The sequence below is a fragment of the Acinetobacter sp. C13 genome (assembly GCF_016809775.1).
GTDB lineage: Bacteria > Pseudomonadota > Gammaproteobacteria > Pseudomonadales > Moraxellaceae > Acinetobacter > Acinetobacter pittii.
Genome location: NZ_JAFBJL010000004.1, coordinates 288,358 through 372,239, shown reverse-complemented (window position 1 = coordinate 372,239; position 83,882 = coordinate 288,358). Strand labels below are relative to the sequence as shown.

Sequence of the window (83,882 nt, the reverse complement as noted above, 5' to 3'; positions counted from 1 at the left end):
TTTTAAAACTTATCTCTCAAACCAACTTATCATCAAATTCATCACTTAAAGCAATCAACCTAATCACAAGTAACTGTTTTTCAACAAGTTTCTATCTGCATCACCGCCGATGGATGTGCATTATAGACCATCTCATCCCCTTTGCAACCCTTTTTTTAAATCAATATCATCAACTGGATACTTTTTAAGCTTTTTAGCATTTTATCTATATTATTTGATCAATTTTACATTGATAATAGGTTATCAATTTTGTATTAAAACATATCTCCACCCAACTGCACATTTAAGTATTAGCCTGGCTGGCGGTTAAGGAATTATATGAATTATTCTAATTTAATTTTACTAAGCGTATTATCTGTAGGTGTTTGTACCTCTCTATATGCTCAAGAAAATACGATAAGTGAATCTTCTGATGCTAGCTCATTAGAAGAAACAGCACCGACTCATACGCGCTCACAAATTATTAAAGATTTAAAAAATATTAAAGTTAAAGATTTAAAAATTAATGCGAATGCAGCACAACCAGATCCTGTAAAAGACCCATTACAATCATTAAATCGTCCAATTTACTCATTTAACGACATGTTGGATCGAAATTTTTTACGCCCAGTTGCTGTGCAATATAGAGAAAAGACTCCAGAAGATGTCCGTGGTTCTTATCGTCAGTTCCGTAAAAATCTTGGAGAACCTTGGAATGCTGTTAACCAGCTTATTCAAGGTCGCCCTGGTCGTGCGGCAAAAACCCTAGGTCGCTTTACAATTAATACATTAACGACTCTTGGTTTAGCTGACCCTGCCAGCCGTTTAGGTTTACCGACGGAAGAAGAGAATTTTGGTGTAACTCTCGGTTACTATGGTGTTCCTTCTGGCCCATTCCTGATGTTGCCTTTTTTCGGTCCAAGTACCTTACGTGATGGTTTTGGTTTAGCAGTAGATGCCCAAGCACGTCCACAGAAATATGTTATGGATGATCAAGATGGTCTTTATTGGTCAAGTAATATGTTACAAGCGGTTGATACGCGCGCTCAATATCTGGATCTAGATCAGACCTTACAAGGTGATCAATACGCCATGATTCGAGACTTATATCTCCAACGTAAAGCATTCCAAATTGCAGAGAAAAAGGGCGACTCAGCTGATGTATCTTTCATTGATGATGATTCAGAAGACACGCCAGATGACAATCAAAACCCTTAAAAGATGAAATCAAGGTATTGCTTGGATTAAGAGTTCGGCAATACCTTGATTTTGATCATACATACTCTATGATGAATAAAGTGATCATATAAAAGGACTACCATCTCTTCTATGTATTTTATTAAACCGACACGCTCTATCCCTTATTTAGAGCAAGCTTTGGATAAACTGCCAGGCTTACAAGTCATTAACATAGATGATTTAGATTTATATGATCCAACCATCATTGCAATAGCAGATGTACAAGATTTCCTTACATATAAATGGAATTTACCAACGATTGTCATTGCTTTTGAACATGAAGGTAGCGCTTTAGCTCAAGCTTGGGAAGCGGGTGCTCTTGCAGGTTGGGTATGGAATCAACTACCTAATGATTTAAATAAAGCATTATCAAGAATCGATGCTCAATATAAACGCAACCAAGATAGTCGTGATTTACCTTCAGCTGCTGAACTACAAAAAAGACTATTGCCTAATCCAATTGATTTATTAAATTATGAAGTTGAAACTTTCTTTCAGCCTTCAGCTTATCTTTCTGGTGATTGGTATGACTACTGGAAATTAAATGATAAGGAAGTTTTATTCTATCTTGCCGATGTTTCAGGACATGGTGTAACTAGCAGCTTATTAACATCTTGGATGGCAGCTTTCCATGGTCGCTCTAAAACACCAAGACAATTAATAAAAAAATTAAATGGAATGTTGGTTCAAGAAAATATTGAAAAACACATTACAATTGTAGTTGGTATTTTAAACCTTGAAACACATACGCTTCGCTGGTCAAGTGCCGGACACTACCCTCCTCCTATCATTTTTGAACCTAATCAAGCTCCCAAAATTCTAACAACAAGTAGCTTCCCATTAGGCTTGACTGATGAACTCGAAGTTGAAGAGCATGTTTGTACATTAAACCACCAAGCACGCTTCATTGTTTGCTCAGATGGGGCCCTTGAACCTTTTGATGGCGGCTTAAATGATCAGTTCCAACAATTGGTTCATCATTTGCAAAATCAATCATTCCAAGCACCCGATCATGTGGCTGATGACATTGCCATCTTCAGTCTTTGTCGAATGAATTAATTTACGAATCAATTAATTACATAATATACGACTTAAGGACTCTTGAGTCTGCGATGGCACTATGTGATAATTTTTCTATCCTTCTCTGAAAATGGCATTTATATGTCAACAGGTCATGTTGAATATGCAAGTTTAAATGGAACGCATATTTTCAAACTTATTGGTGAAGTGCGAGCCCATTCTTGTATAAGTCTAGACAAACTTTTAAACAGAATTGAACAGCAAGAGAATGTTGTTGGTGCAATCGTTGATTTAACCCAAACAACATTTATTGATAGTACGGTGTTAGGCATCCTGGCTAAGCTAGGTTTAAAGCTTAAACAAACTCATCATATTCAAGCTGTGATGCTATCTACCAATCCAGATATCACAACCTTAGCCAACAGTATGGGGCTAGGGCAGGTTTTTGTCATTTTGAATTACTGTGGCGATCCTAACGTTTGCACATTAACGTTAACTGATGAACAGATCACTCATAATGCAATGCTAAGAACAGTTCTGGATGCACATAAGACATTGATGAAACTCAATGCAAACAATCAGAACATGTTTGAGCCACTTGTGAAGCAGTTACAGAAAGAACAAGATACGCTTGAACAGGTATCAGATAAGCAAAATGCCTGACTTTAATCATTAAGCCGGATTATTAGAATATGACCCTTATTTCTGTTGCTCAAATGAACTCTCAAGATGATATTGAAAATAATTTTCAAGTCATAGAGTCGTTGATTCAACAAAGTAAGGCGCAAAATGCTAGCCTGATTGTTTTCCCTGAAAACTTTGTATGTTTTGCTGCTGGAAAACAACGCGAAACAGCTGAGCAATTTGAGTCTATTCAACAACGGCTTGAGAAACTAGCACATCAATATCAAATCTGGATTGTGGCCGGTACCTTACCATGTCCATTTCGTCCAGATGGATCTACCATTCAAGATGGTCGAGTCAGGACGGTTAGTCTTTGTATTAGCCCTGAGCGTACAGAAGCACGTTATGACAAGATCCATTTATTTGATGTACAAGTGGGTGATGCTGTCGGTGGTTATCAAGAGTCTCGTTTCTTTGAACCTGGAACAGACGTAGTAGTCACATCTACCCCTTTTGGCAATATTGGCTTAATGGTATGTTATGACTTACGTTTTCCAGAGCTTGCTCTAACTCTGAGACAACAAGGCGCTCATATTCTTACTGCTCCTGCTGCGTTTACCTATACAACTGGACAAATGCACTGGCAGCTTTTGCTACAGGCTCGGGCAATGGATAGCCAATGTTATGTTTTAGGCGCAGCACAACAGGGCTGGCATGGTGAAAAACGACAAACCTGGGGACACTCTGGGGCAACAGATAGTCGTGGCCAAATTTTAAGTATGATTGGATATGAAGGGAGTGGTTTAATCACTGTACCCTTTGATTTAACAGCACAAGAACTCGTCCGCTCTTCAATGCCTCTGATGACTCACCGTAAATTGATTCATTATTAAAAGTTTAATTATTCATGTGGAAATACTTATTTAGCATTTTTTGCTTGGGGACAAATATTCATTGTTATGCTGAGTTTGGGACAACGAATTATTTCGTTTCACCAACGGCACAGCTCAAATCAGATATTCTTCCCTCCACTCCTAAAGATATTCCTTTGCCTGCATTTGGCCAGAGAATCATTGGATGGGGAACGGGTGCAGAAGGCGCAAGACAACGTTTAGAAAATATTCAGCCAGCAGATGTTTCTATGATTAAAAAACAAGGAACAACGCTTGAAATGATTACCGCATGGCAAGATTTTTATGAACAAGAGCAACAACGCAATGCAAATAATCCTACCGCCAAATATCGTGCGCGTTTAATGAAAAAAATTGCAGATCTGTGGTAGATAATTTTATCTAAAATATTTTTATCTTATGGAATAATTGGATTAATTATTCCATTTTTTATGTCTCTTAATTTACTTTATTCATAACCTATTCTTATGAACATTTAAGAAACTGAATAGAACGCGATATACTACAAAAGCAATATGAGTTTCTTTGAGGAATATATGGACCAAGACTGTCAAAACTTAAAGCTTGAGAATCAATTATGTTTCCTCATTTATTCAACAAATTTAGCGCTTAATCAACTCTACAGAAAACTTCTCGCGCCTTTGGGGCTTACCTATCCCCAATATTTAGTGATGTTAGTCTTGTGGGAACAGGATGAAGTGACTGTTTCAGAAATTGGCAACAAACTTTTTTTAGAATCATCCACTCTCACTCCTATCTTGAAAAAGTTAGAAGCCCTGCATTTGCTTCATCGTACCCGCTCAACTCAAGACGAGAGACAAGTGATTATTACACTTAGCGATGAAGGAAAAAAATTAAAAGATCAAGCATTGGATATTCCCGCAGGCGTACTAGAAGCAAGTTCATGTAACATGACAACACTATTAGGCTTGAAAGATCAACTTACCAAACTCCGTACAAACCTAGTTAAATAAACAGCAATTTTTTCAAAAAATATACTTGTCAAAATAATTAAGTCGTGTACGATATATTTGTATTCAATTTATTTTAGGAATAAAAACGATGTCATTAGAAAAAGTTGTTTATCGTGCAAAAGCTAAAGCAACCGGTGGTCGTGATGGCCGCGCAACTTCATCTGACGGTGTATTAGATGTACAACTTGGCGTACCTAAAGAAATGGGTGGCGCTGGTGGTGCCGTAACAAATCCTGAGCAATTATTTGCAGCTGGCTATTCAGCATGCTTTTTAGGCGCTTTAAAATTTGTTGCAAACCGCGATAAATTTAATATTAGTAAAGATGCTTACGTAGAAGGTGAAGTAGGTATTGGTCCAATTCCTACAGGTTTTAGCATCGAAGTAACTTTAAATGTTTACTTAGTGGGTATGGACCGTGAAGAAGCTGAAAAATTAGTTGCAGCAGCTCATATTGTTTGCCCATATTCAAATGCAACTCGCGGCAATATTGATGTGACTTTTAATATTGTGACTGAATAAGTTTTATTATTAAAAATGCCCGAATCATATCGGGCATTTTTAATTGTATGCTACAAATTATACTTCGCTTGCTTCATTGGTTACTCGAAGTACTTCCTCAAGTGTCGTTTTACCTGCGAGTACTTTACGCAGACCATCATCACGAATAGAACCTGAATACTCACGAGCATGATTTTCTAATTCATATTCAGCCGCATTACCATGAATGAGACGGCGCATCGGTTCATCAACTGGTACAATTTCATAAATGGCTGTACGTCCATTAAAGCCTAAATGAGAGCAATGATCGCAGCCTTTGGCTTCAGGTAACTGCAACAATGGTTCATTATGAATATGTTGAAAAACCTGTTTCTCAAAAGTATCGGCTTCACGCCATGTCATACAATGTGGACATAAAGTACGAACCAAACGTTGAGCAATCACCCCAATTAAAGAGCTTGATAATAAGAAGGGTTCAATCCCCATATCTTTAAGTCGAGTAACCGCACCAATAGCAGTATTGGTATGTAGTGTCGATAAAACCAAATGTCCAGTTAACGATGCTTGTACTGCAATTTCAGCCGTTTCCAAATCACGAATCTCACCTACCATCACCACATCTGGATCTTGACGTAACATTGCCTTTAAAGCACGAGCAAACGTCATATCCACTTTGGTATTCACTTGTGTTTGACCAATGCCTTCAAGTTGATATTCAATCGGATCTTCGGCAGTTAAGATGTTCCGCGTATTATCATTTAGATCAGATAGAGCTGCATATAAAGTCGTTGTTTTCCCCGAACCTGTAGGCCCTGTGACCAAAATAATACCATGAGGACGATGTACTAACTGAGTTAAACGTTCATAGTCATTTGCCATTAATCCCAAATGAATCATATTAAGTCGACCAGCTTGCTTATCGAGCAAACGCATTACAACCCTTTCACCATGTGAAGATGGTAAAGTGGAAACACGCACATCTACTTCTCGGCCAGCAAGGCGTAAAGAAATACGTCCATCTTGTGGCACTCGCTTTTCTGCAATATCGAGTTTTGCCATAACTTTAATACGCGAAACCAGTAACGGTGCCAACTCACGGCGCGGCTGTACAACTTCACGTAATTGGCCATCTACACGTAATCGTACAGATAATTTCTTTTCGAAAGCTTCAATGTGAATATCAGAAGCCCCTACTCGAATTGCCTCTGAAAGTAGTGCATTAATCAGACGAACAATTGGAGCATCATCTTCCTGATCCATCAAATCTTCTGTTTCGGGAACCTGGTCGGCCAAACTCAATAAATCCGGATGGTCTTCTAAACCAGCTGCAACTTGTTGTGATTCCCCTGTATCACCTGCATAACTCGTACTTAAGAGTGTATTAAATTCTTGTTCAGTACATAATTGATAATGAGCTGGCTTACCCAAGATACGTCTTGCTTCCTGCAATGCAATTTTTTCAGTGTTTTGACGTCTAATAATAAATACCTGATCACCGTCATAACGAAATAAAACACCATGACGCTTGGCAAAACTATATGGAACTTGTATTTGTTTCAATATTTGCATCACAATTTATAATGATGAGTAAGATGATTTTGAGTGTACTCTAAGCAGATTACAGCGTGAAGTCTGTTTAACAACTCGGTAGAGGAATTTTGCGTCTTGTTTGAAAATAATGAATATCAGCCTCGCCCCCAGAATTCTTTAAAATGGTGGGGTGAACAGCACTTTGAAATTAACCAGTCCAAAGCATGGCAATTCGGTTCAATGCTCTTCCGTTTAACACGTGGCATAAAAGAATGGCGCATCGAATATTATCGTCCGTCTCTCCAAGACGATAATGAACAAGATTGGCACCCAATTGCCGATCCACATTTTGCCTTTCCGCATACGGTTCAAGTAGAACGATACATGTTTCGAAAGACCAACCCAGAATTTTTACTGATGCCACGTCTGGCAGATCGTTCTGTGGTTATTAAACCTGTCGATCCTATTTATATTCCAGCAGGTCAACGTGGGACTCTATATATCAGCACACCATTATGGATTGCAGGCTTAGTTGAAAGTCAGCATGAACCTTTGTTTGAGATTCCCGTGATTCAGCCTAAAGATACGTGGTTTGGTCCTAATGCACAGCAAGGTGAAATCTGTTATGCCACTTCCGTGGATGGCCGTACTGATTTGAATCTATTAACACCACGCGCTTTCCGTGCTGTTACTCCAATTGACTTTCACAACACCAGTAATCATCAATTACGCTTTGATCGTATGAATGTGCCAGTTACCGCCCTTCCTCTTTTTTATAGTGAAAGTACTGGTCGTTTATGGACTTCTCAAATTAAAGTTTATTATGAGGGTTCTGATCGTCCGGCACGTATTCGTATTGAAAATCGTACGCCACCTCTTGCTGGTGAAGTGACCTATGTTCACCCACCACGTTCACCTGGTGGAGCATTATTCAATATGTTTGATTCATTCTTTTAAGAGGTTTATATGGCCGATTCAAATATTCCAAAAGATATCGCTGATAGCCTCAAAAGCATATTTACCAATATCAATACCGAACGTATTAGTGAAATTTTAGTCGCTGTTGTACTGTGTTTCATTGGCTTTGTTCTTGCTCGTATTATTTCGAATACGTTTATTAGAACCATTGGCTCACGTTTTAATGCTCACCAACGCCTTGTATGGCGCCGTGGTATTTTTTATTTTATTTTTTTACTCTTCATCATGACGAGTTTGAAAGAAGCTGGGTTCAAACTTAGTGTATTCCTCGGTGCAGCAGGGATTTTAACTGTAGCACTCGGTTTTGCATCGCAAACATCTGCCAGTAACTTGATTAGTGGTTTATTTTTGATTGGTGAAGGTTCATTTGAAGTCGGTGATACGATCCAAATTACTCTCATTCGTGGTAATACAATTGAAGGCGAAGTCATCTCAATTGATTTACTTTCGGTAAAATTACTTACACTCGACAATGTCTATATTCGTTTACCGAACGAACAACTCATTCGTGCGCCTGTACACAACTTGTCTAAATATCCGATACGACGTATCCCAATTACGCTCGCAATCAACTTTCACGAAGATATTATTAAAGTACGTGAGGTTTTACTGAATGTAGCAGCCCATTATCCACTTGTACTGGATGATCCCAAACCTGCAGTTACGGTTACCGCATTCAGGGAATCATCAATTGAGCTTTTATTCACAATGTGGTGTAGACAAGAGAACTCTTTAAAAGTTCGAGATGAAATGCAAGAACGAATCCGAAATGGATTCTTAGATAACCGAATTGAAATTCCTGTTCCTAAAATGGGCTTGATTGATCGGCCGTCTACCGGTTTTGCTGAAGACGATATCGATCAATATAGCAATCAAAAAGAATTAAAACGAGAGCCTAAAGCTTAGGCTCTTGATTCTTCTGCGCGGTAGACGACGGGGGTAATGGCGCAAGATAAGCAATAATTAACATTACTCCACCTGCTCCAATAAACGAAATGACTCGGGTTAATGTCGCACTTTGTGATAGATCAAGCAAAATCAACTTTAATACCACAATACCTAAAAGTGCAGCACCTACAAACCAGAGTTGACGAATCATTTTACGGCTTGAGAATGTAGTTAATACAAATGCCAAAATGACCCAAAGCAATGTCAGACTTAACTGCACTTCACCATTCGTCCAAATTGCTAAGCTCCATAGTGGTGTCCCCCAGTAATGATGTATGCCCCTAACGACCACACTACTGAATACCAATAACCCAGCTAAAATTGTTGTAATTTTAAAAGTCCACTCTAGTGATTTATCTTGATCAAAAGCATGTTGATAAATAATAAAGAGCAGACCTGCAAATACTACAATAGAAAGAAAATCAGTTAAGTTAAATAAAGGAACAAAATAAAGGTACTCAGCAGAGTGGCGATCAATGCTCACAACTAGCAACCAAATTAAGCTTAAACACCAAACCGGAATTTGATGCAACAATGTAGTTTTATGAGCCTTATACGTCCAAAGCGAATAAACCACAGGGATAAAAGCCAGAGCAACAACTGGCATTTTTGGAAAGATCGCCAAACCAACTACTGCTAACGCCAACCAGCTTAAACCAGCCCAGACATTTAAGTACCCAGACTCATCCGACTGCGGTTGAGCCATAAGAAATAAGGCACTTAGAATAATGGTAGCGACTAGGAAAGTAGCTTGTTGTAATGAGTCTACCCATTTAAACAACGTAAACACTTGACTCGCAAAGGCTTCGCCCAAAATTAACAACAGTAACAGGCTAATTAAAATTAACTGCAAACTTTGCCATTGCACACGAAGTTTATAGTGAACGACTGCGCTAAATATTGCGATTAGAACTACGGCGAACATCAAATATGGACTCAAAGCATGATGACATGCCATTATTTCTACACCAGATACAGCACCCGCATACATCCCTAAACACAAGAAAATGCCACTAAACATACTTGCGCTAAAATAGCGTTGCTCTTTACTGTTGTATTGCAATAAATAAAAGGCAGAAATAAATTGAGCAATTGCATAGATGCTTGTGCTTAGCGTTGGGAACTCTTCATTTGCCCACACTTGATAAAACAGTGCAATAGAGCTAAGTAAAACTAAAACTACACCAATATATCGGCTTAAACGGTAGCGCTCAGTTACTCCCCACACAATTAAAGCCGTACCTTGAGCAACCCAACCAATTGCTGTCCAATGTGCACCTTTTGCAAGCGGGAAAATTAAGGCAAAAAATGCAACCGCGAGAATGAAAAAGCTTTTTGCAAGGACCGAAAGCTGAGGATGAGTTTTTTTAATCCAGAAAGTTAATACTGCATAGGTACCCGCCAAGACGGCTGCACCAATCGTCAATGCTTGTGTAGACTCATGTACTAAGTAGGCATGAAGGGTAAAGCCCAGTACTGGCACACTAAAAATAAGACCAACATCTAAGAGCGGAGGTAAACGAATGCCTTCTTGTTTTTCACTTACTGACGTCCGAGATATATTTTGGCTATAACGGACACTAAGCCAAATAAACAGCGCTATATGGCACCACAAAATCCAGTCTAATGTATTAAATTTTGCGGGTTCTGCATAAAATGCGATTGCACTACCACCAATAAACATTGTGGCAAAGAAAGCAATTTGATTTAAGATTTTCCAAGGCTGAATAAAATTAACCGCAGCAACTGCTAAGTTAATTACTAAATAGTAGCTAAATAGGAAGGTTACATCAGGGCGATATTGCGGAATAACTAAAGGAGCCGCATAAGCCATACCAAGTGCTAATATTGCCAAATAAATAGCTTGTTGTTTTAAGCTCAGGAATACCGTAATAGCTAATAAAATCGTAAACAGAATACTCGCTGTAGTTAGGTTGGCAATTACACCAAAATGATGTGAGAACACAAGTGTCAGGAATACAACAGCCAGCCCGACACCTTGCAATGCCACAGCAAACAGCTGATTTTTCTTTTGCAATGTATACCCAAATGCCGTTAACACACCTCCAGCAATCGCAATAAATCCAAGCTTCACACCTAAACTAAGTTGCCAATGCTCGCTTGCAAAACGTAATAGCAACACCACCCCAACCATAAGCACAGCAACAGCAACTCTTAAGATTGGATTGCCATGAATCATCCAATCCACGGCTGGTTGCCACCATGCGGTTTGTAGATGAGCTGGTTGTTCTGTTTGATTTAAAGGTGCCGTTTCCGTTGGGACTAGCGTGTCTGTATTATTGGAACTAACTTGTTCTATTACAGGATTTATAACTTCTGTTTGTATGGTCTCATTTACATGAACAGTTTGTTTTGCAGACTCGAGGTATAATAGTCGAGTATGAAATGCACTGATGGTTTGAATCAAACATAGCAATAAAACTAGTAAAGCCCCGCCAGCAATCCACATCCAATGATTGATATAAGCAACTAATGCAACCAAGGCGGCTGCATAAATCACTGTTCTTTGCATGTGAATAGAATAAAGTGGCGTTTTCTGCTGAGAAAACTGCTGTTCTAAATGAGTTAAACGCTCATGTAGATTTGACAGTAATTGAACTAGAATGACAGTAAGTGCAATAGATAAAGCAACAACGGCACTCTGAAATTTAAAACCAATTGAAATGGCTAAAAACAAAGTCAAAGCGATCAAAACAATGATCATTCCCTGTTTGTCTTTTTTATACATGGGCTTAGCAATATGACACCTTCATTACAGGTCATCTTACTTCAAGCCAATACAAGCGTATATTTATACATACAAAATACTGCAAAAATCATAAACCTGCATTCATAGCCGTTTTCACGTAAAATACCCGTAATTCAAATTAAGGAATTGTTCAATGCCACCATTTGTCTTGGTTGATGGGTCCTATTTTTTATTTCGTGCATATCATGCATTACCACCATTGACGACCTCTACAGGGTTACATACCAATGCAATACGTGGGGCAATTTCTGCCATTCAAAAATTAATGCGCCGTATGCAACCAACACATATGGCCGTCATTTTTGATACGCCTGAGCCAACTTTTCGTCACAAGCTTTCACCTATTTATAAAGGTGATCGCCCAACCATGCCGGAAGAGTTATCTCAACAGATTCCATATTTGCATGCATTGATTAAAGCTCAGGGAATTCCTTTATACAGTCTTCCTGGCGCTGAGGCAGATGACATTATCGGTACACTCGCTAAACGTGCCGTACTCGAAGGCCATCATGTACTTATCTCAACTGGAGATAAAGACATGGCTCAGCTCGTCAATGATCATGTAAAACTTGAAGATAGCTTTAAAGATCGTGTCATGGATACCGACGGGGTATTTGAAAAATTTGGTGTTTGGCCAAATCAAATTATCGATTACTTAACCCTTATGGGCGATGCGTCTGATGGTATCATGGGTGTACCTGGCGTAGGTGCAAAAACAGCAGCTAAGTTACTAACTGAATATGGCACTTTAGACAATATTATTGCCAATGCAGACCAACTTAAAGGCAAACTTAGCCAAAATATTAAAGATAACTTAGACAATATTAAGCTTGACCACCAGTTAGCTAGCATTGTTTGTGATCTTCCTTTAGAACTCGACTGGCATGAGTTAAAGCTTACTGATCCAAACGTAGAAGCTCTACGTAATTTGTATACTGAGCTTGAATTTAGAAATCAGTTACAGTCACTTGATCATCCAAACAATCCAAATAGCTCAAGCTATAAACAACAAGCTTCACAGACTATTGTGCAAAATGAAGTTAAACCTGCTGAATCTATAGAAACCGAAGATCAAGCAAGCTTAACTAGTCAAGATGACCAGCTTGGAACTGCAAATTATCATACTGTTTTAACCCAAGAAGCATGGGATCAGCTCTGGCAACGCATGCAAAATGCCGATCATTTTGCTATTGATACAGAAACTACAAGCCTTGATTACCGTATTGCAGAGATGGTTGGTTTTTCAATTGCATTTGATGCGAAAGATGCCTACTATGTTCCATTAGCGCATAATTATGAAAATGCGCCGCAGCAACTGGATCGTGATCAAATTCTGGTTCAAATTAAGCCTGTGCTAGAAAATGAAGCAGTTAAAAAAATTGGGCATCACCTTAAATATGATGCCCATATCTTTGCCAATCATGGCATAGAACTTAAAGGCTGGTATTTCGATAGCATGCTTGCATCTTATGTATTGAATGCAGCAGCCACTCGTCACGGCATGGATGACGTAGCTCGTGTCTACTTAAGCCACTTAACCACCACTTTTGAACAAATTGCTGGTAAGGGTGCTAAACAAAAAACGTTTAATCAAATTGAGATTGAAGTTGCTGCTCACTATGCTGCAGAAGATGCTCATGTGACTTATCGTTTGTATGAAGTGCTTTCAAACAAACTTAAGCCATTTCCTGAGCTAGAAAATATTTTATATAACATCGAAATGCCAGTTGCCCGTATTTTATCGGGTATGGAAGAAGATGGTATTCGTCTAGATCATGCCTTCTTAGATAAATTAAGCGTTGAATTTGCAAAAACGATGGAAGGGCTTGAAAACCAGGCGATGGAAATTGCAGATGAAACTTTTAATATTGCATCTCCTAAACAAGTAGGCGAAATACTATTTGATAAATTAGGAATCAAAGGCGGTAAAAAAACTGCAACTGGACAATACAGCACCAGTGAAAGTGTTTTAGAAAAAATTGAACATCCTTTAGCGGAAATTATTCTAGAGCATCGCGGTTTAGCAAAGCTGAAAAGTACCTATACTGATCGACTAGTTGAGCAATCTCATAACGACACGCATCGTGTACATACGAGTTATCACCAAGCGCTCACAGCAACAGGTCGCCTCTCCTCTTCAGATCCTAACTTACAAAATATTCCAATTCGTAGACAAATTGGGCGTCAAATTCGTAAAGCATTCATTGCGCCAGAAGGCCGAGTACTATTGGCTGCCGATTACTCGCAAATTGAATTACGTTTAATGGCTCATTTTTCTCAAGATGAAGCATTAGTACACGCATTCCAGCATGGACAAGACGTTCACCGTCGTACTGCTGCCGAAGTATTGGGCATTGATATCGAAGATGTGACCAATGATCAACGTCGTCAAGCGAAAGCAGTTAACTTTGGTCTACTGTATGGTATGTCTGAGTTTGGTTTAATTCGTCAATTAGGCTTTACACGTCAAGAATCGCAAAACTATATTAAGCAATATTTCCAACGCTATCCTGGCATCTATGAATATATGCAACGCACACGTCAAGTTGCATCAGAGCAAGGTTTTGTTGAAACTATTTTAGGTCGTCGTCTTTATACACCAGATATTGATGCACGAAATGTAATGGTACGTAAGGCTGCCGAACGTGCTGCAATTAATGCACCGTTACAAGGTAGTGCCGCTGATATCATTAAACTTGCAATGATTGAAGTCGATAAAATCTTGCCAAAAGATCAAGCCAAGTTACTTCTTCAAGTACACGATGAATTAGTGTTTGAAGCAGATCAAAACATTGCCGAGGAGCTCTCTAAGCAAATCGCGACTGTCATGGAATCTGTAGTAAAAATTTCTGTGCCTTTAGTTGTTGAAGTTGGGCAAGGGCAAAACTGGGATGATGCCCATTAATTAGTAGAAATAAAAAAGGGCTGTATTAACAGCCCTTTTTTTGCGTTAACTTAAAGTCCCGTTAAAAGAACTTTTGCAACTTCATTCATTAAGATCTCGGCAATATAAAGCGCTAAAAACGCCAAAATTGGAGATAAGTCAATCATTCCCATATTAGGCAACAAACGACGGAATGGCGCGAGTAATGGTTCAGCTAAATCTTGAATCACTTCAATATAAGGTGAACGCGATTGAGTGAACATAACCACCCAACTCAAAATAATTGTCGCGAAAATTAAATAACGGCAGAAACGGATCAGGTCCTGAATCATCGTCACAAATGTCAGAATCACTAAATGAACCGGACTATTTGGCATAGAACCAGAAAGATACATCACGCCAAAAATTTTCAGCAAATATAAAATAATTAAAAGAACCAACGCAGCCAAATTAAATCGGCCTTTTGCGACCGTCGGAAAAATTCGGCCAAAAATATCAACAATTTTAGTCGCCTTTACGGTCGATAAAACCACAGGATTATAAGGACTTACTGCCGCCAATTGCATTAAAAAACGGAAAAAGACCAATAAAATCGCGACATTAATTAAAATTCCAAAAATTAGCGCAGAATTTGCACCCATAGTTGTCTTATCCTATTTAAGCTATTTCGCACTGTCACTCAATTCTTGAGCCAATTCTTGACTACGCTTCTGTGCAGCAGCCAATGCAGATTGAATATTTTGGGAGATTTGTGCACGGTCAAAAACTTCAAGTGCAGCTTGAGTTGTGCCATTTGGCGATGTCACATTCTTACGAAGTTCAGAAGGAGTATTTGAACTCGTAATTGCCATTTGAGCTGCACCTAATGCCGTTTGAAGAGTCAACGCAGTTGCAACTTTTTCATCAAGTCCTAAATTTTTACCCGCACGGATCATACTTTCCATGAGATAGAAGAAATATGCAGGACCTGAGCCAGAAACCGCTGTTACCGCATCAATTTGAGCTTCGGAGTTTACCCAAATTGTTAAGCCTGTGGCTGCTAAAATCTGACTTGTTAATTCACGATCCGAAGTACCTACTACATCATTTGCATAGATACCATGTGCACCCGTCTGAACTAGAGCTGGCGTATTTGGCATAACTCGAACAATTCGATTGCTATCAATTAAGTTTGATATCGTTTGGATTTCAGCACCAGCAATAATTGAAATAACCAATTTATCTGATAACAGTCCTTTTAGAGGACGTAAAACAGTCGCCAAAACTTGTGGTTTTACTGCCAGTACAACGACATCAGCATTTTTAATTGCAGCTACATTATCTTGTGTCACATGGACTTCTTTTTCTTGCAATAATTGACGTATTTGCTCAACAGGATCTGAAACGGTAATACGTGTTGGCGGTAAACCTCTTGAAATGAGCCCACCAATCAAAGCTTGGGCCATATTACCACCACCAATAAAACAGATATTACTATTTACTGCACTTGTCATAACCATCTTCGCCATTTACCAGATTACAAGAATAAGAAATTAAATCTGGTTGCCATCCTCCTTGCTCACAATACGGAGACTGAGCCAACCAAAATCCTTTCGGTGTAAAAACCCCAAGCATAACATTATCTATGACTAATATTTGAATTGTATGACGAAGCCAAGGCAAAATATGTGCTTCTTGAATTGCTTTTTTTAGTGGCCATTGCCCAACACGACCATATAAATGGACCTTTTCACCACCTTGGCGTCGAATAATTTTTAATTTTTTATTTAATAAAGATGCAGACAAACCCATATTTTTTTGAGTAATTTGAAAATATCCTGAAGCGCATTCCACTATTTCCCCTAGTTGAAAATAATGCTCCATCTCGGTTTCAACTGGGTTTAATTTTTCAGCAAGAAAAACTTGTCGACTCAACCTATAAAGATGATATTGATAACGGACATAGTAAAACTGGTTCCAGTGTAAGGCCGCTTGCGCATCAGATTTTGAATCAATTACTTCATTTTTTAAACGCTCAACCATTTCAAATGCAGGTCGATATTGCCCATCACCTTTCATCCAAACCGAAAGCAATTGACGCTGACGGGCAGAAGATAGTTTTAATAGCTGATTTAAGTCCAAACATTCGTCCGTACCACAATTTTGCAAATCAACTTTTAAAACTTCTTCTAAAATTTCAGAAGCATCTTGCATCAAATAGCTAGTACGACTAAGAGCTTGCTGCATTTTTGGAAATCGGTTTTGTAAGAAGGGCCAAAGTTCTTCACGCGACCATGCCCGGTCATAATGGATATCGTAATTTGTAGGATCATCTACATACTCAATCTCAAGTTGAGTAGTCCACTCGGCAATCTGCTCACGGGTTAAATCCAAAAAAGGGCGCCAAATTGTCATATCAACACGATGATCAATAGACTGCATAGCAGCAAGCCCATCAACACCTGCACCCGACAATAAACGCAATATTACCGTTTCAGCCTGATCTTGCTGATGATGAGCGAGCACTAAAATTTCATTGGCTTGCAAATGTTGTAGATAAGCGTGATAACGCGCCTGACGTGCTTGAGCTTCCAAATTACCGTCAGTAACTTGAACTTTTTGAATGGTATAAGGAATATTTAAATGAGTCGCTTGTTTAGCAACGAGTTCGCCCCACTCTGCGCTTTTTGATTGCAGTTGATGATCTATGTAAATTATTCGGATCTTATGAGGGAAAATTTGAGACATCAAATGTAGTAGCAGCATTGAATCCATGCCGCCACTACATCCAATAAGAAAAGTACTATTTTCTGAAAACTTTTGAGCCTGTTTTAAGACGCAATGCCTAAATTTTCGCTGCCAAACTTCATTAAACGTTGATAACGTGCTTCGCATCGTTCATTTGCATCCATTGGTAGCAACTCATCCAAAGCTTGCTTCAAAACTACTTTTAGGTTTTGCATGACTTGCTCAGGGTCTAAATGAGCCCCCTCGCCTTCATCTACTACATATTCAACAATACCTAGAGATTGTAATTTATCTGCAGTCAAACCTAAAGCTTCACTTGCTTGAGCCGCTTTTTCAGCAGTTTTCCACAAAATAGATGCACAGCCCTCTGGTGAAATCACAGAATAAATACTATGCGACAACATGATTACTCGGTCAGCAACACCAATACCTAGAGCACCACCAGAACCGCCCTCACCGAGTACTGTTGCAACAACAGGAACTTTCAAACTTGAAAGTTGAGCAAGGCTAGTTGCAATTGCTTCAGCTTGTCCACGCTCTTCAGCACCAACACCTGGATAAGCACCCATAGTATCAATAAATGTGAAGACCGGAAGGTTAAAGCGCTCTGCCATATCTAATAGGCGTTGAGATTTACGGTAACCTTCTGGGTTAGCCATACCGAAGTTGTGCTTTAATTTTTCACGGGTACTACGACCACGGTGTTGGCCAATAACCATCACAGGTTGACCATCAAAACGAGCAAGACCACCTACCATCGCACCATCGTCACCAAACAAACGATCACCATGCAAGGCATCAAACTCTGTAAAGATTTCACCGACATAATCTAGAAACTGCGGACGATCAGGATGACGTGCAATTTGAACCGTTGTCCACGCTTTGGACTGAGTAGCTTTTTTCATAGGTCGAATATTATCCCTTTAATCGATAAATTTTTCCGACTGAATATTCAATTCAATGTCCCAATGCTTAAACTGCTCTTGCTCATCATGCAAGTCGGCAACTAACAATGGCCATTGTTTGGCATCACCAGAAACACTAAGTTGCCATTGTTGATCATTTATGATGGTCAGTTCAATGGCAGGAAGCATCTGATCACTTCGACTATGGTTGAGTAAAACTGCTAGGCGAAGTAATAAACATAGATAAAGTAATTTATGACCACCAGCCTTCAAAATTTCATTTTTTACATCATTTCGCAATTTACGACGGTGGTGAGCGACCAAATGTGAAAGGTGATTTTGATCAATTTGTGAGAAGCCCGGAATATCGGAATGCTGCAATAAATAAGCACCATGACGGTGATACCCACCATGACTAATCGCCAAACCAATTTCGTGCAAATAGGCAGCTCGACGCAGTAAGTCACTGTCTTCACTGGTTAAATTAAGAGATTCCGCAACACCATCAAATAATTGCTGTGCTGTATTTACAACCCGTTCTGCTTGTTTTGGATCTGCGTTATAACGCCCCATCAAAGCCTGTACACTACGATCACGGATATCTTCATGTTTAAAACGACCTAATAGGTCATACATGACTCCTTCACGTAATGCCCCATCAGAATATGCCAAACGATCAATTTCTAAAACTTCGAAAACTGCGTACAAAATTGCCAATCCGGCTGGCAAAACTGCTCGTCGGTCTTCTCTTAACCCTTCAAAATCAATTTCAGAAATATTTTTAAACTTAAGTAATTTATCTTTGAGTTTATATAAGCCTTCTCGAGTGACGTTTTCTTGTTCATCACTCAAGCCCATATTTACCATAATTTGGCGGCAAGCTTTAATCGTTCCACTAGAACCAACGACAGTATCCCAACCTTCCATTTTATACGTTGTTGCAATAGCTGAAAGTTCTTTACGGGCAGCAACTACTGCTTTATCAAAGGCTTTTTGTGTGATTTCGCCATCGGCAAAGTAAGCTTTTGTATAAGCCACGCATCCCATTTGCAATGACTCAGTGTAAATAGGTTCAAACTCTTCACCAATAATGAACTCAGTAGAACCACCACCAATATCTACAACTAAACGTCGACCACCATTTGCCATGGTATGCGATACGCCAAGATAAATCAGACGTGCTTCTTCTCGCCCAGCAATAATTTCAATAGGTTTAGGCAAAATTTCTGCTGCTTTTTGAATAAATTCATGGCCATTTTTTGCCTGACGCAAAGCATTGGTCGCCACAATTCGTAAGCGATTTGGTTGAACAGAACTTAATCTCCCTACAAAACGAGCCAAGCAGGCTAAGCCTCGTTGCTGAGCGGCTTCTGTTAGGTTTTTATTCTCATCTAAACCAGCTGCGAGCTGTACTTTTTCTGACATCGAAGCAACTTTTTTAACTTCGCCATGATCTACCCGTGCAATTGCAAGGTGAAAACTGTTCGACCCCATATCTATGGCGGCAAGTAATTCTTCATCAATCAGAAAATCAGACATTATTGAACTAAACCCATAACAATTCACGCCTAGAGTAATTCACAAGAATGCAATTGAAAAGCCATTTTCATCAACAATTAGCTGTGATTTAAATTTTTCTATTTATTAGTTGATTGTACAAGTCGATGATGAATATCGTGAGCATCCATTAGACAAATTTAGTTAAGCCTTGAATAATAGCATCAAACCCTTACATTGAACTAAGTAGCTATGTAATACTGATAGAGATAATTTCTCCTGTAATAGCACTTTTTTCTAAAAATTGGAGCCGTACCATGTCTGCGACTATTGTAAATACAACTGATGATAACTTCCAAGCAGATGTTTTAGATGCTGAAACCCCTGTACTTGTTGACTTTTGGGCAGGATGGTGTGCACCTTGTAAAGCGATCGCACCTGTTCTTGAAGACCTATCAAGTGAATATGCTGGTAAAGTAAAAATTGTTAAAGTTGATGTGACTTCTTGCGAAGATACAGCAGTGAAATACAACATCCGTAACATTCCTGCTTTACTACTTTTCAAAAATGGTGAAGTTGTAGCTCAACAAATTGGTGCTGTACCTCGCTCTAAACTTGTTAGCTTTATTGATGAAAACGTTTAAGTCAAAATGCTAAAAAAGAAAATACGCTATACTTTTTTATAGCGTATTTTTTTCGCCTATAAATTGACAAATTTGCTAGGCTGGCTTATATTGCATGCTCAAGAGGCACTGAAGGGAATCATCTTCGTCCGGCTTCTTACAAGACACAAACATAAAGATCGCCACTCGGCAACAGAAATTGTTTTTTCACATTTCTCTTCGAAACAATTAATCAGACTTCTGAATTGTTATTGTGTAAATACAATTGCGATAATCTTTTTTGTATGCGAGCGATTTTTCTCCTTTTTAAACCACACTCTACTCTTTCCTAATTCTGACCCTTATGAATTTAACTGAACTCAAGAAAAAACCAATCGGCGAACTAATTAAAATTGCTGAATTTATGGGCCTGGAAGGTATGGCTCGTAACAGAAAGCAAGATATTATTTTTGCCATTTTGAAACGCCATGCAATGAATGGCGAAGAAATTTTTGGTGACGGCGTTCTCGAAATTCTCTCTGATGGTTTTGGTTTTTTGCGTTCTGCCGCAGGTTCGTATTTAGCAGGTCCGGATGATATTTATGTGAGTCCTTCACAGATCCGACGCTTTAACTTGCGTACAGGTGATACCATCACAGGTACTATTCGCCCTCCAAAAGAAGGTGAGCGTTATTTTGCGTTGCTCAAAGTTAACCAGATTAACTATGACACGCCAGAAAATTCTCGAAATAAAATTTTATTTGAAAACTTAACTCCCCTTTTCCCGACCGAACAATTGGTTATGGAATTAGGTAATGGTACGACAGAAGACTTAACTGCTCGTGTCGTTGATTTAGTTGCTCCAATTGGTAAAGGCCAACGCTCTATTATTGTTGCACCGCCGAAAGCGGGTAAAACAATGTTACTTCAAAATATTGCTCAATCGATTGTTAGAAACAATCCAGAAGTATTCTTGATTGTTCTATTAATTGACGAACGTCCAGAAGAAGTAACCGAAATGGAGCGGACTGTTCGCGGTGAAGTTATTGCCTCAACATTTGATGAAGCACCGGCTCGCCATGTACAAGTTGCAGAAATGGTAATTGAAAAAGCTAAACGTCTTGTTGAACATAAAAAAGATGTTGTGATTCTTCTTGACTCTATTACCCGCCTTGCACGTGCTTACAACACTGTTATTCCGTCATCAGGCAAAGTGTTAACTGGTGGTGTAGACGCTCATGCATTAGAGCGTCCTAAACGTTTCTTCGGTGCTGCACGTAATATCGAAGAAGGTGGTTCACTTACAATCATTTCGACTGCTTTGATTGAAACAGGCAGTAAAATGGATGATGTAATTTATGAAGAATTCAAAGGTACAGGTAACCAAGAAATTACTCTTGATCGCCGTATTGCTGAAAAACGTGTCTTCCCTGCTATGAATATCAAAAAATCTGGCACACGTCGTGAAGAGCGTTTAATGGATGAAGATAAATTACGCAAAGTATGGATCCTCCGTAAGCTACTTCACCCTATGGATGAATTGGCAGCAATGGAATTCTTACTTGACCGCATGAAAGAAACCAAAACAAATGATGATTTCTTTGATCAAATGAAACGTAAAGCTTCAACTTAAGTAATTAAGCCTTCAAAAAAGCCACTCCTTTGAGTGGTTTTTTATTTGGTTGACAAGCTTTACACAAAAATACATTTTGCTGATTTTTATGTAAAATTATTTATAAGCTTTTGATAATAAATATTTTTGCATAAAAAAGCTTAGTTTTTTTAGTAGCTTACCTCTACCTTTTCCAATATATACGAGCTGATTAATTGTTTTTTTCTGTTAAAAAACAGTCTGTTTTTCTCTTTTTCATACGTTTTTTTGATAGACGACAGTAGTATTTCAGCATTTGCAGTGATAGCATAGCGGCAGACCAGTTAGACTGCTCCATGCGTTGTTACCTAGCTACGTTTTAGGAATAATAAAAGCAAAACAGTCCAACTTAGGTTTTTTTAATCTCAAATCTTTTTTGTGAGAGTGATGCCATGTTATTCAAAAAATTTGCTGTTGCCGCTGCCGTTGCTGCTACTTTAGCTTTCGTTGGTTGTTCTAAGAAAGAAGAAGCTCCTGCTGCTGCTGCTTCTGAAGCTACTGCTGCTGCTTCTACTGCCGCTACTGCTGCTTCTGAAGCTGCTACTGCTGCTTCTCAAGCTGTTGATGCTGCCGCTGCTGCTTCTGCACCTGCTGCTTCTGCACCTGCTGCTTCTGAAGCTGCTGCTTCTGCACCTGCTTCTGCTGCACACTAATCTATATTTTAGATTAGATAAAAAAGAGGACATTTTGTCCTCTTTTTTTATGTGTAAATTTTGAGTTCTCAATATTAATTTCTTTTATTTATCAACATTGCCACCAATTAAAACTATATAAAGCTATTTAAAATATAAAAAAAAGCAGATCAATCGATCTGCTCATTTCCAACGCGTTGTCTAAACTTCTGACCCGCTCTAAAGGTCACTACCCTACGTGCTGAAATTGGAATTTCTTCACCTGTCTTAGGGTTACGTCCTGGACGTTCGCGTTTATCTCTTAATTCGAAATTACCAAAACCAGAAAGCTTAACCTGCTCCCCTGCAATAAGCGCTTGGCTAATCTCGTCGAAGAACAACTCGACCATTTGTTTTGCTTCACGGCGATTTAAGCTGGTTAACTCACTTAAATGATCAGCCATGTCTGCTTTAGTTAATGCTGTCATGAGGCCCTCAATGTCGCTTGATAAGTGTTTTCCAACACTTGGATTATATTGTCCATACCAGATTTAATTTCAGCATCTTCAAGCGTACGTGAAGGATGTTGCCATAACAATGCAAACGCCAATGAGCGCTTACCTTCTTCGACACCCTGCCCCGTATACACATCGAATAACCATGTAGAGTCTAAAAGCTCTCCACCAGTTTTTTCGATTAACTGCTGAATATCTCTAACATTTATATTATCAGAGATTAAAAGCGCAATATCACGTCTAATCGAAGGAAAACGTGATAATTCTGTAAAATTAGATACATAAGATTGCAAAACGGCTGTTTGATTAAGTTCAGCAACCCAAGTTGTGCTTAAATCTAGCTCATTTTCTAAAGATGGATGCAGACGGCCTAAGTAACCAATTGATTGCCCATCAACTAAAATTTCAGCAGACTGCCCTGGATGCAACCATGCACGCTCTGAACGTACATATTCAACTTTGACACGACCAGCAGCTAAAATCTCTTCAATTTCTCCTTTGAAGTCGAAGAAATCCATTGGCTGAGGCTTAACATGCCAAGATTCAGGTTGTTGTGAACCTACTGCAACCAAAGCTAAAGTTGGAATCTGTTTTAGATCTTCAATACTTTTAGCATTTTGATAATCAAAACGAAGTCCTAATTCAAAGAAACGAACACGACTTTGTTGACGGTTGAGATTATATTGTACGCAAGGGATTAAACTTGAAAGCAAAGTACTACGCATCGCAGCCAAATCACTTGAAATTGGATTTGCTAGCATTAACGGGTTTACTTGCGGGTTCAATTGCTTTTCAAGTTTTGCATCAGCAAAGCTAAAACTAATTGCTTCTTGATAACCTAAAGTGACGATAGTTTGGCGTAACTCTGCAATTTCAAATCGGTCTTGATATTTAGCTAATTGAACATCCATGCTTGGTAAGCTAATTTGGATATTATCATAACCATCAATACGTGCCACTTCTTCAATTAAGTCTTGATAAATAGCCATGTCATAGCGATGTGATGGAGGTACTACATTCCACTCACCTTCAGCTTTAACAGTTACTTCACACCCTAGTCGAGTTAAAGCATCTGCAATGAAATCAGCCGTCAATTGATATCCCAACAATTGGTCTACCTGAGCTTGTTTCAGTTCAATTGCTTCACGCTTTGGTAAAATTTCAGTTTTTTCAGCCACAGTAATTGGACCAAATTCACCACCTGCCAACTCTTGAATAAGCTGCGAAGCACGGTTCATGGCAATTAACGGCAACTCAAAATCTACACCACGTTCATAACGTTGCGAAGAATCGGTATGCAAGCCAAAACGGCGAGCACGTCCAGCAATAGCAAGTGGCGCGAAGAATGCACTTTCTAGGAAAATGTCAGTTGTGTCATCAGTTACGCTTGATGCTAAACCACCCATAATTCCGGCAATTGCCAAAGCTTTCTGGTCATCAGCAATCACCATTATATCTTCTTGCAACTCAACTTCTTGATCATTAAGAAGTTGTAGTTTTTCTTGTGGCTGAGCTTGACGCACATGTACAGTTCCTTCGATTTTAGCTAAATCGAAAGCATGCATTGGCTGACCCAGTTCCATAAGGACATAGTTCGTCACATCAACCAAAATACTGTGCGTGCGAATTCCTGAACGAGCTAAAGCCTGTTCCATCCACTCAGGTGTAGCAGCTTTTACATTAACGTTTTTAATTACACGTCCTAAGTAGCGTGGAGCACCTTCAGTGCTGATCACTACTTTCTTCTCATCAGCAATTGTCGCATCAACTGATTTAATATCAAGTTCATTCATTTGCAGTTGGTTAATTACTGCAATCTCACGAGCGATACCACGGATACTGAAACAGTCACCACGGTTTGGTGTAATACTGATATCGATGACATTATCATCGAGTTTTAAGTATTCACGGATGTTTACCCCTACTGGAGCATCGGTAGGTAACTCAAGCAAACCATCGATTTTATCTTCAAGATCAATTTCAGAAGCACCACAAAGCATGCCTTGTGACTCAACTCCACGAAGTTTACCTTTTTTGATTTTGAAATCACCCGGTAATACAGCACCAATCGTCGCAACTGGAGCTTTCATGCCAGCACGAACATTCGGTGCCCCACAAACAATTTGTAAAGGCTCGCCCGAACCAATATTAACTGTCGTTACACGCAAACGATCTGCATCTGGATGCTGCTCAACTGTTAAAACTTCGCCGACCACGACGCCAGTAAATGGCTTAGCAACAGGTGCAAGTTCATCAACTTCAAGACCAAGCATAGTTAACTGATCAGACAATGTCTCACTATCAATTGCCGGGTTAACCCATGTGCGTAACCAATTTTCACTAATCTTCATCTTTATAAACCTTTTTTAATCCTGAAAAACTGTTAGGCAAATTGGCGTAAGAAACGCACATCATTTTGATAGAACATACGCAAATCATTAATGCCATAACGCAACATTGCAAAACGCTCTACCCCTAAACCAAAAGCAAAGCCTTTGTATTTATCAGGATCAATACCCGCAGCACGCAATACATTTGGATGTACCATGCCACAGCCTAATACTTCTAACCAACGTCCACGCTCATCCATGATATCTACTTCTGCACTAGGCTCTGTAAATGGGAAATATGATGGGCGGAAACGTACTTTTAAATCTTTCTCAAAAAATTCATTCAGTAGGTTAATCAATAAACCTTTTAATTCAGCAAAGCTGGTGTTCTCAGCAACATATAAGCCTTCGATCTGATGGAACATTGGCGAATGCGTTTGATCCGAATCACAACGGTAAACACGGCCAGGACATACGATACGAATTGGCGGCTCACTCGTCTCCATTGTACGAATCTGTACCCCAGAGGTATGCGTACGTAGTAGGTGAGTAGCATCAAAGTAGAAAGTATCGTGCATAGCACGTGCTGGATGGTGACCAGGAATATTTAATGCTTCGAAATTGTGATAGTCATCTTCAACTTCTGGACCGGTTGCAACTGTAAAACCAGCTTTAGTGAAGAACTGACAAATTCGCTCTTGTACTTGAGTAACAGGATGAACTGTACCAATACGTTGACCACGGCCCGGCAGTGTAATATCAATCGTTTCACTTGCTAGCTTTTGCGCAAGTGCTGCCTGTTGTAGTGCCGTTTGACGCTCTGTTAATGCAGTATTAATTGTTTCTCGAACAGCATGAATCGCAGCACCTTGTACTTTACGTTCTTCAGGGTCCATTTTCCCTAATGCTTTCGATTGTTCTGCAAGCTGGCTTTTTTTCCCTGTAAATTGCACACGCACCTGATCAAGTGCAACAAGGTCTTGAGCTGCTGCAATGGCAGCAAGCGCTTCTGTGGTCAGGGCTTCCAGTGACATATTAACTCTCAAAGCAACAAATTTAAAAAATATAATAAAACACTGCATTCTAACAGTTTTTCATCGAATTGATGAAGTTTATCCATCATGAAAAATGTATTAGGCAACAAAAAGATAAAACGTATAAGATAGTAGCATCGTCAATGAGATCAACTATTATGGCGCTTAATCAGATTTGGAAACAACAACTTACGCTTGTGACATATGGTAATGAATACCTCCGTCAGAATTTAAGCTTTAACCAATGGCGACAACATCATATTTTCGACCATCATAGTTTTCAGTTTCGTGACTTAACTTCTCAACATTTGTTGGCCCAACACTTCCAAGTTTGGCTAGAAGCATTAAAAAAACAAGGTACCTCAAAGCTCAGCTTACATTTATCAAGCCTTCTCAATGAAGAACAAAATCCAAATAGCAATGTCGAGCTCTTACCTTATACTCATTTTATTGTGAGTCATCAAAATGATAAGAAATTTGCTTGGATTTTTGGCCATGAGCTTGCCGAATGGTATAACAATGATAATGAGTTTGAAGCCCCTGCCTCACAAACCTGTGAGCTTCGTTTAGAAACTTTCTGGCGTTTTGAATTAAATGAAAAATTATCAAAAAAAATTGAAGCTGATTTAAAAAATCCGCCATGGCAAGAAATAGCTGACTTTATGGATAGTGAATTATTCCGTAGCAAGTATGCGACAGGCTTTGAGGAGCCAGAACTTCAAAATGCTCTTTTTGATGGTACAAATATTAAAAGCTTAGAGCCAAAACTTGCATTAATTCCAGAGAATTATCCCGCAGATTACGCTCATCAACTTTTATCTCGTACACAAGCATTAGCCAATTATTTAGAACAAAAGAAACGCCTTGCAAATGATCCTTTAGGAGAAGAACTAGACCAAGAGCAACTCATTAATTTAAGAAACTTTACACAAAAAACTGATGATTTGTTTGCCAAGCTTATTGTGAAAGTTGCCAACCATTATCAGACAGCTCAGATGGTACCTGTAGTTAAAGCCTCGCCATTCGAGCAATCAAATGAAAATCCTCAACATTTGAAATCTCAACATCATAAAGGCACTGGTTCAGGCGTTATTAAGCTGATTATTCTAACCATTATTATTTGTGCTCTGGCTTATTATTTTGGCCTTTAGATAAATAATAAAAAAGACCGCTAAAAAGCGGTCTTTCTTTGAATCTCTAAGCTTATGCAGCTAATGCGCCTTTAGCTTTTTCAGCTAAAGCAGCAAATGCTACTGCATCATGCATAGCGATGTCAGCTAATACGCGACGGTCGATGATCACTTGAGCTTTTTTCAAGCCATCGATCATACGGCTGTAAGACAAACCGTTTTGACGAGCACCAGCATTGATACGCGCAATCCATAGAGCACGGAATTGACGTTTCTTTTGACGGCGGTCACGGTAAGCGTATTGACCAGCTTTGATTACCGCTTGGAACGCTACGCGGTAAACGCGTGAACGAGCACCGTAGTAACCTTTAGCGCGAGCAAGAATTTTTTTGTGACGACGATGAGCCACTACACCACGTTTTACACGAGCCATTTATAATCTCCTTAGATGTATGGGCACATACGACGAACTGAATTCATGTCAGAAACATGAACCATTACACAGCCGCGTAATTGACGGATACGTTTAGCAGATTTTTTGGTCAAGATGTGGCGCTTGAACGCTTGTTTACGCTTAAAACCGTTTGCAGTCGCTTTGAAGCGTTTAGCTGCACCACGGCGAGTTTTTAACTTAGCCATAGTAACCTCTTTTAGGCACCTGTTCGGCGCGATTGCACCATTGCAAAATCGACCTGCAGGTAAGGAAGCGCGTATTTTATAGCAACCTGAGCAAAATTAAAACTATTAGTTACTGTTTTTATGAGTGCAAAGAAAGACTTTTTCACCTTTCACAGTGTCAGCAATATCAACAATAAATAAAGCACCTGTGCTTTTTTCCATTTATAATACGATCAAATTATCAACATACGATATTCCTAATGCAGAAACATGATGCATTTGCTGCCTTACGCTACAGAGATTTCTCAATTGTTACGATTAATCAATTTTGCTTAACTTTAGCGATTCTGATTCAAGAAATTATTGTTGCCTACTCACTCTATCAAATCACCAAAGACCCTCTGACTCTAGGTTTAATTGGACTCGCAGAAGCCATCCCTTTTATTGCTCTTTCTCTTTGGGGTGGCTATTTTGCAGATAGATTTAATAAACAGATTATTATGAAGATCTGTTTATTTTTCTCGGTTCCTCTTCCTTTAGTGCTGTGGTCACTGTTCCATCTGCATGGTTTAGGTCATATCAGCGTAAATTTCCTTTCATGGGGTATTTATGCTGTTATTTTTGGCTTAGGTACAATTCGTGGTTTTTACAATCCCTCTGCAACGTCTTTAAAACCATTTTTGATTCCTCGCGAACTGTATGCAAATGGTGCAACATGGACGACAATCGGTTGGCAAAGTGGTGTAATTATCGGGCCAATGCTTGGTGGTTTCATGCTTGCCTATTTAGGCCGAGAAGCAAGTCTCTTTAGTGTTGCGGTTTTACTTGGTATTTGTTTCATCTTAATTAACCTATTGCATAAGCGTACTTTTCCTAAAATTGAAACTGCTAATGTTTTAGAAAGTTTAGGAGATGGTTTCCGTTTTATCTGGAAAACTAAAATTGTTCTTTGGGCAATTTCTCTTGATTTAGCTTCTGTTTTATTTGGTGGAGTCATCGCATTATTACCAATTTTTGCAGAAGATATCTTAAAAGTCGGTCCAGAAGGACTGGGATATTTGCGTGCGGCGCCATCTATTGGAGCACTCGTCACTATGATTGCTTTGACTCGCTTTCCAACAACTCAGCATGCATGGCGTAACATGCTACTTGCTGTTGCAGGATTTGGTGTTTTCACAATTCTTTTCGCTTTCTCAAATAACATGTGGTTATCACTATTTGCGCTGGCTATGACGGGCGCTTGTGACAGTATTTCAGTTGTGGTTAGACAAACCATTTTGCAAATTTTTCCGCCAGAAAATATGCGTGGTCGTGTTGCTGCCGTAAATGGCATGTTCGTTTCATCAAGTAATGAGCTTGGTGCATTTGAGTCAGGTTTAGCAGCCAAATATTTAGGAACGATTGCAGCGACTATTTTTGGTGGTTGTATGACACTTGCAGTGGTCACCTTTTGTTGGCTAAAAACCAATGACCTATTTAAAGTCGATATTACAAAAAGCTCAGAAGACTAATTAAACCATTTTAATAAAAGCATCTTCGGATGCTTTTATTTTAAATAAAATCTGTAATCACCCAATAAATAAAAATATAGCGTCCTGCTTTAGCAATCAAAACTACAATTAAAAAGCGCCAAAAATTTTCTTTGAATAAACCTGCAACTAAAGTAATTGGGTCACCAATCACAGGGGTCCAACTTAGAAGCAGCGAATAAAACCCATATTTATGATAAAAACGCTGAGCTTGTTCTAAACGTTTTTCAGAAACTGGGAACCACTTTTTGTGTTTAAACTGCTCTATTTTTAAACCAAGCCACCAATTCACACACGAGCCCAGTACATTTCCAAAAGTGGCGATAGAAATTAGAAGGAAAGCAGAATATTCTTTTTTTAATAATAAGGTGGCGAGTACAGCTTCTGATTGTAACGGTAATAATGTAGCAGCCCCAAACGCGCTCAAAAAAAGTAAAAAGTAACTTAGCATATTAAATTAGACCAAATCACCTTTCACTTTATTCATTACGCTACCAATAAAAGTTAGATGACTTTAATTGATAGTGCTTTTTGTACCGCAGGACGTGCCGTCAAGCGAACAATATATTCTTGTACATAAGGATAATCCTCTAACTGAATACCTTGCCATTCATAGCGCAAAATCCAAGGTAAAATTGCCATATCAGCAATCGAGTATTCACCTGCAACAAACTTCTGGCCAATGAGCTGCTTATTCAGCACACCATATAAGCGCTTAGTCTCATTTACATAGCGGTCTATAGCGTATGGAATTTTTTCTGGTGCAAAACGGTTAAAATGATGGTTCTGCCCTAGCATAGGCCCTAGCCCACCCATTTGCCACATGAGCCATTGTTCAACTTCAACTCGCTCTTGCTCATCAGTTGGATAAAATAATCCAGTTTTACGCCCTAAATATTGCAAAATAGCGCCTGATTCAAATATTGAAATTGGCTCACCACGAGGTCCATCTTGGTCAACAATCGCCGGAATTTTATTATTTGGAGAAATTCTCAGAAAGTCTGGTTGAAATTGATCATTTTCTAAAATATTGATTGGGTAAAGAGTGTAGTCCAGTCCCATTTCTTCTAAGGCAATTGTGATTTTATGTCCATTGGGAGTTCCCCAATAATATAGATCAATCATTCTATTTTCCTATTCATCGTTATCATGACTGCGTCTTGCGTTATAGCATGTTTTAAGAGGGACGATGAGATTTCCAACACTAAAAAATACATAAAATTCAAGAATTGAATTTCTTTTAAAAGATATAGCAATTGTCTTAAATAAAACTGAACAGAGAAAATTAAATCATCTTTTTTTATTATGATAAGGATATAAAAAAGCACTGCTTTTGCAGTGCTTTTTTTGAGTATTACTTTTTCTTTTTAGGTCCAAGTAACATACCCATTTGACGGCCTTCCATTTTAGGTGCTTGTTCCACAACCCCAAACTCAGCAACATCAGCTTCAATCTTTTGTAATTGAGCTAAGCCAAGTTGTTGGTGAGCCATTTCACGACCACGGAAACGTAAAGTGATTTTCACTTTGTTTCCTTCTTCAAGGAATTTCAAAATAGCACGAAGCTTAACTTGATAATCACCAACGTCAGTTGCAGGGCGCAGTTTGATTTCCTTCACTTGCACTTGATGCTGTTTTTTCTTCGCATCTTTTTGCTTCTGCTTAAGGTCAAACAAGTGCTTGTTGTAATCCATAATTTTACAAACAGGCGGCTCGGCGTTTGCAACGATCTCAACTAGGTCAAGATCTGCCTCTTCAGCAGCGCGCAGTGCTTCATTTAATGAAACAATTCCTTTTTGCTCACCGTCAGCACCAACGAGGCGTACTTCTTTTGCACGGATCTCGTCGTTAATTGCTGGACGGTTGCTTTTTGCACCTTGTTGTTGGTTACGGTCAGGCTGTTTAATCTTTCTTACTCCACAATATACCGGCCACGTTCGGCGACGGCAGACTTCACTAAGTCAATGAATGCATCTACTGACATAGTACCTAAATTTTTTCCTGAGCGGGTACGCACATTCACTGTACCTTCTTCAACTTCTCGATCACCAAGAACTAATAGGTAAGGAATACGCTCTAGAGTACGCTCACGAATCTTAAATCCGATTTTTTCATTTCTCAAGTCAGAAATAGCACGAAGGCCATTTTCTTTGAGTTTTGCTACGACTTTCTCACAAGCTTCAGCTTGAGAGTCCGTAATATTCATGACACATGCTTGTAACGGCGACAACCAAGGTGGCATGAAACCTGCGTAGTGTTCAATTAGTATACCAATAAAACGCTCAAAACTGCCAAGAATTGCACGATGCAACATCACAGGCTGATCACGATCATTGTCTTCAGTTACGTAAGACGCATCTAAACGTTCTGGTAAGTTGAAGTCACACTGAATAGTACCACACTGCCATACACGTCCGAGACAGTCTTTCAATGAGAATTCAATTTTCGGACCGTAGAACGCGCCTTCACCAGGTTGTAACTCCCATTCGAGACCCGCTGCATCTAAAGCATCTGCTAAAGATTTTTCAGCCATATCCCAAAGTGCATCATCACCTACACGTTTTTCTGGACGTGTAGAAAGTTTCATTTGCACTTCTTCAAAGCCAAAATCTTTATAAACTTCTAAAGTCAGCTTAATAAAGTCAGCAACTTCTTGACCGATCTGTTCTTTAGTACAGAAGATGTGTGCGTCATCTTGTGTAAAGCCACGTACACGCATAATGCCGTGTAAAGAACCTGATGGTTCGTTACGATGACAAGAACCAAACTCTGCTAAACGAATCGGTAGATCACGGTAAGACTTCAAACCTTGGTTGAAAACTTGCACGTGACATGGGCAGTTCATTGGCTTAACGGCATAATTACGATTTTCAGAATGAGTCGTAAACATGTTGTCAGCATAGTTCGCCGCATGACCTGATTTTTCCCACAGTGTAAAGTCTACAATTTGTGGTGTTTTAATCTCAAGGTAACCATTGTCTTGCTGAACTTTACGCATGTATTGTTCAAGAACTTGGTAAATCGTCCAACCGTTTGGATGCCAGAACACCATACCCGGTGCTTCTTCTTGCATATGGAACAAGTCTAAGGCTTTACCAATTTTACGGTGGTCGCGCTTTTCAGCTTCTTCAATACGCTTAATGTACGCAGCAAGCTGTTTCTTATCAGCCCATGCTGTACCATAAATACGTTGAAGCTGCTCATTTTTTGCATCACCACGCCAGTATGCACCAGAGATTTTAGTGAGCTTAAATGATTTTAAGAATTTGGTATTCGGTACGTGTGGACCACGACACATATCCAAATAATCTTGATGGTAGTACAAGCCCATTTGTGTTTCTTCAGGCATGTCTGCAATCAAGCGTAATTTATATTCTTCACCACGCGCAGTAAATTCAGCAATAACTTCATCACGCGGTGTCATTTTTTTAACGACATCGTAATCTTGATCGATGAGCTTTTTCATACGCTCTTCGATAGCTGCCATATCATCCAAGGTAAAAGGACGTGGCATCCAGATGTCGTAGTAAAAACCTTCTTCAATGACTGGACCAATCACCATCTTGGCTTCTGGGAAAAGCTGTTTAACAGCATGCCCTACAAGGTGTGCACAAGAATGGCGAATAATTTCAAGACCTTCTTCATCTTTTGGAGTGATAATTTGTAAGGTCGAATCTTCGGTAATTAAGTCACATGCATCAACTAAGCGATCATTTACACGGCCAGCAACAGTATTTTTTGCTAGACCAGGCCCAATACTTTGGGCAACTTCCATAACAGATACAGCGTGATCAAAACTCTTTTGATCGCCATTTGGCAATGTGATAATTGGCATAAAAAAATCCTTAAGGAGTGATGCCCTATACGAAGGAGCATTTCACCGCGAGATTATGATCGAGGCGAACCTCAAAATATAAAAACGGTGTAAATCAAAGTTAAAAAACCTGAAAGATTTTACACTTGTTCAAGCAATGTGAAAACCTTTGAGTCCATAAAATCATAAATACATTTTGCTTATCACGTAAACAGCAATAAATGACTTAAAAAATATATTGAGATGATTTTTAAACATGTTTAACACAAGTGGTTTAAGATGAAGAAAATAGCATTTCTGCTCATTTTTTGACTGGAGGGTATCGTTCTTTAAGACTAAAGCATAGATGCTTTGATTAATATTAAATCATATGTTCAAAGAATGAATTAAAAATAGAACACGGAGTTGTTTCACATGGTTAGTGCTTATGATGAGTTACCACGCACACCCGCAAACTTTGTTGCGTTATCACCTCTACGCTACCTAGAACGTGCGGCTTATATTTACCCAGATCAAGCTTCGATTATTCATGGTAAGCGTCAAATTTCATGGAAAGAAACTTATCAGCGCTGCTGTCAATTTGCATCTCAGCTCAAGCAACTGGGAATTGAGAAAAATGATACGGTATCCGTTTTATTGCCAAATATTCCAGCCATGATTGAAGCGCATTTTGCAGTTCCTATGGCGGGTGCGGTACTTAATACCCTCAATACACGTTTAGATGCAAAAACAATCGCTTTCATGCTGGAACATGCTGAAAGTAAAGTACTGTTGGTTGACCCTGAATTTGTGAATTTGGCAAGAGAGGCTCTCTCACTTATTCCGAATCAACACATTATTGTAATTGATGTAGCCGATACGGAATACGAAGGTGAAAATCAGTTTTTAGGTTCCTTTGAATATGAAGAATGGATCGCTCAAGGCGACATTAACTTCTCTTGGCATTTACCAGAAGATGAGTGGGATGCCATTAGCCTGAATTACACATCTGGAACTACAGGTAATCCTAAAGGTGTGGTCTATCATCATCGCGGGGCTTATCTTAATGCTGCAAGCAATATCTTGGCTTGTGGAATGAAACCACGTGCTGTGTATTTATGGACACTACCCCTCTTTCATTGTAATGGCTGGTGTTTTGCGTGGAGCATAGCAGCAAGTGGTGGAACCAATATTTGTTTACGCAAAGTCGATCCAGAATTAGTCATGCAATTGATTGCAGCACATCAAGTTGATTATTTCTGTGGTGCGCCTATTGTTCTTTCAATGATTCTTAACTTACCTAAAGAAAAACAAACCAGCTTTGATCACCATGTTGAAGTCATGGTTGCTGGGGCAGCTCCCCCTGTTGCCATTATTGAAGGGATGCGAAACATGGGGATTAACGTAAACCATGTATATGGCTTAACAGAAACTTATGGGCCTTCTGCCCTATGTGCTTCTCAATCTGGATGGAATGAGCTATCAATTGCTGAACAAGCCCAACTTCATTCCCGTCAAGGTGTACCCTACCCGTTGCAAGACAGCATGCGTGTGTTAGATCCCGAGACTATGGAACCTGTGCCTAATGATGGTCAAACCATGGGAGAAATCATGTTCCGTGGCAATATTGTCATGAAAGGCTATTTAAAGAACCCTAAAGCAACTCAAGAAGCCTTTGCTGGCGGATGGTTTCACACAGGTGACCTAGCCGTTTGCCACCCAGATGGTTATGCAAAAATTACTGATCGTTCGAAAGACATCATTATTTCAGGTGGAGAAAACATTTCATCTTTAGAAGTAGAAGATGTGTTGTATAAACACCCTGCTGTATTAACCGCTGCGGTAGTCGCTAAACCCGATGCACGTTGGCAAGAAGTACCATGCGCGTTTATTGAATTAAAGATGGGTACTACAGCAACACCTGAAGAAATTATTGCACACTGCCAAAAAGAATTAGCACGCTTTAAAGTACCTAAAGATGTAGTTATTACAGAAATTCCGAAAACCTCGACAGGCAAATTACAGAAATTTATCTTGCGTGAATGGGCAAAAGAACGGGCTGAAAATGTATAAATAAAAAAGCGACGCCTTGAGCGTCGCTTTTTATGGAAGAGTATTTAGCCTTGATCAGACAATAAAGCAATTTGCTGTACATAGTTTACAAATTTACCTTTTGATGTCTCAAGCTCCGCTTCACTCACTTGTTGACTCTTATCACGGTTGATTCTCAACACATGCTGACGCAAGGTGTGACGTTCCGAAGCATTATAAATTTTACTAAATTCATTAATTGCAGGGTCACCTTGTTCGATCATACGATCAACCCAACGCATCAATTGAGCCTGTTTTTTTGCGCCTTGCTGCGGAGTTAAATAAGACAAAATAACGGTCTCATCTTCATTACGCAATAATTTACCAATACGTTGAAACTGACGACGACGAGCTTCAAAAGAACTAATGTTCTGTACTTCCATTAACGCATCAATTAAACGTTCATCAACTGGGAGTTTTTGAATCTGTTTAACAGAAAGTTGTGCTAACTGCTCACCTAAAGCAGCCATACGTTGAACTGCTTTTTTCTGTTCTGTTTTACTTGCACGTCCTTCTAAAGAGCCAAAATCTTCTTCAGTATAACGTTGGGGACGACGTGCCACGATTAATCTGCCTCATAAAATTTTGCGGCGAATAACGCCTGTACTTCATTTAATGCCTGCTCTTCGTCGGTACCATCAATGACCAATCGCAAAGTGGTCCCTTTACCTGCACCTAACATCAGCAAAGACATAATATTTTTTGCATCTACTAAATGATCGCCTTTTCCAATTTGGATCGACGAACGAAATTTTGTAGTGACCTCTATCAGTTTTCCTGATGCACGAGCATGTAAACCGAGTTTATTAATTACATCAACAGTTGTGTCTATCATGACCAGTGCTTCATTTCTCTGTGTAAGACCTGAACAGACCATTCTGCCTCAAGTGCTTGTTTTAGTCTATCTACGATATAAACGGAACGATGTTGACCGCCAGTACAACCAATAGAAATCGTCATATAGTGACGATGTCCTTCAGCAAATGCTGGAAGCCATTTTTTTAAGAAGTGAAGAATATCATCAAACATTTCGTTTGCTTGCGGACTTGCTTCTAAAAATTGTCTTACTGGCTCATCCAAACCAGAAAAACGTCTCAATTCTAAATCCCAATGCGGATTTGGTAAATGCCGTACATCAAAAACATAATCAGCATCTAAAGGAATGCCATGTTTATATCCAAATGACTGCAATATCACGATAAGCTTATCCGACTGCCCCAATTTAGACAGTAAAATATGCTTTAGATCATGAACACTTTTATCTGTTGTATCAATATGAACCGTAGCGCGGAACTGAATTGGCAGCAGTAACTGCTTTTCTTCATGAATACATTGCAACAGACTTTTAAAACGATTGGCCAATGGATGCGGACGACGTGATGCACTAAAACGTGCGATCAAATCCTGATCTTGCGTAGTCAGATAAATCACATCAACTGTGCCATGTTTTTGTAGTTGCTCAAAAACATGATCGAACTCTTGCATATCTGCACGAGTGCTTCGAACATCCACACCTAATGCCAACTGCTCTAGATTATTTTCATGATCTAGCTTTGCCACAATTTCGGGCAGCAATGCCAAAGGCAAATTATCAATACAGTAATAGCCCAAATCTTCTAACACTTGGAGAGCCGAAGATTTTCCTGAACCAGACTGTCCTGTCACGATAAGTATACGCTTCATGGCATGGCTGTCCTTTGATCTGTTTATTGGGGTGTAAAGGCAACTTCTAAATTATCAATCAAACGAGTTGCACCCAATTTTGCCGCGATGAACAACACAATATCACGATCAAACTGAGTAGCAGGTAACAGATTTGACTGACGAGCTTCGACATAATCCACAACAAACCCATTATCTGTCAACTGAGTTTTGATATCTTCTAAAACTTGTTGTAGATCTTTGCCTTGATGTAACTGCTGCTCAGCTTGCTTTAAACTTTGATAAATAACCGGAGCGACCTGACGTTGCTCTGGACTTAAATAACCATTTCTTGAACTAAGAGCCAAGCCATCTGCTGCACGAACAATTGGCACACCAATTACTTCTAGCGGGATATTTAAGTCTTGTACAAACTGACGAATCACTGCTAACTGCTGGTAATCTTTTTGACCAAAGAAAGCATAGTTAGGTTGTACAATATTAAAGAGTTTAGTGACCACCAAAGCTACGCCATCAAAATGCCCAGGACGTGAACTACCACATAAAGCATCGGTAATTTGGCTGACACTTATGTTGGTTAAACGTGGCTGAGTACCGTACATTTGCTCAACTGATGGTGCAAAAATAATGTCACAACCTACATCAGCTAATAGACGACTATCTTGTTCTAAAGTACGAGGATAGCTATCAAAATCTTCACCCGGTCCAAATTGAGTTGGGTTTACGAAGATACTAACAACCACAACATCACATAACTTTTTCGCTTCACGAACAAGTGTGAGATGTCCTTCATGTAGATTTCCCATTGTTGGGACAAAACCAATAATTTTACGCGCAGCTCTAGCAGGATTTAAAGAAGCTGCAAGACCTTGTATGGTGGTTTCTGTTTTCATGAATTACAGCTCAACGTGGAAAGTATGTTCTTTGGCTGGAAATGACTGGTCCTGCACAGCAGCATGAAAAGCTTTAAAAGCGTCTAGGATTGCTGTTTCGCCAGATTGTTCTTTCATAAAGTTACGGACAAAACGCGCAACTCGACCAAAAGTTAAGCCCAACATGTCCTGTACTACAAGTACCTGACCATCAGTCGCATTACCCGCACCAATACCAATCACAGGTGTATTTGGAAATAGTTCAGCAATTTCTTGTCCCAACTGAGCAGGAACACATTCAAGCAATAGAACTGCTGCACCTGCTTCAACCACTGCCGTACAGTCAGCAATAAGTTGATCAGCTGCTTCACGTGTTTTAGCTTGTAATTTGTAACCACCAAATACGTGTACAGATTGAGGAGTTAAACCTAAATGTACGCACACAGGTACACCATTACGAGTTAACACTTGTACAGTTTCACCTAGCCAAGCGCCGCCTTCGATTTTGATCATCTGAGCACCAGCTTGCATAACTGTTCTTGCGTTTTGCAAAGCATCATTTAAAGTGGCATAACTCATAAATGGTAAGTCAGTCATAATCAAAGCATGCTGGTTACCACGACGCACCGCCGCCGTATGATAAGCCATGTCCTCAACAGTTACAGGTAAAGTTGAGTCACGACCTTGAATTGCCATTCCAAGAGAATCACCAATTAAGATTGTATCAATTTCAGCAAGTTCCATTGCTTTTGCCATACTCGCATCGTAACAAGTTAGACAAGAGAACTTACGTCCTTCGGCTTTAAATTTTCTTAAGTCACTTAGACTAATCATGATGGTATCCTCTACAGGAGTTTGCAGAACGTAATAAGTCTGGTTTTAAGCCCAAGACTCATCAGCAAGTACAGTCAGCGTGGGCTGCTGTATGAGTTCTAAATTTTTAAGTGGCTGATCGTTAATATGTAAATCAGCGTCTAAATCTAATAAAGGAATTACAACGAAATCTCGCTCTAAAATTCCAATGTGTGGCACAGTTAAGCGCTCATTTTGAATTTTTTCATCACCATATATAAGCAAATCCAGATCTAAGGTACGCTCTCCCCAACGACGAAGGCGTACACGACCAGCTTCTTGCTCAAATCGTTGTAACTGATCTAACAAATCTAAAGGAGTGAGATCGGTATTTAGCTCTGCAACTGCATTTAAATAATTTGGTTGATCTTGAGGACCCATAGGTGGACTTTGATAAAGTTTAGAAACTTTCACTCCACCTAAAGTTTTAAGCTTAGCAATGGCTTCAGATAAGATTTGGCGTGAATCACCCAAATTACTTCCTAAACCAATATAGGTCTTCGTTGTCATTGCGTTGGCCCAAAAATAACTTGGCTTAAATCGCGTTGTACACGCTTACGCTTCAAAATCGGATGGTCGCTCATCACCCCAGTTTCTGTAGCAGAGGCTTTTTCAACGAAACGACCCATCGATTGTTCTTGTCGAGCACGTTCTTTTTTCCCACGACGGCTGCGTGGTTCAGGAATATCAACCAAAGGTTCGATTTCCGTCTCAACTTTATTGTTTTCAACAGGTTCAGCAACGGCTTTACGACGGTTTCTAGCTTTCTGACGATTGTACTGGCTAATTGCAGCTTCTTTTTCGTCATTCGACATTTCTTGGTAGGCTTCCCACCAGCTTCCCATCCCCTGTGTTGTGTCATCACCTGACTTTTCACGAAGTAACAAGAAGTCAAAACCAGCACGGAAACGCGCATGTCCAGCCAATGCTTCAATTTGCTGTGGTTTCGGGTTAAGCAAACGGGTCTGCATTTCCCAAACTTCACGAATAAAAGTTTCTGCAAAACGAGGAATCACAGTGCGGGTTGCCTGACGTTTTAAGACATCTAAACCAGCTTGTGCACGCGCTTCAGCTGGTACCACACCTTTAGATAAATAAAATTCACAACGCTCTAAAAATGGTTGCCACAATAAGACTGCGTAGAAAAATGCTGGGTTAATTGTTTTACCCACTTGAATACGCTGATCTGTATTCTTTGCTGCTCTTAAAATAAATGGAGTGAGGTTAGGCTGAATATCAGCAAAGAGTTGTTTCCAAACACCAAACTCAATCAACATTGGCAAAACACGCGCCAAATGTCCCATTGTAAAGAGCTTCTGAGATTCATCATATAAACGATGCGGAGAAACATCACGCAATAGTTGCGTCATCTCTGCATCAAATATATCGAGAATATCTGAATCAATTTTAAAATTTAACTTCGCTGCAAAACGTAAAGTCCGCAGCATACGCACAGGGTCTTCTTCAAAGCGCTGTGCCGGATCGCCTAATAAACGTAGAGTTTTATTTTTTACATCGTCAATTGCTTTGCAGAAATCAAGCACAATACTCTTACGCGGTTGGTAATATAGCGTATTGATTGAAAAGTCACGGCGAGCAAAGTCTTGTTCGATGGTTCCCCAGTTATTGTCACGTAAAATCATGCCTGAAGCACTAGTGACTGCTTTTTTTGGAGGAGCACGGAAAGTTGCAACTTCAATAAGCTCACGCCCTGAATAGACATGTGCTAATTCAAATCGACGGCCAATGATTCGACAACGTCGACCAAAAACTTCTTTAATCTGGGAAGGTGTTGCATTAGTGACTGCATCGAAATCTTTAGGATTAAGCCCTAGCATTAAATCACGGACACCACCCCCAACAATATAAGCTTCATAGCCAGCTTTAGTCAGGCTATCGATCACATCTAAAATCGAAGAAGGAAGTTGGGCTGTGGACAAACCACATTTTGACGCTCGCAAGGTTTGCAAAAGACGCTGTCTCCTACGTCAGGACGTAAATAACAAGTTGTCGCTAATCATAGCTCTAACGCACACAAAGGGCAATTTGATTCTCTGTAGTTTGCGCATGAAATGATAATTGACAGACAGATGATTTATAAAGTCAAACGCGTTTTATTCTTTTCAAAAATGGCGGGACCAATGCCCTTTACGTTTTTAAATTCATCAATATTTTTAAAGCCACCATTCTTTTGACGGTATTCCACAATTGCCTGAGCCTTTTTCTCACCAATACCTTTTAGCTTTTGGAGCTCATCAATATTGGCTTGATTCAAGTGAATTTGCCCTGACGAATCAGTCATAACTGAACTTTTTGGACTGTTAGAATGAGAGGAATGCTGCATGCTCAACTTCTGATCACACCTCTGCTGTTTAGTCTTCCACTCCTTAAAATTTTGATCAAAAGATTGAGCCTGAATAAAGGTTGAAGAAATCAGGCTCCAAAATAAAACAATGAAAATATTGTGCTTATTCTTCCAAAGATTCATGCTGAGCTGCATGTGTTTTTTCCCCTAACTTTAACTGCCTCTTTGCCTGATTCCACAATTCATCCATTTCAGACAGGGTCATGTCCTCTAATGTTCTTTGCTGTTTTTGCGCTTGATCTTCAATAAAAGCAAAACGGCTTCTAAATTTATGTATTGTCGATAAAAGTGATGTTTCACTTGAAATCGCAAGTTTACGTCCAACATTGACTAATGAAAACAGGCAATCTCCAAATTCGTCTTGAATTTCATCAATATTTTGATTTTTTAGGGCCTGCTTAAACTCGTCCAACTCTTCTTCTAGTTTTTCATAAGCATCTTCTACCGTTTCGAAATCAAACCCAACCTTAGCTACATTTGCTTGAATTTCTTGTGCCTGTAACAGGGCTGGCCCATGCTTTATTTCATCTAATCTTGATTGCGGCTTGCCTTGTTTTTCTTGTTGCTTAATTTGTTTCCAAAGCTCACTTACTTGTTCTGGTGTTAAAGTATTAAATTGATCTGCCTGAAAAACGTGGGGATGACGGCGTATTAACTTTTCACTTATTGCCTCAACAACATCTTGAAAGTTAAAAGCGCCTTGCTCACTAAACATTTGTGATTGAAACACAACCTGTAATAACAAATCGCCTAGTTCATTTCTAATTTCATTAATATCACCTTGACGGATGGCCGACTCGACTTCATACGCCTCTTCAATCGCATATTTAGTCAGTGACATTGGAGTTTGCTGTTGATCCCACGGACATTTTTCACGTAACTCTTGCATGATTTTAAGCAATTTATCCATGGTAACCCTCAAGTTTAAAAAGTCGGTCAGTCAAACTAAGATTTTAATTTGTTATGATCAAAATCAAAGCGATTAAATCAGTCGCACTATTGTACTGACAAAGAGAAAAAAGATGAGATACAGTATTCTGATTAGTGGTGCCGCTCAAGGTATTGGGGCTGAAATTGCACGCGTATTCTACAAACAAGGATATAAAGTAGGCATTTATGATATTAATGAATCACTTGCCCAGGAACTAGCAAATCACTTAGGGCCAAATGCCCGTGCCGGCTATCTAGATGTAAGTGACTACAGCCAGTGGCAACACATATTAAAAGAATTTACCGAATGGGCTGGTGAACTTAATATTTTGGTAAATAATGCAGGTATTTTATATTCTGGCGCGTTTGAAACGACTGATATTAAAGCTCATCAAAGAACAATAAATATTAATGTAAACGGCGTAATCAATGGCTGTCACGCTGCTCTCCCTTACTTAAAGCAAGCGTCTTTTGCACGTGTTATCAACCTCTCTTCAGCCTCTGCAATTTATGGGCAAGCTGATTTGATTTCTTATTCTGCTAGTAAATTTGCAGTTCGTGGAATTACTGAAGGTTTAGATGTGGAATGGAAAAAATATGGTATCCGTGTTTTAGATGTGATGCCGCTATTTGTCCAAACTGCAATGGTTAACAATATGGATGCAGGCACCATTCAGAATATGGGGATAGATTTAACCCCAAATGATATTGCTCAGCAGGTGCTTACGCTTGTAGAGAAAAGGGCTCATTTCTGGACACCTACCCACACTCCAGTGGGTATAAAAACCAAACTGCTTTATCAACTCTCAACGTTGAGCCCTCAGTTTCTAAATCGACTCACCAATATTTATTTATCTAGAAAGTAATTTGCAGTAAAAAGGCTGTCATTTGACAGCTTTTTACCAAAACAATTTAATATATACTTATAATACAACAATCGAAAAACACTGTTTTTTTTAAGTTATTCTAAACTTTAAACCCCGATAAAATAAATACCATCATATATTAATTAAAAAACCTTCAAATAAAAAAGATGAATATTAAAAAAATAAACATATCAATTATTTAAATTTAAGAATCCAATTAATTATGATTAAAGCGATAAATAAAACTTAAAAGCTAAGATTAAAATTATTATAAAAACTTAATTAGATTATTTATCAAACAAACAAACACTTAAAATATAAAGCTTCAAAACCCTTTAACGCTATATTAGATAAGGCTTTGCGTTTACTCTTCAATAGAACAAATAAAACTAATAGTTAATAAAATTATTGAAATACTCACTTTACAAAATTATAGTTCGTTTATTTTTGTAAACTTGTGAGTATTTTTTGTGACAGATTTTTCAATAATTAAGCAATCACAACGACACAAAAAAACTTTTCTGGCTATTCTATTTAGCAGTGTTTTACCTACTGCTCAAGCTGGCTTTTTTGATGACTACAATCAAACCGCTCAGAGCTTCCGTGCAAACCTCACGCAACCCATTCCAGAAGAAACTCATAAATTTTTAGATAAAAAAGCTAAAGGGAGCGATGCTGCACTCTACCTACTTGAAAAAGGTCGTTTACAACAAGCTAATCATCAATATGAAGAAAGTAAGAAATCCTTTGAAGCTGCATTTGTACTATTAGAACAAAGAAATAATAAAGCAAAAATTAGTGCCTCAGAGCTCGGATTTAAAGCTCTCTCACTTGTGAGTAATGACAGTGTTATTCCTTACAAAATCCCAGAATATGAGCAAGTTTTAGCGCATGTTTATCAAGCCATAAACTTTATGGCTCTCAATAATCCAGAAAGCGCTGGTGTAGAAATGCGTATCGCCCAACGTATTCAGCGTGAAATTGAACTCGCCCACACGAAGGAAGCTGAAAAAGCTAAAGAAAAAGCTGGTTCCGATAATAATCAGAACTTTGACGAAGCTTTTGCTGGTCTAGATACAATTGCTGGGAAAGTTAAAAATACATATCAAAATGCTTATGCATTTTACATGGCAGCCACTCTTTGGGAAGCATTAGGAGAAGAAAACGATGCCCTCGTTGACTTCAAAAAAGCTTATGAATTACAGCCTAATGACTTCATTAAAAATGATGTTAAACGCTTAGACATGTCTTCAGGTAAAAAATCTCAACAATATCCAGTTGTAATTTTCTTAGAGCAAGGCCTAGTACCTCAAAAAATACCCAATACATTTGCATTGCCTACTCCAAACGGCTTAATTAATGTTTCATTTGCTAGCTACAACCCCTCTACCTATAAAAGCCCTACTAGTCTTCAGGTATTTGTAAATGGTAGACCTATGACTAACACCTCTACTTTAACTGATATAGGCGCATTAGCTGTAAAAACATTAAAAGAAAATGTAGCTGCCAATATGACATCGCAAATTGCGCGCACAACAGCAAAATATATGGTCCAAAAAGAACTTGGGAATCACCTAGGGGCTATCGGGCAAATTGCTGGAAATATTTACAACACAGCTTCTGAAAAAGCCGATGTTCGTGCGTGGAATACTCTACCAAGTAATGCTCAAGTTGCCCGTCTCACTTTGCCAACAGGCACTCATACTATCCAACTAAAAAATGGCTATATGACTCAAGAACTCAATATTGATGTGAAGCCAAATCAAACTGTGTTTATTCATGGCATAGAAGCAAATCAAGAAATTTTAACCGATAGTTTTGCTATTACTCATTAATGATTAAAGGATATTCAAAATGAAAAAGGCCGTAATTTATTTGAGTCTACTCTCAATTGCATCTGCATTTTTTACAGGTTGTACAGCTCCAAATGCTATGCAAACGAAAACAGATAGCGTAACAGGCAAAAGTACTGTTCGTACACAGACCAGCAACCCTGTTTTAGCTACCCGGATTGGTGTTAGCCGAATCAATATGACAACTTTAGGGGATATCAAACGCGCTTCACTTGCATTAAAAAATGGTTGGTTCTATGCCCAAGACTTCCAATACAAAGTTGTATGGTTTGATGCGGAAGGAACTGAAATTAATCCAGAAGGCGCAATTTGGAAACCTATTAGCTTACAAGGTCGTGAAGTTAAAACTATTCAGTCAGTTGCACCTAACCCTAGTGCAGTCGATGTATTGATTTACATGAAAAAAGATTAAGTTTTTAAACCTAAATTCACAATATTATTTAAAGATAGATACAGGACATTTTAATGAAAATTAAATCACTATTCATAATTACAGCAATGAGTAGCGCTGCACTTTTTTCTGGTTGTGCTTCACAAACCGTTAGCTATGGTGATGCGCAATCTGTTGAAACTTTAACAAAAGATTTTGGTTCTACGGACTTACAGCAAATTGCGACAAAAATGGTGGATGACATGCTTGCCTTCCCACCAATTATTGATATGACCAAAAATCGTCGTCCTGTTTTATTTGTTGACAAAATTAAAAACAAATCTCAAGAACATATCGATACAGAGTCTATTACCGATACGATTCAAAACCGTCTAATCAATTCAGGAAAATTCCGCTTTGTAGACATGACTTCTGTGGGTGCAGTAGCCGACCAGATGGCGTATCAACAACGTAGCGGAATGGTAGATAAACGTACTGCAGTAAAATCTGGTTCACAGATTGGTGCTGAGTATATGCTGAATGGTAATTTATCTAGCATCGTTAAAAACTCGGGCGGCAAGAGTGATGTTTACTATAAATTCACTTTAAAACTACTGAATTTAAAAACTGGAATCGTTGAATGGACCAGTGAAAAAGAAATTCGCAAATCTGCAAAAAAATCTACATTCGGCTTATAAGCTTTTCTAAATAATCCTTTATAGCATGGCAATTATTAATTGCTATGCTCTATGAATAAAAAGAGCCTTTATGAGAAAAATATTTTGCGCAGTACTATTAAGTCTTACTGCCACCTCAAGTTTTGCCGCGTTACAAGAAGTGATGAAAGAAGCTTCAGGTAGTGGACCAACCCAGCAACAAGCTATTGCAGAAGCTTTATTGACAGCAGCTCAATCTGTGAATGGAACAAAAGTAAGTTCACAAATGGGGATGGCTGAAGAAGTTAATATGGTTATGACAGATCACCACTGGTCATATCAAGGCAAAAGCTCACCTGTGTTCAGTGTACAAGCAGAGTCTTCAGGTGCAATTAACCGTTTTCAAGTGCTTAGTGTTTCTGGTTCAGGTAAAAATTATAAAGCCCGCGTTCGAGCTTATATTAGTAAATATCAATCAAATGTAGCTGATCAACATTTACGAAGAATAGCAGTTTTTCCTTTTCAAGTAGTTGAGTCAAAATTTAACTTAGCATCGGGTGAAGACCCATATGAGTTTGTGCAGGAAGTAGCGGATCTAATTGGTACGCAAATGGCAAATTCACGACTACTAAGTTTAGTAAGTCGAGATTATATTGAAGAGATGGCAAGCGAAAATGCATTCCTCGCTTGGGATGGTGCGCCATCCGAAATGGCAAGAATTGCCCAAAAAGTGGGTGCAGACTATATTCTTGTTGGTAGAATTAATGAAGCCCGTACGGTTCAAGGTCAATCTTTTTACGGCGCAGTTCCAGCTGAACGTGATGCGATTAAACTAAACTGGCGTGTAATTGAAGTAAATACAGGCAAAATTGCAGCAGCTGGTTCTATTAAGCAACCACCACAAGCAAATGTTGGTAATTTAGTCACACAAGATACCCCACCTTCTAGTACCGAAATTTTCGCAGATCAAGTCGTAAATGATGTATTGCGTGGTTTATCTTTGAAATCAAATCATTACTCTCAAAACGAAGATAGTTTTGATAATCAGGTAAATTCTTCACCATTATCAGATGCAGATCTTCCTTCAGGTTCTAGCGAAAAACCAATTCGCTGGTAAATAAAAAGGCTGTCATTTGACAGCCTTTTTACTTAATTTATTAAACGCCTTGAATCATGCGTCGTGCACTAATGATTCCAGGTTGCTGCTCTAGGCGAGCCAATAAACGTGAAAGCTGCGCTAAACCTTTAACCTCAATGAGCAACTTCATATTAGCAATACCATCTGCCTCAGAAATTGTATTGACCTGACGAATATTGATTTGGTCAGAGAAAATCACTTGAGTTAAGTCTTTAAGAAGACCACGACGATCATAAGCTTCCACCACAATCTGAACGCTTTGACCACGTGTTGGCTGCATTTCCCAATCAGCTTCAACAGCACGCTCTGGCTCTTGCTTAATCATACGCTGATAGTCAGAGCAAATGACTTTATGGATGCTGACACCACGGTTCAAAGTAATATATCCAGCGATTGATTCACCATGCACCGGCTGACAGCACTGAGCGATGTGCAGCTCTACATTATCCAAGCCATCAATTAAAATGCCATGTGCTGATAGCGTATGGCTGGCACGTGGATTTAATGTTGGTTTAAGTACTAGTTCAGGCTCATCCTGATCTAGATGCATTTGGCGGTTCACCTGATTAATCAGGGCATGTAAGCTAATATCGCCACTGACCAGATTCACCAAAATGTCGTCGCCAGTCTTCACATTAAAATGTGATGAATAATCGTTTAGGTCGATACTTTTTGGGTGAATCGCAAGACGAGCCAACTCTTTATTAAGCAGTTCTCGGCCTACTTCAAGATTTTTACTACGGTCTTGCTGTCTAAACCAATGACGCAACTTGTCACGTGCACGAGAGGTTTTGATATAACCCAGAGAGTTCACCAACCAGTCACGGTTTGGTTCACGATCTTTTTTAGTTAAAATTTCAACCTGTTCACCCGTTTTTAAAGTATAGGTAAGTGGCACATAACGCTGGTTGACCCGCGCTGCATAACACTTATTCCCTACTTCTGTATGCACATGATAGGCAAAATCTAAAACTGTTGAGCCACGCGGCAATTCCTTAATATCACCATCACGACTGAAAACATAAATCTTCTCAAAGCCTTCAAAGTCTTGTAACTGTTCAAAGCCTTCTGTTTCATCTTCATTTTGGTGTACCGTCGTTTCATTACGTTCTTGATAGTGTTCTAAAACAGCACGTAATGAATGCAAACGATGGTTAAAGGAATGGTCAGTATTCTTTGACCCTTCTTTATAGTTAAAGTGTGAACATACGCCTAACTCTGCTTCATCATGCATCTCATGAGTACGAATTTGCACTTCAAGAGATTTGTTTTCAGCAATTACAGCCGTATGCAAAGAACGATAACCATTGGCTTTCGGATTGGTAATATAGTCATCAAACTGATGCGGAATATGACGCCAGATTTGATGTACGATACCTAAAGAGTGGTAACACTCTGGCACACTATTGACCAACACACGCAAAGCACGAATGTCATAAAGTTGGTCGAAGCTCAGGTTTTTGCTCTTCATTTTTCGATAAATCGAATAAATGTGTTTTGCACGCCCTGTAATTTCAGCTTCAATGCCGTAAGACGCTAACTCATTTTTCAAACGATCAATGACGAACTGAATATAATGCTCACGCTCTAAACGCTTTTCATTGAGTAATGAAGCAATCTCTTTATAGCGATCTGGAGCCAAATAGCGAAACGCTAGATCTTCAAGTTCCCATTTAAGCTGAGCAATACCAAGTCGATGTGCCAACGGCGAATAAATAGTAAGAATTTCACGCGCTACACGCTCTTGGCGTTCACGAGAGGAATTTGCAAGCTCTCGCAAAGAATAAGTACGTTCAGCAAGTTTAATTAAAACAACACGAACATCTTCTGTCACCGAAATCAGCATTTTATAAATGCCGCTTAGATGTTCTCGTTGATTATTATTAAAGTGATCTTCTAACCGTTTATTTTTCTCAATAAGTTCTGAGAGTTTACCCATTGCCAAAGTACCTTTGACAAGATTGTAAACTTGCTCCCCGAATTTCTGTTTCACTTCTTCTATATCGGTAATGCCTTCACGCACACTACGATAAAGCATTGCTGCTGATAAAGTATCTTCATCTACATGGAGATGTGCCAGAATGTCGGCCATTCCAACGCCTGTAGCAAAAGTATTGGAACGATGATTAACCGTTGAATCTAACTCTTTTTGCAGGGTTAAATGAGCGACTTTTTCAAGTTGTTCAAGCTCCGCCCCATCTAATATTTCACGCACCCGATCCAACCATGAGGCTAAACCGATTTGCGTTTCGGCGGCATGCTCTACAGTCGTTTCCTCTGACAACTCGGTTAGTTGTTCAGGTAACTGTTCACGTACTGTGACCATACCATTCTCCTCAATATGTAACTCATGTTTTTAATCGTTTATCTCTTGAATTTTTTCAAATAGTGCAATGGATTCAACATGTTCGGTATGCGTAAACATGTCCATCACTGCTGCTTTTTTTAACTGGTAACCATATTGGACCAAAACACCCGCATCCCTTGCCAGTGTAGCTGGATTACATGATACATAAACGATTCTTTTTGCTCCAAAATTTGATACATACTGCATAATTTCATATGCACCAGCACGAGGAGGATCAATCAATAATGCATCAAATCCTTGATTTGCCCAAGAATGATGCGAAAAATCTTTTGTTAAATCTTGTGAAAAGAAGGTTGCTTGCACCAAACTATTGCATTTCGCATTAGCTGTTGCTCGCTGCACCATTTCTTCACTCCCTTCAACACCGACAACCTGACCACTCTTACCAACACATCGTGCTAACGGGAGTGAGAAATTGCCCAAACCGCAAAATAGATCAAGTACCTTTTCACCTGGTTGCAATTGAAGCAATTCACATGCCAATTGAACCATTTGTTCATTTACTGTGGCATTGACCTGAGTAAAATCCAATGGCGAAAAAGCAAAATTTACATTAAACCTTTCTAAGGCATAGTGTAAACGTAAAGCACCTTGTTCATCATCAATACGACGAATGCTTTCAGGACCTTTAGGTTGCAAATACAACTGCCACCCTTTGTGTAACGCAAATTGCTTTAATTGGTTGACATCAGAATTGTTTAATTTTTCTACATGACGAACCAATAAAGAAATTTGATTATCACCTTTTGCTAATTCTACATGACCAATGTGCGCTTTGCCTTTTAGACTTTGGAGTAAAGTGCGTAACTCAGGCAGACTATTTGATAAGTTTTTATCCAAAACACTACAGCTATGGACCGAAGTTAAACGATTACTATGATGTTCGCGAAAACCCATGATTAAGCGATCTGGTTTTGGCAAATAGCGCACGCCTATTCGAGCACGACGACGATAATCACTTTGTAAAGATCGAATCGGTTCTAGCCACTGTTCAGGTTGAATACCTGCAAAATGCTGTAAATGTGACTGGAGTACATTTTGTTTTAAACGGATTTGTTCATCAGGGTGAATATGCTGCATGCTACATCCCCCACAGATACCATAATGAGGACAAATTGCCTCGATCCGATTTGCTGAAGGTTCTCCTAACAACTGCAACATTTCAGCTTCTTCAAGACGCTTCGCTTGATGGGTAATCCGAGCTTTTACAGTTTCTCCTGGCAATGCATAACGAATAAAAACTTTTTTGCCATGCTTATCTGCAGGGTGCTCAGGATGAGAACCATAATGCGCAATTCCACGCCCCTCATGAGAAAGTGTTTCAACCTGAAAAATATATTCAGGTTGTTGGAGGTTGCGAGATTTGGCTTGTTGTTTCAAAGAATGAACCTAAAAATCTGAAGAATTAAAATAGTGAGAAGTAAATTCAGTATGTTTCGAAGTACGTTCCCATACTTCGAGGAAGTCGGCCTGCTGTGGCATAGTCTGTAAATATTCAATACTCGAACTGATCCAATGATTATGTTCATCTGCATTCAATTGGCCTTTTAGTACTAACCAACGCAAATAAATAAACCATGTATTGAGCACATCGCCTTCACAATAGCTCGTCAATTTTAACCACTGTTGATTACGAACATATTCAGGCACATGATAACCCGACTCACCACGCTTACCCGGCAAACCTAAAATACAGGCAATATCATCAAGCTTTTGAAAATTACGACCATTAAACATTGCCATCACGTCCATTAAATCTATATGGCGATGGTGATAACGGTTTTGGTAATTATTAAAACGCTTCTGGCTATCAATCTCGCCTTGATCAAATAGACCGGGTGCAGAGAGCCCATGATACATAGCGCGAAATAGGATAACTGGTAAATCAAATTGCGAACCATTCCAACTTACTAGAGTCGGATGGCGCTTATCAAAAATAGATAAAAATTTCTGTAAAATTTCTGCTTCAGAATATTGTTCTCGACTAAAAGAAAATAATCGAAAACCAGACTCATCGATCCATAAGCCAGAAATACAAACAATTTCATGTAAAGGCAAACGCTGAAAGTCCATACCAGATTCTTGGCGACGGATTTTCGTCAATGCTTGCTCTACATCGGCCTCAGGTAAATCAAGATGATATAAATGCGCACCCGCTTTTAAATCAGTTAAAGTTTCAATATCAAAAACTAAGGTAGGGAAACGCATTATTTCTCTCAATTATGAGTTATCGTCCTGTACTGAAAACAGACCTGTAGACAAGTAGCGATCGCCACGGTCACAGATAATGCAAACAATAACAGCATCCGGATTTTCTTCTGCAATTTTGATTGATGCCCAAACTGCACCGCCTGAAGATGTACCAGCACTAACACCTTCCATACGAGCTAATTTACGCATAGTTTTTTCAGCTTCAATTTGTGGAATATCGATAATACGATCAACACGGCTACTATCAAAAATAGTAGGCAAATATTCTTTTGGCCAACGGCGAATACCGGCAATACTTGATCCGTCTGCAGGCTGTAAACCAACAATTTGAATATCTGGGTTTTGTTCTTTTAAATATTTAGAAACACCCATAATGGTACCGGTTGTGCCCATTGAACTCACAAAATGGGTAATTTTACCGCCTGTTTGTTTCCAGATTTCAGGACCAGTCGTCAGATAATGAGCTTCAACATTATCAGGATTACCAAACTGATTTAAAACGTGACCTTTACCTTCTTTTTCCATTTGTAAGGCTAAATCACGTGCACCTTCCATTCCTTGCTGTGGTGTCACTTCAATCAGCTCTGCGCCATAAGCCAACATTGCGTCTTTACGCTCTTGGCTCATATTGTTCGGCATAATAAGTTTCATTTTATAGCCGCGCATTGCCGCAACCATAGCCAAAGCAATACCTGTATTACCGCTGGTTGCTTCAATTAATGTATCACCCGGTTTAATTTGACCACGTTTTTCTGCCTGCATAATCATGTTATATGCAGGACGGTCTTTTACAGAACCTGCCGGATTATTACCTTCCAATTTTGCTAAAACTATCGCTTGCGTATGAGAAGCTAATCGCTGCAAACGAACTAGAGGCGTCTTACCTACATAGTGATCTAACAAAAATTCGTCGGCTAAAAAATCAGGTTGTGTATTACTCATGATCAACACCTATATCGAGGTGGGCCTATTGTATGAAAAAATGCTCGGTACTGCACCCATTTCAATATGCTTTTTCATGAAAGCGATTAAAGCTCGGTCATTTATAAAATGCCGTCTGTTTTAAAATAAAGCGTGATAAGATGCCCTACAGAGAGATAAATCTGATGTAGCCATGTCTAATTTCAATAAAACCTTATCGAAACGCTTACGTCTGAATCATGCATATGGACAATTAATTGCTCTTATTTTTGTGCCCATCATGATTTTAACGTGTGTTGGTGCTTTTCTGGTTTTAACTGAAACCTCACATTCAGTAAAACAACAACAGCTACATCATGCCTCAGCAATTTTAGCTCGCTACAATCAAATCGCGATCGATTTATATAAGCTTGTTGAACTAGAGCCCGATGAATATGATCACGCCCAGCACATCATGCAAAGCATGTTTAGTGAAAAAAATCTAAAACGTGCTGCTTTAATTGATAGTAATGGCCAGACCTATTTAAGTATCGGTTATCGCGACAATCGCTACTGGCCAAACTTTACGCAAAGTAGTAATTTTTTTGGTCCAATATCTTATAACCACAACAATATTTATGGACAGCGGATTAGCGACACACCCGGAAAAGCACCTGTCTGGCTCGTCATTGAAATGGATAATCAGCCACTAGAATTGGCACGTTACCGTATTTTGATTGCCCTCGTCATTACTGGCTTAATGACCTTATTGTTACTTTTACTTTGCTTGAATTTTTATTCGCGTCGCTGGATTGCACCGATGTACGAAATTCGCATGCAGTTGCAACGTTTAAATGCAGACACGTTGGACCAGCATATGGTCATTAACAGTACAGGTGAATTACGCTTATTACAGCGAGATATTGCAAACGTTGTTAAACGATTACACTTTAGCTTTTTAGAGTTAAAAGAACACACCGAACAAACCGAAGAAGACTTACGCAGAACTTTAGATACTTTAGAAGTTCAAAACATCACTTATCGTCAAGCACGCGACCAAGCCATTTCATCGAACCAAGCAAAATCAGTTTTCCTTGCCAATATTAGTCATGAACTTCGAACACCTCTAAACAGTATTGATGGCTTTATTCATTTATTACTTCGTCAGCAAAATCTAAATAACGAACAAAACCTTTACCTGCAAACTATTCGCAAATCATCTGCCCATTTATTAGCATTAATTAATGATGTATTAGATTTCTCAAAAATTGATGCCGGTAAGTTAGAGCTTGAAACAGCACCGTTTGATTTAGAAGAAGCTGTCTTTGATGTCATGGATATGCTGTCTCCACTGGCTGCTCAAAAGCATATCGCAATGGCTTTTTATTATGCGGACAATATTCCACAACAAGTGATTGGTGATGCTTTACGCTTTAAACAAATTCTAACTAATTTGATTTCAAATGCGATTAAGTTCACTCCAGATGGCGAAATTATTGTTCGTGTTCGTATGGAACATGATGATATCGGACAATGCCTACTTCATTTTAGTGTTCAAGACAGTGGTATTGGTTTAAGCGGCACAGATCGTAAAAAATTATTTGAATCATTCTCGCAAGGTGATGCATCCGTTACACGTCAATTTGGCGGTACAGGTTTAGGTTTAGCTATTTCTAAACAGCTTGTCCATCTCATGCATGGCCAAATTGGCTTTGAGGATAACCAAGAACGCGCTCCAACAGAAAAAGGCTCGACCTTCTGGTTTACAGCACAATTTGTGGTAGATGAAGATTACGAGATTGAACACCCGCACTTTGAACATTTACAAGTGGTGTCTTATCTTGCCCACCCTGCTACAGCAAGTGTTTTACGTTATTACCTTGAGAACTATCATGTTCCTCATATCGAGACACAATCGATTCTGGACTTATTTAGTCGTTTAAAACATCTTGATCAAAAAGACAATACATGGCTCATTGTTGACCACAGCGGCGATACTGAAGCGTTATTAAAAGAAATCCGTAGTCGTTATCAAGGCAATTTGGCAGTCTATGGCTATCAAATGACACTTGAACCAAATATGCTCAATGAATATCGTGCTCGCCCTTTATATCAACCATTAAGTCGAAGCGGACTCATTCAATTATTAAATGATCAGCCTATTTTTGAAGAGGAGCAACAAGATTTTAATGGTCAAGGTTTACACATTCTGGCAGTCGATGACCACTTACCTAACTTAATTGTTTTAGAAGCCTTGCTAGGCGAGCTCAACGTTAGAACAACTAAAGCTCTCAGCGGTCAAGAAGCGCTGAACCTGATCCAAGAGCGAATTGACCAGAAGCTTAAACCATTTGATTTGGTATTTATGGATATTCAAATGCCTGTTATGTCAGGTATTGATACAACTCGCGCTATTCGTTCATTAGAGTCGACTTTAGATGGTGAAATGCAGCTTCCAATTATTGCATTAACAGCACATGCTCTTGCTGATGAAAAGCAAAAACTCCTCAAAGTAGGCATGAATGACTATGTCACCAAGCCAATTCAAATGGAACAAATTATCCAAATTTTAACGCAATGGACCAAAAACAACTTTACATCAAAAGCTCTAGATAAAGACCATCATGTCGTTGCAGAAGCATTAGACCCAGAAATTCTAAACTGGCAACAAAGTTTGCAGCTTGCAGCAAATAAAGAAGATCTTGCTCAAGATTTACTTAAAATGTTAGTTGATAGTTTCCCAACTGAGCTAGACGAAATGCAGCAGCTCATCGAGCTTGAAGACTTCCCTCAACTTGAGCATGTTTTACATCGTCTTTATGGTGCTACCCGCTATGTAGGTACTCCAAAACTGCAACAAGTGACAGGTGATTTTGAGCAATTTATTTCAACACTACGCAAAGAACGCCGTATAGCCGATGAAGGGTTTATTGAAGAAGTTATGAGACGCTTTGATGAGTTAGGACTTGTTGTTAAAGAAGTTGAAAGTGCTGCTCATCAAATCTTGGTGATTCCTGACTAGCATATCTACCAACTGGTATGACTGAGCTGTCATGTTTCCAAATTACAGCCATGTTATGCTCCGCTTATCGATAAAAAAATAAGCGGGAATTTCATGGCACTTTTACGTATTGAAAAGAATAATGGCATTGCAACAGTTTATCTAAACCGCCCTGATAAACGTAACGCCATGAGTTTTGCCCTTCTCAAAGAACTCGTTTCAACAGCAAAAGCCATTAAAAAAGATAGAGATATCCGCTGTGTGATTTTGGCAGGGGAAGCACAAGTTTTTAGTGCTGGAATTGATTTATCTGATCTGAATAATCCGAAAAACTCCGCTTTTGCCATTTGGGAGCTTGTTAAACCTGGCCAAAGCCTCTTCCAGAAAGCATTCCTGATTTGGCAAAATTTACCTGTACCTGTGATTGCAGCTCTTGAAGGATATTGTTTTGGTGCCGGAATGCAACTTGCCTTAGCAGCTGATATTCGCATTTCTCATCCAGACACTAAAATGTCGATTATGGAAAGCCGTTGGGGCTTAGTTCCAGATATGGGACTTACTCGCTCATTGAAAGGCTTAATTGGTGTTGACCTTGCAAAAGAACTCACCTTAACAGCCCGTGTTTTTGATGGGAATTATGCAAAAGAAATTGGTCTTGTGACTCATTTAAGCAACTCTCCACTAGAAAAAGCCAATGAAATAGCTGCTGAAATGTTACAACGCTCACCTGATGCCCTAACTGCAGCAAAACGTGTACTTGATGCAATGGAACACCAACCTGAAAAGTCATTACGTCTAGAAAAAATCTGGCAACTTAAATTATTACTTGGTAAAAATAGCAAACTTGCTCGTAAAAAAGACAAACATCCGGAAGTTAATTTTTTACCACGCCAATATAAATAAAGAGCTTAGATTATGAATTTTGATCGTAATACCCCTATTGCTTTTTTAGGTATAGGGCTGATGGGGAGCCGCATGGCAACCCGTCTTATTCAGGCTGGTTTTCAAGTTGCGGTTTGGAATCGAACCCCTTCTGTATGTGAAGAACTGATTGATATCGGCGCACAACCTTTAGATCTTATAAATATTGGCGAATATCCTGTTATTTTGACCTGTCTAGCAGATGACAAAGCTGTACAAACTGTATTTGAACAAATTCAGCCGAACTTAAAAGCTAAACAGGTAATTGTTGATTTCTCAAGCTTATCTGTTGCTGCAACAAAAACGCTTGCTCAAACTGCTGCCGCGCATGATATTACATGGATTGATTCACCCGTATCAGGTGGAACCGCTGGTGCAGAACAAGGCACACTTGTTATTTTTGCAGGTGGTGATGCCCAAACCATTACAGAATTAACGCCTGTTTATAATGTTTTATCTCAGCGTGTAACACGAATGGGAGATACAGGAACTGGCCAAGCCACCAAAATCTGCAATCAACTCATTGTTGCAGCCAACAGTGCTCTTATTGCAGAAGCTGTTGCGCTTGCAGATCGAGCGGGTGTAGATACGACTTTGCTCGCTCCAGCTTTAGCAGGTGGATTTGCAGATTCAAAACCTTTTCAAATTCTCACCCCACGTATGGCAACTCATACCTTTGAACCTGTTCAGTGGAAAGTTCAAACATTATCAAAGGATCTTAACAACGCAGTAACATTGGCTAACAATGTTAATTTAGCTATCCCAGTTGCACAAAAAGCTCTATTACAGCTACAAACTCACCAAAAAAATGGCTTTGCTGAGAAAGATTTAGCTACTATGATTCAATTAATAGAGCAAAAATAAACGGAGTTTGAGTATGGGTCGTCTTGCAGTCAATTTATCCATGATTTTTACCGAAGTTCCTTTAATTGAACGCTTTGCTCTGGCCCATGCTCAGGGCTTTGAATATGTCGAAATTCAATTCCCTTATGAATTGTCTATTGCAGATATTCAAACTCAACTCGAACGCTACAACCTCAGCCTTTGTTTAATTAATGTGCCTGCAGGTGATCTTATGCAAGGCGGAAACGGTTTAGCAGGCATTCCTGGCCAAGAAACAGCTTTCCATGAGGCCTTAGAATTGGCTATTAGCTATGCAACGGCTTTAAACGTTCCTCGTGTTAATATTTTGGCGGGTAAACAACCACTAGATGCCGACTTGCTTCCTTGTTTAAAAACACTAGCAGCCAATTTAAAACTTGCCTGCACCTTACTTAGTGAACATGGTATAGAGCCTGTTTTTGAAATGATTAATGGCACGGATATGCCTCGCTTTTTGGTGCAGAACATTGCGCAGGGCCAAGAAATGCTAGAAGCAGTCAATCACCCTGCCCTCAAAATGCAATATGACTGCTATCACATGGCCATGATGGGTGAAGATGTACTTGAGGGTTTACAAGAGAATATTAACTTAATTGGACATATTCAATTTGCAGACTGTCCGGGCCGCCATGAGCCTGATACAGCTCAAATTCCTTATGAACAAATTTTTTCTTGGTTAAAGCAAAGTTCATATCAGAACTATATTGCAGCGGAATATAAACCTGAAAATGGTTCAAATCAGTCGTTTACATGGAAGAAAAAATACTTTTCTGATGATGTAAATATATAAACTGTTACGACTTCTGTTTGAAATTTAGTGCGAAAACCACTATATTAGATAGTGAGTAATTGTCAGGAAAATATACCCTATATGAATTTAGAACCATCGCCCAGCGTGTCTAATTCTCACGATTTCGCAATGAACACCTCAAATAAAGACGTACAAGCTTGTCTCAAAGTCGTCCACGACGCTTTAGTTGATGTAAAAGCAAAAGATATTCTCCAGTTAGATGTTAGCTCAATTAGCAATGTCGCTGATGCTATTGTAATTGCAAGTGGTACTTCTACTCGCCATGTCAAAGCACTTGCTGACAATGTTGCAGAAGAAGCTCGAAAAGCCGGTTTCCGCCCGATTGGCGTTGAAGGTGAACGAGATGCAGAATGGATCTTGATTGATCTCGGCTTTGTTGTAGTACACGTAATGCTACCAACAGCTCGTAAATTCTATGATTTAGAAAGCTTATGGCGTACCGCTCCAGAGTCGGTTGCTTAAAATTTTGCTTTTAAAAAAAGCGGCTCTTTTGAGCCGCTTTTTTTATTTATCCACATCTATTTAATCACTTTCAAATACCATACCCTATCCCGAAAACACCAATCATCACATATATCTAAATTTGACATGACAAATTGTCAAATTTGCAGCACTATACAAATTCTTGAAGTCCCCACCAATAAATAGCATAACCGGAGTACAGAAAGTGAAGATATTAATTACAGGTGCTAATACGGGCATAGGTTTCGCCACAGCAGAACAACTCGTTAAACAAGGACAACATGTGATTTTGGCATGTCGAAATCCTCAGAAAGCGCAAGAGGCACAAAACAAACTAAGCTCACTTAACCAAGGACAAGTCGATGTCGTTTCTCTCGACTTAAATAGTCTTGAATTAACTAGAAAAGCTGCCGATGAAATTGCAGATAAATATGGCAATCTTGACGTACTCATTAATAACGCAGGTTTATTTGCCAAAACCAAACAATTGACCCATGAAGGCTTTGAACAACAATTTGGAGTTAATTATTTAGGTCATTTTTTATTAACTCAAAAATTAATTCCAGTTTTACAACAATCTCATAAAGCGCGCATTATCCATCTTGCATCTATTGCCCACTGGGTGGGCTCAATTAAACCCAACAAGTTTCGTGCAGAAGGTTTTTACAATCCCCTGTTCTATTATGGGCAATCGAAGCTTGCAAATTTATTATTTAGTAATGCATTAGCAGAACAGCTAGCTGGAGGTTCAATTACCAATAATGCATTACACCCTGGTGGGGTTGCTTCTGATATTTATCGTGAATTACCAAAACCGGTTTATGCAGCGATGAAATTGGGCTTAGTGCCAACCTCAGTTCCAGCAAAGCTCATTACAGAAATGGCAACCGGAGATGCATGGCAAAACCGCAGCGGTGAATATGTCAGTGCACATATGCCAGACTGGAAATCATCACACGCTAAAAATCAGCAACTGGCACGTGACCTGTATCAACAATCTATGGATCTTGTAGAAAAATTTCTTTAAAAAACCAGCTCAAATAAAAAACCACCCGAAGGTGGTTTTTTATTCCAAAGCAAATTAGTGGCCTGTACCGTTAATTGCTTTTGTCATATCTTCAACAACTTTCTTGGCATCACCAAAGATCATCATTGTTTTTTCATTATAGAACAAGTCGTTGTCTAGACCAGCATAACCAGTTGCCATAGAACGCTTAATCACCATGATTGTACGCGCTTTATGAGCTTCAAGAATCGGCATACCATAAATTGGTGAGCTTGGGTCATCTTTTGCAGCTGGGTTTACAACGTCGTTTGCACCAATTACAAGTACTACATCAGTTGCAGGGAAGTCTGAGTTGATCTCATCCATTTCCAAAATGTCTTCATATGCTACGTCTGCTTCAGCAAGTAGTACGTTCATATGACCAGGCATACGACCCGCAACCGGATGGATTGCAAAGCGAACGCGAACACCCTGTTCTTTCAAAAGTTCACACAACTCTTTTACCGCATTTTGAGCACGACCTTGCGCCATACCATAACCTGGTACAATCACAACGCTGTCCGCATTTGACATTAAGAAGCCAGCATCATCAGCAGAACCTGAACGGTAGTTACGTTGAACTTGTTCACCTTTATCTGCAGATGCAACTGCTGCACCACCCATTGCTCCACCGAACAATACATTGATGATCGAACGGTTCATTGCTTTACACATGATGTACGACAGAATCGCACCAGATGAACCTACAAGCGAACCTGCAACGATCAACATGTTGTTTTCAAGAGTAAAACCAATACCTGCCGCTGCCCAACCAGAGAATGAGTTAAGAAGCGATACCACTACAGGCATATCACCACCACCCACTGGTGCAATCCAAACCCAACCAAATGCAAGTGCAAGTGCTGTCATTGCCCAGAATGCAGTCATGTTGCCAGTTGTAAAGAAGTAGAAACCACAAGCCAACATCGCAACAAAGATAAGTGCTTGAACAGGTTTAACCCATGCACCAGAAATTGTTTTAGCCCATTTTTTCGCAGCCAATTTACCGTACGCAAACACAGATGCAGTAAAGGTAATCGCACCAACAAAACAACCGACAAACAATTCAAATAAATGAACCTTACTCATGTGAGCATGTTGCACACCAGCTGCGGTTAAAGCCGCTTCATTTTGAGCAAATAGTTCAGTAAGTTGGTTGTTATGTAAAATTGCAGCAATCGCAATGAGAACAGCAGCCAAACCCACTAATGAGTGCATAAGCGCAACAGTTTCCGGCATTTGCGTCATTGGCACTGTACGTGCACGCGCAATACCCACGATTGCACCTAACACCATTGCCCCAACGATCATCCAGATGACTGGGTTATTCGCAACAAAGAAGGTCGTTACAACTGCAATCGCCATCGCGATCATACCGTAACGGTTACCTTGAATTGCTGTTTTAGGGCCAGATAAGCCACGAAGCGTCAAGATAAAGAGGATTGCGCCAACAAGGTACAACCAGTTTGCATTTGCTTGAATAAATTCCATGTCAAAGCCCTCTTATTTCTTTTGCTTAGGCTTGAACATTTCCAGCATGCGTGCAGTTACTGCAAAGCCACCGAAAATATTAATGCTTGCCAAAAATACTGCAATCGCACCGAGTACGCTCACCACATTCACACTTTGAAATGCAACGTTAGCATCTACACCTAAAACTGGCAGACCTACAGTTTGCAACATCGCACCTACCACAATAATAGATGACAACGCATTAGTTACTGCCATAAGTGGTGTATGCAAAGCTGGCGTAACACCCCAAACCACGTAATAACCTACGAAGATGGCAAGGACGAAAATTGTAATAGTTTCAACCATGAGAAATCTCCTTAACCACGCTTAAGCAGTACTTGACCGCCATGAGTGACCAATAGGGCTTTTTGGATTTCGTCTTCCTGATTAATCGCAAAGTTTTTCTCTTTGTCGAATAAGGTCTCTACGAAATTAAAAACGTTACGCGCATACAATGCAGAAGCTTCTGTTGCTACAGTTGCCGGAATATTTGGAACACCCAAAATTTTCACGCCATTTTCTGTAAACACAGTCTCACCAACTTTAGAGCCTTCAACGTTACCACCAGTTTCAACAGCCATATCTAAAATGACAGAACCCGGTTTCATCTTGACAACAGTTTCAGCTTTAATTAAACGTGGTGCATCACGACCTGGTAACAATGCAGTAGTAATCACGATGTCAGCATTAGAAACAGCTTTATCTACAATCGCAGCTTGGTCTTTGATGTATTGCTCACCCGGCATCCATCCATAACCATTTTTAGCGGCATCTGCTGCACGCTGTTGCTCTTCTTCAGACATTGGGACGTCTAACCACTTACCACCTAAAGACTCAACTTGATCTTTAGCTGTAGGACGTAAGTCTGTCGCTTCAACAATTGCACCTAAACGTTTTGCAGTTGCAATCGCTTGAAGACCAGCAACCCCAACACCCATGATCACAACACGCGCAGGCTTTACAGTACCCGCAGCAGTCATAAGCATTGGGAACATGCGTTGATATTCAGCAGCAGCAAGTAAAACCGACTTATAACCAGCTAAGTTTGCTTGAGAAGACAACACATCCATGTTTTGTGCACGAGAAAGCGTACGAGGAAGCAGTTCTAAAGCAAAAGCAGACACTTGTTGATTCGCAAACTGATCTAGCTCGGTGTTACGATAAGGATCAAACATTGCTACAACAGCGGTATTTGCTGCAAGTTTCTGAATTTCCGTGCCCTGTGGTGCGCGAACTTTCAAAATAATTTGACTACCCGTATAGGCATCATCCGTAATGGTTGCACCGACCTGTTCATAAGCACTGTCAATGTACGCAGCCTTTACACCAGCACCACGTTCAATCACAACGCTATGACCAGCGCTAATCAACTTCTTTACTGTCTCTGGCGTAGCAGCTACACGATTTTCACCGACGACAGTTTCGGTTGGGATTCCGATCTGCATGAGCGTTCCTCAAGCTAATTTCTCATTGTCAAAAACATTGCAAGCTGCAATGTTTCCCCCATGTGTATTCTTTGTACAGAATTTGGATTCTAATTGAACTTTTTTAAAATACCACCCACTATTTATTTAATAAATACCCATATTTTGAACTGATGATTCACGATATTTGTTTAGGGGTGTAATATGGGAAGGTTTTTCTTTTTTTGCAGACAATAGTCTCTCTTATACAGTCCTGTATATGAAAATTTCTTTATCTTCGTTTCAAATCGGGTCTTTTTTTGCTCTTTGCTCTGCGTTTCTATTCAGTACCAAAGCAATTTTTATTAAACAGACTTATGCCCTTTCTCCATTAGTAGACGGTACGATCTTGATGGCTTTACGTATGTTAAGCGCCTTACCGTTCTTTCTATTAATTTGCTGGTTTAACAGGCATCATAATCAGGGCATAAAAAAGAAGGATTGGCTAATTTTAATTTTTGCCGGTCTATTAGGCTACTACTTTGCAAGTTGGCTCGATTTCATGGGCCTTATGTTTATTAGCGCCTCTCTAGAACGAATTATTCTATTTTTATATCCCACGCTTACTGTCATAGTCTCGAGCTTACTCTACAAACAAAAATTAGATGTAAAAAGTTTATTTGCCATTTTTCTTAGTTATGGTGGAACGGTACTGGTTATGCTTCAGGAGCATAACAACGCACCAATTCAGGGCAACTTCTGGTTAGGAACAAGTTCCGTATTTGCAAGTGCCGTGGCTTTCGCTGGCTATTTGTTGCTGACGCCACCTCTCATTAAGAAATTTGGCTCTTGGAATTTCACAGGGTTAGCCTTAACTGTGGCTTGTATCGGCACATTAACTCATTACGCATTAAGTACACCTCATCCAATTCAACTTCTATTACAACTTCCCTCTAGTGTAATTTGGTATGGCATTGGCTTAGGCTTTTTAGTTACCGTGCTACCCACCGTTATGCTCATGCAAAGCATTGAACGATTAGGCGCCTCTCAATCTGCAATGATTGCTTCAATTGGACCAGTTTTAACGATTTTGCTTGCCGTTGCTTTTTTAAATGAACATCTCAATATGTGGCAATGGGTCGGCTGCCTTCTCAATATTGTCGGTGTCATGATGATTACACTCAGAAAGAAAAGACTAAAACATTAAATTCTCTTGACCTCAACTTAAGTTGAGGTTGGATACTCATCTAAATTTTAATGAACGGTTGAGTTCCAATGAGTCAAGAAACTTTTAAAATCATAAATCCATCAACTTTATATAACCCAACTCCTAACGCTTATAGTCATGTTGCTATAGTGGAAAGCTTTAAGAATATTATTCATGTAGCAGGTCAAGGAGGCGAAAATTCCCAAGGTGAATTAAGCCCAAGTTTTGAAGAACAAGCGATCCAAGTCTTTGATAATATTCAATATGCTTTAAAAGCAGCCAATGCAGAGCTTAGCAATATTGCTGTATTGAGAGTTTTAGTTGTTGACCACTCGGTCGAAAAACATCAAATTTTGATTAAAATTATGCAAAATTTATGGAAAAATCATCCTTTTCCTGCCTGTACACTTATTCCTGTGCCGCGCCTTGCGCTAGAACACATGCTTATTGAAGTTGAAGCAACAGCATACACCCAATAAAACTGAGAGAACGTCATGTCTACCCCTGAAGATATCAGTCAAAATAAACCTTTGCTTTGGTTGATGGCAGCAGCATGCGGTTTATGTGCAGGTGTTAATTATTATTGTCAGCCGCTGATTCACTCCATTCAGCAAGAGTTTGCTGTAACTCAGGCACAAGCTGCTTTAACAGTGACATTTGCTCAAGTGTCTTATGCCCTCGGTTTACTCTTTATTGTCCCAATGGGTGACATCGTTAATAAAGCCAAAGCTATTCCGTTTTTGATGGTACTTTGCGCAGTTGGCCTATTTACATCTGCTTTTGCCGTGAACTTACCCATGTTGTGGATCGGTACAATCTTAGCGGGATTGTTTTCTGTTGCTGCGCAAGTCCTGATCCCACTTGCCACAATGACCGTAAAGCCCGAAAAAACTGGCGAGATCATTGGTTTTTTAATGAGTGGCTTATTGGTCGGGATTTTACTCTCTACTAGTCTAGCTGGATTATTTTCCAACCTTTTCCACTGGAAAATAGTGTATGTCGTAAGCGGCGTATTAATGCTTCTGTTGGCATTTACTTTAAAAAGTCGCTTGCCTTATGTCTTACGTATGAAAATGAACTATGGGCAAATCTTTGTTTCCATGGCTCAGCTTTTAAAGCAAGAAAAAAGACTCTTATTAAGAGCACTTACAGGTGCTTTTGCCTTTGCAGCAGTAAGTACCTTGTATTCAACCATCGCATTACTTCTCACCTCAGCACACCATTTACCAGATCTATTTATCGGACTGGTCCCTCTAGTCGGTATCTTTGGGGCATTATCAACACGCTATATTGGTAAATATGCCGATCAAGGCTACACAAGATTACTTACATGGATGGGCTGTGGATTGTTCTTGATAAGTTGGATTTGTTTCTACTTCGGACAAACTCTACTTTCTACTTATATTATTGGATTTGCTTTAATTCAATTAGCACTCGCACTCGTTCACACCAGCAACCAGAGCATTATTTTCCGTTTACGTCCAGATGCTAAATCACGTATTAATGCCATTTATATGACCACTTATTTTATTGGCGGCGCAGCTGGTTCAGCATTAGGAATTTTTGCTTGGAATCATGGTGGATGGACCATGACCTGCCTTGCAGGTGTTGGGCTCGTTGTATTTTGTATTTTATTTAGTGTGATTGATGCTTTCTTACAAAAAAAGCAAATGGCACACTCATAACCTAACTTGTTAAAAATCATCTTTCTATATTCCGCACAAGGGCGGTTATAAATTATGCGGTTAAATGCCACTGTCGATTCAGGGCTAAACCCCGTATAATGCTGCCCTTTCATTAATTTAGCGACTTTTGGGTCTATTGGCTATGCAATCACTTCAATCGTTACAACCTCGTATTTCTGTCGCACCTATGATGGACTGGACTACAAAGGACTACCGATTCTTTGCACGCTTATTTAACCCAAACGTTGTGCTCTATACAGAAATGGTGACTACAGGTGCGATTCTATTTGGCGATGCAAAACGTCATTTAGACTATAGTGCTCAAGAACACCCGATCGTATTGCAACTTGGCGGATCAAACCCACAAGAGCTTGCAACCTGCACAAAAATGGCCGAAGACTGGGGTTACGATGAAGTCAACCTCAACGTAGGCTGCCCAAGTGACCGCGTACAGAACAATAAAATCGGTGCATGTTTAATGGCAGAGCCAGACTTAGTGGCTGAATGCATTCACAGCATGCAAAAGGCGGTTAATATTCCTGTCACAGTAAAGCATCGTATCGGTATTGATGACATGCAGTCTTACGAAGAAATGCTACATTTCGTAGATACTGTCGCTGCAACAGGTTGTACGTATTTCGTTGTGCATGCCCGTATTGCGATATTGAAAGGCTTGTCTCCAAAAGAAAATCGAGAAGTCCCCCCTTTACGCTACGAAGATGTATACCGCTTAAAGCAAGAACGTCCACATCTGACTATTGAAATTAACGGCGGTATTAAAACGTTTGCCGAAACTCAAGCTCATTTACAGCATGTTGATGGTGTCATGATTGGCCGTGAAGCCTATCACAACCCTTACCTACTTGCTGAGCTTGGCCAACTTTGGAACTTAGAAGCACCAGACCGTTTCGATATTATGGAACAAATGCTGCCTTATATTGAGCAACGTATGGCTGAAGGTGCACCCCTTTCAATCATTACACGTCATATTTTAGGTTTATTTCAAAACTTACCAGGTGCTCGTAAATGGCGTCAGGCGCTAAGTGGCGGAAATGCAAAAACTTTAGCCGATGTTGAAACTGCAATTCAGAACATGCGAGCAGCCATGATTCGCACTGAAGAGTATGTAAAAGAGCAGCAGGTTTAAGTTGGCGACGACTTCTTAAATTGTAAGAAAATGTGGCATTTTAAATCAGAGACTTAGATTTTGAGTATATTCGCAAATGTTGGAACAAAATATTCAAATTTAAGCTCTGATTAGTTATTTATTTACAATGATATCAATAATTTAAATTTCACTATTTTTAACCACCTCTTTTGATAAGTATCTTTTCGCTCCAAGGCAGGCACCTCTGGAAAAAAGATACGTTATTACATAACATAAACAAAACTTTTAAGATACGCCTATTAGTATCTCTGAACGCCACAGGTAGGTGGTGATTTTTTTTAATATGGATATAGGTAGCACGGTAGAGATTTCACGATGATTATTTATGACGGACAAGTAGCTGATAATTACATGTATCAGGATTCAAATCAGGCAGCCATTGTTGTATCGCACAGCGCACCCAGCCTACCTTATCCTTTCACCATGAAACCCAATAATCATCAAACTCAAACTTCAACCAACCCACCGATCGATGTAGAAAAGTTTGTAGAAAAATTAGAAAGCGTTACTTCTAGACGCAGTAAAGCTAGATGCGCACGTAGTATCCGTCTTGCACTCGAATCTGCTGGTGCTAATGTTGAAAACCACCCAATCGCAGCTTCAGATTGGGGCGATACCCTCAAAAAGATTGGCTATAAACAAATTGATCCAGCCTTCGACGAACCTCAAGAAGGTGACATTTACATCATTCACAGAACCCGCAACCACGTTTATGGTCACATTGCAGGATACACTGGAAGTGAATGGGTCTCTGACTTTAAACAAAATAGCTATGACGTCTATAAAGATGACAGCGTAACTTATACCTATTATCGACTAGGGTAATCTACCTAAGAACTAGATGTTCAATTGCTTTAATTGTTTCAAACAACTGATCAAACGAGTGTTTTAAACCCAGCTTGGCTTCTTTTTTGCTTTATTTTCATATTGTAATTATCAAAAATAATGATGGAACTTTATGAAAAGAATACTGCTGAGCTTCTACTTACTGACATCGTTTAGCATGACTTATGCCGCCTCTGATACAAACATTATAGAGGTTTTTAAAAAAGTACCCGAAAAACGGATTTATCAACCTCAATATTTATTAAAACGGACGACTCCTCAAGCTCGAATCCATGTGATACGAAAACAATATTTAAATGGAATACTAGACTGTCCTTCTGTGATTTATCACGACAAGAAGAAAATTCTATCTTTGCACTCATTTGAAGAAGCAATATTTTATCTAGAGCCTGATCGTTACTATATTCGCTATGCGGTTAACAATAGTGGTTGTATCAATTTGGAATTCTACCAGCATAAACGCCCCAAAATGGACATCCTATCTCAGGAACGTCCGTTAGAAGGTGATACCGAATATACATTTACTATTAGTGAGCACACTGGGTCACAATAATTATTTCAGCAGAAGTTAAACATATTGCCTCTCAAACTTGCAGCAGATGGTAGATCTGCTCAACATAATGCTGAATCAGATCACTCTGGTTTGTTCTATAAGCCAAAACCACTTCAGATAAAAGATTCTTATTTTCTAGAGGAATCAATTTTACATTTTTGGGTAATATTTTCTCAAATTCTTGGGGAACAATGCTAATACCCAAATTTGCAGCAACTAACTGTAATTGGTTTAGCTTACGTGATTGGATCGTCGCTGCTTTAGGCCAGAAGCCAGCCCCTATACACAAGTTTGAGACTAAATAACTCAAACCTCCCCGCTTAGGATGTGGAGTCGAAACAAAATATTCATCTTTTAAATCTTTTATCTGGATACTTTGTGTTTCTTTAAATTTAGGATGATCAATATAAACAGCTGCAAATAATGGCTGTTCATATAGTTTCAAGGTCGTTATTTCTTCAAGGCTATGCAGAACTGGCGGTCTAATCAAACCAATATCAATTTCCCCATTCAGTAAAGCCAAAATCTGATGCTCAGATGACAAGGTATTTATCTCAAAATTGATTTGTTGCGTTAAGCTAATTTCTTTTAATATCTGAACCTTTTTATTATCCATAACAATACTGCTCGAGTGAGCAATTTTAATCTGGCGATTTTTTCCTTCTGCAATATTCTTAGAAACTCCAATGATCTCATTTAAATAATGCATATTATCTTTTATTTTTTTATAGAAGACTTCCCCTGCCGCCGTGAGTTTTACTTTCTTATCAGTACGATCAAATAACTGAAAATCAATTTCTTCCTCTAATAGCTTCATTTGCCGACTTAAAGCAGACTGAGCAATAAATAGTTTCTCTGAAGCCGCAGTAAAGCTCCCTTCTTCAACAATTTTTATAAAATATTGGAATTGTTTTAATGTGAGCATAACCATCTCAAAATTAGATTACTAGGTCTATTTTCTATATTAGATTAGATAGATAGCCTTCGCTAGAATTTTATCAAGACCATTCAATTGATTGAATTATTCATGAAGTATTTAAAAGGGTTTGTCATTTTCACCGTTGTTGTTCTAATTTTATGGTGCTTTAAATTTTATGATCAACAGTTACCCACACAACCCCAGCAAGACAACATAGAGCTGTATGATTAAATAGTTTCTCTCAAAAATAAAAAGGCATGCACTCACATAAGCACATGCCTTTTCAATATTTAAATTAGGCTTTCTTTAAATCAAGCTTTTTCAAAACTTCAGCCACAGCAATCATAGCAAAGCTTGAAGTCACCACTACCGCTGAACCATAGCCACCACAACGTAATCCCGCCGATGGGCAAACATCTGCACTAGAAAATGGATTATCGATTGAGTAAATACAGGTAATACCAAATTTCTCTTTTGGCTTTTTACAGATGCCGCGAGCACGAAGTTGACTACGTAGCTTCGCTAACATTGGGTCTTGTTCTGTTTTTGATAGATCGGCCACGCGGATTTTAAGTGGATCGAGCTTACCGCCTGCTCCACCCGACACAATTAAAGGAATTTTATTAAAACGACAATGAAGCATCAAAGCCAATTTTGCTTTAACGTCATCGATGCAGTCCAAAACAATATCCGGTACAGGGTTTAAAAGCTCTGTGACATTTTCAGGCGTTAAGAAGTCATCAATAATATTTACTTTAATACGTGGGTTAATTTGGCGACAACGCTCCGCCATAATCTCAACTTTTTCACAGCCCAGAGTTGAGGTCATTGCAGGTAGCTGACGGTTTACATTTGACGCTGCAACCACGTCCATATCGACTAATGTAATCTCACCAATACCTGTGCGCGCTAAAGCTTCTACCGCCCAACTGCCGACGCCACCAATACCAATCACCATCACATGACTTTTTTCATAGTGCTGGAACGATGAATCACCATAAACTTTGGCTACACCTGCAAAACGGCGGTCATATTCATCTTGTTGGAGATCGGTCATTGCTACTCTTTGGGGATATAAAACACGGAGAGTATTTTACTGCTTTTCAAAACCAAATTGCTACTTGGCACTAGTTCATTATCTGATTAGTGCCAAAGCCATTCACAGCCTGTCGAGCATCAACAAGATACTGTTTTTGCAAAACATAAAATATTAATCAGTATTGAACAGGTTCTGTGAATGGCAATGGTTTTGCCTACTTTTGCCGAAACAAAAGTAGGGTTATGAGCTACTACCATTAGAATTTTTTACCGTAAGACACCGTCGTGATTATTTTTCAAATACCAACCAATATAAATATTGATTGGTATTAATCTCAATACATTAACCAGCAATCAAATTCCGTAGTACATAATGCAAAATACCACCCGCCTTAAAGTACTCGACCTCATTTAACGTATCAATTCGACATAACACATTAAAATGGCTCGCTACTCCATTTGGTCCTTTGACATCAACTTCAAGAATTTGATGAGGCTGAACGCCATCAGACAAACCTCGAATTGATATCATCTCATGACCAGTTAAGTTGAGAGATTGTCGCGTTTGTCCATCAATAAACTGTAATGGCAACACGCCCATACCTACCAAGTTTGAACGGTGAATACGCTCAAAACTTTCAGCAATGACAGCTTTTACACCTAACAAGTTCGTTCCTTTGGCAGCCCAGTCACGTGAAGAACCAGTTCCATATTCTTTGCCAGCAATAATTACAAGTGGTGTATGTTCTTGTTGGTAACGCATTGCGGCATCATAAATAGCGAGCTTTTCACCACTTGGCACATGAATCGTATTACCACCCTCCTCACCGCCTAACATCTCGTTTTTAATACGAATGTTGGCAAAGGTACCTCGCATCATGACTTCATGATTACCGCGTCGAGAACCATAGGAGTTAAAGTCTTTTGGTTCAACACCTTGCTCTTGTAAGTATCGGCCTGCTGGGCTGTCTTTTTTGATATTACCTGCCGGTGAAATATGGTCAGTCGTTACCGAGTCACCAAGCACTGCCAAAATACGTGCCTGTTCAATATTTTTAATTGGTTTGGGCGGCTCACCAATGCCTTCAAAGAACGGCGGATGGCGGATATAAGTCGAATCATCAGCCCATTCATAAGTTTTACTTTTTGGAATCTGGATAGATTGCCAGCTTTCATCACCATCAAACACCGCAGCATATTCTTTATGGAACATCTCTGTATTTACTTTCTGTAAGACAGCATCAATCTCTGCCTGACTTGGCCAGATATCTTTTAAATAGACAGGTTGTCCATCTTTACCTTGCCCAATAGATTGCGTAGTCAAATCGGTACGAATATTACCAACTAAACCATATGCCACTACCAAAGGTGGCGAAGCAAGCCAGTTTGTTTTAACTAATGGATGTACGCGTCCTTCAAAGTTACGGTTACCAGAAAGTACTGATGCAACATTTAAATCATGGCATTGAATTGCATCTTCCACTGGCTCCGGTAGTGGACCTGAGTTACCAATACAAGTTGTACAACCATATCCCACCAAGTTATAGCCCAACTCATCTAAATATGGCGTAAGCCCAGCAGCCAGCAAATAGTCAGTCACAACTTTAGAACCTGGTGCAAGAGAACTTTTCACCCATGGTTTACGCTGCAAGCCTTTTTCAATCGCTTTTTTAGCAAGTAAACCTGCAGCCAGCATTACACTTGGGTTAGAAGTATTGGTACATGAAGTAATTGCTGAAATTACAACATCACCATGATTTAATGGATAAGTTTTTCCTTCAATCACGCAAGAAGGACTTTCATGTTGGATATTTGCTTTTTTTGCCTCGACAGCAGTACCACCACCGCCTTCATTTTCTAAACGCTCTTTAGCTTCTTTGGCTGGTTTTAAAGTTAACTCCATCAGCGCATTAAAGGTTTTCGGCACCTCTGATAAAAGCACTCGATCTTGTGGACGTTTTGGGCCAGCTAGACTTGCCTGAACTGTACTCATATCAAGACTTAAAGTATCGGTAAAAACAGGTTCATCACCCGCATTACGCCATAAACCTTGCGCTTTGCTATACGCTTCGACTAGTTCAATACGATCACTTTGACGGCCAGTTAATTTCAAATAACCCAAAGTCACTTCATCAATCGGGAAGAAACCACAAGTCGCACCATACTCTGGTGCCATGTTGGCAATGGTCGCTCGGTCAGCCAGTGGTAAATCGGCTAAACCATCTCCATAGAACTCTACAAATTTCCCCACAACTCCTTTTTGACGGAGCATTTGAGTAATGGTCAGCACTAAGTCAGTTGCAGTAATCCCTTCTGGTAGTTTTCCTGTCAATTTAAAACCAATGACTTCAGGAATGAGCATTGAGATAGGTTGGCCCAGCATAGCAGCTTCAGCCTCAATTCCCCCTACACCCCAACCCAATACACCTAAACCATTAATCATGGTGGTATGTGAGTCTGTACCCACTAAAGTATCTGGAAAAGCAAAGGTTTGTCCGTTGTCCTCGCCTAACCACACCGCTTGAGCCAAATATTCTAAATTAACCTGATGACAAATTCCCGTACCCGGTGGCACTACACTAAAGTTATTAAATGCAGACTGTCCCCAACGTAAAAATTGATATCGCTCACCATTACGTTGCATCTCGATTTGTACGTTTTCTTCGAAAGCTTGATCATCGGCAAAATAGTCGACCATGACAGAGTGATCAATGACTAAGTCTACAGGAGATAATGGATTAATTTTTTCAGGGTCACCGCCCGCTTGTGCCATCGCTGCTCGCATTGCAGCTAAATCAACAACTGCTGGTACACCCGTAAAATCTTGCATTAAAACCCGTGCAGGTCGATATTGAATTTCTTGATCTGATGTACGGATTTTTAGCCATTCTGCTAAAGCATGGATGTGTTCCGTTTTAACGCTATGCTGATCTTCAAACCGTAATAAGTTTTCCAATAATACTTTTAAAGATTTCGGCAGTTTGGCAATATCCCCTAGCGTTTTCTCTGCTTGGGCTAAGCTAAAAATCTGATAATTGCTGGAACCTACTGTTAGCGTCTGTAAAGCATTAAAACTATTGATATTGCTATACTTAGCCATTGGGTTATCCTCCCACGTCTGGCAATGTTATTTTTCACGTTTTTACATGTTGTTTTCTTACTTTAAGCTTCTTTTTTAATCGCTGTGTTTTGTTTTAGTTACTATTTCTAATCTTTGATTTTTATTACGATAATTTCAATGCAGTAAGAGAGTTTTTCCACAGCAACTCAGCCAAATCCGGCTCTGGCATATTTAAATTTTCAGCCAAACTTTGTAGAACGTAAGGCAAATTAACAGGAGTATTACGAGTCCGCTGTTCTGTTGAGGTTTGACAGCAAAGCGGTGTCATATCTGGACAATCTGTTTCAATCACCAAGTGCTCTGCACCTATAGCCTGCACAACCGTATGAAGTTTTTTCGCATTCGGGTTGGTGATCTGCCCCGTCACACCAATTTTAAAACCAAGCTTAATAAGACCCTTTGCCTCTTCTACTCCACCACTAAAGGCATGAGCAATTCCGCCAAATTTAAATTTTTGAGCTTTTAATAGAGCGAGCACATCACCGTGCGCTTTTCGAATGTGGAGTAACACTGGTTTTTGGTATTGGGTTGCCAGCTCTAACTGAGCTGCAAAATATTGTTTTTGCTTTGCATATACATCTGGCTGCTTATGTTCTTTCAAGAAAGTATCTAAGCCAATTTCACCTACAGCCACGCAGTTTTCTTGCTGCAAGATTTGTTCAAGATGAGAAAGATGCTCTGGTTGATGCTGCTCAATATAAAATGGGTGTAAGCCTGGTGCTAAATAAGAAGTAGGCACATTTTCCCAACTTTTTAACTGATGATGAGTCTGCACCAACTCATCAAAACGTGACTGTAGAAAGCCAATTAAAACCAAAGCATCTACACCCACTTTTTTAGCCTCGAGTGCTAGTTGCTGCCGATCTTCATCAAAATCGGCAACATCGAAATGGGTATGGGAATCAAACAAATGCATTAGCCAGCACTTTTTGCAACTGGTGCCGAAGCTGGTTTGGCTTTAGGCTGTGGCAAATATTCTTCTTTCAACACATCTTGTAATTGGTCATAAGGAATGACTAATCGAGGGAGTCCAACCACGTATGGGCCAATTTCATACTCACCGTACTGAAGGATTAAACCTTGCTCACCCAACAAGAAGTTATTAGATAATTTAAATGGCCATGCTTGTTCATAGTCAGCAACATTATCAGCCAATTTAGAGTCCATCACCCATGTCTTAAAGGCTTCATGGGCTAACTTCTCTAAAGCTCCTTTTTGCTGAGGACGTAATAAATCTTCAAGCTTAATTTGCTTTTGCTCTTTTAAATCAAAATTATAATAATGCTGTGCAGCAGAGCCATGAGCCCCACCTAAATAACTACTACTGTTAAGCACTACAGTTACAACTTTACCTTGAGCCTGTAAAATCTTAGGTTTAACTAAAAGATTAATCTGATGATTACTACTTAAAGCTTTTAACTCATTATCTAGATCAATAAATGAATTTGCATACCGTTGCACCTGTGCATCAAAGCTATTTTTTTGCTCTGCACCCGCTACCGCTGAAGCTTCTGACTTTTGTTCCGTTTGCGTACTCTTAGCATCAGGTTCAGCAATTTCTAAAATTTGATTTAATGTACTTAAGATTTGTTGATCTATAATTTTGTCAATAAAAGGAAAATTACTCTGTAAGCGCTCTACCGTAAATTCTGGACAAGTTTTACCATCACAATCAGGTAAAACCACCTTACTAGGAGTTGTTTCACCCTTCAAAGTCAACTCTACTGGCTTTTGTTCTTGAACAGTTGATTTCTGCTGCTCTTGAGAATCCTTAGGATCAGCTTTAGGTTGGCATGCTGCCAGAAATATAGCAGAAGCAAGCAAAGTTAATCGCAGTGAAGCTTTAGAAGATAACATCATATTTTGCCTTTTATTCTAAGGAGATTACGCTATGCCTTTCTAAGAAATTAGCGCATATAAATAGAGGTTGCAAATTCTGCTACCATCTTAAAACATTTGTTCATAAACCTCGGGTTGTAATATTTTTTTGGTCTGTTCTTTAGATAAATAAATATCAAGCTGTGGAGCTTCTTTAGTAATCTGGTTTGCCTGATAATGTAAGCCAACTCCTTCACCATCAAAGAACCAATCTGCCTGCCCCCAATATAAAGTTTTTGGTGCTTCTTTCTTTATGTCAGCACTCTGCTTTTTTAACCAGTCTTGATAGGCCACCTGCACCATTTGATGCACAGTAGTTTGTTGATCTTTTTGTAAAACATCTAACAAAGTTAAGCTCTTATGCAGTTTTCGGTCGGCCACAAAAAAGTAATAACGGTCTTTAATCGTGAGCTCTTCCTGCTTGGTATCAAGTCCTAATTGCAATAAAACATATTGGTTACGCTGCGATGCAATACGGGTATGAAGATGCAATTCATAAGCCCGATTCTTTGAATATTTATCTTGCCATTCATCAGACTTTTTAACATAAGCATTAATGGCTTGCTGCAAACTTAAGTCTTTTTTCAAATCAATTTGGTCTTGGATCACTTTAGCCTGACTTTTGGCAATCCATTCATTTAGCCATGCATCTTGAGTCTTTATCGTTTGAATATCGACATCAATACAATTTTTCTTCTCACAAAATGGCAAAGCATAATCAGCTTTTACTTGTTGTAAGTTTAGAAATGGGAGTACTTCAGCTTTCTCTATATTTTGATTTTGGGTAGAAGCCGATTTCATTTGAGAAGATGATGAAGGTTGAGAGCTTTTCCAGACAAAGAGGCAAATAGCCAAAAGTAATATGATTACCGCAACTAAAAGTGCAATAACTGTCTTTCTATTCAAATTCATTTCATCATCCTTTCTTATTTTTCAAAACAAAACAGCTTCTGTTCGAAGCTGTTTGTCACATTAAAATGATCAGTGTTCACGTGTGTTACGGAACTGAATATCAGGCCAACGCTCTTGCATAATCTGCAAATTCACTCGGCTTGGTGCAAGATAGGTTAAGTGTCCGCCACCATCGATAGAAAGCTGATCATGTGCTTTTTTCTTAAATTCATTGAGAATCTTGTCATCATCACAATGAATCCAACGAACCGTATTAACACTTACAGGCTCATACACGCAGTCAACTTTATATTCTTCTTTCAGACGGTAAGCAACCACATCAAACTGAAGCACACCAACTGCGCCCACAATCAAGTCATTGCTAATTTGTGGCATAAATACCTGAGTTGCGCCTTCTTCAGACAACTCTTTCAAACCTTTTTGCAATTGTTTTGACTTTAATGGATCTTTCAAACGCACACGACGGAACATCTCTGGTGCAAAGTGAGGAATACCTGTGAAATGTAGATTTTCACCACTTGTGAAAGTATCACCAATTTGAATTGTGCCGTGGTTATGCAAACCAATAATATCACCTGGCCACGCTTCTTCTAAGTGCTCACGCTCACCCGCAAGAAATGTCAATGCATCACTAATACGAACATCTTTACCAATACGTACATGATTCATCTTCAAACCTTTCTCGTATTTACCTGAGCAAATACGCATAAAGGCAATACGGTCACGGTGTTTCGGATCCATGTTGGCTTGAATTTTAAAGACGAAACCAGAAAAACCTTCTTCTTTCGCGTCGACAACACGCTCTTGTGTTGGATGTGCTTTAGGTTCTGGTGCCCAATTCATAAATGCGTCTAACACGTGGTCAACACCAAAGTTACCTAATGCTGTACCAAATAGAACTGGAGTTTGTTTACCTTGTAAAAATAATTCGCGGTCTAAAGGTTCGTTAGCCATTTGTACAAGCTCGAGTGACTCTTCAAAAGACGCCCAAGCCAACTCACCTACTTTTTCACGGATATCTGCATGGTCGTAGCCATCGCGTACTTCAATATCTGTAATAGTTGAGCCAAAGCCTGCTTTGTAGACATACAATTTGTTTTCAAGAATGTTGTATACACCTGCAAAATCACGTCCCATCCCTAATGGCCATGTAATTGGTACACAACGAATATTGAGGACATTCTCAATTTCATCCAGCAACTCAAGTGGTTCACGAATCTCACGGTCCATCTTGTTTACAAATGAAATGATCGGAGTGTCACGCATACGACAAACTTCCATCAATTTGATGGTACGTTCTTCGACACCTTTTGCACCATCAATCACCATTAATGCAGAGTCAACTGCAGTTAGGGTACGATAAGTATCTTCAGAGAAGTCTTCATGTCCCGGTGTATCAAGTAAGTTAATAGTGTGACCTTTATAAGGGAACTGCATAACAGAAGTGGTAATGGAAATTCCACGCTCTTTTTCCATTTCCATCCAGTCAGATGTAGCTGCGCGGTCAGATTTACGGCTTTTTACCATCCCTGCAACCTGAATTGCTTTACCCCATAACAGTAATTTCTCTGTCATGGTGGTTTTACCGGCATCGGGGTGGGAAATGATGGCAAATGTGCGGCGTTGAGCAACCTGTGCCGCTAACTCATCTTTAAAACTCATGAAATACACCTACTGCGGAGATTGCAGTGCCAAAGACCTAAAGTCGATCAAAATAAAAATTGGCGTAATTGTAGCAGATTTATAGAACTGTTTAATGATTGTTGATAAGCCATGAGTTACTCATAAGCTTTTTTGAGTATGTAGTTTAACTTCTTAGAAATTTTACAATTAAAAAAGCCCACCTTTTTATAGATGGGGCTTGATTAAGACTTAATAGAATCTTTACGCCAATTTCTTTTCTTCAATGAATTGAACATCTGCAATTTGTGCATCCCAGAACTCATTCCATAAAGCACAGTAATCAATACATAGTTTGGTTAAGCTTTCATAATCATCTTTTGTAATTGCTTGTGCTAATGCAAACCACAAGTCATCTTCATGATCGTCATCAGCAGCCTCAGATGTTTCATCCGTAGATACACCATGTACATGGTAGTAACCCCCACCTTCAACATCAATATTTACGAATTTGGTTGCTTGACGTAATGGAGGACTAAAAAGAATGACTTCTTCTTCTGCAACAGCCAATAATGCCACGACATTAATATAACTATCATAAGAAGATTCTAAAAATGATCTAACCTGATCTGAAATTTTTGATGGTTTAAAGTTACGACGATCAAGCTCTGTTAAACCATAATCATTAAGTAAATCTTCATATAATGGATAGTGAGCATATTCAGGATTCCCTAGATAATAATTATCTTTACCTAAACCAGGACGGAAACCAAACTCATCAAGTATATTTAAACTTAATAATACCCGTGGATACATCTTCGCACCAGAGTGGAGTTTAGGTTCCAATTGTTTTGTTAAAAATTGAGCCTTTAATAAAGCATCAGTAAAAATTTGTACAATCGCATGACGATATTCTAAATGAATATGAATTAAACTCGCCTTATCGAGATACCCATTATTTAATACCTCAATTGCAGGATGTTTAGAAACGGGTAATTCCGCAATTTTACTTCTTAACTGTTCGAGAAATTTTAAATTTTCTTCCCATTGTTTTGTAGGAATACTATTTCTCATCCCTTGCAATGCTTTTTCTCTTGGATTATTAAAGTCTTCAAATTTTTTTGACATAATCATTCTCAGTAAAAAGTTTGTTCTTATAGTTAAGTTATAGGCCTTATTTTTATTTAAATTTTGCATTCAATTGCTAAAATAAATTACACAAACCAAAACTTAACAATTTTATATTATGTTTGTTAACTCAACAAATCAACGAATTAATTAATAATTTTAAAAAAAAGTAAAATATTGCCAATTAGAAATATTTGTTTTTATTTTTAACTACAAATCAAGATATTGAATAAATATAATTTTTTAAATATGATTAGAGAAAATTTCTTTAAGCTTTCATACTTTACAATAGCAAAGTTAATCAAAAATATTTGTGACAGGAAAACCGATGTCAAAAAGAGAAAATATTATAACAACAGCCACCTCCCTCTTTAATCAGAAAAGCTATACCTCTATTGGAGTTGACTGTATTATTGCTGAATCAGGCGTTGCAAAAATGACTTTTTATAAGTACTTTTCTTCTAAAGAAAATTTAATTGAAGAATGTCTTCGCCAAAGAAACCTAGAAGTCCAAGCCTCTTTATTTCAAATAGTTAGCAATATTGATGATCCATTAATTAAACTTAAAAGTATTTTTAACTGGTATATTGACTGGATCAATACAGATGATTTCAATGGTTGTTTATTTAAAAAAGCAACCATTGAGGTCATGCAATTGTATCCCTCTCTTAAAGATCAAGTGAATAAATATCGAGAGTGGATTTACAAATTGGTTTTCACAATATTTCTAGAATTAGAAATCAAAGATACTCATACACTTACTAGTCTTTTTCTTAACATTATTGATGGCATTATTATTGATGGCACAATAAATAAATCACAAATTAACCCCAAAAAAACATGGTCTTATATTAAAAAGATTATTAAATTCGAAGCAATTCAAGAGTTCGAAACTGCATAACCTATAAATCAGCTAGAACTCTACATTTTAACAAAAATAAACAATATTTTAATTCGGTGGAGCATAAACCAAACTCCACCACGATTTCTACCTCTTAAAATATTTAAAAATTTAAATAACTATGTTTTATAAAAATAATAATTTATTACACAAACTTAATAAAAAATTATATTAATCAATTTTAAACATTGAAATTTATATCCCAAGCAATGAATTTATTAGTATTACTTTATACCAACAGTATACATTTATAAATTATTATTCGTAATTTTTTATACTTATGTCTAAATTTCTCATATTAATTATGAATAATAATATATATTTTTTCTGAATTAATTTTATGTTAATTAATCATTCTTTAAATAAAAAATTTAAAAAATAATCTTTAAGATCGATATAGGAAAGATTAAGCGAAGTGAGCGCCTTGAGATTCAATCAGTTGATCGACGTGAACAGGCATTCCTAATAAGTAACCCTGAAATTGCTGACAACCTAAACGGGTTAAAATCTCAACTTGCTGCTGAGTCTCTACCCCTTCCGCCGTTACGGTTAAACCTAACTTTTTGGCCAAATGAATAATACTTTCTAAAATGACTTCTTCTTTGGAACCCGGTTTTAAATCAACGATAAAACCACGATCAATTTTCAACTCATCTACAGGTAAATCTTTTAAATATAAGAAACTCGAATGCCCTGTTCCAAAATCGTCGATTGCAACACGAATACCCATATCACGTAGTCGTTCACAAGCTCGAATACTCAAATCAATATGTCGCATTGCTGTTGATTCAGTAATCTCAACAATTAAGTGATGAGGTTGAATTTGGTATTTTTTTAATAATGCTTCGAGCGTACTAAATAATTTTTTATTTTCGAACTGTAGTGCAGATAGGTTTACTGCGACTGGATAAAATGGGGTGTTACTGCGTTCCCACTCTTGAATTTGCAGGCAAGCTTGCTCAAGTGCCCAATATCCCATTGGAATGATTAAACCTGTTTTTTCTGCACCTTCTATAAACATATGCGGTGTGAGTATTCCTAAAGCTGGATGATTCCAACGGATTAATGCTTCAACGCCACAGACCTCAAGGTTCGTATTAAATTTTGGTTGGTAATATAGGATGAACTGCTTTTCTTCTACGGCCTTATAAAGATCATTGATCAGTTTTGACTGACTTCTCGTTTCTTGTTGATGGGTTGAATAACTAAAGATGGTGTAAGTATTTCGGCCTTGTTCTTTAGACATGAGCATCGCGGCATCAGCATTCATGAGCAAGTCCTGAACATTTTGTCCGTGCTCAGGAAATAGTGCCACCCCTAAACTTGCAGAGATATTAATTTCTTTACCAGAAATCTGATAACTCTCTTGAATCAGCTGTAAAACTTTCTCAGCCAAAATAACTGCTTCATCGGCATTTGTATTTTCGGCAATAAGTAAAAACTCATCACCGCCAATTCTAAGTAATTTACACTTCTCATTGAGTTGCCAATGTAAGCGGTTCGCCATCTGAATAAGTAATTGATCCCCCACATGATGCCCAAATGCATCATTCACCGATTTAAATCGGTCTAAATCAATGTATAAGAAAGCAATTTTCTGGTCTTTGTATCGATGATCTGAAAGTAAGACCTCAGCATAATCCACCAAATAAAGGCGATTTGGTAGTTTAGTTAAATTGTCTTGTATAGATAAGTTAGCTAATTCTTTATTAGCCTTGCGTAATTCTAAATTTTGTTGAGTAAGGCGTTGCTCTAACATTGCAACAATAAAACTTGCTACAAGTACCAAACAGGTGACTAGAATAATTGTAAATAATAATAAGTCATGCTCAGCCTGATATTGGCTAATAAATTTATCAGTAATATTCGTCGCAATAAGCGCTGTGTAGTGCATCCCCATAATACTTAAGGTCATCATAACCGAAAATGCGATTTTTAAAGTTAAGCGATATCGTTCAGTGTCTTTTAATTTATAGGCTAATAAAAATGCTAGCCCTGAACCACTCATTGCAATTAATACAGAAAATAAAAGTAAAAACGAAGTGTAATCTTTTTTATAAACATTAATATTCCAGCCCAACATGCTAATGTAATAAGAAGCTGAAATTCCGATTCCCATAATAATCGAGCTCAAAATGAGTCTAAATAAAGGGAGCGTAAAACGCGAAGTCAACCACATCGCAATGCAAGATAACAATGCACTAATAGCATAAGATATTGCAATTAAAGGAATATTAGAGTGAGCTGTATCAAACAGATGATAAGCCTGTATACCAACAATATGGACGATGCTAATTGCTAAGGCGAGTAGCAATCCATTAATAAATAAAATTAAGGACTCAAATTTCTTATAGACTTGCTTGAATATTAGCTGCTCCATGGAAATTACAATATAACAAATGAAGCCAGCTGCAATAAAAGAGCCGACGATCAATGTGCTATCGTAATCAACATGACCCATATTGGACTTCCATGATTATTCAATACTTTTTTTTATTTTGTTCAACTCATTGCCCAAAATACAATTAAACATGTTAAAGAAATTTTAGTAAATTTGACTTATTCAGTCAGTTATAAACAATAACATTATCTATCTTTTGGTCAAGTATTTTTTACTTTATAAATCAATAAAGTAAATGAAAATTAAGCAGCCAATTATATGAAAAATATAGAATTTATTTAATCTAGTCAAGTTGACCTAATCGCAATTTTCACATTCAAATAAAATAGTATAAATAAAGAACCCTGCTTAAAGCAGGGTTCTTTTAAAACGTTAGATAAAGAAAATTAGTTCTTTTCTTTGTCTACGATTTTGTTTGCTTGAATCCAAGGCATCATCGCACGTAACTTATTACCAGTTACTTCAATACCATGTGCAGCATTTTGACGACGACGAGCAGTCATAGATGGGTAGTTTAATGCACCCTCTTGAATGAACATCTTCGCGTATTCACCAGATTGAATACGTTTCAACGCATTACGCATTGCTTCACGAGATTGTTCGTTGATTACTTCAACACCAGTTACATATTCGCCGTACTCAGCATTGTTAGATACTGAGTAGTTCATATCAGCGATACCGCCCTCGAACATTAAATCAACGATCAATTTAAGTTCGTGTAAACATTCGAAGTAAGCCATTTCTGGTGCATAACCAGCTTCAACTAAAGTTTCGAAGCCCATTTTCACTAATTCAACCGCACCACCACAAAGAACTGCTTGCTCACCGAATAAGTCAGTTTCAGTTTCTTCACGGAATGAAGTTTCGATAATACCTGTACGGCCGCCACCTACGCCAGAAGCGTAAGAAAGAGCAACGTTACGTGCATTACCAGAAGCATCTTGGTGAATTGCGATTAGGTCAGGAACACCTGAACCACGTTGGAACTCTGAACGTACAGTGTGACCAGGTGCTTTTGGAGCAACCATGATTACGTCTAAATCTTTACGTGGAACAACTTGGTTGTAAAGAACAGAGAAGCCATGAGCAAATGCAAGAGTCGCGCCTTCTTTGATGTTTGGCTCAATCACGTCACGGTAAAGTTGTGATTGGAATTCATCTGGAGTCAAAATCATTACGAGGTCAGCTTGCTTAACAGCAGCAGGAACTTCTGCAACTTTAAGACCTGCATTTTCAGCTTTCTTCCAAGAAGCTGAATCTGCACGTAAACCTACAGTTACGTCTACGCCTGAGTCTTTAAGGTTAAGTGCATGAGCATGACCTTGAGAACCGTAACCAATAATCGCTACTTTCTTGCCTTGGATGATTGATAAGTCACAGTCTTTATCGTAAAAAATTTGCATTTGTGTTCTCCGCTAAAATACTTTTTAAAAAATTAAATGGCTAATACTTTTTCGCCACGGGCGATACCAGATACACCTGAACGAACGACTTCTAGAATAGTGTTTTCTGCAAGCGCATCGATAAAACCATCTAATTTTTCAGTTGTCCCTGCTATTTGAATGGTATAGGTAGTTGGTGTCACGTCTACAATCTGCGCACGGAAAATATCCGCTGTTCGCTTAATTTCAGCACGTGAAGCACCTAACGCTTTTACTTTAATCAGCATCAGTTCACGCTCAATGTGTGAACCTTCTGATAAATCAACTACTTTTACAACTTCAACAAGTTTATTGAGCTGCTTTGTAATCTGTTCAATCTTATGGTCATCACCATAAGTTGTTAATGTTAAGCGTGACAAAGTTGGGTCTTCGGTTGGCGCAACATTCAGTGTTTCAATGTTATATCCACGTTGGCTAAATAAACCAACAAGGCGAGAAAGCGCACCAGCTTCGTTTTCAACGAGTACAGAAATAATATGTCTCATTATGTACGCTCCCCTTTACCTAACCACATATCCTTCATAGACTGACCTGCGATCAGCATTGGATAAACATGTTCCGTGCGATCAACCATGACATTAATGAATACACATTT

Annotated in this window: 80 protein-coding genes and 1 pseudogene (1 of these 81 running past the window's edge); 35 read left to right on the top strand and 46 right to left on the bottom strand. The window is 38.9% G+C overall.

Features of this window, described 5'->3' with window-relative positions:
• The first annotated feature begins 318 nt into the window (after positions 1 to 318).
• The 7 genes from JGE69_RS13965 to JGE69_RS13935 all read left to right on the top strand — a co-directional run bounded on the left by JGE69_RS13965 (position 319) and on the right by JGE69_RS13935 (position 5,267).
• Positions 319 to 1,197 (top strand): VacJ family lipoprotein, encoded by an 879-nt coding sequence (locus tag JGE69_RS13965; protein ID WP_057069876.1) that lies wholly within the window; start codon positions 319 to 321, stop codon positions 1,195 to 1,197.
• A gap of 111 nt (positions 1,198 to 1,308) precedes the next feature.
• The gene (gene gigA, locus JGE69_RS13960) at positions 1,309 to 2,277 is read left to right on the top strand and encodes an RsbU family protein phosphatase GigA (RefSeq protein WP_199113601.1); all 969 of its coding nucleotides are present in this window, start codon (positions 1,309 to 1,311) and stop codon (positions 2,275 to 2,277) included.
• 102 nt (positions 2,278 to 2,379) lie between these two features.
• A complete protein-coding gene (gene gigB, locus JGE69_RS13955) occupies positions 2,380 to 2,901 on the top strand; it encodes an anti-anti-sigma factor GigB (protein ID WP_002117273.1) in 522 nt (173 codons plus the stop codon).
• 29 nt (positions 2,902 to 2,930) lie between these two features.
• Entirely contained in the window at positions 2,931 to 3,755 is an 825-nt protein-coding gene (locus tag JGE69_RS13950) for a carbon-nitrogen hydrolase family protein (protein ID WP_005066320.1), read from the top strand.
• Between the two features lie 14 nt (positions 3,756 to 3,769).
• On the top strand, positions 3,770 to 4,144 hold the full coding sequence (locus JGE69_RS13945) for a DUF4951 domain-containing protein (protein WP_199113603.1): 375 nt from the start codon (positions 3,770 to 3,772) through the stop codon (positions 4,142 to 4,144).
• Positions 4,145 to 4,309: 165 nt separating this feature from the next.
• The gene (locus JGE69_RS13940; protein ID WP_199113605.1) at positions 4,310 to 4,747 is read left to right on the top strand and encodes a MarR family winged helix-turn-helix transcriptional regulator; all 438 of its coding nucleotides are present in this window, start codon (positions 4,310 to 4,312) and stop codon (positions 4,745 to 4,747) included.
• Positions 4,748 to 4,835: 88 nt separating this feature from the next.
• The gene (locus JGE69_RS13935) at positions 4,836 to 5,267 is read left to right on the top strand and encodes an organic hydroperoxide resistance protein (protein WP_107880781.1); all 432 of its coding nucleotides are present in this window, start codon (positions 4,836 to 4,838) and stop codon (positions 5,265 to 5,267) included.
• Between the two features lie 57 nt (positions 5,268 to 5,324).
• Here JGE69_RS13935 and gspE read toward each other — a convergent pair whose 3' ends face one another.
• Complete coding sequence (gene gspE / locus JGE69_RS13930) at positions 5,325 to 6,815, bottom strand: type II secretion system ATPase GspE (protein WP_199113607.1); 1,491 nt, start codon at positions 6,813 to 6,815, stop codon at positions 5,325 to 5,327.
• Positions 6,816 to 6,911: 96 nt separating this feature from the next.
• On the opposite strand from gspE, the gene JGE69_RS13925 reads away from it, so the two are divergent.
• On the top strand, positions 6,912 to 7,733 hold the full coding sequence (locus JGE69_RS13925; RefSeq protein WP_002117309.1) for a hypothetical protein: 822 nt from the start codon (positions 6,912 to 6,914) through the stop codon (positions 7,731 to 7,733).
• Positions 7,734 to 7,742: 9 nt separating this feature from the next.
• Positions 7,743 to 8,660, top strand: a complete 918-nt coding sequence (locus JGE69_RS13920) for a mechanosensitive ion channel family protein (protein ID WP_005066312.1) — start codon at positions 7,743 to 7,745, stop codon at positions 8,658 to 8,660.
• Here the strand turns inward: JGE69_RS13920 and JGE69_RS13915 are convergent.
• Entirely contained in the window at positions 8,650 to 11,451 is a 2,802-nt protein-coding gene (locus tag JGE69_RS13915; RefSeq protein WP_199113608.1) for a DUF2339 domain-containing protein, read from the bottom strand. The two genes, JGE69_RS13920 and JGE69_RS13915, sit on opposite strands and share 11 nt — an antisense overlap.
• 154 nt (positions 11,452 to 11,605) lie before the next feature.
• On the opposite strand from JGE69_RS13915, the gene polA reads away from it, so the two are divergent.
• Complete coding sequence (gene polA, locus JGE69_RS13910; RefSeq protein WP_199113610.1) at positions 11,606 to 14,377, top strand: DNA polymerase I; 2,772 nt, start codon at positions 11,606 to 11,608, stop codon at positions 14,375 to 14,377.
• A 50-nt stretch (positions 14,378 to 14,427) separates the two neighbouring features.
• Here the strand turns inward: polA and JGE69_RS13905 are convergent, their stop codons facing one another.
• The 5 genes from JGE69_RS13905 to ppx are packed head-to-tail and all read right to left on the bottom strand — an operon-like array spanning position 14,428 to position 19,527.
• A complete protein-coding gene (locus tag JGE69_RS13905) occupies positions 14,428 to 14,997 on the bottom strand; it encodes a YggT family protein (RefSeq protein ID WP_000501183.1) in 570 nt (189 codons plus the stop codon).
• Positions 14,998 to 15,018: 21 nt separating this feature from the next.
• On the bottom strand, positions 15,019 to 15,855 hold the full coding sequence (gene proC / locus JGE69_RS13900) for a pyrroline-5-carboxylate reductase (RefSeq protein WP_005804294.1): 837 nt from the start codon (positions 15,853 to 15,855) through the stop codon (positions 15,019 to 15,021).
• Complete coding sequence (gene tilS / locus JGE69_RS13895; protein WP_082188438.1) at positions 15,830 to 17,230, bottom strand: tRNA lysidine(34) synthetase TilS; 1,401 nt, start codon at positions 17,228 to 17,230, stop codon at positions 15,830 to 15,832. Before tilS ends, proC begins: the two co-directional genes overlap by 26 nt.
• Positions 17,167 to 17,988, bottom strand: coding sequence for an acetyl-CoA carboxylase carboxyltransferase subunit alpha (locus JGE69_RS13890; protein ID WP_005066304.1), 822 nt, complete (start codon positions 17,986 to 17,988; stop codon positions 17,167 to 17,169). Before JGE69_RS13890 ends, tilS begins: the two co-directional genes overlap by 64 nt.
• 18 nt (positions 17,989 to 18,006) lie before the next feature.
• Positions 18,007 to 19,527: an exopolyphosphatase gene (gene ppx / locus JGE69_RS13885; RefSeq protein WP_033849270.1), complete on the bottom strand. Its 1,521-nt coding sequence runs from the start codon at positions 19,525 to 19,527 to the stop codon at positions 18,007 to 18,009.
• Positions 19,528 to 19,802: 275 nt separating this feature from the next.
• On the opposite strand from ppx, the gene trxA reads away from it, so the two are divergent.
• Both trxA and rho read left to right on the top strand, forming a co-directional pair.
• Positions 19,803 to 20,129, top strand: a complete 327-nt coding sequence (trxA, locus tag JGE69_RS13880; RefSeq protein ID WP_002054512.1) for a thioredoxin — start codon at positions 19,803 to 19,805, stop codon at positions 20,127 to 20,129.
• Positions 20,130 to 20,451: 322 nt separating this feature from the next.
• A complete protein-coding gene (rho, locus tag JGE69_RS13875) occupies positions 20,452 to 21,720 on the top strand; it encodes a transcription termination factor Rho (RefSeq protein ID WP_002117304.1) in 1,269 nt (422 codons plus the stop codon).
• Between the two features lie 190 nt (positions 21,721 to 21,910).
• Here the strand turns inward: rho and JGE69_RS13870 are convergent, their stop codons facing one another.
• Positions 21,911 to 22,036: a hypothetical protein gene (locus JGE69_RS13870; RefSeq protein ID WP_002117184.1), complete on the bottom strand. Its 126-nt coding sequence runs from the start codon at positions 22,034 to 22,036 to the stop codon at positions 21,911 to 21,913.
• Positions 22,037 to 22,130: 94 nt separating this feature from the next.
• On the opposite strand from JGE69_RS13870, the gene JGE69_RS13865 reads away from it, so the two are divergent.
• Positions 22,131 to 22,391 carry a hypothetical protein gene (locus JGE69_RS13865; RefSeq protein WP_060465335.1) on the top strand — a complete coding sequence of 87 codons (261 nt, stop codon included), beginning with the start codon at positions 22,131 to 22,133 and terminating at the stop codon, positions 22,389 to 22,391.
• Positions 22,392 to 22,540: 149 nt separating this feature from the next.
• On the opposite strand, the gene JGE69_RS13860 is transcribed toward JGE69_RS13865, so the two are convergent.
• From JGE69_RS13860 to pheS, 3 genes are read right to left on the bottom strand one after another with little or no spacing between them, the layout of a single operon-like run.
• On the bottom strand, positions 22,541 to 22,837 hold the full coding sequence (locus JGE69_RS13860) for an integration host factor subunit alpha (protein WP_000126166.1): 297 nt from the start codon (positions 22,835 to 22,837) through the stop codon (positions 22,541 to 22,543).
• Positions 22,834 to 25,215 (bottom strand): phenylalanine--tRNA ligase subunit beta, encoded by a 2,382-nt coding sequence (gene pheT / locus JGE69_RS13855; RefSeq protein WP_199113612.1) that lies wholly within the window; start codon positions 25,213 to 25,215, stop codon positions 22,834 to 22,836. The genes JGE69_RS13860 and pheT overlap by 4 nt, the downstream gene beginning before the upstream one ends.
• A 32-nt stretch (positions 25,216 to 25,247) precedes the next feature.
• Positions 25,248 to 26,228, bottom strand: coding sequence for a phenylalanine--tRNA ligase subunit alpha (gene pheS / locus JGE69_RS13850; RefSeq protein ID WP_005066295.1), 981 nt, complete (start codon positions 26,226 to 26,228; stop codon positions 25,248 to 25,250).
• A 158-nt stretch (positions 26,229 to 26,386) separates the two neighbouring features.
• Between pheS and JGE69_RS13845 the strand changes: the two genes are divergently transcribed.
• Entirely contained in the window at positions 26,387 to 27,379 is a 993-nt protein-coding gene (locus JGE69_RS13845) for a hypothetical protein (protein ID WP_199113797.1), read from the top strand.
• A gap of 52 nt (positions 27,380 to 27,431) precedes the next feature.
• On the opposite strand, the gene rplT is transcribed toward JGE69_RS13845, so the two are convergent.
• The 3 genes and pseudogenes from rplT to JGE69_RS13830 all read right to left on the bottom strand — a co-directional run bounded on the left by rplT (position 27,432) and on the right by JGE69_RS13830 (position 28,198).
• Positions 27,432 to 27,791: a 50S ribosomal protein L20 gene (rplT, locus tag JGE69_RS13840; RefSeq protein ID WP_000124858.1), complete on the bottom strand. Its 360-nt coding sequence runs from the start codon at positions 27,789 to 27,791 to the stop codon at positions 27,432 to 27,434.
• An 11-nt stretch (positions 27,792 to 27,802) separates the two neighbouring features.
• The gene (gene rpmI / locus JGE69_RS13835; RefSeq protein WP_002054552.1) at positions 27,803 to 27,997 is read right to left on the bottom strand and encodes a 50S ribosomal protein L35; all 195 of its coding nucleotides are present in this window, start codon (positions 27,995 to 27,997) and stop codon (positions 27,803 to 27,805) included.
• 11 nt (positions 27,998 to 28,008) lie between these two features.
• Positions 28,009 to 28,198 (bottom strand): annotated as a pseudogene (locus JGE69_RS13830) (hypothetical protein).
• A 38-nt stretch (positions 28,199 to 28,236) separates the two neighbouring features.
• Between JGE69_RS13830 and nreB the strand changes: the two are divergent.
• Positions 28,237 to 29,487 carry a nickel resistance MFS transporter NreB gene (nreB, locus tag JGE69_RS13825; RefSeq protein WP_078220182.1) on the top strand — a complete coding sequence of 417 codons (1,251 nt, stop codon included), beginning with the start codon at positions 28,237 to 28,239 and terminating at the stop codon, positions 29,485 to 29,487.
• Between the two features lie 40 nt (positions 29,488 to 29,527).
• Here nreB and JGE69_RS13820 read toward each other — a convergent pair whose 3' ends face one another.
• From JGE69_RS13820 to thrS, 4 genes are all read right to left on the bottom strand, one after another.
• Positions 29,528 to 29,956: a YqaA family protein gene (locus tag JGE69_RS13820; protein ID WP_199113614.1), complete on the bottom strand. Its 429-nt coding sequence runs from the start codon at positions 29,954 to 29,956 to the stop codon at positions 29,528 to 29,530.
• 53 nt (positions 29,957 to 30,009) lie between these two features.
• A complete protein-coding gene (locus tag JGE69_RS13815) occupies positions 30,010 to 30,630 on the bottom strand; it encodes a glutathione S-transferase N-terminal domain-containing protein (protein ID WP_002117212.1) in 621 nt (206 codons plus the stop codon).
• A 229-nt stretch (positions 30,631 to 30,859) separates the two neighbouring features.
• Positions 30,860 to 31,411 (bottom strand): translation initiation factor IF-3, encoded by a 552-nt coding sequence (gene infC / locus JGE69_RS13810; protein WP_075383312.1) that lies wholly within the window; start codon positions 31,409 to 31,411, stop codon positions 30,860 to 30,862.
• A gap of 5 nt (positions 31,412 to 31,416) precedes the next feature.
• The gene (gene thrS / locus JGE69_RS13805; RefSeq protein WP_002117224.1) at positions 31,417 to 33,339 is read right to left on the bottom strand and encodes a threonine--tRNA ligase; all 1,923 of its coding nucleotides are present in this window, start codon (positions 33,337 to 33,339) and stop codon (positions 31,417 to 31,419) included.
• A gap of 393 nt (positions 33,340 to 33,732) precedes the next feature.
• Here thrS and JGE69_RS13800 point away from each other — a divergent pair, with 393 nt between their 5' ends.
• Positions 33,733 to 35,370, top strand: coding sequence for an acyl-CoA synthetase (locus tag JGE69_RS13800; protein ID WP_199113616.1), 1,638 nt, complete (start codon positions 33,733 to 33,735; stop codon positions 35,368 to 35,370).
• A 44-nt stretch (positions 35,371 to 35,414) separates the two neighbouring features.
• Here the strand turns inward: JGE69_RS13800 and yjgA are convergent, their stop codons facing one another.
• From yjgA to mazG, 9 genes are all read right to left on the bottom strand, one after another.
• Positions 35,415 to 35,951 carry a ribosome biogenesis factor YjgA gene (gene yjgA / locus JGE69_RS13795; protein WP_069122300.1) on the bottom strand — a complete coding sequence of 179 codons (537 nt, stop codon included), beginning with the start codon at positions 35,949 to 35,951 and terminating at the stop codon, positions 35,415 to 35,417.
• Between the two features lie 2 nt (positions 35,952 to 35,953).
• Positions 35,954 to 36,223: an HPr family phosphocarrier protein gene (locus JGE69_RS13790; RefSeq protein ID WP_000567533.1), complete on the bottom strand. Its 270-nt coding sequence runs from the start codon at positions 36,221 to 36,223 to the stop codon at positions 35,954 to 35,956.
• On the bottom strand, positions 36,220 to 37,071 hold the full coding sequence (gene rapZ, locus JGE69_RS13785; RefSeq protein ID WP_005066272.1) for an RNase adapter RapZ: 852 nt from the start codon (positions 37,069 to 37,071) through the stop codon (positions 36,220 to 36,222). The genes JGE69_RS13790 and rapZ overlap by 4 nt, the downstream gene beginning before the upstream one ends.
• Before the next feature lie 23 nt (positions 37,072 to 37,094).
• The gene (panC, locus tag JGE69_RS13780) at positions 37,095 to 37,943 is read right to left on the bottom strand and encodes a pantoate--beta-alanine ligase (RefSeq protein WP_199113618.1); all 849 of its coding nucleotides are present in this window, start codon (positions 37,941 to 37,943) and stop codon (positions 37,095 to 37,097) included.
• A gap of 3 nt (positions 37,944 to 37,946) precedes the next feature.
• Entirely contained in the window at positions 37,947 to 38,756 is an 810-nt protein-coding gene (gene panB, locus JGE69_RS13775) for a 3-methyl-2-oxobutanoate hydroxymethyltransferase (RefSeq protein ID WP_032057515.1), read from the bottom strand.
• A 45-nt stretch (positions 38,757 to 38,801) separates the two neighbouring features.
• Complete coding sequence (folK, locus tag JGE69_RS13770) at positions 38,802 to 39,284, bottom strand: 2-amino-4-hydroxy-6-hydroxymethyldihydropteridine diphosphokinase (RefSeq protein WP_032057517.1); 483 nt, start codon at positions 39,282 to 39,284, stop codon at positions 38,802 to 38,804.
• A complete protein-coding gene (pcnB, locus tag JGE69_RS13765) occupies positions 39,281 to 40,744 on the bottom strand; it encodes a polynucleotide adenylyltransferase PcnB (protein WP_032057519.1) in 1,464 nt (487 codons plus the stop codon). Before pcnB ends, folK begins: the two co-directional genes overlap by 4 nt.
• A 125-nt stretch (positions 40,745 to 40,869) precedes the next feature.
• Positions 40,870 to 41,274: a ComEA family DNA-binding protein gene (locus JGE69_RS13760; RefSeq protein ID WP_199113621.1), complete on the bottom strand. Its 405-nt coding sequence runs from the start codon at positions 41,272 to 41,274 to the stop codon at positions 40,870 to 40,872.
• Positions 41,243 to 42,049 carry a nucleoside triphosphate pyrophosphohydrolase gene (gene mazG, locus JGE69_RS13755; protein ID WP_005066265.1) on the bottom strand — a complete coding sequence of 269 codons (807 nt, stop codon included), beginning with the start codon at positions 42,047 to 42,049 and terminating at the stop codon, positions 41,243 to 41,245. The genes JGE69_RS13760 and mazG overlap by 32 nt, the downstream gene beginning before the upstream one ends.
• Before the next feature lie 112 nt (positions 42,050 to 42,161).
• On the opposite strand from mazG, the gene JGE69_RS13750 reads away from it, so the two are divergent.
• From JGE69_RS13750 to JGE69_RS13730, 5 genes are all read left to right on the top strand, one after another.
• Complete coding sequence (locus JGE69_RS13750) at positions 42,162 to 42,935, top strand: SDR family oxidoreductase (RefSeq protein ID WP_125518932.1); 774 nt, start codon at positions 42,162 to 42,164, stop codon at positions 42,933 to 42,935.
• 521 nt (positions 42,936 to 43,456) lie between these two features.
• On the top strand, positions 43,457 to 44,770 hold the full coding sequence (locus JGE69_RS13745; protein ID WP_227602436.1) for a COG3014 family protein: 1,314 nt from the start codon (positions 43,457 to 43,459) through the stop codon (positions 44,768 to 44,770).
• A gap of 19 nt (positions 44,771 to 44,789) precedes the next feature.
• Positions 44,790 to 45,200 carry a YcfL family protein gene (locus JGE69_RS13740; RefSeq protein ID WP_199113625.1) on the top strand — a complete coding sequence of 137 codons (411 nt, stop codon included), beginning with the start codon at positions 44,790 to 44,792 and terminating at the stop codon, positions 45,198 to 45,200.
• Positions 45,201 to 45,253: 53 nt separating this feature from the next.
• Positions 45,254 to 45,856 carry a penicillin-binding protein activator LpoB gene (gene lpoB / locus JGE69_RS13735; protein ID WP_063098120.1) on the top strand — a complete coding sequence of 201 codons (603 nt, stop codon included), beginning with the start codon at positions 45,254 to 45,256 and terminating at the stop codon, positions 45,854 to 45,856.
• 70 nt (positions 45,857 to 45,926) lie between these two features.
• On the top strand, positions 45,927 to 46,931 hold the full coding sequence (locus tag JGE69_RS13730) for a CsgG/HfaB family protein (RefSeq protein ID WP_063098119.1): 1,005 nt from the start codon (positions 45,927 to 45,929) through the stop codon (positions 46,929 to 46,931).
• 40 nt (positions 46,932 to 46,971) lie between these two features.
• Here the strand turns inward: JGE69_RS13730 and JGE69_RS13725 are convergent, their stop codons facing one another.
• Genes JGE69_RS13725 through cysM form a run of 4 tightly spaced genes read right to left on the bottom strand, consistent with a single transcriptional unit; the run spans position 46,972 to position 52,473 of the window.
• Positions 46,972 to 49,278 (bottom strand): RelA/SpoT family protein, encoded by a 2,307-nt coding sequence (locus tag JGE69_RS13725; protein WP_002117181.1) that lies wholly within the window; start codon positions 49,276 to 49,278, stop codon positions 46,972 to 46,974.
• A gap of 30 nt (positions 49,279 to 49,308) precedes the next feature.
• Positions 49,309 to 50,700 carry a 23S rRNA (uracil(1939)-C(5))-methyltransferase RlmD gene (rlmD, locus tag JGE69_RS13720; RefSeq protein WP_167564106.1) on the bottom strand — a complete coding sequence of 464 codons (1,392 nt, stop codon included), beginning with the start codon at positions 50,698 to 50,700 and terminating at the stop codon, positions 49,309 to 49,311.
• A gap of 9 nt (positions 50,701 to 50,709) precedes the next feature.
• The gene (locus JGE69_RS13715) at positions 50,710 to 51,528 is read right to left on the bottom strand and encodes a 3'-5' exonuclease (protein WP_005066255.1); all 819 of its coding nucleotides are present in this window, start codon (positions 51,526 to 51,528) and stop codon (positions 50,710 to 50,712) included.
• 12 nt (positions 51,529 to 51,540) lie between these two features.
• Positions 51,541 to 52,473, bottom strand: coding sequence for a cysteine synthase CysM (gene cysM, locus JGE69_RS13710; RefSeq protein WP_002117176.1), 933 nt, complete (start codon positions 52,471 to 52,473; stop codon positions 51,541 to 51,543).
• Positions 52,474 to 52,645: 172 nt separating this feature from the next.
• On the opposite strand from cysM, the gene JGE69_RS13705 reads away from it, so the two are divergent.
• The 6 genes from JGE69_RS13705 (at position 52,646) to JGE69_RS13680 (ending at position 59,535) form a co-directional block, all read left to right on the top strand.
• Positions 52,646 to 55,453: an ATP-binding protein gene (locus JGE69_RS13705; RefSeq protein WP_086264969.1), complete on the top strand. Its 2,808-nt coding sequence runs from the start codon at positions 52,646 to 52,648 to the stop codon at positions 55,451 to 55,453.
• Positions 55,454 to 55,546: 93 nt separating this feature from the next.
• The gene (locus JGE69_RS13700; protein ID WP_199113627.1) at positions 55,547 to 56,335 is read left to right on the top strand and encodes a crotonase/enoyl-CoA hydratase family protein; all 789 of its coding nucleotides are present in this window, start codon (positions 55,547 to 55,549) and stop codon (positions 56,333 to 56,335) included.
• A gap of 12 nt (positions 56,336 to 56,347) precedes the next feature.
• Entirely contained in the window at positions 56,348 to 57,217 is an 870-nt protein-coding gene (locus tag JGE69_RS13695) for an NAD(P)-dependent oxidoreductase (RefSeq protein WP_199113629.1), read from the top strand.
• A gap of 13 nt (positions 57,218 to 57,230) precedes the next feature.
• The gene (locus tag JGE69_RS13690; RefSeq protein WP_167564110.1) at positions 57,231 to 58,025 is read left to right on the top strand and encodes a hydroxypyruvate isomerase family protein; all 795 of its coding nucleotides are present in this window, start codon (positions 57,231 to 57,233) and stop codon (positions 58,023 to 58,025) included.
• A gap of 81 nt (positions 58,026 to 58,106) precedes the next feature.
• Positions 58,107 to 58,508, top strand: a complete 402-nt coding sequence (rsfS, locus tag JGE69_RS13685) for a ribosome silencing factor (RefSeq protein WP_001047580.1) — start codon at positions 58,107 to 58,109, stop codon at positions 58,506 to 58,508.
• A 205-nt stretch (positions 58,509 to 58,713) separates the two neighbouring features.
• Entirely contained in the window at positions 58,714 to 59,535 is an 822-nt protein-coding gene (locus JGE69_RS13680; RefSeq protein WP_199113631.1) for an SDR family NAD(P)-dependent oxidoreductase, read from the top strand.
• A gap of 54 nt (positions 59,536 to 59,589) precedes the next feature.
• Here the strand turns inward: JGE69_RS13680 and JGE69_RS13675 are convergent, their stop codons facing one another.
• From JGE69_RS13675 to JGE69_RS13665, 3 genes are read right to left on the bottom strand one after another with little or no spacing between them, the layout of a single operon-like run.
• Entirely contained in the window at positions 59,590 to 61,044 is a 1,455-nt protein-coding gene (locus tag JGE69_RS13675) for an NAD(P)(+) transhydrogenase (Re/Si-specific) subunit beta (protein ID WP_017387605.1), read from the bottom strand.
• Between the two features lie 12 nt (positions 61,045 to 61,056).
• Positions 61,057 to 61,371, bottom strand: a complete 315-nt coding sequence (locus JGE69_RS13670) for a proton-translocating transhydrogenase family protein (protein ID WP_000230434.1) — start codon at positions 61,369 to 61,371, stop codon at positions 61,057 to 61,059.
• Between the two features lie 11 nt (positions 61,372 to 61,382).
• Positions 61,383 to 62,510, bottom strand: coding sequence for a Re/Si-specific NAD(P)(+) transhydrogenase subunit alpha (locus JGE69_RS13665; protein ID WP_199113633.1), 1,128 nt, complete (start codon positions 62,508 to 62,510; stop codon positions 61,383 to 61,385).
• Between the two features lie 238 nt (positions 62,511 to 62,748).
• On the opposite strand from JGE69_RS13665, the gene JGE69_RS13660 reads away from it, so the two are divergent.
• The 6 genes from JGE69_RS13660 (at position 62,749) to JGE69_RS13635 (ending at position 67,927) form a co-directional block, all read left to right on the top strand.
• On the top strand, positions 62,749 to 63,675 hold the full coding sequence (locus JGE69_RS13660) for a DMT family transporter (RefSeq protein ID WP_199113635.1): 927 nt from the start codon (positions 62,749 to 62,751) through the stop codon (positions 63,673 to 63,675).
• A gap of 68 nt (positions 63,676 to 63,743) precedes the next feature.
• Positions 63,744 to 64,154, top strand: a complete 411-nt coding sequence (locus tag JGE69_RS13655; RefSeq protein WP_199113637.1) for a RidA family protein — start codon at positions 63,744 to 63,746, stop codon at positions 64,152 to 64,154.
• A gap of 15 nt (positions 64,155 to 64,169) precedes the next feature.
• Entirely contained in the window at positions 64,170 to 65,360 is a 1,191-nt protein-coding gene (locus JGE69_RS13650; RefSeq protein ID WP_170247666.1) for an MFS transporter, read from the top strand.
• Between the two features lie 142 nt (positions 65,361 to 65,502).
• Complete coding sequence (gene dusA / locus JGE69_RS13645; RefSeq protein ID WP_199113639.1) at positions 65,503 to 66,507, top strand: tRNA dihydrouridine(20/20a) synthase DusA; 1,005 nt, start codon at positions 65,503 to 65,505, stop codon at positions 66,505 to 66,507.
• A gap of 336 nt (positions 66,508 to 66,843) precedes the next feature.
• Entirely contained in the window at positions 66,844 to 67,353 is a 510-nt protein-coding gene (locus JGE69_RS13640; RefSeq protein ID WP_014208378.1) for a hypothetical protein, read from the top strand.
• Positions 67,354 to 67,531: 178 nt separating this feature from the next.
• Positions 67,532 to 67,927: a hypothetical protein gene (locus tag JGE69_RS13635; protein WP_199113799.1), complete on the top strand. Its 396-nt coding sequence runs from the start codon at positions 67,532 to 67,534 to the stop codon at positions 67,925 to 67,927.
• A gap of 31 nt (positions 67,928 to 67,958) precedes the next feature.
• On the opposite strand, the gene JGE69_RS13630 is transcribed toward JGE69_RS13635, so the two are convergent.
• The gene (locus JGE69_RS13630; protein WP_081309752.1) at positions 67,959 to 68,858 is read right to left on the bottom strand and encodes a LysR family transcriptional regulator; all 900 of its coding nucleotides are present in this window, start codon (positions 68,856 to 68,858) and stop codon (positions 67,959 to 67,961) included.
• A gap of 96 nt (positions 68,859 to 68,954) precedes the next feature.
• On the opposite strand from JGE69_RS13630, the gene JGE69_RS13625 reads away from it, so the two are divergent.
• Complete coding sequence (locus JGE69_RS13625) at positions 68,955 to 69,077, top strand: hypothetical protein (protein ID WP_002117232.1); 123 nt, start codon at positions 68,955 to 68,957, stop codon at positions 69,075 to 69,077.
• A gap of 64 nt (positions 69,078 to 69,141) precedes the next feature.
• Here JGE69_RS13625 and JGE69_RS13620 read toward each other — a convergent pair whose 3' ends face one another.
• The 7 genes from JGE69_RS13620 to JGE69_RS13590 form a co-directional block, all read right to left on the bottom strand.
• Positions 69,142 to 69,903 carry a ThiF family adenylyltransferase gene (locus JGE69_RS13620; RefSeq protein WP_014208375.1) on the bottom strand — a complete coding sequence of 254 codons (762 nt, stop codon included), beginning with the start codon at positions 69,901 to 69,903 and terminating at the stop codon, positions 69,142 to 69,144.
• Between the two features lie 324 nt (positions 69,904 to 70,227).
• Positions 70,228 to 72,984: an aconitate hydratase AcnA gene (gene acnA / locus JGE69_RS13615; protein WP_199113641.1), complete on the bottom strand. Its 2,757-nt coding sequence runs from the start codon at positions 72,982 to 72,984 to the stop codon at positions 70,228 to 70,230.
• A 124-nt stretch (positions 72,985 to 73,108) separates the two neighbouring features.
• Positions 73,109 to 73,921 carry a TatD family hydrolase gene (locus tag JGE69_RS13610; protein WP_199113643.1) on the bottom strand — a complete coding sequence of 271 codons (813 nt, stop codon included), beginning with the start codon at positions 73,919 to 73,921 and terminating at the stop codon, positions 73,109 to 73,111.
• The gene (locus tag JGE69_RS13605) at positions 73,921 to 74,862 is read right to left on the bottom strand and encodes an RsiV family protein (protein WP_199113645.1); all 942 of its coding nucleotides are present in this window, start codon (positions 74,860 to 74,862) and stop codon (positions 73,921 to 73,923) included. The genes JGE69_RS13610 and JGE69_RS13605 overlap by 1 nt, the downstream gene beginning before the upstream one ends.
• A gap of 90 nt (positions 74,863 to 74,952) precedes the next feature.
• Positions 74,953 to 75,795, bottom strand: coding sequence for a hypothetical protein (locus JGE69_RS13600; RefSeq protein WP_069122327.1), 843 nt, complete (start codon positions 75,793 to 75,795; stop codon positions 74,953 to 74,955).
• Between the two features lie 69 nt (positions 75,796 to 75,864).
• Positions 75,865 to 77,457, bottom strand: coding sequence for a peptide chain release factor 3 (locus JGE69_RS13595; protein ID WP_005066204.1), 1,593 nt, complete (start codon positions 77,455 to 77,457; stop codon positions 75,865 to 75,867).
• A gap of 222 nt (positions 77,458 to 77,679) precedes the next feature.
• Positions 77,680 to 78,543: a hypothetical protein gene (locus tag JGE69_RS13590; protein ID WP_063098104.1), complete on the bottom strand. Its 864-nt coding sequence runs from the start codon at positions 78,541 to 78,543 to the stop codon at positions 77,680 to 77,682.
• 328 nt (positions 78,544 to 78,871) lie between these two features.
• Here JGE69_RS13590 and JGE69_RS13585 point away from each other — a divergent pair, with 328 nt between their 5' ends.
• The gene (locus JGE69_RS13585; protein WP_069122328.1) at positions 78,872 to 79,444 is read left to right on the top strand and encodes a TetR/AcrR family transcriptional regulator; all 573 of its coding nucleotides are present in this window, start codon (positions 78,872 to 78,874) and stop codon (positions 79,442 to 79,444) included.
• A gap of 406 nt (positions 79,445 to 79,850) precedes the next feature.
• On the opposite strand, the gene JGE69_RS13580 is transcribed toward JGE69_RS13585, so the two are convergent.
• The 4 genes from JGE69_RS13580 to JGE69_RS13565 all read right to left on the bottom strand — a co-directional run.
• On the bottom strand, positions 79,851 to 81,905 hold the full coding sequence (locus JGE69_RS13580) for an EAL domain-containing protein (protein ID WP_005066201.1): 2,055 nt from the start codon (positions 81,903 to 81,905) through the stop codon (positions 79,851 to 79,853).
• A gap of 326 nt (positions 81,906 to 82,231) precedes the next feature.
• On the bottom strand, positions 82,232 to 83,248 hold the full coding sequence (ilvC, locus tag JGE69_RS13575; RefSeq protein WP_002115094.1) for a ketol-acid reductoisomerase: 1,017 nt from the start codon (positions 83,246 to 83,248) through the stop codon (positions 82,232 to 82,234).
• A gap of 32 nt (positions 83,249 to 83,280) precedes the next feature.
• The gene (gene ilvN / locus JGE69_RS13570; RefSeq protein ID WP_002114824.1) at positions 83,281 to 83,772 is read right to left on the bottom strand and encodes an acetolactate synthase small subunit; all 492 of its coding nucleotides are present in this window, start codon (positions 83,770 to 83,772) and stop codon (positions 83,281 to 83,283) included.
• A protein-coding gene (locus tag JGE69_RS13565) for an acetolactate synthase 3 large subunit (RefSeq protein ID WP_199113647.1) crosses the window boundary here: on the bottom strand, positions 83,772 to 83,882 show its end. The gene runs 1,614 nt beyond the window's last position; 111 of the gene's 1,725 nt are visible here — the last part of the coding sequence; its start codon lies beyond the right edge, outside the window; its stop codon occupies positions 83,772 to 83,774. Before JGE69_RS13565 ends, ilvN begins: the two co-directional genes overlap by 1 nt.

Coding starts and splice junctions, on each gene's coding strand:
- JGE69_RS13920 (WP_005066312.1), top strand. CDS start 7,743: ATGGCCGATTCAAATATTCCAAAAGATATCGCTGATAGCCTCAAAAGC.
- JGE69_RS13725 (WP_002117181.1), bottom strand. CDS start 49,278: ATGGTCACAGTACGTGAACAGTTACCTGAACAACTAACCGAGTTGTCA.
- JGE69_RS13625 (WP_002117232.1), top strand. CDS start 68,955: ATGAAGTATTTAAAAGGGTTTGTCATTTTCACCGTTGTTGTTCTAATT.
- JGE69_RS13660 (WP_199113635.1), top strand. CDS start 62,749: ATGAAAATTTCTTTATCTTCGTTTCAAATCGGGTCTTTTTTTGCTCTT.
- JGE69_RS13700 (WP_199113627.1), top strand. CDS start 55,547: ATGGCACTTTTACGTATTGAAAAGAATAATGGCATTGCAACAGTTTAT.
- gigA (WP_199113601.1), top strand. CDS start 1,309: ATGTATTTTATTAAACCGACACGCTCTATCCCTTATTTAGAGCAAGCT.
- proC (WP_005804294.1), bottom strand. CDS start 15,855: ATGGTTATGACAAGTGCAGTAAATAGTAATATCTGTTTTATTGGTGGT.
- JGE69_RS13945 (WP_199113603.1), top strand. CDS start 3,770: ATGTGGAAATACTTATTTAGCATTTTTTGCTTGGGGACAAATATTCAT.
- JGE69_RS13870 (WP_002117184.1), bottom strand. CDS start 22,036: ATGGAGCAGTCTAACTGGTCTGCCGCTATGCTATCACTGCAAATGCTG.
- JGE69_RS13705 (WP_086264969.1), top strand. CDS start 52,646: ATGTCTAATTTCAATAAAACCTTATCGAAACGCTTACGTCTGAATCAT.
- pheS (WP_005066295.1), bottom strand. CDS start 26,228: ATGTCACTGGAAGCCCTGACCACAGAAGCGCTTGCTGCCATTGCAGCA.
- JGE69_RS13650 (WP_170247666.1), top strand. CDS start 64,170: ATGTCTACCCCTGAAGATATCAGTCAAAATAAACCTTTGCTTTGGTTG.
- JGE69_RS13740 (WP_199113625.1), top strand. CDS start 44,790: ATGAAAAAGGCCGTAATTTATTTGAGTCTACTCTCAATTGCATCTGCA.
- JGE69_RS13600 (WP_069122327.1), bottom strand. CDS start 75,795: ATGAATTTGAATAGAAAGACAGTTATTGCACTTTTAGTTGCGGTAATC.
- JGE69_RS13890 (WP_005066304.1), bottom strand. CDS start 17,988: ATGAAAAAAGCTACTCAGTCCAAAGCGTGGACAACGGTTCAAATTGCA.
- ilvC (WP_002115094.1), bottom strand. CDS start 83,248: ATGCAAATTTTTTACGATAAAGACTGTGACTTATCAATCATCCAAGGC.
- JGE69_RS13585 (WP_069122328.1), top strand. CDS start 78,872: ATGTCAAAAAGAGAAAATATTATAACAACAGCCACCTCCCTCTTTAAT.
- JGE69_RS13950 (WP_005066320.1), top strand. CDS start 2,931: ATGACCCTTATTTCTGTTGCTCAAATGAACTCTCAAGATGATATTGAA.
- rapZ (WP_005066272.1), bottom strand. CDS start 37,071: ATGAAGCGTATACTTATCGTGACAGGACAGTCTGGTTCAGGAAAATCT.
- JGE69_RS13630 (WP_081309752.1), bottom strand. CDS start 68,858: ATGGTTATGCTCACATTAAAACAATTCCAATATTTTATAAAAATTGTT.
- JGE69_RS13610 (WP_199113643.1), bottom strand. CDS start 73,921: ATGCATTTGTTTGATTCCCATACCCATTTCGATGTTGCCGATTTTGAT.
- JGE69_RS13715 (WP_005066255.1), bottom strand. CDS start 51,528: ATGCGTTTCCCTACCTTAGTTTTTGATATTGAAACTTTAACTGATTTA.
- JGE69_RS13670 (WP_000230434.1), bottom strand. CDS start 61,371: ATGGTTGAAACTATTACAATTTTCGTCCTTGCCATCTTCGTAGGTTAT.
- trxA (WP_002054512.1), top strand. CDS start 19,803: ATGTCTGCGACTATTGTAAATACAACTGATGATAACTTCCAAGCAGAT.
- ppx (WP_033849270.1), bottom strand. CDS start 19,527: ATGTCTGATTTTCTGATTGATGAAGAATTACTTGCCGCCATAGATATG.
- cysM (WP_002117176.1), bottom strand. CDS start 52,473: ATGAGTAATACACAACCTGATTTTTTAGCCGACGAATTTTTGTTAGAT.
- gigB (WP_002117273.1), top strand. CDS start 2,380: ATGTCAACAGGTCATGTTGAATATGCAAGTTTAAATGGAACGCATATT.
- lpoB (WP_063098120.1), top strand. CDS start 45,254: ATGAAAATTAAATCACTATTCATAATTACAGCAATGAGTAGCGCTGCA.
- panB (WP_032057515.1), bottom strand. CDS start 38,756: ATGATTAGTCTAAGTGACTTAAGAAAATTTAAAGCCGAAGGACGTAAG.
- JGE69_RS13820 (WP_199113614.1), bottom strand. CDS start 29,956: ATGCTAAGTTACTTTTTACTTTTTTTGAGCGCGTTTGGGGCTGCTACA.
- JGE69_RS13760 (WP_199113621.1), bottom strand. CDS start 41,274: ATGCAGCTCAGCATGAATCTTTGGAAGAATAAGCACAATATTTTCATT.
- ilvN (WP_002114824.1), bottom strand. CDS start 83,772: ATGAGACATATTATTTCTGTACTCGTTGAAAACGAAGCTGGTGCGCTT.
- JGE69_RS13730 (WP_063098119.1), top strand. CDS start 45,927: ATGAGAAAAATATTTTGCGCAGTACTATTAAGTCTTACTGCCACCTCA.
- acnA (WP_199113641.1), bottom strand. CDS start 72,984: ATGGCTAAGTATAGCAATATCAATAGTTTTAATGCTTTACAGACGCTA.
- JGE69_RS13915 (WP_199113608.1), bottom strand. CDS start 11,451: ATGTATAAAAAAGACAAACAGGGAATGATCATTGTTTTGATCGCTTTG.
- panC (WP_199113618.1), bottom strand. CDS start 37,943: ATGAAAACAGAAACCACCATACAAGGTCTTGCAGCTTCTTTAAATCCT.
- nreB (WP_078220182.1), top strand. CDS start 28,237: ATGCAGAAACATGATGCATTTGCTGCCTTACGCTACAGAGATTTCTCA.
- JGE69_RS13860 (WP_000126166.1), bottom strand. CDS start 22,837: ATGACAGCATTAACTAAAGCAGACATGGCTGATCATTTAAGTGAGTTA.
- dusA (WP_199113639.1), top strand. CDS start 65,503: ATGCAATCACTTCAATCGTTACAACCTCGTATTTCTGTCGCACCTATG.
- JGE69_RS13675 (WP_017387605.1), bottom strand. CDS start 61,044: ATGGAATTTATTCAAGCAAATGCAAACTGGTTGTACCTTGTTGGCGCA.
- JGE69_RS13695 (WP_199113629.1), top strand. CDS start 56,348: ATGAATTTTGATCGTAATACCCCTATTGCTTTTTTAGGTATAGGGCTG.
- JGE69_RS13800 (WP_199113616.1), top strand. CDS start 33,733: ATGGTTAGTGCTTATGATGAGTTACCACGCACACCCGCAAACTTTGTT.
- JGE69_RS13965 (WP_057069876.1), top strand. CDS start 319: ATGAATTATTCTAATTTAATTTTACTAAGCGTATTATCTGTAGGTGTT.
- JGE69_RS13690 (WP_167564110.1), top strand. CDS start 57,231: ATGGGTCGTCTTGCAGTCAATTTATCCATGATTTTTACCGAAGTTCCT.
- JGE69_RS13940 (WP_199113605.1), top strand. CDS start 4,310: ATGGACCAAGACTGTCAAAACTTAAAGCTTGAGAATCAATTATGTTTC.
- JGE69_RS13935 (WP_107880781.1), top strand. CDS start 4,836: ATGTCATTAGAAAAAGTTGTTTATCGTGCAAAAGCTAAAGCAACCGGT.
- JGE69_RS13620 (WP_014208375.1), bottom strand. CDS start 69,903: ATGACCGATCTCCAACAAGATGAATATGACCGCCGTTTTGCAGGTGTA.
- mazG (WP_005066265.1), bottom strand. CDS start 42,049: ATGGATAAATTGCTTAAAATCATGCAAGAGTTACGTGAAAAATGTCCG.
- thrS (WP_002117224.1), bottom strand. CDS start 33,339: ATGCCAATTATCACATTGCCAAATGGCGATCAAAAGAGTTTTGATCAC.
- folK (WP_032057517.1), bottom strand. CDS start 39,284: ATGACAACGAAGACCTATATTGGTTTAGGAAGTAATTTGGGTGATTCA.
- JGE69_RS13590 (WP_063098104.1), bottom strand. CDS start 78,543: ATGTCAAAAAAATTTGAAGACTTTAATAATCCAAGAGAAAAAGCATTG.
- rpmI (WP_002054552.1), bottom strand. CDS start 27,997: ATGGCTAAGTTAAAAACTCGCCGTGGTGCAGCTAAACGCTTCAAAGCG.
- JGE69_RS13790 (WP_000567533.1), bottom strand. CDS start 36,223: ATGATAGACACAACTGTTGATGTAATTAATAAACTCGGTTTACATGCT.
- JGE69_RS13580 (WP_005066201.1), bottom strand. CDS start 81,905: ATGGGTCATGTTGATTACGATAGCACATTGATCGTCGGCTCTTTTATT.
- rsfS (WP_001047580.1), top strand. CDS start 58,107: ATGAATTTAGAACCATCGCCCAGCGTGTCTAATTCTCACGATTTCGCA.
- JGE69_RS13595 (WP_005066204.1), bottom strand. CDS start 77,457: ATGAGTTTTAAAGATGAGTTAGCGGCACAGGTTGCTCAACGCCGCACA.
- JGE69_RS13865 (WP_060465335.1), top strand. CDS start 22,131: ATGTTATTCAAAAAATTTGCTGTTGCCGCTGCCGTTGCTGCTACTTTA.
- JGE69_RS13845 (WP_199113797.1), top strand. CDS start 26,387: ATGGCGCTTAATCAGATTTGGAAACAACAACTTACGCTTGTGACATAT.
- JGE69_RS13750 (WP_125518932.1), top strand. CDS start 42,162: ATGAGATACAGTATTCTGATTAGTGGTGCCGCTCAAGGTATTGGGGCT.
- gspE (WP_199113607.1), bottom strand. CDS start 6,815: ATGCAAATATTGAAACAAATACAAGTTCCATATAGTTTTGCCAAGCGT.
- JGE69_RS13640 (WP_014208378.1), top strand. CDS start 66,844: ATGATTATTTATGACGGACAAGTAGCTGATAATTACATGTATCAGGAT.
- tilS (WP_082188438.1), bottom strand. CDS start 17,230: ATGCGAAGCACGTTATCAACGTTTAATGAAGTTTGGCAGCGAAAATTT.
- JGE69_RS13635 (WP_199113799.1), top strand. CDS start 67,532: ATGACTTATGCCGCCTCTGATACAAACATTATAGAGGTTTTTAAAAAA.
- JGE69_RS13605 (WP_199113645.1), bottom strand. CDS start 74,862: ATGTTATCTTCTAAAGCTTCACTGCGATTAACTTTGCTTGCTTCTGCT.
- JGE69_RS13655 (WP_199113637.1), top strand. CDS start 63,744: ATGAGTCAAGAAACTTTTAAAATCATAAATCCATCAACTTTATATAAC.
- JGE69_RS13815 (WP_002117212.1), bottom strand. CDS start 30,630: ATGATTGATCTATATTATTGGGGAACTCCCAATGGACATAAAATCACA.
- polA (WP_199113610.1), top strand. CDS start 11,606: ATGCCACCATTTGTCTTGGTTGATGGGTCCTATTTTTTATTTCGTGCA.
- JGE69_RS13665 (WP_199113633.1), bottom strand. CDS start 62,510: ATGCAGATCGGAATCCCAACCGAAACTGTCGTCGGTGAAAATCGTGTA.
- JGE69_RS13905 (WP_000501183.1), bottom strand. CDS start 14,997: ATGGGTGCAAATTCTGCGCTAATTTTTGGAATTTTAATTAATGTCGCG.
- rplT (WP_000124858.1), bottom strand. CDS start 27,791: ATGGCTCGTGTAAAACGTGGTGTAGTGGCTCATCGTCGTCACAAAAAA.
- pheT (WP_199113612.1), bottom strand. CDS start 25,215: ATGAAGATTAGTGAAAATTGGTTACGCACATGGGTTAACCCGGCAATT.
- rho (WP_002117304.1), top strand. CDS start 20,452: ATGAATTTAACTGAACTCAAGAAAAAACCAATCGGCGAACTAATTAAA.